General features: G+C 72.2%; 96 protein-coding genes and 2 tRNA genes (2 of these 98 only partly in view). 59 read left to right on the forward strand and 39 right to left on the reverse strand.

Annotation, left to right across the window (positions count from 1 at the left end):
• The 7 genes from uvrC to ACE3UN_RS04830 form a co-directional block, all read left to right on the forward strand.
• Positions 1-1,187, forward strand: the 3' portion of a protein-coding gene (uvrC, locus tag ACE3UN_RS04800; RefSeq protein WP_374673779.1) for an excinuclease ABC subunit UvrC. 826 nt of this gene lie to the left of the window's left edge; only the last 1,187 of its 2,013 coding nucleotides appear in the window; its start codon lies beyond the left edge, outside the window; it ends in the stop codon at positions 1,185-1,187.
• Complete coding sequence (locus ACE3UN_RS04805) at positions 1,174-1,692, forward strand: hypothetical protein (protein WP_374673780.1); 519 nt, start codon at positions 1,174-1,176, stop codon at positions 1,690-1,692. Before uvrC ends, ACE3UN_RS04805 begins: the two co-directional genes overlap by 14 nt.
• A gap of 32 nt (positions 1,693-1,724) precedes the next feature.
• A complete protein-coding gene (pgsA, locus tag ACE3UN_RS04810; RefSeq protein WP_374673781.1) occupies positions 1,725-2,291 on the forward strand; it encodes a CDP-diacylglycerol--glycerol-3-phosphate 3-phosphatidyltransferase in 567 nt (188 codons plus the stop codon).
• Positions 2,292-2,414: 123 nt separating this feature from the next.
• Positions 2,415-2,687 carry an HU family DNA-binding protein gene (locus ACE3UN_RS04815; RefSeq protein WP_374673782.1) on the forward strand — a complete coding sequence of 91 codons (273 nt, stop codon included), beginning with the start codon at positions 2,415-2,417 and terminating at the stop codon, positions 2,685-2,687.
• Positions 2,688-2,697: 10 nt separating this feature from the next.
• A tRNA-Val gene (locus tag ACE3UN_RS04820) sits at positions 2,698-2,773 on the forward strand.
• A gap of 157 nt (positions 2,774-2,930) precedes the next feature.
• A complete protein-coding gene (locus ACE3UN_RS04825) occupies positions 2,931-4,847 on the forward strand; it encodes a SurA N-terminal domain-containing protein (protein ID WP_374673783.1) in 1,917 nt (638 codons plus the stop codon).
• A 40-nt stretch (positions 4,848-4,887) separates the two neighbouring features.
• A tRNA-His gene (locus ACE3UN_RS04830) sits at positions 4,888-4,963 on the forward strand.
• A 99-nt stretch (positions 4,964-5,062) separates the two neighbouring features.
• Here ACE3UN_RS04830 and ACE3UN_RS04835 read toward each other — a convergent pair.
• Positions 5,063-5,989 (reverse strand): LysR family transcriptional regulator, encoded by a 927-nt coding sequence (locus ACE3UN_RS04835; protein WP_374673784.1) that lies wholly within the window; start codon positions 5,987-5,989, stop codon positions 5,063-5,065.
• Positions 5,990-6,105: 116 nt separating this feature from the next.
• On the opposite strand from ACE3UN_RS04835, the gene ACE3UN_RS04840 reads away from it, so the two are divergent.
• From ACE3UN_RS04840 to ACE3UN_RS04850, 3 genes are read left to right on the forward strand one after another with little or no spacing between them, the layout of a single operon-like run.
• A complete protein-coding gene (locus ACE3UN_RS04840; RefSeq protein WP_374673785.1) occupies positions 6,106-7,332 on the forward strand; it encodes a 3-hydroxybenzoate 6-monooxygenase in 1,227 nt (408 codons plus the stop codon).
• Entirely contained in the window at positions 7,325-8,398 is a 1,074-nt protein-coding gene (locus ACE3UN_RS04845) for a cupin domain-containing protein (RefSeq protein WP_374673786.1), read from the forward strand. The genes ACE3UN_RS04840 and ACE3UN_RS04845 overlap by 8 nt, the downstream gene beginning before the upstream one ends.
• Entirely contained in the window at positions 8,395-9,099 is a 705-nt protein-coding gene (locus ACE3UN_RS04850) for a fumarylacetoacetate hydrolase family protein (RefSeq protein WP_374673787.1), read from the forward strand. The genes ACE3UN_RS04845 and ACE3UN_RS04850 overlap by 4 nt, the downstream gene beginning before the upstream one ends.
• 46 nt (positions 9,100-9,145) lie before the next feature.
• Here ACE3UN_RS04850 and ACE3UN_RS04855 read toward each other — a convergent pair whose 3' ends face one another.
• Genes ACE3UN_RS04855 through ACE3UN_RS04885 form a run of 7 tightly spaced genes read right to left on the reverse strand, consistent with a single transcriptional unit; the run spans position 9,146 to position 16,059 of the window.
• Positions 9,146-9,562 (reverse strand): acyl-CoA thioesterase, encoded by a 417-nt coding sequence (locus tag ACE3UN_RS04855; RefSeq protein WP_374673788.1) that lies wholly within the window; start codon positions 9,560-9,562, stop codon positions 9,146-9,148.
• A gap of 9 nt (positions 9,563-9,571) precedes the next feature.
• Positions 9,572-11,419 carry a feruloyl-CoA synthase gene (locus tag ACE3UN_RS04860; protein ID WP_374673789.1) on the reverse strand — a complete coding sequence of 616 codons (1,848 nt, stop codon included), beginning with the start codon at positions 11,417-11,419 and terminating at the stop codon, positions 9,572-9,574.
• Positions 11,420-11,438: 19 nt separating this feature from the next.
• Positions 11,439-12,149, reverse strand: a complete 711-nt coding sequence (locus ACE3UN_RS04865; RefSeq protein ID WP_374673790.1) for an ABC transporter ATP-binding protein — start codon at positions 12,147-12,149, stop codon at positions 11,439-11,441.
• Positions 12,146-12,949 carry an ABC transporter ATP-binding protein gene (locus ACE3UN_RS04870; protein WP_374673791.1) on the reverse strand — a complete coding sequence of 268 codons (804 nt, stop codon included), beginning with the start codon at positions 12,947-12,949 and terminating at the stop codon, positions 12,146-12,148. Before ACE3UN_RS04870 ends, ACE3UN_RS04865 begins: the two co-directional genes overlap by 4 nt.
• On the reverse strand, positions 12,949-13,962 hold the full coding sequence (locus tag ACE3UN_RS04875; protein ID WP_374673792.1) for a branched-chain amino acid ABC transporter permease: 1,014 nt from the start codon (positions 13,960-13,962) through the stop codon (positions 12,949-12,951). The genes ACE3UN_RS04870 and ACE3UN_RS04875 overlap by 1 nt, the downstream gene beginning before the upstream one ends.
• Positions 13,959-14,837, reverse strand: coding sequence for a branched-chain amino acid ABC transporter permease (locus ACE3UN_RS04880; RefSeq protein WP_374673793.1), 879 nt, complete (start codon positions 14,835-14,837; stop codon positions 13,959-13,961). The genes ACE3UN_RS04875 and ACE3UN_RS04880 overlap by 4 nt, the downstream gene beginning before the upstream one ends.
• Before the next feature lie 34 nt (positions 14,838-14,871).
• Positions 14,872-16,059: an ABC transporter substrate-binding protein gene (locus ACE3UN_RS04885; RefSeq protein ID WP_374673794.1), complete on the reverse strand. Its 1,188-nt coding sequence runs from the start codon at positions 16,057-16,059 to the stop codon at positions 14,872-14,874.
• 166 nt (positions 16,060-16,225) lie between these two features.
• On the opposite strand from ACE3UN_RS04885, the gene ACE3UN_RS04890 reads away from it, so the two are divergent.
• Positions 16,226-17,773, forward strand: a complete 1,548-nt coding sequence (locus ACE3UN_RS04890) for a 3-hydroxyacyl-CoA dehydrogenase (protein ID WP_374673795.1) — start codon at positions 16,226-16,228, stop codon at positions 17,771-17,773.
• Here the strand turns inward: ACE3UN_RS04890 and ACE3UN_RS04895 are convergent.
• The 3 genes from ACE3UN_RS04895 to ACE3UN_RS04905 all read right to left on the reverse strand — a co-directional run bounded on the left by ACE3UN_RS04895 (position 17,715) and on the right by ACE3UN_RS04905 (position 21,867).
• The gene (locus tag ACE3UN_RS04895) at positions 17,715-20,015 is read right to left on the reverse strand and encodes a sensor histidine kinase (RefSeq protein WP_374673797.1); all 2,301 of its coding nucleotides are present in this window, start codon (positions 20,013-20,015) and stop codon (positions 17,715-17,717) included. The genes ACE3UN_RS04890 and ACE3UN_RS04895 overlap by 59 nt on opposite strands.
• Before the next feature lie 46 nt (positions 20,016-20,061).
• Positions 20,062-20,796 carry a LuxR C-terminal-related transcriptional regulator gene (locus tag ACE3UN_RS04900; protein WP_374673798.1) on the reverse strand — a complete coding sequence of 245 codons (735 nt, stop codon included), beginning with the start codon at positions 20,794-20,796 and terminating at the stop codon, positions 20,062-20,064.
• 93 nt (positions 20,797-20,889) lie between these two features.
• The gene (locus ACE3UN_RS04905; RefSeq protein WP_374673799.1) at positions 20,890-21,867 is read right to left on the reverse strand and encodes an NADPH:quinone oxidoreductase family protein; all 978 of its coding nucleotides are present in this window, start codon (positions 21,865-21,867) and stop codon (positions 20,890-20,892) included.
• Between the two features lie 130 nt (positions 21,868-21,997).
• Between ACE3UN_RS04905 and surE the strand changes: the two genes are divergently transcribed.
• From surE to rlmD, 4 genes are all read left to right on the forward strand, one after another.
• Positions 21,998-22,768, forward strand: coding sequence for a 5'/3'-nucleotidase SurE (gene surE / locus ACE3UN_RS04910; protein WP_374673800.1), 771 nt, complete (start codon positions 21,998-22,000; stop codon positions 22,766-22,768).
• Positions 22,769-22,773: 5 nt separating this feature from the next.
• Complete coding sequence (locus tag ACE3UN_RS04915; protein WP_374673801.1) at positions 22,774-23,613, forward strand: protein-L-isoaspartate(D-aspartate) O-methyltransferase; 840 nt, start codon at positions 22,774-22,776, stop codon at positions 23,611-23,613.
• Positions 23,614-23,642: 29 nt separating this feature from the next.
• Positions 23,643-24,530: a peptidoglycan DD-metalloendopeptidase family protein gene (locus ACE3UN_RS04920; protein ID WP_374673802.1), complete on the forward strand. Its 888-nt coding sequence runs from the start codon at positions 23,643-23,645 to the stop codon at positions 24,528-24,530.
• A 90-nt stretch (positions 24,531-24,620) separates the two neighbouring features.
• Entirely contained in the window at positions 24,621-25,982 is a 1,362-nt protein-coding gene (gene rlmD / locus ACE3UN_RS04925; protein ID WP_374673803.1) for a 23S rRNA (uracil(1939)-C(5))-methyltransferase RlmD, read from the forward strand.
• Here rlmD and ACE3UN_RS04930 read toward each other — a convergent pair.
• Together ACE3UN_RS04930 and ACE3UN_RS04935 are read right to left on the reverse strand one after the other, a co-directional pair.
• Complete coding sequence (locus ACE3UN_RS04930; protein WP_374673804.1) at positions 25,979-27,241, reverse strand: geranylgeranyl reductase family protein; 1,263 nt, start codon at positions 27,239-27,241, stop codon at positions 25,979-25,981. The two genes, rlmD and ACE3UN_RS04930, sit on opposite strands and share 4 nt — an antisense overlap.
• Positions 27,242-27,363: 122 nt before the next feature.
• A complete protein-coding gene (locus ACE3UN_RS04935; RefSeq protein ID WP_374673805.1) occupies positions 27,364-28,056 on the reverse strand; it encodes a Bax inhibitor-1/YccA family protein in 693 nt (230 codons plus the stop codon).
• 324 nt (positions 28,057-28,380) lie between these two features.
• Between ACE3UN_RS04935 and carA the strand changes: the two genes are divergently transcribed.
• The 5 genes from carA to ACE3UN_RS04960 all read left to right on the forward strand — a co-directional run bounded on the left by carA (position 28,381) and on the right by ACE3UN_RS04960 (position 34,604).
• Entirely contained in the window at positions 28,381-29,586 is a 1,206-nt protein-coding gene (gene carA, locus ACE3UN_RS04940) for a glutamine-hydrolyzing carbamoyl-phosphate synthase small subunit (protein ID WP_374673806.1), read from the forward strand.
• A 25-nt stretch (positions 29,587-29,611) separates the two neighbouring features.
• A complete protein-coding gene (leuE, locus tag ACE3UN_RS04945; protein ID WP_374673807.1) occupies positions 29,612-30,253 on the forward strand; it encodes a leucine efflux protein LeuE in 642 nt (213 codons plus the stop codon).
• A 29-nt stretch (positions 30,254-30,282) separates the two neighbouring features.
• Positions 30,283-33,537, forward strand: coding sequence for a carbamoyl-phosphate synthase large subunit (gene carB / locus ACE3UN_RS04950; protein ID WP_374673808.1), 3,255 nt, complete (start codon positions 30,283-30,285; stop codon positions 33,535-33,537).
• A gap of 123 nt (positions 33,538-33,660) precedes the next feature.
• Positions 33,661-34,137 (forward strand): transcription elongation factor GreA, encoded by a 477-nt coding sequence (gene greA, locus ACE3UN_RS04955; protein WP_374673809.1) that lies wholly within the window; start codon positions 33,661-33,663, stop codon positions 34,135-34,137.
• Positions 34,134-34,604: a DUF4149 domain-containing protein gene (locus tag ACE3UN_RS04960; RefSeq protein WP_374673810.1), complete on the forward strand. Its 471-nt coding sequence runs from the start codon at positions 34,134-34,136 to the stop codon at positions 34,602-34,604. The genes greA and ACE3UN_RS04960 overlap by 4 nt, the downstream gene beginning before the upstream one ends.
• Here the strand turns inward: ACE3UN_RS04960 and ACE3UN_RS04965 are convergent.
• Positions 34,582-35,055, reverse strand: coding sequence for a YhbY family RNA-binding protein (locus tag ACE3UN_RS04965; RefSeq protein WP_374673811.1), 474 nt, complete (start codon positions 35,053-35,055; stop codon positions 34,582-34,584). The two genes, ACE3UN_RS04960 and ACE3UN_RS04965, sit on opposite strands and share 23 nt — an antisense overlap.
• Positions 35,056-35,100: 45 nt before the next feature.
• On the opposite strand from ACE3UN_RS04965, the gene ACE3UN_RS04970 reads away from it, so the two are divergent.
• From ACE3UN_RS04970 to phoR, 11 genes are all read left to right on the forward strand, one after another.
• A complete protein-coding gene (locus ACE3UN_RS04970; RefSeq protein WP_374673812.1) occupies positions 35,101-35,787 on the forward strand; it encodes an RlmE family RNA methyltransferase in 687 nt (228 codons plus the stop codon).
• A gap of 163 nt (positions 35,788-35,950) precedes the next feature.
• Positions 35,951-37,837 (forward strand): ATP-dependent zinc metalloprotease FtsH, encoded by a 1,887-nt coding sequence (ftsH, locus tag ACE3UN_RS04975; protein WP_374673813.1) that lies wholly within the window; start codon positions 35,951-35,953, stop codon positions 37,835-37,837.
• Positions 37,838-38,010: 173 nt separating this feature from the next.
• The gene (gene folP, locus ACE3UN_RS04980; protein ID WP_374673910.1) at positions 38,011-38,796 is read left to right on the forward strand and encodes a dihydropteroate synthase; all 786 of its coding nucleotides are present in this window, start codon (positions 38,011-38,013) and stop codon (positions 38,794-38,796) included.
• Between the two features lie 28 nt (positions 38,797-38,824).
• Positions 38,825-40,171 (forward strand): phosphoglucosamine mutase, encoded by a 1,347-nt coding sequence (gene glmM / locus ACE3UN_RS04985; RefSeq protein ID WP_374673814.1) that lies wholly within the window; start codon positions 38,825-38,827, stop codon positions 40,169-40,171.
• 157 nt (positions 40,172-40,328) lie between these two features.
• Positions 40,329-41,366, forward strand: coding sequence for a phosphate ABC transporter substrate-binding protein PstS (pstS, locus tag ACE3UN_RS04990; protein WP_374673815.1), 1,038 nt, complete (start codon positions 40,329-40,331; stop codon positions 41,364-41,366).
• Between the two features lie 111 nt (positions 41,367-41,477).
• Positions 41,478-42,455, forward strand: coding sequence for a phosphate ABC transporter permease PstC (pstC, locus tag ACE3UN_RS04995; protein WP_374673816.1), 978 nt, complete (start codon positions 41,478-41,480; stop codon positions 42,453-42,455).
• A gap of 26 nt (positions 42,456-42,481) precedes the next feature.
• Positions 42,482-43,318 (forward strand): phosphate ABC transporter permease PstA, encoded by an 837-nt coding sequence (pstA, locus tag ACE3UN_RS05000; RefSeq protein WP_374673911.1) that lies wholly within the window; start codon positions 42,482-42,484, stop codon positions 43,316-43,318.
• 20 nt (positions 43,319-43,338) lie between these two features.
• Entirely contained in the window at positions 43,339-44,124 is a 786-nt protein-coding gene (pstB, locus tag ACE3UN_RS05005; protein WP_374673817.1) for a phosphate ABC transporter ATP-binding protein PstB, read from the forward strand.
• 22 nt (positions 44,125-44,146) lie between these two features.
• Positions 44,147-44,860, forward strand: a complete 714-nt coding sequence (phoU, locus tag ACE3UN_RS05010; RefSeq protein WP_374673818.1) for a phosphate signaling complex protein PhoU — start codon at positions 44,147-44,149, stop codon at positions 44,858-44,860.
• Between the two features lie 28 nt (positions 44,861-44,888).
• Positions 44,889-45,590 (forward strand): phosphate regulon transcriptional regulator PhoB, encoded by a 702-nt coding sequence (phoB, locus tag ACE3UN_RS05015; RefSeq protein ID WP_374673819.1) that lies wholly within the window; start codon positions 44,889-44,891, stop codon positions 45,588-45,590.
• Positions 45,591-45,601: 11 nt separating this feature from the next.
• Positions 45,602-46,951, forward strand: coding sequence for a phosphate regulon sensor histidine kinase PhoR (gene phoR, locus ACE3UN_RS05020; protein WP_374673820.1), 1,350 nt, complete (start codon positions 45,602-45,604; stop codon positions 46,949-46,951).
• 28 nt (positions 46,952-46,979) lie between these two features.
• Here the strand turns inward: phoR and ACE3UN_RS05025 are convergent, their stop codons facing one another.
• From ACE3UN_RS05025 to trxA, 5 genes are all read right to left on the reverse strand, one after another.
• The gene (locus tag ACE3UN_RS05025; RefSeq protein ID WP_374673821.1) at positions 46,980-48,668 is read right to left on the reverse strand and encodes a hypothetical protein; all 1,689 of its coding nucleotides are present in this window, start codon (positions 48,666-48,668) and stop codon (positions 46,980-46,982) included.
• Between the two features lie 79 nt (positions 48,669-48,747).
• The gene (locus ACE3UN_RS05030) at positions 48,748-49,008 is read right to left on the reverse strand and encodes a type B 50S ribosomal protein L31 (RefSeq protein ID WP_374673822.1); all 261 of its coding nucleotides are present in this window, start codon (positions 49,006-49,008) and stop codon (positions 48,748-48,750) included.
• Between the two features lie 89 nt (positions 49,009-49,097).
• Positions 49,098-50,822: a YbaL family putative K(+) efflux transporter gene (gene ybaL, locus ACE3UN_RS05035; protein WP_374673823.1), complete on the reverse strand. Its 1,725-nt coding sequence runs from the start codon at positions 50,820-50,822 to the stop codon at positions 49,098-49,100.
• A gap of 38 nt (positions 50,823-50,860) precedes the next feature.
• Positions 50,861-52,126: a transcription termination factor Rho gene (gene rho / locus ACE3UN_RS05040; RefSeq protein WP_374673824.1), complete on the reverse strand. Its 1,266-nt coding sequence runs from the start codon at positions 52,124-52,126 to the stop codon at positions 50,861-50,863.
• 280 nt (positions 52,127-52,406) lie between these two features.
• A complete protein-coding gene (gene trxA, locus ACE3UN_RS05045; RefSeq protein WP_374673825.1) occupies positions 52,407-52,736 on the reverse strand; it encodes a thioredoxin TrxA in 330 nt (109 codons plus the stop codon).
• Between the two features lie 237 nt (positions 52,737-52,973).
• Between trxA and ACE3UN_RS05050 the strand changes: the two genes are divergently transcribed.
• Positions 52,974-54,839 (forward strand): HDOD domain-containing protein, encoded by a 1,866-nt coding sequence (locus ACE3UN_RS05050; RefSeq protein ID WP_374673826.1) that lies wholly within the window; start codon positions 52,974-52,976, stop codon positions 54,837-54,839.
• An 8-nt stretch (positions 54,840-54,847) separates the two neighbouring features.
• Positions 54,848-57,289: an HDOD domain-containing protein gene (locus ACE3UN_RS05055; protein WP_374673827.1), complete on the forward strand. Its 2,442-nt coding sequence runs from the start codon at positions 54,848-54,850 to the stop codon at positions 57,287-57,289.
• A 34-nt stretch (positions 57,290-57,323) separates the two neighbouring features.
• On the opposite strand, the gene ACE3UN_RS05060 is transcribed toward ACE3UN_RS05055, so the two are convergent.
• The gene (locus ACE3UN_RS05060) at positions 57,324-57,647 is read right to left on the reverse strand and encodes a helix-hairpin-helix domain-containing protein (RefSeq protein WP_374673828.1); all 324 of its coding nucleotides are present in this window, start codon (positions 57,645-57,647) and stop codon (positions 57,324-57,326) included.
• 8 nt (positions 57,648-57,655) lie between these two features.
• Positions 57,656-58,333: a transcriptional repressor LexA gene (lexA, locus tag ACE3UN_RS05065; RefSeq protein WP_374673829.1), complete on the reverse strand. Its 678-nt coding sequence runs from the start codon at positions 58,331-58,333 to the stop codon at positions 57,656-57,658.
• Positions 58,334-58,408: 75 nt separating this feature from the next.
• Here lexA and ACE3UN_RS05070 point away from each other — a divergent pair, with 75 nt between their 5' ends.
• Entirely contained in the window at positions 58,409-59,359 is a 951-nt protein-coding gene (locus ACE3UN_RS05070; protein ID WP_374673830.1) for an asparaginase, read from the forward strand.
• An 18-nt stretch (positions 59,360-59,377) separates the two neighbouring features.
• Here the strand turns inward: ACE3UN_RS05070 and ACE3UN_RS05075 are convergent, their stop codons facing one another.
• Positions 59,378-59,803 carry an organic hydroperoxide resistance protein gene (locus ACE3UN_RS05075; protein WP_374673831.1) on the reverse strand — a complete coding sequence of 142 codons (426 nt, stop codon included), beginning with the start codon at positions 59,801-59,803 and terminating at the stop codon, positions 59,378-59,380.
• A 39-nt stretch (positions 59,804-59,842) separates the two neighbouring features.
• Positions 59,843-60,328, reverse strand: a complete 486-nt coding sequence (locus tag ACE3UN_RS05080; RefSeq protein WP_374673832.1) for a MarR family winged helix-turn-helix transcriptional regulator — start codon at positions 60,326-60,328, stop codon at positions 59,843-59,845.
• 219 nt (positions 60,329-60,547) lie between these two features.
• Between ACE3UN_RS05080 and ACE3UN_RS05085 the strand changes: the two genes are divergently transcribed.
• Positions 60,548-61,372 (forward strand): beta/gamma crystallin-related protein, encoded by an 825-nt coding sequence (locus tag ACE3UN_RS05085; protein WP_374673833.1) that lies wholly within the window; start codon positions 60,548-60,550, stop codon positions 61,370-61,372.
• Between the two features lie 4 nt (positions 61,373-61,376).
• On the opposite strand, the gene ubiM is transcribed toward ACE3UN_RS05085, so the two are convergent.
• Genes ubiM through ACE3UN_RS05100 form a run of 3 tightly spaced genes read right to left on the reverse strand, consistent with a single transcriptional unit; the run spans position 61,377 to position 63,640 of the window.
• Positions 61,377-62,618, reverse strand: coding sequence for a 5-demethoxyubiquinol-8 5-hydroxylase UbiM (gene ubiM / locus ACE3UN_RS05090; RefSeq protein ID WP_374673834.1), 1,242 nt, complete (start codon positions 62,616-62,618; stop codon positions 61,377-61,379).
• A gap of 48 nt (positions 62,619-62,666) precedes the next feature.
• Positions 62,667-63,155 carry a disulfide bond formation protein B gene (locus ACE3UN_RS05095; RefSeq protein ID WP_374673835.1) on the reverse strand — a complete coding sequence of 163 codons (489 nt, stop codon included), beginning with the start codon at positions 63,153-63,155 and terminating at the stop codon, positions 62,667-62,669.
• A gap of 11 nt (positions 63,156-63,166) precedes the next feature.
• The gene (locus ACE3UN_RS05100) at positions 63,167-63,640 is read right to left on the reverse strand and encodes a RidA family protein (protein WP_374673836.1); all 474 of its coding nucleotides are present in this window, start codon (positions 63,638-63,640) and stop codon (positions 63,167-63,169) included.
• 49 nt (positions 63,641-63,689) lie between these two features.
• Between ACE3UN_RS05100 and ACE3UN_RS05105 the strand changes: the two genes are divergently transcribed.
• The 6 genes from ACE3UN_RS05105 (at position 63,690) to ACE3UN_RS05130 (ending at position 76,246) form a co-directional block, all read left to right on the forward strand.
• Positions 63,690-66,257 carry a DNA internalization-related competence protein ComEC/Rec2 gene (locus tag ACE3UN_RS05105; RefSeq protein WP_374673837.1) on the forward strand — a complete coding sequence of 856 codons (2,568 nt, stop codon included), beginning with the start codon at positions 63,690-63,692 and terminating at the stop codon, positions 66,255-66,257.
• A complete protein-coding gene (locus ACE3UN_RS05110; RefSeq protein WP_374673838.1) occupies positions 66,254-67,798 on the forward strand; it encodes a circularly permuted type 2 ATP-grasp protein in 1,545 nt (514 codons plus the stop codon). The genes ACE3UN_RS05105 and ACE3UN_RS05110 overlap by 4 nt, the downstream gene beginning before the upstream one ends.
• A 23-nt stretch (positions 67,799-67,821) precedes the next feature.
• On the forward strand, positions 67,822-68,775 hold the full coding sequence (locus ACE3UN_RS05115; RefSeq protein WP_374673839.1) for an alpha-E domain-containing protein: 954 nt from the start codon (positions 67,822-67,824) through the stop codon (positions 68,773-68,775).
• Between the two features lie 106 nt (positions 68,776-68,881).
• The gene (locus ACE3UN_RS05120) at positions 68,882-72,469 is read left to right on the forward strand and encodes a DUF2126 domain-containing protein (protein WP_374673840.1); all 3,588 of its coding nucleotides are present in this window, start codon (positions 68,882-68,884) and stop codon (positions 72,467-72,469) included.
• A gap of 82 nt (positions 72,470-72,551) precedes the next feature.
• Positions 72,552-75,209, forward strand: a complete 2,658-nt coding sequence (locus ACE3UN_RS05125) for a circularly permuted type 2 ATP-grasp protein (RefSeq protein ID WP_374673912.1) — start codon at positions 72,552-72,554, stop codon at positions 75,207-75,209.
• Positions 75,206-76,246, forward strand: coding sequence for a transglutaminase domain-containing protein (locus ACE3UN_RS05130; protein ID WP_374673913.1), 1,041 nt, complete (start codon positions 75,206-75,208; stop codon positions 76,244-76,246). Before ACE3UN_RS05125 ends, ACE3UN_RS05130 begins: the two co-directional genes overlap by 4 nt.
• 21 nt (positions 76,247-76,267) lie before the next feature.
• Here ACE3UN_RS05130 and ACE3UN_RS05135 read toward each other — a convergent pair whose 3' ends face one another.
• Complete coding sequence (locus ACE3UN_RS05135) at positions 76,268-77,530, reverse strand: NIPSNAP family protein (protein ID WP_374673841.1); 1,263 nt, start codon at positions 77,528-77,530, stop codon at positions 76,268-76,270.
• Positions 77,531-77,610: 80 nt separating this feature from the next.
• On the opposite strand from ACE3UN_RS05135, the gene ACE3UN_RS05140 reads away from it, so the two are divergent.
• Positions 77,611-78,582: a helix-turn-helix transcriptional regulator gene (locus ACE3UN_RS05140; protein ID WP_374673842.1), complete on the forward strand. Its 972-nt coding sequence runs from the start codon at positions 77,611-77,613 to the stop codon at positions 78,580-78,582.
• A 27-nt stretch (positions 78,583-78,609) separates the two neighbouring features.
• Here the strand turns inward: ACE3UN_RS05140 and ACE3UN_RS05145 are convergent, their stop codons facing one another.
• Complete coding sequence (locus ACE3UN_RS05145; protein WP_374673843.1) at positions 78,610-79,512, reverse strand: LysR family transcriptional regulator ArgP; 903 nt, start codon at positions 79,510-79,512, stop codon at positions 78,610-78,612.
• Positions 79,513-79,584: 72 nt separating this feature from the next.
• On the opposite strand from ACE3UN_RS05145, the gene ACE3UN_RS05150 reads away from it, so the two are divergent.
• The 4 genes from ACE3UN_RS05150 (at position 79,585) to ACE3UN_RS05165 (ending at position 82,086) form a co-directional block, all read left to right on the forward strand.
• Positions 79,585-80,232, forward strand: coding sequence for a LysE/ArgO family amino acid transporter (locus ACE3UN_RS05150; protein WP_374673844.1), 648 nt, complete (start codon positions 79,585-79,587; stop codon positions 80,230-80,232).
• 7 nt (positions 80,233-80,239) lie between these two features.
• Positions 80,240-80,938, forward strand: a complete 699-nt coding sequence (locus tag ACE3UN_RS05155) for an FMN-binding negative transcriptional regulator (RefSeq protein WP_374673845.1) — start codon at positions 80,240-80,242, stop codon at positions 80,936-80,938.
• The gene (locus ACE3UN_RS05160; RefSeq protein WP_374673846.1) at positions 80,935-81,099 is read left to right on the forward strand and encodes a hypothetical protein; all 165 of its coding nucleotides are present in this window, start codon (positions 80,935-80,937) and stop codon (positions 81,097-81,099) included. Before ACE3UN_RS05155 ends, ACE3UN_RS05160 begins: the two co-directional genes overlap by 4 nt.
• A gap of 90 nt (positions 81,100-81,189) precedes the next feature.
• Positions 81,190-82,086 carry a DMT family transporter gene (locus ACE3UN_RS05165; protein ID WP_374673847.1) on the forward strand — a complete coding sequence of 299 codons (897 nt, stop codon included), beginning with the start codon at positions 81,190-81,192 and terminating at the stop codon, positions 82,084-82,086.
• A gap of 19 nt (positions 82,087-82,105) precedes the next feature.
• Here ACE3UN_RS05165 and ACE3UN_RS05170 read toward each other — a convergent pair whose 3' ends face one another.
• Positions 82,106-82,303: a hypothetical protein gene (locus ACE3UN_RS05170; RefSeq protein ID WP_374673848.1), complete on the reverse strand. Its 198-nt coding sequence runs from the start codon at positions 82,301-82,303 to the stop codon at positions 82,106-82,108.
• 190 nt (positions 82,304-82,493) lie between these two features.
• On the opposite strand from ACE3UN_RS05170, the gene ACE3UN_RS05175 reads away from it, so the two are divergent.
• On the forward strand, positions 82,494-82,940 hold the full coding sequence (locus ACE3UN_RS05175) for a nuclear transport factor 2 family protein (RefSeq protein WP_374673849.1): 447 nt from the start codon (positions 82,494-82,496) through the stop codon (positions 82,938-82,940).
• Positions 82,941-83,077: 137 nt separating this feature from the next.
• Entirely contained in the window at positions 83,078-84,724 is a 1,647-nt protein-coding gene (locus tag ACE3UN_RS05180) for a hypothetical protein (RefSeq protein WP_374673850.1), read from the forward strand.
• Here the strand turns inward: ACE3UN_RS05180 and ACE3UN_RS05185 are convergent.
• Positions 84,667-86,640 carry a diguanylate cyclase domain-containing protein gene (locus ACE3UN_RS05185; RefSeq protein ID WP_374673851.1) on the reverse strand — a complete coding sequence of 658 codons (1,974 nt, stop codon included), beginning with the start codon at positions 86,638-86,640 and terminating at the stop codon, positions 84,667-84,669. The two genes, ACE3UN_RS05180 and ACE3UN_RS05185, sit on opposite strands and share 58 nt — an antisense overlap.
• A 158-nt stretch (positions 86,641-86,798) precedes the next feature.
• Here ACE3UN_RS05185 and dbpA point away from each other — a divergent pair, with 158 nt between their 5' ends.
• The 4 genes from dbpA (at position 86,799) to ACE3UN_RS05205 (ending at position 92,375) form a co-directional block, all read left to right on the forward strand.
• The gene (gene dbpA / locus ACE3UN_RS05190; RefSeq protein WP_374673852.1) at positions 86,799-88,283 is read left to right on the forward strand and encodes an ATP-dependent RNA helicase DbpA; all 1,485 of its coding nucleotides are present in this window, start codon (positions 86,799-86,801) and stop codon (positions 88,281-88,283) included.
• On the forward strand, positions 88,280-89,554 hold the full coding sequence (locus tag ACE3UN_RS05195) for a DEAD/DEAH box helicase (RefSeq protein WP_374673853.1): 1,275 nt from the start codon (positions 88,280-88,282) through the stop codon (positions 89,552-89,554). The genes dbpA and ACE3UN_RS05195 overlap by 4 nt, the downstream gene beginning before the upstream one ends.
• Before the next feature lie 179 nt (positions 89,555-89,733).
• The gene (locus tag ACE3UN_RS05200) at positions 89,734-90,294 is read left to right on the forward strand and encodes an NADPH-dependent FMN reductase (RefSeq protein WP_374673854.1); all 561 of its coding nucleotides are present in this window, start codon (positions 89,734-89,736) and stop codon (positions 90,292-90,294) included.
• A gap of 236 nt (positions 90,295-90,530) precedes the next feature.
• A complete protein-coding gene (locus ACE3UN_RS05205; protein ID WP_374673914.1) occupies positions 90,531-92,375 on the forward strand; it encodes an ATP-dependent endonuclease in 1,845 nt (614 codons plus the stop codon).
• A gap of 485 nt (positions 92,376-92,860) precedes the next feature.
• Here ACE3UN_RS05205 and ACE3UN_RS05210 read toward each other — a convergent pair whose 3' ends face one another.
• Together ACE3UN_RS05210 and ACE3UN_RS05215 are read right to left on the reverse strand one after the other, a co-directional pair.
• Entirely contained in the window at positions 92,861-95,269 is a 2,409-nt protein-coding gene (locus ACE3UN_RS05210; protein ID WP_374673855.1) for a catalase, read from the reverse strand.
• Positions 95,270-95,380: 111 nt separating this feature from the next.
• Positions 95,381-96,307, reverse strand: a complete 927-nt coding sequence (locus tag ACE3UN_RS05215) for a helix-turn-helix domain-containing protein (RefSeq protein WP_374673856.1) — start codon at positions 96,305-96,307, stop codon at positions 95,381-95,383.
• A 186-nt stretch (positions 96,308-96,493) separates the two neighbouring features.
• Between ACE3UN_RS05215 and ACE3UN_RS05220 the strand changes: the two genes are divergently transcribed.
• The 4 genes from ACE3UN_RS05220 to ACE3UN_RS05235 all read left to right on the forward strand — a co-directional run bounded on the left by ACE3UN_RS05220 (position 96,494) and on the right by ACE3UN_RS05235 (position 99,380).
• A complete protein-coding gene (locus ACE3UN_RS05220; protein ID WP_374673915.1) occupies positions 96,494-97,789 on the forward strand; it encodes a cytochrome P450 in 1,296 nt (431 codons plus the stop codon).
• A 5-nt stretch (positions 97,790-97,794) separates the two neighbouring features.
• Complete coding sequence (locus tag ACE3UN_RS05225; RefSeq protein WP_374673857.1) at positions 97,795-98,181, forward strand: hypothetical protein; 387 nt, start codon at positions 97,795-97,797, stop codon at positions 98,179-98,181.
• Between the two features lie 91 nt (positions 98,182-98,272).
• Positions 98,273-98,635: a hypothetical protein gene (locus ACE3UN_RS05230; protein ID WP_374673858.1), complete on the forward strand. Its 363-nt coding sequence runs from the start codon at positions 98,273-98,275 to the stop codon at positions 98,633-98,635.
• On the forward strand, positions 98,562-99,380 hold the full coding sequence (locus tag ACE3UN_RS05235; RefSeq protein ID WP_374673859.1) for a hypothetical protein: 819 nt from the start codon (positions 98,562-98,564) through the stop codon (positions 99,378-99,380). The genes ACE3UN_RS05230 and ACE3UN_RS05235 overlap by 74 nt, the downstream gene beginning before the upstream one ends.
• Positions 99,381-99,401: 21 nt before the next feature.
• Here ACE3UN_RS05235 and ACE3UN_RS05240 read toward each other — a convergent pair whose 3' ends face one another.
• Both ACE3UN_RS05240 and ACE3UN_RS05245 read right to left on the reverse strand, forming a co-directional pair.
• Positions 99,402-101,162: a diguanylate cyclase gene (locus ACE3UN_RS05240; RefSeq protein ID WP_374673860.1), complete on the reverse strand. Its 1,761-nt coding sequence runs from the start codon at positions 101,160-101,162 to the stop codon at positions 99,402-99,404.
• A 141-nt stretch (positions 101,163-101,303) separates the two neighbouring features.
• On the reverse strand, positions 101,304-102,650 hold the full coding sequence (locus ACE3UN_RS05245) for a ferric reductase-like transmembrane domain-containing protein (protein ID WP_374673861.1): 1,347 nt from the start codon (positions 102,648-102,650) through the stop codon (positions 101,304-101,306).
• Positions 102,651-102,782: 132 nt separating this feature from the next.
• Between ACE3UN_RS05245 and ACE3UN_RS05250 the strand changes: the two genes are divergently transcribed.
• Together ACE3UN_RS05250 and ACE3UN_RS05255 are read left to right on the forward strand one after the other, a co-directional pair.
• Positions 102,783-103,406 carry an FMN-binding negative transcriptional regulator gene (locus tag ACE3UN_RS05250; RefSeq protein ID WP_374673862.1) on the forward strand — a complete coding sequence of 208 codons (624 nt, stop codon included), beginning with the start codon at positions 102,783-102,785 and terminating at the stop codon, positions 103,404-103,406.
• Between the two features lie 89 nt (positions 103,407-103,495).
• Complete coding sequence (locus tag ACE3UN_RS05255) at positions 103,496-104,248, forward strand: glucose 1-dehydrogenase (RefSeq protein ID WP_374673863.1); 753 nt, start codon at positions 103,496-103,498, stop codon at positions 104,246-104,248.
• Here ACE3UN_RS05255 and ACE3UN_RS05260 read toward each other — a convergent pair.
• Both ACE3UN_RS05260 and ACE3UN_RS05265 read right to left on the reverse strand, forming a co-directional pair.
• Positions 104,233-104,676, reverse strand: coding sequence for a hypothetical protein (locus ACE3UN_RS05260; RefSeq protein ID WP_374673864.1), 444 nt, complete (start codon positions 104,674-104,676; stop codon positions 104,233-104,235). The two genes, ACE3UN_RS05255 and ACE3UN_RS05260, sit on opposite strands and share 16 nt — an antisense overlap.
• A 2-nt stretch (positions 104,677-104,678) precedes the next feature.
• The gene (locus ACE3UN_RS05265) at positions 104,679-105,908 is read right to left on the reverse strand and encodes a lipase family alpha/beta hydrolase (RefSeq protein WP_374673865.1); all 1,230 of its coding nucleotides are present in this window, start codon (positions 105,906-105,908) and stop codon (positions 104,679-104,681) included.
• 87 nt (positions 105,909-105,995) lie between these two features.
• Here ACE3UN_RS05265 and ACE3UN_RS05270 point away from each other — a divergent pair, with 87 nt between their 5' ends.
• Entirely contained in the window at positions 105,996-106,484 is a 489-nt protein-coding gene (locus ACE3UN_RS05270; protein WP_374673866.1) for a hypothetical protein, read from the forward strand.
• On the opposite strand, the gene ACE3UN_RS05275 is transcribed toward ACE3UN_RS05270, so the two are convergent.
• The 3 genes in view from ACE3UN_RS05275 to ACE3UN_RS05285 are tightly spaced (at most 31 nt apart) and all read right to left on the reverse strand, a layout consistent with a single transcriptional unit that may run on beyond the window.
• Entirely contained in the window at positions 106,468-107,007 is a 540-nt protein-coding gene (locus ACE3UN_RS05275; RefSeq protein WP_374673867.1) for a M48 family metallopeptidase, read from the reverse strand. The genes ACE3UN_RS05270 and ACE3UN_RS05275 overlap by 17 nt on opposite strands.
• A gap of 31 nt (positions 107,008-107,038) precedes the next feature.
• Positions 107,039-109,426, reverse strand: coding sequence for a penicillin-binding protein 1C (pbpC, locus tag ACE3UN_RS05280; protein ID WP_374673868.1), 2,388 nt, complete (start codon positions 109,424-109,426; stop codon positions 107,039-107,041).
• Positions 109,423-112,702 carry the 3' portion of an alpha-2-macroglobulin gene (locus ACE3UN_RS05285; RefSeq protein ID WP_374673869.1) on the reverse strand. The gene runs 2,774 nt beyond the window's last position, so only the last 3,280 of its 6,054 coding nucleotides appear in the window; its start codon lies beyond the right edge, outside the window; it ends in the stop codon at positions 109,423-109,425. Before ACE3UN_RS05285 ends, pbpC begins: the two co-directional genes overlap by 4 nt.

The raw sequence follows: 112,702 nt of genomic DNA on the forward strand, positions 1-112,702 counted from the left end.
CGGGCAAGGAAGTGGACATCCTGGCCGTCAAGCTCGCGGGCGGGCGGGCGTGCGTGAACCTGGCCATGGTGCGCGGCGGCCGGCACCTCGGCGACCGGGCCTTCTTCCCCACCCACGTGGACGACGCCACCGCGCTGGCGGCGGACGAATCGGCCACCCTCGACGAGGCGCCCGACGCGGCCCCCGAAGACCCGCTGCGGCGCGCGGAGCAGCAGGTGCTGCAGGCCTTCATCGCCCAGCACTACCTGCACAGCCCGGCGCCGCCGCTGCTGGTCACCAGCCACCCGGTGGACAAGGCACTGCTGGCGGCGCTGTCCACGCAGACGGGCGTGCGCATCGTGGCGCAGCACCAGCCGCGCGAGCAGCGCCGCATCTGGCTGGACATGGCCATCAAGGGTGGAGAGCTGGCCCTGGCGCGGCTGCTGTCCGAGGAGGGCTCGCAGCGCGAACGCACGCGCGCCCTGGTGGATGCGCTGGACCTGGCCATCGACGACCTCGACAGCTTCCGGGTGGAGTGCTTCGACATCAGCCACACGGCCGGCGAGGCGACGCAGGCCAGCTGCGTGGTGTACGAAGGCCACAAGATGCAGAACAGCCAGTACCGCCGCTACAACATCGAGGGGGTGACCGGCGGTGACGACTATGCCGCCATGCGCCAGGTACTCACGCGCCGTTACCAGAAGCTGGCCGAGATGGTCGCCGAACAGGGCCGCGAGGCCGTCGCTTCAGGCAAGCTTCGCCTGCCCGACCTGGTGCTGGTGGACGGCGGGCGCGGGCAGGTGGCGATGGCGCGCGAGGTCTTCAGCGAGCTGGGCCTCGACCTGTCGCTGATCGCCGGCGTGGAGAAAGGCGAGGGGCGCAAGGTGGGGCTGGAGGAACTGGTGTTCGCCGATGGCCGCGAGAAGCTGGCGCTGCCGCCCGATTCGGCCGCGCTCATGCTGATCGCCCAGATCCGCGACGAGGCGCACCGCTTCGCCATCACCGGCATGCGGGCCAAGCGTGCGAGTGTGCGCACGGGCGGCAGCCGCCTCGAGGACATCCCGGGCGTGGGGCCGCGGAAACGCGCGAAACTGCTGCAGCGCTTCGGTGGCGTGCGCGGCGTCACGGCGGCCAGTGTCGACGACCTGGCCAGCGTCGAAGGTGTATCGAAAGAACTGGCGGAGGAGATCTACCGTGCCTTGCATTGACCCGAGCGACCCGATCGAGCAGCGCCGCCGCGCCGGCCTGGCCCTGCTGGCCAGCCTGACGGCCTCGTCGGCCTGGCTGGCGGGCTGCACCAGCCCCCCGCCGGCACCTGCCCCGGCGCCGCGCCCCATGGTGCCGGGGCCGCGTCCGGCGCCGGCACCGGCTCCGTCCCCCACGGCGGCCCGCACCTGGCAGGAATACCGCGAGCGTGCGGCCCGCAAGCTGGTCGAGGCCAATCCGTCCATCACCTACACCGGCACCGTGCCCGAGCCGCTGCTGGCGATCCCCGTGCTGGAGATCGAGCTGCATGCCGACGGCAGCATCCGCAAGATCGACGTGCTGCGCTACCCGCGCCAGGCCAAGGACACCACCCAGATCGCCATCGACGCGGTCAAGCGCGCCGCGCCCTTCGGCGACGTGTCGCGCCTGCCCAAACCGTGGAAGTTCGCCGAGACCTTTCTCTTCGACGACGACCGCCGCTTCAAGCCCGTGACGCTGGACCGCTGAGCGGCCGGCCAGCTTGGCAGAATGCGCCCACCATGTTCTTCACCATCCCGACGCTGCTGACCTGGGCGCGCATCGTGGCCATCCCCCTGATCGTCGGGGTGTTCTACCTGCCGTTCTCGGACCCGACGCGCAACCTTGCCGCCACGGTGATGTTCGTGGCCTTCGCGCTGACCGACTGGCTCGACGGCTACCTGGCCCGCAAGCTCGACCAGAGCTCGGCCTTCGGCGCCTTCCTCGATCCGGTGGCGGACAAGTTCCTGGTGTGCGCGTCCCTGCTGGTGCTGGTGCACCTGCACCGCGTGGACGCGCTCATTGCGCTGGTCATCATCGGCCGCGAGATCGCGATCTCCTCGCTGCGCGAATGGATGGCGCAGATCGGCGCGTCGCGCAGCGTGGCGGTGCACATGCTGGGCAAGCTCAAGACCACGGTGCAGATGGTGGCCATTCCGTTCCTGCTCTACGACGGCCGCCTGTTCGGCGTGGTGGACACCCATGCCTGGGGCACGGTGCTCATCCTGGCCGCGGCCGTGCTCACGATCTGGTCGATGGTGTACTACCTGCAGAAGGCCCTGCCGGAGATCCGCGCCAAGGCGCGCTGACGCCCCGGCGACACCGGGCCGCAAGGGGTTTACACATAGAATCCGGCGCCGCGCTTGACACCGGCCGACGGGCGACGCTGTAATGATTTTTCGCCTGAGAGAACACTGAGAGAGGGTAATTTCGTGAACAAGACCGACCTGATCGAACACATCGCCCAGCAGGCTGACATCTCCAAGGCCGCCGCCACGCGCGCGCTCGAGGCGATGATCGGCGGCGTGAAGACCACGCTGAAAAAGGGCGACAGCGTCTCGATCGTCGGCTTTGGCACGTTTGCCGTCACCAAGCGGGCCGCCCGCACCGGCCGCAACCCGCGCACCGGCGCGTCCATCAAGATCAAGGCCGCCAAGGTGCCCAAGTTCCGCCCGGGCAAGGGCCTGAAGGACGCGTTGAGCTGATTCAACCCGTGGGTGCTTAGCTCAGTTGGTAGAGCGGCGCCCTTACAAGGCGTAGGTCGGGGGTTCGAGCCCCTCAGCACCCACCACACCCACACGGCGAGCGCGCGCGCGCTTTGATTAGAATCCCGCGCGGCGTGCGCAGACCGTCGACGACAAGGCGAACCCCGGTTCGCCTTTTTCGTTTTCGCCGCCACATGTCCCCAGGCGCGCCTGGCGCGCCGGACCTCAACAGGGTGCCTCTTCATGCTCGAGTTCTTTCGTACACACGGCAAGCCGCTGCAGTTCCTGCTGCTGCTGGTCATCATCGTCGCCTTCGTCTTCGTGGGCGTGGAGGGCTACCTCGGGATGACCGACAAGGCCAACGCCACGGTGGCGTCGGTGGCCGGCGCTGACATCAAGCAGGCCGAGCTCGACCAGGCCCATCGCCAGCAGATCGAGCGCATGCGCCAGCAGATGCCCGGGCTGGACATGAAGCTGCTCGACACGCCGGCCATGCGGCAGAACACGCTGGACGAGATGGTGCGCGACCGGCTGCTGCTGTCGGCCGCCTTCAAGGAGCACCGCCACGTGACCGACCAGCGCCTGCTGGAGGAACTGCAGCGCATGCCGGAGCTGGCGGCGGTGCGCGGCCCGGACGGTCGCCTCGACAAGGCGGCCTACACCGCCTTCCTCGGCGCCCGCGGCCTGAGCGTGGAGGCCTTCGAGGCGCAGCTGCAGCAGGGCTTGCTGCGGCAGCAGGTCATGCAGGCGGCCGGCACGGCGGTGATCCCCGGCCAGGTGGCCACGCAGGCGGCGCTGGACGCCCTGCTGGAGCGCCGCGAGGCCCAGGTGCTGCGCTTCGATGCCAAGGACTACCTCGCCAAGGTGAACCCCACCGACGCCGACCTGCAGGCCTACTACGACAAGCATGCCGAGCGCTTCAAGACCACCGAGGAGGCCCGCATCGAGTACGTGGTGCTGGACCTCGACACTGTGAAGAAGCAGGTCAGCCTCAGCGAGGACGACCTGCGCAAGTACTACGAGCAGAACCTCAGCCGCTACACCGTGGCCGAGGAGCGCCACGCCGCCCATATCCTGGTGAACGCACCCAAGGACATGGCCGCGGCCGAGCGCGACAAGGCGCGCGCCAAGGCGGAATCCCTGTTGGCCGAGGCCCGCAAGAACCCCGCCGGCTTCGCCGAGCTGGCGAAGAAGCATTCCGACGACAAGGGCTCCGGTTCCAATGGCGGTGACCTGGACTTCTTCGGCCGCGGCGCCATGGTCAAGCCCTTCGAGGACGCTGCCTTCGCCATGAAGCCGGGAGAGATCAGCAACCTGGTCGAGTCCGAGTTCGGCTTCCACATCATCAAGCTCATCGCCGTGCGGGGGGGTGAGAAGCGCCCCTTCGAGGCCGTGCGCGCGCAGATCGTCGACGAGGTGAGCAAGCCCAAGGCCCAGGAGCTGTATGCCGCGGCCGCGGAGCAGTTCTCCAACACGGTGTACGAGCAGTCCGACAGCCTGCAACCGGTGATCGACAAGCTCAAGCTCACCAAGGCCGAGGCCACGGTGCAGCGCCAGCCGGCGCCCGGCGCCACGGGCCCGCTGGCCTCGCCCAAGCTGCTGGAGGCGGTGTTTGCCACCGACGCCGTGAAGAACAAGCGCAACACCGAGGCGGTGGAGACCGGCCCGAGCCAGCTGGTGTCGGCGCGTGTCATCGAGCACCGCCCCGAGCGTGTGCGCCCGCTGGCCGAGGTGCGTGAGCAGGTGCTGGGCCTGGTGCGCGTGGAGCAGGCGGCCGCGGCGGCCCGCAAGGACGGCGAGGCGCGGCTGGCCGCGCTGAAGCAGAACCCGGCCGAGGCGCTGGCGCAGCCCGCCGTGGTGGTCTCGCGCACGCAGCCCCAGGGCCAGCCGCGGCCGGTGGTGGACGCCGTGCTGCGTGCCGACATCGCCAAGGGCCCCGCCGCCGTCGGCGTGGACCTGGGTGAACAGGGTTATGCCGTGGCGCGCGTGGCCAAGCGCCTGCCGCGTGACGGCGGCGACCCCGACAACGAGCGCGCGCGCCCGTTCCTGCGGCAGGCCATGGCGTCGGCCCAGGCCGAGGCCTACTACGAGGCCCTCAAGCGCCGCCACCAGGTGAAGGTGGAGCCGCTGGCCGGCGCCGCGTCCGCACCGGCCCCGTGACGCGGGCCGAAAGTCGGTTATACTCCTACGCTTTCCGGCGGTGGCTGTAGCTCAGTTGGTAGAGTCCCAGATTGTGATTCTGGTTGTCGTGGGTTCGAGTCCCATCAGCCACCCCACCGAATCCCCTTGAACAACGCGCACCTTGGTGCGCGTTTTTCGTTTCCGGCCGTGCTCAACGCGCCCCTCGGCGGCGCACCGGCCCCTCCCCGCGCCCGTCAGTCGCCGCCCTGCGGCCCGCGCGGTGGCGAGGCGGCCATGGCGGCGGCGAGCGTGCGCCGCAGCCAGCCGTTGGCCACATCGGCATGCACGCGCTCGTGCCAGTGCTGCTTCACCGCGAAGGGCGGCAGCGCCAGGGGGGGCGCGAGCACCTGCACCCGCTCCTGCCGCGCCAGCGCTTCGCCCAGGCGACGCGGCACGACGACGAGCAACTCGGTGGTGGCCACCAGTCGGGCCACGCCGAGGAAGCCCGGCACCTGCAGCACCACCCGCCGCGGCCAGCCTTGGCGCGCCAGCACCTTGTCGACGATGGCGTGGCCCGTGCCCGAGGTGGTGACGACCAGGTGACCCTCCGCGAGGAACCCGCGCCGGGTGAGCCGGCCCTGCACGCGGGGGTGGCTGCGGGCCGCCAGGCACACGAAGTCCTGCTCGAACAGGGTCTGCTGGTAGAAGCCGGCTTCCAGCTGCGGCATGAAGCCCACCGCAAGGTCGAGCTCGCCGCTCTCCAGCCGGCGCGCGCTGTCGGCCGCGATGCGTTCGGCTTCGATGCGCACGCCGGGCGCCAGCCGCTGCAGGCGGTTCACCAGCGCGGGCAGGATGACGATCTCGCTGATGTCCGTCATGGCGACGCGGAAGGCGCGCTCGGCGGTCAAGGGATCGAAGCGGCGCGCCGCCGTGCCGGCCAGGGTGTCCAGCTGCTGCACCGCAGCGGCAATGCCGGCATGGAGCGACAGGGCATGCGGCGTGGGCACCATGCCGTGGGCGCTGCGCACGAACAGCGGGTCCGCGAAGTGGCGGCGCAGCTTGCCCAGCATGATGCTGGCGGTGGCCTGCGACAGCCCCAGTTGCTCGGCGGCACGGGTGACGCTGCCGCTGTGGTGGATGGCGAGGAACACGCGCAGCCAGTCGATATCGAGTTTGGCCATCGCGGCAGTATGGCGACGTCATTGCATAACGCAATGAGCAGCATCAGCCGACATGGCTCGCCAACATGGTGCGTTGCCCGCAGACTGCGGCCATGGCAGGCGACACGGAGCAGCAAATGGCATCCCATGGGCCACAGCCGCCGGTGCTGGTTGCGGGCGGCGGCATTGGCGGGCTCGCCGCGGCGCTGGCACTGGCCCGGCAGGGACAGGCGGTCCAGGTGATCGAGCAGGCCTCGCGCCTGGGCGAGATCGGCGCAGGCATCCAGCTCGGTCCGAATGCCTTTGCGGCCTTCGACGCGCTGGGCGTGGGACCGGCCGCTCGCGCCCGGGCCGTCTACACCGACGAGATGGTGATGCACGATGCGCTGGACGAGACCGTCGTCGGACGCATCCCCACCCGCGAGCCGTTCCGGGCGCGCTTCGGCAACCCTTACGCGGTGATCCACCGTGCCGACGTGCACCGGTGCCTGCTGGAGGGGGTGCAGGCGACCGACCGCATCCGCGTGGCGACGTCCGCCTGCGTGGCGTCGGTGGAAGAGGATGCGCAGGGCGTCACGGCTGTCGACACCCACGGCCGGCGCTGGCGGGGCGTGGCGCTGATCGGTGCGGACGGCGTGCGGTCGGCCGTGCGGCAGCAGTACGTGGGTGACGAGGCGCGGGTCTCCGGCCATGTCGTCTACCGCGCCGTGGTGGACCGCGCGGACTTTCCGGCGGACCTGCGCTGGAACGCCGCCAGCATCTGGGTGGGGCCGGACTGCCACCTGGTGCATTACCCGCTGCGCGGCGGCGAGCAGTACAACGTGGTCGTCACCTTCCACAGCCGCCAGCGCGAGGAGTGGGGCGTGCGCGAGGGCAGCCGCGAGGAGGTGCAGGGCTACTTCCAGGGCATCTGCCCGCGCGCGCGCCAGCTCATCGAGCTGCCCCGCGACTGGAAGCGCTGGGCGACGGCGGACCGCGAGCCCATCGCCCGGTGGACCTTCGGCCGGGTGACCCTGCTCGGCGACGCCGCCCACCCGACGCTGCAGTACCTGGCCCAGGGCGCCTGCATGGCGCTCGAGGACGCCGTGACACTGGGTGAGGCGCTGCGCGTGCACGGCGGCGACTTCACGTCCGCCTTCGCGCACTACGAGCGTTCGCGATTGGCGCGCACCGCGCGCGTGGTGCTGTCGGCGCGCGAGATGGGGCGCCTCTTCCATGCCAAGGGCGTGGAGCGCCTGGTGCGCAACGACCTGTGGAAGGGGCGCACCCCCGAGCGCTTCTACGACGCCATGGAGTGGCTCTATGGCTGGCGGGTGCAGGGCTGCCTGGACGATGGTGCCTGCGAAGGGATGCGACATGGATGAGCTGGGACGACTCGACGAGCTGCCGGCCGACTACCGGGCGGCCCTGCAGCAGGCGCACCTGGTGCCGCTGTGGCCCAGCCTGCGGGCGCTGCTGCCGCCCGGCCAGCCGCGGCCGGCCACGCGGCCCATGCACTGGGCCTACGAGGCCCTGCGCCCGCTGCTGATGCAGGCGGGCACGCTGACGCCCATCGAGAAGGCGGAACGCCGGGTGCTGGTGCTGGCCAACCCGGGCTTCGGGCCGGGCAGCCTGCAGGCCAGCGCGGCCATGTACCTGGGCATGCAGCTGCTGCTGCCGGGCGAATGGGCGCCGTCCCACCGCCACACGCCCAATGCCGTGCGCATGGTCGTGGAAGGCGAGGGCGCCTACACCACCGTGCAGGGCGAGCGCTGCCCCATGCGGCGGGGTGACCTGATCCTCACGCCCACCGGCCTGTGGCACGAGCATGGCCACGACGGCACCAAGCCGGTCGTGTGGCTGGACGTGCTGGACCTGCCCCTGGTGCACTACCTGGAGGCCTCTTACCACGAGCCCGGCGGGAGGCAGGCGGTGCACGGCGCGGCGAGTGGCCCCCTGTGCCCCGAGGGCCTGCGGCCCGCGCCCGGCTTCCAGCGCGAGGGCGGGCGCTACCCGCTGCTGCGCTATCCGTGGACCGACGCACGGGCGGCCTTGCTGGCGCTGGGCGAGCGTCGGCCCGGTGAGGCCGCCGTGCAGCTGGAGTACGTGAACCCGGCCACCGGTGGGCCGGCGCAGAACATCCTCGGCTTCCATGCGCTGATGCTGCGGCCCGCCCAGCGGCTGGCGCTGCCGGCGCGCTCGCCCGCCGCGGTATTCCACCTCATCGAAGGCACGGCCGAGGCGCGGGTGGGCGAAACCACGTTCCGGTTGGCCGAGGCGGACACCTGCTGTGCCCCCGGTTTCACCCCGGTGCAGCTGGCCAACCGCTCGGCCGACCGGCCGGCCTTCATCTTCGTGGCCGACGAATCCCCCCTGCATGAGAAGCTCGGGCTGCTTCAGACGCGCAGCGTGCCCGGCGCCTCTTTCCCTTCCACCCTGGACGCCGCATGACCGACACCTACCTCTGGCCCCCACAGCCACCCGCCGCCTTGCCCGTGCGTGGCCGCCCCGAGCGCTTCCCTGTGCGGCGCCTGTTCTTCGTCGGCCGCAACTACCTGGCCCATGCCGCCGAGATGGGCATGACCGTGGACAAGACCAAGGAGGAGCCCTTCTACTTCACCAAGTCGGCCGACACGCTGGTGCCCTCGGGTGCCACGGTGCCGTTCCCGCCGCAGACGCAGGATTACCACCACGAGGTGGAGCTGGTGGTGGCGCTGGGCGCACCGGGCTTCCAGGTGGCCGCCGCCGATGCCGGCGCGCTGGTGTTCGGCTATGCCTGCGGCCTGGACATGACGCGCCGCGACCTGCAGCTGAAGGCCCGGCAGACCCAGCGGCCCTGGGACCTGGGCAAGGACGTCGAGGGCTCGGCCGTGGTGTCGGAGATCGTGCCCATGCCGGGCCGCCTGATGGACCGCGGCGGGATCTCCCTCACGGTGAACGGCCAGTCGCGGCAGCACTCGGACGTGTCGCGGCTGATCTGGTCGGTGGCCGAGCTCATCGCCGACCTCTCTCGCTACTACCACCTGCAGCCGGGTGACCTGGTGTTCACCGGCACGCCTGAAGGCGTGGGGCCGGTCTGGCCAGGCGACCAGCTGGTGGGCCAGGTCGAGGGCGTGGCCGAGGTGCGCCTGCAGGTCGGCCCCGCCGCCTGACGGCGCGGGCGCGCTGCGGTGCAACGACAGCGCCGCAGCGCGGCCGTCACTCGCACAGCGCGCGGATGTCCTCCGGCACCGGGATGGCCTTGAGGCGGTAGCTGCCGGGCTCCCGCACCACGAAGGCCCGCACCTCGCGCCCCTCGCACAGCACGTCGTCGCCACGCACGATGCGGTGGTGCTGGATGAAGACCTTGGCGCGCCACTCTTCCACGTGCGTGTGCACCTCCAGCGTCTCGCCGTAGGTGGCCGGCTTCATGAAGCGCGTGTTGATCTCCAGCAGCGGGGTGCCCACGATGCCGCGCGTGCGTTCCAGCTCGCGCCAGGGCGGCACGCCGCAGGCCATGAAGAAGGCCAGCGAGGCCTGGTCCATCCAGCGCGAGAAGTTGGGGAAGAAGACGATGCCGGCCGGGTCGCAGTCACCGAAATGGACGTCGACGCGGTGGAGGTGGGTACGGGGCATGGAGACGGGTCAGATGCGGATGACGTCGGGGCTGGCGACGGCACTGTACAGGGCCAGCACCTGCGCCGCGCGGCGCACCAGCACGGCGCGCTGGTTGAGGTAGCCCTTGTCGGTGATCTCGCCCGCGTCGGCGTTGGGCGGCTCGGCCAGCCACATCGCGCGCGTGGGCGTCTGCGAGGAGCCGCCGCCTTCCGCGCGCAGCGCCTGCAGGGCGCGGCGCACATGCTCGGCCCGCGCCATGGGCTCCATGGCCAGCCCGGCGGGGCTGGGGAACACCAGCAGGCCCACCTCCTCGCGGTCGTGCCCGGTCACCACCACGTCCGCCGCCAGCGGGCTGAGCGCCGCCACGGCACGCAGGCGCAGCGTGCCCACGGACACCCAGGTGCCGCTCATGAGCTTGAAGTCCTCGGCCACGCGGCCGTCGAAGGCCACGCCCTGGCTCGGGTCCTGCGGGTCCACCAGCCGGCCGGCGTCGCCGATGCGGTAGTAGCCCTCGTCGTCGAAGGCCTGGGCGGTGAGCTCGGGCGCGTGCCGATAGCCGGGGAAGACGCTGGGGCCGCGCACGCGCATCTCCAGCTTGCCGCCGGCGCCGCCCTCGGTGGGCACGAACTTGAGCGCCACGCCCGGCAGGGGCGAGCCGATGCAGCCCGCGCGGTCAATGGGCCAGTGCACGCTGGTGACGGCGGGTGCCGTCTCGGTGGCCCCCCACGACGAGGTGAACCACACCGGGCGCTGGCGCACGCGGCAGGCCACGGCCTCCAGCCGCTGCCACAGGCTCTGGGGCAGGGCGGCACCCGCGTAGAACAGGCCCTCGAGCGGCTCGAAGAAGGCGCGGGCGAAGTCCTCGTCGCTCTCCAGGAAGGGCAGCAGCATGTCGAAGCCGCGCGGCACGTTGAACAGGAAGTTGGGCCGCACCTCCCGCAGGTTGGCCACGGTCTTCTCGATCAGGCCGGGCATGGGCCGCCCGTCGTCCACATGCAGGCTGCCGCCGTGCGCCAGCACCAGGTGGAAGTTGTGGTTGCCGCCGAAGGTGTGGCTCCAGGGCAGCCAGTCCAGCAGGCGCAGCGGGTGGCGGTTGAGGAAGGGCCAGGCCTGCGCCATCTGCTGCTGGTTCGCGCACAGCATGCGGTGGGTGTTGATCACCACCTTGGGCGTGCCGGTGGAGCCGCTGGTGAGCAGGTACTTGGCGTGGGTGCCGGGGGTGACGTGCGCGAAGGCGGCTGCCACGGCCGGCGTCTCGGGCGTGGCCAGCAGCTCGTCGAACGCCCGGGCGCCAGGCAGCTCCGCGGCCCCGCGGCTGAACACCACCGGCCGGTGGCCACGCGCGGCCCAGCCGAGCAGCGGCGGCCCGTACACGCCGGGCTCGGCGGCATACACGAGGGCCGGGTCCACCGTGTCGAGGATGCCGTGGATCTTGGTGTAGTCCCGCGTGAGGCGGCAGTACGCGCTGGATACCGTGCACACCGGCTGGCCGATGTGCTGGGCGGCCAGGGCGAGCAGGGCGTGGTCCACGCCGTTGTCCGACAGCACCACCACCGGTGCGCCCGCCGGCAGCCGCATGTCGAGCAGCGCCTGCGCCACGCGGCCGACGGCGGTCCGGGCCTGGGCATACGTCAGGCGGCGCCAGCCGCCCGTGCCGTCGCGCTCGGCCAGGAACAGGGCATCGGGCGTGGTGACGGCCCAGTGCTCCAGCCAGTCGCCCACGCAGCGCGCGAAGGGCTGCAGGGCCTCGGCGCTGCGCAGCACGAAGCTGCCGTCCGGCCGGTCTTCGCGCACCACGCGCGACGGGGCCAGGGCACCCGGCTCGCCGAAGGGCAGCACGGCCGGGTCGGTCAGCAGGACGGAGCGGCAGTCCATGGGGGTCTCCTTGTCGCGGTCATACGCCCAGGCAGGCGGCGAGTGCCGGGCCGTGCGCCAGTTCGCCCGCCGGGCCGGCGAGCACCACCTGGCCCTTCTGCAGCACCACCAGGCGGTCGGCCTGGGCCGCCACCCGCCGGTAGTCGCGGTCGACGATGAGCGTGGCGATGCCTGTGGCGCGGATCTCTCCGATCACGCGCCAGATCTCCGCCACGATCAGCGGGGCCAGGCCCTCGGTGGCCTCGTCCAGGATGACGAGGTCGGGGTGGGTCATGAGGGCGCGGCCGATGGACAGCATCTGCTGTTCGCCGCCGGACAGCTGGCCGCCGGCATGGCGCAGCCGCTCGGCCAGGCGGGGGAAGGTGGCCAGCACGCGCTCCAGCGTCCAGTCGCGCCGGCCGTCGCGCCCGGGGCGGGCGGCCATCACCAGGTTCTCGCGCACGTCGAGGTTCGGGAACACGCCGCGGCCCTCGGGCACATAGGCCACGCCGCGGCGCGCCACCTCGTGCGGGGCGGCGCGCGAGCAATCGGCGCCGCGCACGGCGATGCGGCCCTCGCGCTGCTTCACATGGCCCAGCAGCGTGCGGATGAGCGTGCTCTTGCCCATGCCGTTGCGGCCGAGCAGGCCCACGGTCTCGCCCGGCTGCACCGCGATGTCCACCCCGTGCAGCACGTGGCTCGATCCGTACCAGGCGTGCAGGTCACGCCCCTCGATCACCGGCACGCTCATGCCACGGCCCCCGTGGCCAGGGCGCCCCCGCCGGCGCTGTCGGCGCCGTGGCCGCCCAGGTAGGCCGCCTGCACGAGCGGGTCGCGGCGCACGTCGGCCGGCGCGGCCGAGGCGATCACCGCCCCGTTCACCATCACGGTGATCCAGTCGGCCACGCGGAACACGGCGTCCATGTCGTGCTCCACCAGCAGCATGGCGTGCCCCTGGCGCAGCTCGGCGAGCAGTGCAAGCATGCGCTCGGTCTCCTCCGCGCCCATGCCGGCCAGCGGCTCGTCCAGCAGCAGCACCTGCGGCGCCGTGGCCAGGCACATGGCGATCTCCAGCTGCCGCTTCTGGCCGTGGCTCAGCAGCCCGGCCGGGCGCTCGAGCACGGCGTCCAGCCCCGCGCGGGCGCACGCCTGGCGGGCCGCGTCCAGGCTGGTGTGGCAGCGCGAGGCCGGCTCCCACAGGGCCCAGGGCCGCGGGTGGCGCGCCTGGGCGGCGAGCCGGCAGTTCTCGAGCACCGAGAACGCGGGGAACAGGGTGTTGCGCTGGTAGCTGCGCCCCAGGCCGGCCCGCGCGCGGCGCGGCTGCGCCCAGGCGGTCACGTCCTGCCCCAGCAGTTCCACCCGTCCGGCACTCGGTGCGATGTCACCCGACAGCAGGTTCACCAGCGTGCTCTTGCCGGCACCGTTGGTGCCGATGACGGCGTGCACCTGGCCCCGTGCGAAGGCCAGGCTCACCCCGTCCACCGCCACCAGCCCGCCCCAGCGGCGGGTCAGGTCCTCGCAGCGCAGCAGCACATCGGGCGCGGCGGACATCAGGACACCTCCTCGGCGGCCCGGGCGACGGCCGGCCCGGCCAGTCGCCGGCGCAGCTGGCCGGGCAGGCCGATCAACCCGTGGGGCAGCCCGGCCACGCAGGCGATGATGGTGGCGCCCAGGCCCAGGTGCCAGTGCTTGGCGAAGTCGCCGAACACCGCCTGGCTCTGGAACAGCTCCTGCAGCAGCGTGAAGGCGAAGGCGCCGACCACCGCGCCGCGCAGGTGGCCCAGGCCGCCGAGGATGACCATGATCAGCACGGCGCCCGACAGGTGCCAGGACAGCAGCTCGGGGTTCACGAAGCCGTCCTTCACCGCGAACAGGCAGCCCGCGACGCCGGCGATGGCGCCCGAGAGCACGAAGGCCGCCAACTTGTAGGGGTAGGTGGAGAAGCCGGCGGCGCGCATGCGCTGCTCGTTGGCATGGACGCCGGCCAGGGCGCGGCCGAAGCGCGAACGGGTGAGCGCGGCCAGCAGCGCGAACACGGCCGCCAGGCAGCCGAGCGTGAGGTAGTAGAAGTGCAGCGGCTGGTCCAGGTCGGCCAGGGTGAGGCCACCCACCGACAGGGTGGGCTTGACGTACAGGTAGATGCCGTCCGTGCCGCCGCCCAGGGGGGTGTCGTGCACCAGGTAGTAGGCCATCTGCGCGAAGGCCAGCGTGACCATGATGAAGTACACGCCGCGCGTGCGCAGCGACAGCGCGCCCATGAAGAGCGCGTAAGCGGCCGACACCGCCGCGCTGGCCGGCAGCAGCCACCACAGCGACGCGCCCTCGGCTTCCGGCGACAGGCGCACCGTGGCATAGGCCGCCAGGCCGAACAGGGCGGCCTGGCCGAAGCAGACCAGGCCGGTCAGGCCCACCAGCAGCTGCAGGCTCAGCGCCAGGATGGCGTAGACCATGGTCTTGGCGACCAGGTCGATGCCGAAGCTGCCCACTGCCAGCGGGAACAGCGCGAGGGCCAGGGCACCGGCCACGACGGCCAGCGTCGCGGCGGAAGGAAGACGACCGCTCATGCCTTGAACAACCCGTCCGGCTTCCACAGCAGGATCAGCGCCATGAGCAGGTACACCAGCACGCCGGCCGCCTGCGGGAACACCACCTTGCCGAAGGTGTCCACCACGCCGATCAGCAGCGCCGCCAGCAGCGCGCCGCGGATGGAACCGATGCCGCCGATGACCACCACCACGAAGCAGATGATGAGCACCTGGCTGCCCATGCCGGGGTACACGGACGACACCGGGGCCGCGAGCATGCCGGCCAGCGCCGCCAGCGCCACCCCGGCGGCGAACACCACGCGGTAGAGAAACCCGATGTCGATGCCCAGCGACTGCACCATCTCCCGGTGCGTGGCCCCGGCCCGGATCATCATGCCCAGCCGGGTGCGCCGGAACACCAGCCACATGCCGCCCGCCAGCAGCAGGCACACGCCGGAGAGGAACAGCCGGTACACCGGGTAGCTCATCAGCTCACCCAGGGGCACGCTGCCGGCCAGCCAGGCGGGCGGCGCCACGCTGTGCACGTCGTCGCCCACCAGGATGGAGCGCAGCTCCTCGAACACCAGGATCAGCCCGTAGGTCATGAGCACCTGCTGCAGGTGCTCACGCTCGTACAGGTAGCTGAAGAAGGCCCACTCCAGCACATAGCCCAGCGCCACCGCCAGCACCAGCCCCACCGCCAGGGTGGCGAAGAAGCCGCCCCCCAGCGTGGCCGCCACGGCAGGCGCCAGCGCGTAGGCCATGTAGGCGCCGATCATGTAGAAGCTGCCGTGCGCCAGGTTGATGACGCCCATGATCCCGAAGATCAGCGTCAGGCCGGAGGCCACCAGGAACAGCAGCAGCCCGTACTGCAGCGCGTTCAGGCACTGGACGAGAAAGGTGGCGAGGTCCATGCCTTCGCGGGTAGGCGGCGGGCCCGGTGCGCGCTCAGGACGCCTTGCAGCCGCGGGCCGGGTCGGCGAGCGCCTTGGAGGCCACGCCGATCACCTTGTTCTCCTTGGCGCTCACCTGGCGCAGGTAGATGTCCTGCACCGGGTTGCCGGCCTTGCTGATCGTGAACGCGCCCCGCGGGCTGTCGATGCGCGCCTTCTGCACGGCGGCGGCGAACTCGGCCTTCTTCGCCACGTCGCCCTTCACCGCGGTCAGGCCGATGCCCAGGATCTGCGCGGCGTCGTAGCCCTGCACCGCATAGACGTCGGGCTGGAGCTTGTAGGCCTTGGCGTAGGCCAGGCGGAACGCGTTGTCGCGCGGCGTGTTCAGGCTGTCGCCGTAGTGCATGGTCGTGATCAGCCCATCGGCGTCCGCCCCTTGCGCCTCCAGCGTACCGTCGGTGAGGAAGCCCGGGCCGTACAGCGGGATGGTCTTCTTCAGGCCGGCCGCCGCATAGTCCTTGACGAACTTCACCGCGCCGGCACCGGCGAAGAAGGTGTAGACGGCGTCGGGCTTGCTGGCGGCGATCTCGGTGAGCAGCGCCTGGAACTCGACGTTGGGGAAGGGCAGGTTGAGCTCCTTGACCACCTGGCCGCCGTTCTTCTCGAAGGCCTCCTTGAAGCCCTTGACCGATTCGTCGCCGGCGGCGTACTTCCAGGTGATGGTCACCGCCTTCTTGTGGCCGCGATTGGCCACCACCTCGCCCATGGCGTAGGCGGGCTGCCAGTTCGAGAACGAGCTGCGCACGATGTTCGGGCTGCAGAAGGGGCCGGTCACGGCGTCGGCGCCGGCGTTGGGCACCACCAGCAGCGTGCCGGTCTCCTTGGCCACCTTGGCCATGGCCATGGCCACGCCCGAGTGCACGGTGCCCACCAGCACGTCCACCTGGTCGCGCTTGACCAGCTTGTTCACGTTGTCGGTGGCCTTGGCGGGGTCGCTCTCGTCGTCCACCTTGAACAGCTCGACCTCGCGACCGCCGAGCTTGCCGCCCTGCTCGGCCAGGTGCAGGCGGAAGCCGTTCTCGATGGCTGTCCCCAGCGCCGCGTAGGTGCCGGTGTAGGGCAGCATCAGGCCCACCTTGAGCTTGGGTGCGCCCTGGGCGGCGGCGCTGCCGGCCGCCAGGCCAAGGGCCGCCGCAGCGGCGATCAGGGGGATGGACGCACAGAGGGCACGGCGGGTTCGCATCAAAGTCTCCTGTCGCTGGCGAGCATGCAGTATGGTGCGTGCTCAAGGTGCGGCAAGGCTACGCGAGGCGGTCCAGAGAAGGCAATATAGTGCATACCCTGCCACCCGTGGGCGGTTATGCTCACGGCCCCGCGCCTCGTGGGCGCATGCACCTCTTCCGCATCCGATGAGCCATTCCTCTCCTGCGACTCCCGTGCTGGTGGTGGGCGCCGGCATCATGGGCGCCGGCATCGCCCAGGTGGCCGCGCTCGCCGGCCACCGCGTCTGGCTGCACGACAACCGCCCCGGCGCCGCCGCGGCCGCCTGCACCCAGCTGGCCACCACCCTGCGCGGCCTGGCGGCCAAAGGCCGGCTGACCGACGCGGCGGTGGACGAGGCACTGGCCCGCTTGCACCCCGTGGACGCGCTCGACGCCGCGGCGGGGGCCGGCTTGGTGGTCGAAGCCATCGTCGAGCAGCTGGACGCCAAGCGCGCCTTGCTGCGCGAGCTGGAGGCGCGCCTGTCGCCCACGGCCATCCTGGCCTCCAACACCTCGTCGATCTCCATCACGGCGCTGGCGCGCGGCCTGGCACACCCGGGGCGCGTGGTCGGCATGCACTTCTTCAACCCGGTGCCGCTCATGAAGCTGGTGGAGGTGGTCTCGGGGCTGCACACCGATCCGGCGGTGGCCGATCAGGTGGCTGCCCTGGCCACCGCCTGGGGCAAGACGGCGGTGCATGCCCGGTCCACGCCGGGCTTCATCGTGAACCGCATCGCCCGGCCCTACTACGCTGAGACGCTGGCCTTGCTGCAGGAGCGGGCGGCCCCGCCCGAGGTGCTGGACGCCTGCCTGCGCGGCGTCGGCTTCCGCATGGGCCCGTGCGAACTCATGGACCTCATCGGCCACGACACCAACTTCGCCGTCACGGAGTCGGTCTACGGCGCGAACTTCGGCGACAAGCGCTACCAACCCTCGCTGGTGCAGCGCGAACTGGTGGATGGCGGTTGGCTGGGGCGCAAGAGCGGGCGGGGCTTCTACCCCTATGGGGAGGCAGCGGCCACGCCGGCGCTGCCCGAGCCGCTGGCCGGCACGCTGCCTGGGCGCGTGCGCTGGCACGCCGGGGCGGGGGATGCCGTGGCAGCGTTCGGTCAACGCTGGTGCGAGGCGCTGGCGGCGGCCGGCGTGCAGGTGGAGCAGGCTTCTCCTGGGGATGGGGGCGACTGGGTCGGCATGGCCTGGGACGGCCTGCGGCTCGCGCTGACCGACGGGCGCCTGGCCGCGCACCGTGGCGCGGCCGACGGTGTGCCGACTGCCGTGTTCGACCTGCCGCTGCCCTCAGCGCCGGGCGCGGCCCTGGCCTGGGGCGCGGGCCCCGACGTCTCCGACGACGCGCGTGCCACCGTGGGAGCGGTGCTCGCCACGGCGGGCGTGCGCCCGGTGCAGATCGAGGACGTGGCCGGCCTGGTGGTGGCCCGCACCGTGGCCATGCTCATCAACGAGGCGGCCGACGCGGTGCAGCAGGGCGTGTGCTCCCCCGAGGGCGCCGACCTCGCGATGAAGCTGGGCGTGAACTACCCCGCCGGGCCCTTCGAGTGGCTGCAGCGCTGGGAGCTGCCCGCCGTGGTGGCGCTGTTGGACGCGCTGGACGCCTTCTACCGCGGCGAGCGCTACCGGGTCAGCCCTTGGCTGCGGCGCCGCTGCCCGCCGCCGAGCCGCGCAGGTTCGGCACGCTGACCAGGCAGACGATGCCGCGCGGCTCGCGTTCCTGCCAGGACACCGTGCCGCCCATCAGCTTGACGCGTTTGCGTATGCCGCCCAGGCCGAGGCCATGGGACCAGCGGGCTGGCTCGCGGCCGACGCCGTCGTCGCTCATGGTGAGCGTGAACTGACCGTCCTGCAGCCGCAGGTCCATCACCACGCGGGTGGCCTGCGAGTGGGCGATGCAGTTGCTCACCAGCTCACGCAGGATGCGCGTGAGCGACGACCACTGCACCATGGACAGGGTGAGCTCCTGGTCGAAGGCGGCGCTCCATTCCAGCTCGCACCGCACGGCGTCCAGGCGCTGGGTGATGTCGGCCTTCCATTCGGCGGCGGCCAGGTTCAGCGAGTGGGTCGACGCGGCCAGGCCGCGCGTGAGCGTTTTCAGGTCCTGCAGGGTGTGGCGGACGTAGTCCTCCATCTCCTTGCTGGGCGCCTTGTACATGAGCGTCAGCAGGCGGGCGCCGATGTCGTCGTGCAGGTCCTGGGCGATGCGCTGGCGCTCCTCGCTGCGGCCGCGCTCGACCGCGCGGTCGTGCGCCAGCGCACGCATGAGCTGCTCCACGATGCGGTCGGCCAGCCGGGCGTCCTCGGGCGTGAACAGGCGCTTGCCGCGCTCGGCGAAGCGCAGGGCGATCTGGCCCTCCAGCATGGGCGACTGTGTCAGGTTGGGCACGGGCACCAGCAGCACGGAGCCATTGGCCACCACCCGGCTGCTGCGCGCGGCGCCGCCGGTGCGCGTGGCCTCCAGTGGCTCGAACACGTGGCGCAGCAGGTCCGCCATGCGCTCGGCGGCGCGCTCCGGCTTGGCCTCCACCTCGCGCGCGATCCGGTAGAGGTGCTCGAACATGCGCTCGGTGGTGAGGGCCCGGGCGCCCATCATCTGGTTGAGCACCCACTGGCGCACCGCCGCGTAGGCGCCCAGCGCGATAAACAGCGACAGCGTGAGCGAGGCGAACTGGCTGAACGAGAACACCGCCACGAACAGCAGGTCCACCGAGGTGGCGACCGTGCTCACGCCGGCCAGCATGGCGAACTCGCGCATCACGTTCTGCGAACGTGAGATGAACGGCACCATGAGGATCACCGACGCGAAGAACACGTTCCAGATCACCGGGCCGACGGCGGCCAGCGGCTGCACGTCCGGCGGCATCAGCGGCACCAGCGTCACGGCCATCGTCAGCAGGATCAGCGCGCCCACCGTCACCGCGGCGAACCGGCGCATCACCAGGGCGAAGGGATGCGCCTGGCCGCTCACCGGCCAGGCCAGGAAGGTGATGCACAAGGCGCCGTCCACCAGCAGCAAGGCCTGCGGCCACCACCAGACATACCCGTGCCCCGCCACCACCGACCAGGTGGCGAAGGTGAAGGTCGCGGCCCAGCTCAGCAGGGCGGGCACCGTGCGCCAGGCCGAGCGATAGGGGTGCAGCGCGGTGGCGTGCAGCACGGCCGAGGCCGTGGCCATGTCCAGCACGGTGAGCATGGCGTGCTCCTGCACCACCAGGCTCGACGGCAGCGTGAGCCCGGGGACGGACGCCACGGCGGCCAGCAGCAGCTGCCCGGACTGCGACAGCGCCATCACGGCGTACAGCAGGTTGCGCGCCTGCGGCTGGACCAGCGGCACGATCCAGCCGACCAGGAACAGCACCATGGCGAAGGCGCAGAGCAGCCAGAACATGGCGCCCAGCGCCGCGTAACCCCGCGGCTGGGCGGTGAGCTCGACACGTTCGCCCTGGCGGAAGACCAGCACCACGCGGCCGGCCTCCAGCGACTGGGCCACCGCGAGGCGGGTGGCCACCAGCTGTTCACGCAGCGCGTCGTCTGCGATCCAGCGCGACGAGTGCGTCATTGCCAGCGCCCCGAAGGGCAGCACGGACCCCCGCGGCGTCTCCACGCCGCGCAGCGTCTGCCCGGCCAGGTCCTTCAGGGCGGGCAGCGGGGTGTAGGCCAGCTCCAGCTGGCCATCGGCGGTGATCTTCCAGTCCGCCGGGATGTGCGGGTTGTTGGCCATCACCCGGGCCAGCAGGAAGACGGTGAGGCAGGCCATCACCGCCGCGAGCAGCAGCGCCTGGCGCCGCCAGCCGATGCGCGGTGTGCCGGAGGCGAACCCGGACGCGGTGCTGCCGCTGGCCGGCTCGCCCAGGCGGGAAGCGGGGGCCCAGCCGCTGTCGGCCGGCAGGCCGGAATCTGGCGTGTCGTCGAAGGTACTGCGGGTCATGGCGCTGCCCGGGGGGGGCGGGCCGCCGCGGCGGCCCTGCCGCGGGTCAGACCAGACCCTGCTTGCTGGCCAGCACGGCGGCTTCCGCGCGGCTGGAGACGTTGAGCTTGCGGTAGATGGACTTGATGTGGTCGTTCACCGTGAACCACTTGATGCCCATGAGGTTCGCGATCTCCTTGATCGTGAAACCCTTGCTCAGGTAGGTGAGCACCTCGATCTCGCGCGGGGTGAGGTGGGGCAGGTCGACCGGCTTCTCGATGGGCACCGGCTTGCCGCCGCTGCCCGGCGTGGGCGACAGGCCGCCCAGCTGGCTGATGGGCGCATCGGCGGCCGCCCCATGGCGGAAGTGCGTGAGCAGCCGCCGCGCGATGGCGGGCGACAGGGGCGGCTGGCCCAGCACGATCTTGCGCAGTTCCTCCACGAGCACGTCGAAACGGTCTTCCTTCAGCAGGTAGCCGTCCGCGCCGCACTGCAGGGCCGGGAACAGGTGGTCGTCGTCCGAATACAGCGTGGTGACCACCTTGGTGGCCGGGTACTGGGTGAGCTCCGCCAGCAGTTCCAGGCCGTTGCCATCCGGCAGCTCGAGGTCCACCAGCATGAGCTTGAACGGGTCGGCCCCGTGCAGGCCCTGCGGGCCGGTGAGCGCGATCTGCTGGCGAGCCGTCTCGAGGTCGCCGGCCTCCGTGATGGAGATGGGGTCGCTGAAGCTCTCGCGCAGGACGCGCGAGAGGAAATCGCGCGCCACCGGGTTGTCTTCGAGGATCAGCACCTTGACTGTCATGTATCCACTCCCTGAACTGCTTGACGTGGCAGGGGATGCTAGCAGCGTACCTGCGTCGTACCGAGCCCTCCTTTGGGGGACTGCAACCGCTGGTTACGGATTCACGAGCACCAGCTTGCCGGTGATCTCGCGGGCGGCCATGCGCCGGTAGGCGGCAGGCACCTCGCTCATGGGCAGCAGGGTGTCGATGACAGGGCGGATCCTGCCCTCGGCGTACCAGCGCGCCAGCTCGCCCAGGGCTTGCGCGCTGGCCTGCGGCTCCCGGCGGACGAAATCGCCCCAGAACACGCCGACGATGGAGGCGCCCTTGAGCAGCGGCAGGTTGAAGGGCAGGGCCGGGATCCCCCCGGCAGCGAAGCCCACCACCAGGTAGCGGCCGCGCCAGGCGATGCCGCGCAGCGCCGGCTCGGCCAGGTCGCCGCCGACGGGGTCGTAGACCACGTCCGGCCCCTTGCCGCCGGTGAGCGCCTTCAGCTCGTCGCGCAGCGACGCCGTGCTGTAGTTGAGGGTGGCGTCGGCGCCCAGCTGCCGGCACGCCTCGCACTTGGCGTCCGTGGAGGCGGCGGCGATCACGCGTGCGCCGGCAGCCTTGGCGATCTGGATCGCGGCCGTGCCCACGCCGCCCGCCGCACCGAGCACCAGCACCGTCTCGCCGGCCCGCAGCTGGCCCCGGTCGATGAGAGCGTGGTGGGACGTGCCGTAGGTGAAGGCGAAGGCCGCGGCGTCGTTCAGCGGAAAGCCCGCCGGCAGCGGGATCACCTGGCTGGCCTTCACGCAGGCGTGGGTGGCGAAGCCGCCCGAGCTGCCGATCGCGGCGACGGCATCGCCCGGCTTCAGGTGCGTGACCCCGGCCCCGACGGCGTCGACACGCCCGGCGAACTCCGAGCCCGGCACGAAGGGCAGGGGCGGGCGCACCTGGTACTTGCCCTGCACCGTGAGCAGGTCCGGGAAATTGATGCTGGCCGCCGCGATGGCAATGCGCACCTCGTCTGGCGCCGGTTCCGGCGTCGGCAGCTCGCGCCAGGCCAGGCCGTCGGGGCCGGTGGTGGATTCACAAAGCCATGCATGCATCGAGCGCTCCTCGGCTGAGCCAGATCAAGGTGACGGGCGATGATAGGCACGCCGCCCGGCCAGGCTGTCGCCCAGGCGACGCGCTGTGACGGCGCCGCGACGCGGGCACGGCGCTGCCTACAATCGGCCCATGCGCATCCTGATCGCGAACGACGACGGCTACCTGGCCCCCGGCATTGCCGCGCTGGTGCAGGCTTGCCAGGGCCTGGGCGAGATCGACGTCATCGCGCCCGAGCAGAATGCCAGCGGCACGTCGAACTCGCTCACGCTGAACCGTCCGCTGAGCGTGCACGAGGCGCGCGGCGAGCCGGTCAACGGCTTCCGCTTCGTCACCGGCACGCCGTCCGACAGTGTGCATATTGCGCTCACCGGGCTGCTTCCGCAGCGCCCCGACCTCGTGCTCTCCGGCATCAACCAGGGCGCGAACATGGGGGACGACACCCTGTATTCCGGCACCGTGGCCGCGGCCATGGAAGGCTACCTGTTCGGCATTCCCGCCATCGCCTTCTCGCAGGTGGACAAGGGCTGGACGCACCTGGATGCCGCCGCCCGCACGGCGCGGCGGGTGGTCGAGTCGGTGCTCGCCTCGGTGGCGCAGCGGGCCCCGGGCCAGCCGGCCTGGCTGCTGAACGTGAACATCCCCAACCGGCCGGACGCGGACCAGCTCGGCTGGGCAGTCACCCGCCTGGGCCGGCGCCACGCCAGCGAGCCGGTGATCCGCCAGATCAGCCCGCGCGGCGAGCCGGTGTACTGGATCGGGCCGGCCGGCGATGCGCGCGAGGCCGGGGAGGGCACCGACTTCCACGCCGTCGCCCAGGGCCGGGTATCGATCACGCCGCTGCAGGTGGACCTGACCGACCACGCCGCACTGCCGGATTGGCGTGCGCGCCTGGGCGGCTAGCCGCCATGTCGTCCAAGCCCCCGAAGCCCCCGTTGTCGCCCGGCCGAGCGGCCCGCTTTCCGGCCTCGCTCGACGCGCTGCGCACGGGGCGCGCCGGCCCGCCGCAGGCGCAGCTGCTGCGTCCCCAGCGCCACCTGCACGAAGCGGCGCGCGATGCCGCCCGGGCCAGCGCGCCGCGCGGCCTGGGCCTGGACAGTGCGCCGGTGCGCCTGGCGCTGGTGCAGCGTCTGCGGGCCGACGGCGTGCGCTGCGAGCCGGTGCTGCAGGCCATGGCGCAGGTGCCACGCCACGAGTTCGTCGATTCCGCGCTGGTGGCCCAGGCCTACGAGGACACGAGCCTGCCCATCGGCCTGCAGCAGACCATCTCCAAGCCGTCCGTCGTGGCGCGCATGATCGAATGGCTCTACCTGGGCGAAGGCGCGCGGGCGCGCGGCCACCTCGGCCGCGTGCTCGAGATCGGCACCGGCTGCGGCTACCAGGCCGCCGTGCTGGCGCAACTGGCCACGCACGTCGTGTCCGTCGAGCGCCTGGAGCCGCTGCACCGCCTGGCCGCCCACCACCTTGGGCGGCTGGACGTGCCGCGCTGTCGCCTGGTGCATGCCGATGGCATGCGCGGGCATCCACCCCATGCGCCCTACGACACCATCATCGCCGCCGCCGGGGGCGACGACCTGCCGGCCGCCTGGCTGGACCAGCTGGCCGTGGGTGGACGGCTGGTGGCGCCGGCCCGCCATCCGGACGGGCGGGGGCAGATCCTGGTCATCGTGGACCGCATGCCGGACGGCCTGCGCCGGCAGCACGGCGAGGCCGTCCAGTTCGTCCCCTTAAAATCCGGCACTTGTTGACGTACGACCGACTGCGGTCTTCCCACCCGATGACCAAGCTCCCACGGCCCCCGGCTTCCCGGATGTTCGGCTGGATGGCACTGGCCTGCGCGCTGGCGCTCGCCGGCTGCGCGTCCACGCGCCCGCCGGCCCCGGTCGAGGACCGCGCCACGGCACGGCAGCCCGCCCGCCCCGCCACGACCGTCGAGGCCGCCAAGCCCGCGACCGCGCCGGCCCCGGTGGCCTCCGCCTCCGGCACCGATACCCGCCCGGCCACCTACACCGTCAAGCCCGGCGACACGCTGATGCGCATTGCGCTCGAGTCCGGCCAGGCGTGGCGCGACATCGCGCGCTGGAACGGCATCGAGAACCCCAACCTCATCGAGGTGGGCCAGGTCCTGCGCGTGCTGCCTCCCACGGGGGAGGTGCTGGCCACCAAGCCGGTGACGACGCCGAAGATCGAAGCCAAGCCGCTGGACGCGGCGGGCGCCAAGCCCGCCGCGCCCGCCGCCAGCGGGGCCGCGGCCACGCCGGCGTCCGCGCCGGCCGTGCCGGCCAAGGACAACGACGACGACGTGCAGTGGGCCTGGCCCGCGTCCGGCCCGGTGGCCGCCGCCTTCGACGAGAACCGCAACAAGGGCCTGGCCATCACGGGCAAGGCGGGCGATCCGGTCCTGGCTGCCGCCGATGGCCGCGTCGTCTATGCGGGCTCGGGCCTGCGCGGCTACGGCAACCTGGTGATCGTGAAGCACAACGCCACCTACCTGACCGCGTATGCCCACAACCAGACCTTGCTGGTGAAGGAAGACCAGGTGGTGCGCAAGGGCCAGAAGATCGCCGAGATGGGCTCGTCCGACGCGGAGCGGGTGCAACTGCACTTCGAGGTGCGTCGCCAGGGCAAGCCGATCGACCCGGCCAAGCTGCTGCCCGCGCGCTGAGGCCCCCGACCCCACCGCCGCACCCCCCAACCGACCTGGCCGGCGCCGCCCTCGTGGCGGCGCTGCCATTTGCGCACTGCACTGCCCACCATGACCGCAACCGACGAATGGCTGAGCGTCGAATCGCTCGACATCGAGGCCCAGGGCGTCGCCCACAACCAGGACGGCAAGGTCGTCTTCATCGACGGGGCCCTGCCACGTGAGCAGGTGCAGGTCGAGGTGCACCGGCGGAAGAACCAGTGGGAGCAGGCCAGCATGGTCGCGCTGCGCCGTGAGAGCGCCCAGCGCGTGCGTCCGCGCTGCCCGCATTTCGGCCTGCATGCGGGCGCCTGCGGCGGCTGCAAGATGCAGCACCTGGAGGCTTCCGCCCAGGTGGCGATCAAGCAGCGTGTCCTGGAAGACAATCTGGCGCACCTGGGCAAGGTGCGGCCGGAGCGCGTGCTGCGCCCGATCGAAGGCCCCAGCTGGGGCTATCGCCTGCGCGCCCGCTTCTCGGTGCGGCACGTGCCCAAGAAGGGCACGGTGCTGGTCGGGTTCCATGAGCGCAAGTCGCGCTACGTGGCCGATATCCGCGAATGCCACGTGGTGCCCCGGGCGGTGAGCGACCTGCTGCTGCCCCTGCGAGAGCTCATCGGTGGCATGGAAGCGCGCGACCGACTGCCGCAGATCGAGCTGGCGGTGGGAGAGGGCGTCACGGCCCTGGTGCTGCGCCACTTGGAGCCCCTGTCGGCCGGCGATGCGCAGCGACTGCGCGACTTCGCTGCCCGCCACGGCGTGCAGTGGTGGCTGCAGCCCAAGGGCCCGGACACCGTGCATCTGCTGGACGCCGACGGGCCGGAGCTTGCGTACCGCCTGCCCGAGTTCGGCCTGGTGATGCCCTTCAAGCCCACCGACTTCACGCAGGTGAACCACCAGATCAACACCGTGCTGGTGGGGCGCGCGGTGAGGCTGCTGGACGTGCAGCCCCACGAGCGGGTGATCGACTGGTTCTGCGGCCTGGGCAACTTCACCCTGCCGCTGGCCACGCGCGCCCGCGAGGTGCTGGGCATCGAGGGCAGCGAGACGCTGGTCGCGCGCTCGCGCGAGAACGCGGCACGCAACGGCCTGGCAGCCCACACCGCGTTCGCCGCCCGCAACCTGTTCGAGCTCACGCCGGCCGACCTGGTGTCGTTCGGCGTGGCCGACAAGTGGCTGGTGGACCCGCCGCGCGAGGGCGCCTTCGCCCTGGCGAAGGCCCTGGGCGACCTGGCCGCCGAGCCGGTGGCCGGCTGGACGCCGCCGCGGCGCATCGTCTATGTCAGCTGCAACCCTGCCACGCTGGCCCGGGATGCCGGGCTGCTGGTGCACGTGGCCGGCTACCGCTGCGTGGCCGCGGGGGCGGTGAACATGTTCCCGCACACCGCCCACGTGGAAAGCATGGCGGTGTTCGAGCGGGCGGCCCCGGCGGCCTAACCGAGCATCATGGCGCGGAACCCGCGCCAGGACAGCAGGCTGCCCGGCATGCGCCGCTCGTTGAGGATGTCGGACAGCCGCTGCACCGTGCGCTGGCTGCGGCGTGCACGCCAGACCATCAGCCCCACCAGCAGCGGGTGGCGGTTGAAGCTGGCGGCCTGCCGGTACATGCGAAAGCGCGGCAGCAGCGCTTGCATGCGCACGTCGTAGTCGGCCCGCACGGCCGCGTCGCCCGATCCCCACCCGCCCAGCAGCGCGCGTGCGGCCGCGATGCCGGTTTCCAGCGCCTTGCCGATGCCCTCTCCCGTGAAGGCATAGGTGCTGCCGGCGGCCTCGCCGGCGACCAGCACACCCGGCGCGTGCCAGCGGGCGCCGTCCAGGTCGCAGCGCAGCGGCGCACCCTTGAGCTCGCCGAGCAGCTGCCCCTCGTGCATCAGGCGCGCCGCCACCGGGTCGGCGGCGAGGAAATCGTCGAACAGCGTGCGCAGGTTGGGGCCCGAGCGCTTGCCGCTGGCCACGGGCTCCTGCCCATCGGTGGCGACGGTGTGGCTGTCGAGCACCCCCACGCCGATGTTGTAGCGGCCCTCGCCCGCCGGGAACACCCAGCCATAGCCGCCGCGCAGGCGCCGGTGCCACACGAAGCGCAGGTTCGGAACCTCCGCCGCCATGTCCGGGTGGTGGACGTAGGCGCGCAGCGCCATGGCGCTGGGGGTGCGCCGTTCGCACAGCCCGGCCGCCAGCAGCGCCGCCGGCGGTGCGCCCGTGGCCAGCACGGTCCAGGTGGCGGCGAGCAGGCGTTCGTCAGTGCCTTGCCGCAGGCGCGCGCCGGTGACGCGGCCGTCCGGCCCCGTCAGGGGTGCCACGAAGCGCGCCGGAGCGACCATCCGTGCGCCGGCGTCCACCGCGGCCTGGCAGAGCAGGGCGTCCAGCTCCCGCCGGGGCAGCACCGCCAGCTCGCCGGGCACGTCCACCGAGGTGCCGCCCGGGGCCACGCAGCAGGCCGCCGACACCGCATGGGCGCGTGCCATCACTGCGTCGTGCACGCCGAGCTCGCGCAAGGCGGCATGGGCATCGGGCACCAGGCCGTCGCCGCAGACCTTGTCGCGCGGGAAGGCCTGGGCATCGACCAGCACCACCTGTCGCCCGGCCAGCGCCAGCACCCGGGCGCAGGCACTGCCGGCCGGGCCGGCGCCCACGACCAGCACGTCGCAGCGTTCGGGCAACTGGGCGAGCGGTTGGTTCCAGACGGACAAGGTCATGGCACGCGGCACGGACGGACGAGGTGGCGGCGATTGTGCATGCGGCGCCGTCGGGGCGGCGGGCCGGACGGGCGCGAAAAAGGGGCCCCGCGGGGCCCCTGGGCGGACGGCGCGGCGTCCCGTCAGTCGTTGTCGCCGCCGAAGATGCCGAGCAGCGCCAGGAGGCTCTGGAACACGTTGTAGACGTCCAGGTAGAGCGCCAGCGTGGCGCTGATGTAGTTGGTCTCGCCGCCGTCGATGACGCGCTTGAGGTCGTACACCATGAAGGCCGAGAACAGGCCGATGCACAGCACCGACAGGGTCAGGAACAGGGCGCTGGACTGCACGAAGAAGTTGATCAGGCCGGCGACCAGGATGAGCAGGGCCCCCACGAAGAGGAACTTGCCCATGCCCGACAGGTCGCGCTTGATCACGGAGGCGAGCGAGGCCATGCCCAGGAACACCGCGGCCGTGCCGCCGAAGGCCGTCATGATGAGCGCACTGCCGTTGCTGAAGCCCAGCACCACGCCGATCAGGCGCGAGAGCATCAGGCCCATGAAGAACGTGAACGCCAGCAGCACGGCCACGCCCGCGGCCGAATGCTTGGTCTTCTCGATGGCGAACATGAAGCCGAAGGCGCCCACCAGGAACACCACGAGGCTGATCCCCGGCCCCATGGCGGCCGTGATGCCGGTGGCCACGCCCACCCAGGCGCCCAGCACTGTGGGCACCATGGACAGGGCCAGCAGCCAGTAGGTGTTGCGCAGGACCCGGTTGCGCTGGGCCGCCGTGCTGGCGCCCAGCTGGCCGGGGGAAGTGATCAGGCTGTCGTTCATGGAACCTCCGTCATCCGTGGGGTGGGGTGGAAGGGCCGCCGGACCGTCTCGCCCCGCCGGGGCACGGCCTCGGGGGTAGACCCCGGTGGGGAAATTCTAGTTCCATGACCGCCAGACTTGGCTTGGTGGCCCGTACTGGCTATACTTAGCGGGTTTACCCGAAATCACCGCAAGCCCAGCGAAACTCCCCCACACGGTTTCCTCTCGAGTCCTGCCCCTGCCTGGCTCTCGCGTGCACGACCTGCACTGCCGATGCCGGGTGAAGCCCCCAACGGGTTTCAGGTCGTGGGCCCGGGCTGGGTGCGCGAACACCGGAGTTTCCTCTTGTCGTCCGCTTCGTCGTCCCCGGCACCCTCGCTGGTGCCCGCCCAGGCGCCCGCTCTCCTGGCTCTTGCAGACGGCACGGTCTTTCAAGGCACCTCGATCGGCGCGGCCGGTCACACGGTCGGCGAGGTGGTGTTCAACACCTCCCTCACCGGCTATCAAGAAATCCTCACCGACCCGAGCTACTGCCGGCAGATCGTCACCCTGACGTATCCGCACATCGGCAACTACGGGATCAACGACGAGGATGTCGAGGCGCCGAAGGTCCATGCCGCTGGCCTGATCATCAAGGACCTGCCGGTCCGCGTGTCCAACTTCCGTGCCCAGCAGACCTTGCCGGAGTACCTGCGGGCGCAGGGCACGGTGGCGATCGCCGACATCGACACCCGCCGCCTGACGCGCGTGCTGCGCACCCGCGGCGCGCAGAACGGCTGCATCACCGGCTTTCCGGTGGCCCACGCCGTGACCGCGGATGACATCGCTCAGGCCGTGGCCCGCGCGCAGGCCGCGCCCAGCATGGCTGGCCAGGACCTGGCCCAGGTGGTGAGCGTGGCGGCCCCGTACGAGTGGACCGAAACCGAATGGTGCCTTGCCCGCGCGGATGGCACGCCGGGCTATGGCCAGCTGGCCGATGCGCGCCACCACGTGGTGGCCTACGACTATGGCGTGAAGCGCAACATCCTGCGCATGCTGGCCGAGCGCGGCTGCCGCGTGACGGTGGTGCCCGCCCGCACGCCGGCGGCCGACGTGCTGGCCATGCAGCCCGATGGGGTGTTTCTGTCCAACGGCCCCGGCGACCCCGAGCCGTGCGACTACGCCATCGCGGCCACGCGCGCCCTGGTCGACAGCGGCCTGCCCACCTTCGGTATCTGCCTGGGCCACCAGATCCTCGCGCTCGCCTCTGGTGCACGCACCTTCAAGATGAAGTTCGGCCACCACGGCGCGAACCACCCCGTGAAGGACCTGGACGACGGTCGCGTGTCCATCACCAGCCAGAACCACGGCTTCGCGGTGGATGAGTCGACCTTGCCGGCCAACCTGCGCGCCACGCACGTGAGCCTGTTCGACGGCACGCTGCAGGGCCTGGCGCGGACGGACAAGCCGGCGTTCTGCTTCCAGGGCCACCCGGAGGCCTCGCCCGGCCCGCACGACATCGGCTACCTGTTCGACCGCTTCATCGGCCTGATGGCCGCCCACCGCGGCTGACGGGGCCAGGACGGGACGCGGCGCCATGCTGGGCATCACCGACCTCTGGACCTACGTGCTGGGCACGATCGCCATCGTGCTGCTGCCGGGCCCGAACTCGCTGTTCGTGCTGTCGGTGGCGGCGCGGCGCGGCGTGCGGCACGGTTACGCGGCGGCCTGTGGCGTGTTCGTGGGCGACACGGTGCTCATGACGCTGGCCGCGCTCGGCGCGGCCTCGCTGCTCAAGGCCGTGCCGGCGCTGTTCCTCGTGATCAAGATGGTGGGCGCCGCCTACCTGGCCTGGGTGGGCGTGCAGCTCATCGCCGGGGCCGTGCGGCGCTGGCGCGGCCAGGTGGAGGCCGTGCGCACGTCCGACGAGGACCTCGCGAAGCCGTTCCGCAAGGCGCTGGTGGTGAGCCTGCTCAACCCCAAGGCCATCCTGTTCTTCGTCTCCTTCTTCATCCAGTTCGTGGACCCGGCCTACGCCTGGCCGGCGCTCACTTTCCTGGCTCTCGGCACCATCGCGCAGGTCTGCAGCGCGCTGTACCTGTCGGTCCTCATCTTCGCCGGCGCCCGCCTTGCGGCCGCCTTCGCGGCCCGGCGCCGCACCGCCAGCGTCGCGTCCTCGGGCGTCGGCGCCCTGTTCCTCGGCTTTGGCGCCAAGCTCGCCACCGCCAGCCTGGGCTGACACGCCCGGGCCGTCACCTGCACACATCCATGCCCAAGCGTACCGACCTGAAAAGCATCCTGATCATCGGGGCCGGCCCGATCATCATCGGCCAGGCCTGCGAGTTCGACTACTCCGGCGCGCAGGCCTGCAAGGCCCTGCGCGAGGAGGGCTACAAGGTCATCCTGGTCAACTCCAACCCGGCGACGATCATGACGGACCCCGACACGGCGGACGTCACCTACATCGAGCCGATCACCTGGCAGGTGGTGGAGAAGATCATCGCCAAGGAGCGGCCCGACGCGGTGCTGCCCACGATGGGGGGGCAGACCGCGCTGAACTGCGCGCTCGACCTGCACAAGCACGGCGTGCTGGCCAAGTACGGCGTGGAGATGATCGGCGCCAACGAGCACGCCATCGAGAAGGCCGAAGACCGCTTGAAGTTCAAGGACGCGATGACCAAGATCGGCCTGGGCTCGGCCAAGTCGGGCATCGCGCACTCGATGGAAGAGGCCTGGGCGGTGCAGAAGGGCATCCAGGCCGAGATCGGCGGCTCGGGCTTCCCGATGGTGATCCGCCCCAGCTTCACGCTCGGCGGCACGGGCGGCGGCATCGCCTACAACCCCGAGGAGTTCGAGGAGATCTGCAAGCGCGGCCTCGACCTGTCGCCGACGAACGAGCTGCTCATCGAGGAGTCGCTGATCGGCTGGAAGGAGTACGAGATGGAGGTCGTCCGCGACAAGGCGGACAACTGCATCATCGTGTGCTCCATCGAGAACCTCGACCCGATGGGCATCCACACCGGTGACTCGATCACCGTGGCCCCGTCGCAGACGCTGACCGACAAGGAATACCAGCTGCTGCGCAACGCGTCCATCGCCATCCTGCGCGAGATCGGCGTGGACACGGGCGGCTCGAACGTCCAGTTCTCCATCAACCCGCGCGACGGGCGCATGGTCGTCATCGAGATGAACCCGCGCGTGTCGCGTTCGTCCGCGCTGGCGTCCAAGGCCACCGGCTTCCCCATCGCCAAGGTGGCCGCCAAGCTGGCCGTGGGCTACACGCTCGACGAGCTGAAGAACGACATCACCGGCGGTGCCACGCCGGCGTCCTTCGAGCCGAGCATCGACTACGTCGTCACCAAGATCCCGCGCTTCGCGTTCGAGAAGTTCCCCGCGGCCGATGCGCACCTCACGACGCAGATGAAGTCCGTGGGCGAGGTGATGGCCATGGGCCGCACCTTCCAGGAGAGCTTCCAGAAGGCCCTGCGCGGCCTGGAGACCGGCATCGACGGCCTGAGCGAGCGCTCCACCGACCGCGAGGAGATCATCCAGGAAATCGGCGAGCCGGGGCCCGAGCGCATCCTCTTCGTGGCCGACGCCTTCCGCATCGGCATGACGCTGGACGAGATCTTCACCGAGACGGCCATCGACCCGTGGTTCCTGGCGCAGATCGAGCAGATCGTGGCCACCGAGAAGGCCCTGGCCGGCCGCGCGCTGGACGGCCTGTCCAAGGACGAGCTGGTGTTCCTCAAGCGCAAGGGCTTTGCCGACAAGCGCCTGGCCCGGCTGCTGGGAACGAACCAGCACGAGGTGCGTGCGCGCCGCCATGCACTGAACGTGCGCCCGGTGTACAAGCGGGTCGACACCTGCGCCGCCGAGTTCGCCACCCAGACCGCCTACCTCTACTCCACCTACGACGAGGAGTGCGAGGCCGAGCCCAGCGACAAGAAGAAGATCATGGTGCTCGGCGGCGGCCCCAACCGCATCGGCCAGGGCATCGAGTTCGACTACTGCTGCGTCCATGCCGCGCTCGCCATGCGCGAGGATGGCTACGAGACCATCATGGTCAACTGCAACCCCGAGACCGTGTCCACCGACTACGACACCTCCGACCGCCTGTACTTCGAGCCGGTCACGCTGGAGGACGTGCTGGAGATCGTGGACAAGGAGAAGCCCGTCGGCGTGATCGTGCAGTACGGCGGCCAGACGCCGCTGAAGCTGGCACTCGACCTGGAGCGCGCCGGCGTGCCCATCATCGGCACCTCGCCCGACAGCATCGACATCGCCGAGGACCGCGAGCGCTTCCAGCAGCTGCTGCACACCCTGGGCCTGAAGCAGCCGCCCAACCGCACGGCGCGCACCGAGGAGGCCGCGCTGCAGATGGCCCAGGAGATCGGCTACCCGCTGGTCGTGCGCCCCAGCTACGTGCTGGGTGGTCGCGCCATGGAGATCGTGCACGGCGACAAGGACCTGGAGCGCTACATGCGCGAGGCGGTGCGGGTGAGCGAGAAGTCACCGGTGCTGCTGGACCGCTTCCTGGACGACGCCATCGAGGTCGACGTCGACTGCATCAGCGACGGCACGGACGTCATGATCGGCGGCATCATGGAACACATCGAGCAGGCGGGCGTGCACTCCGGCGACTCGGCCTGCTCGCTGCCCCCGTACTCGCTGTCGGCCGCCCTGCAGGACGAGCTGCGTCGCCAGACCGCGCTGATGGCCAAGGCCCTCAAGGTGGTGGGCCTCATGAACGTGCAGTTCGCCATCCAGGGCGAGGGCGACGAGTCGGTGGTGTACGTGCTGGAAGTGAACCCGCGCGCCTCGCGCACGGTGCCCTTCGTGTCCAAGGCCACCGGCCAGCCGCTGGCCAAGATCGCCGCGCGCTGCATGGCCGGCCAGAAGCTGCAGGACCAGCGCGGGCGCGACGGCCAGCCGCCGCACGAGGTGGTGCCGCCGTACTTCAGCGTGAAGGAAGCCGTCTTCCCGTTCAACAAGTTCCCCGGTGTCGATCCCATCCTCGGCCCGGAGATGCGCTCCACCGGCGAGGTGATGGGCGTGGGCTACAGCTTCGGCGAGGCCATGCTCAAGAGCCAGGTCGGCGCGGGCTCGCGCCTGCCCACCAAGGGCACGGTGGTGATCACCGTGAAGAACGCCGACAAGGACCGTGCGGTCAAGGTCGCGGGGGACCTGGTGGACCTGGGCTACCAGGTGGTGGCCACGAAGGGCACCGCGGCGGCCATCGCGGCGGCCGGCGTGCCGGTGAAGGTGGTCAACAAGGTCAAGGATGGCCGGCCGCACATCGCCGACATGATCAAGGCCGGTGAGATCCAGCTGGTCTTCACCACCGTGGACGAGACCCGCACCGCCATCGCCGACTCGCGCTACATCCGCACGGCCGCACTGGCCAACCGGGTGACCTACTACACGACGATGGCCGGCTGCGAGGCCGCCACCGAGGCGCTGAAGCACTCCACCGATCCGCGCGTGCTGTCGCTGCAGGAACTGCACGCCGCCCTGGCCTGATCACGCCCTGCCGCCGGAGCGGCCCTCGGGTTGCGCCGGGGCTTGCACGCCCGCCAAACTCCTCTAAACTCCTGGCAAAGCGCGCCTTCCCGGCGCGTTTTCCTTTTTCTCCCAGCACCTGTCATGACCACGATCCCCCTCACCAAGCGCGGCGCCGAGAAGCTGAAGGAAGAACTGCACCGGCTCAAGACCGTGGAGCGCCATGCGGTGATCCAGGCGATCGCCGAAGCCCGCGCGCAGGGCGACCTGTCCGAGAACGCCGAGTACGACGCCGCCAAGGACAAGCAGGGCTTCATCGAAGGCCGCATCCTCGAGATCGAGGGCAAGCTCGCGGCCGCGCAGATCATCGATCCGGCCACGGTGGACGCGGGCGGCCGCGTGGTCTTCGGCGCCACCGTGGAGCTCGAGGAAGAGGAGTCCGGCGCCCAGGTCACGTACCAGATCGTGGGCGACGACGAGGCCGACCTGAAGCTGGGCCTGGTGTCCATCAGCTCGCCCATCGCCCGAGCCCTCATCGGCAAGGAAGTCGGGGACGTGGCCGAGGTGCGCGCACCGGGCGGCGTCAAGAGCTACGAGATCGTCGCGGTGCGCTACCAGTGAACGGCAAGGCGCTCGCGGCGCGGGCGCCCGAGCGCCTGCGGCGGCTGCTGCCCGGGCCGTGGGTGGGGGTGCTGCTGTGCATCGCGCTCATCGCCACGCCGGCACCGTTCGCCACCCTGGCCCAGGCGGACGCCGGGCGCGTGGTGGCGCGCATCTTTGCGGTGGAGGCGCCGCTGAGCCTGGCGCTTGGCGTGGCCATGCTGCTGCTGGAGCGGCGGGCCGCGCGGGCGATGGGCCGTGGCGGATGGACCTGGCCGATGGGGCTGGCCGCGCTGGCGCTGTTCTGCACCGTGGCCGGCTACTACGGGGTCCAGCCGATGCTGGCCGCCGCGCGCGCGGGGCAGGGCGCCTGGACCTTCGGCCAGCTGCACGCCCTGAGTTTCGGCCTGTTCGGGCTCAAGCTCCTGGCGGTGGCCGTGCTGGCCTGGCGCCAGGCGGGCGAGATCAGCCCTGGGCCCGCTTCTTGACGCTGGTGGCGCGCGACTTGGCGCGCTTGATCTGTCCGCCGGCGGTCACCCGCTGGTTGCCCATCACGGTGACCTTCTTCACCGTGGGGCGGTGGTTGCCGCTCTTGGAGAAGCTCACCAGCTTCACGGTACGCGGACCGGGCTTGCGCTCGTCCTTCTCGGGGGCGGCCTTCTCGGGCACCGGGCGCCACAGCACCAGCAGCTTGCCGATGTGCTGCACCGGTGCGGCGTCCAGGCGCTCGGCCAGCTCGCCGAGCGCGGCCTCGCGGGCGGCGCGGTCATCGGAGAACATGCGGATCTTGATGAGGCCGTGCGCCTTGAGCGCGGCGTCGATTTCCTTCACGACGGCCGGGGTGATCCCTTCGGCGCCGATCATCACCACCGGGTCCAGGTGGTGGGCTTCCCCGCGCTTGGCCTTGCGGTCGGCGGGATTCAGTTCAATGGCGGGCATGCGCGCATTATCCCGTCCTCCTTCCCTCCGCACCGCGGTAGTTCCATGAAGATCAAGACGAAGAGCAAGAAGGTCAACAAGGCCTGGCTGCACGATCACCTGACGGACCCCTACGTCAAGATGGCCCAGAAGGAGGGCTACCGGGCCCGTGCGGCCTACAAGCTGAAGGAGATCGACGAGGCGCTCGGGCTCGTGCGGCCAGGCCAGGTGGTGGTCGACCTGGGTGCCGCGCCCGGTGCCTGGAGCCAGTACCTGCGCCGCCGCTTCGCCCCCAAGGTGGCCGGCGTGGGCGGTGCGGCCACCGGCGAACTCGACGGCACCATCATCGCGCTGGACCTGCTCGAGTTCGAGCCCATCGACGGGGTCACGTTCATCCAGGGCGACTTCCGGGAGGACGAGGTGATGCACCAGCTCGAGGCGGCGCTGGCCGGCCGGCCGGTGGACCTGGTGGTCTCCGACATGGCCCCCAACCTCTCGGGCATCGCGTCATCCGATTCGGCCCGGGTGGCGCATCTGGTGGAACTGGCCGTGGAGTTCGCCACCCGCCACCTCAAGCCCGACGGGGCGCTGGTGACCAAGGTGTTCCATGGCAGTGGCTACAGCCAGTTGGTGGAACTGTTCAAGCGCGAGTTTCGCGTGGTGAAACCGATCAAGCCCAAGTCCTCGCGCGACAAGTCGGCTGAAACCTTTCTGGTCGGCCTGGGTCTGAAAGCCAGGGGCCCGGGCGGGTAAGCCCGACTGGACACCCCGTCGCCGCGGGCCTTCGTGCCGCCGTGGGTATGCGGCTGCCCTGCGGCCCGCGCACCTTGACTGCACTAGAATCGTCCCCATATGCCTCGCATGGCGCCCGTGGGCGGGCAGGCCATGTCCCAGAGGTTCGAGCAAAGGAATTACGGTGAACAATCAGTGGATGTCGAAGGTCGCCGTCTGGCTGGTGATCGCCTTGGTGCTGTTCACCGTCTTCAAGCAATTCGACAAGCCGCGCGCCAATGAACAGGTGACCTACACCCAGTTCATGGAAGACGCCAAGCAAGGCCGCATCAAGCGCGTCGAGGTGCAGGGCCGCAACCTGAAGGTCACCCCCAACGAGGGAACGCCGTTCACCATCTCGTCGCCCGGCGACCTGTGGATGGTGGGCGACCTCATGAAGTACGGCGTGCAGGTGTCGGGCAAGCCCGACGAGGAGCCGTCGCTGCTGCAGACGCTGCTGCTGTCCTGGGGCCCGATGCTGCTGCTCATCGGCGTCTGGATCTACTTCATGCGCCAGATGCAGGGCGGCGGCAAGGGCGGCGCGTTCAGCTTCGGCAAGTCCAAGGCGCGCATGCTGGACGAGTCCAACAACACCACCACCTTCTCCGACGTGGCCGGCTGCGACGAGGCCAAGGAAGAGGTCAAGGAACTGGTGGACTTCCTGAAGGACCCGCAGAAGTTCCAGAAGCTGGGTGGGCGCATTCCGCGCGGTGTTCTGCTGGTCGGGCCTCCGGGCACCGGCAAGACCCTGCTGGCCAAGGCCATCGCCGGCGAGGCGAAGGTGCCGTTCTTCTCGATCTCCGGCTCCGACTTCGTCGAGATGTTCGTCGGCGTGGGCGCGGCCCGCGTGCGCGACATGTTCGAGCAGGCGAAGAAGAGCGCACCGTGCATCATCTTCGTCGACGAGATCGACGCCGTGGGCCGTCACCGCGGCGCCGGCCTGGGCGGCGGCAACGACGAGCGCGAGCAGACGCTCAACCAGATGCTGGTCGAGATGGACGGCTTCGAGACCAATCTCGGCGTGATCGTGATGGCGGCCACCAACCGGCCGGACATCCTCGACCCCGCGCTGCTGCGCCCGGGCCGCTTCGACCGCCAGGTGTACGTGACGCTGCCGGACATCCGCGGCCGCGAGCAGATCCTCAACGTGCACATGCGCAAGGTGCCCGTGGGCACCGACGTCAAGGCCGACATCATCGCCCGCGGCACGCCGGGCTTCTCCGGCGCCGACCTGGCCAACCTGGTGAACGAGGCCGCGCTGTTCGCTGCCCGCCGCAACGCCCGCGTGGTCGAGATGATCGACTTCGAGCGCGCCAAGGACAAGATCATCATGGGCACCGAGCGCAAGTCCATGGTGATGGACGAGGAAGAGCGCCGCAACACGGCCTACCACGAGGCCGGCCACGCCCTGATCGGCCGGCTGCTGCCCAAGCTCGATCCGGTGCACAAGGTGACCATCATCCCGCGCGGCGGCGCGCTAGGCGTCACCGTCTCGCTGCCCGAGAAGGATCGCTACAGCACCGACAAGGTGCGCATGCTGAGCATGATCTCCATGCTCTTCGGCGGCCGGATCGCGGAAGAGGTGTTCATGAACCAGATGACCACCGGCGCCAGCAACGACTTCGAGCGCGCCACGCACATCGCTCGCGACATGGTCATGCGCTACGGCATGAGCGATTCGCTGGGTCCCATGGTCTATGCCGAGAACGAGGGCGAGGTCTTCCTCGGCCGTTCGGTGACCAAGACGACCAACGTGTCCGAAGAGACGATGCGCAAGGTGGATACCGAGGTCCGGCGCATCATCGACGAGCAGTACGCGATCGCGCGTCGCCTGATCGAGGAGCATCAGGACAAGATGCATGCGATGGCCAAGGCGCTGCTCGAGTGGGAAACCATCGATGGCGAGCAGATCGACGACATCATGAACGACAAGCCGCCGCGCCCGCCCAAGGACTGGAGCCCGTCGGCCAACCGGTCGGGCGGCGGGGCCGTGCCCCCTGTCAACCCGGACAGCGCGCCGGCCGCCGCCTGAGGCGGCCCCCACCGCCGGCGATCCGACGGGGCCCTCGCGGGCCCCGTTTGCCATCCAGCCCCGCTTTGCCCGCTGACGGGCCTGACCGCGTGACCGAACACCGCACGACCGACCCCTCCGCCCGCTGGCAGGCGGGGCGGTTCGACCTGGACCTGTCCGTCCGCCCGCTGGTGATGGGCATCGTCAACGCGACGCCCGATTCCTTCTCGGACGGCGGCCGCCATGCCGACGAAGTCGCCGCCTGCGCGCATTGCGAGCGGCTGGTCGAGGAAGGCGCCGACGTCCTGGACATCGGCGGCGAGTCGACCCGGCCAGGCGCGACGCCGCCGCCCGAGCAGGAGGAACTGGCCCGCGTGCTGCCGGTGGTCCGCCATGCGGTGCGGCTCGGGGTGCCGGTGTCGGTGGACACCAGCCGGCCGGCCGTGATGGCCGCCGTGCTGGAGGCAGGCGCCGACGTGATCAACGACGTGCGTGCGCTGCGGCTGCCCGGTGCCCTGGCCGCCGTGGTGGCCCATGGCTCGGCCGGCGTGTGCCTGATGCACATGCAGGGTGAGCCGGCGCAGATGCAACAGGCCCCTCACTACGGCGACGTGGTCCCGGAAGTGTCCGCCTTCCTGGCGCAACGCCTGGACGCCGTGCAGGCGGCGGGCGTCGCGGCGCAGCGCATCGTGCTGGACCCTGGCTATGGCTTCGGCAAGACGCTGGACCACAACCTGACGCTGTTCCGCGGACAGCGCCAGTTGTGCACGCTCGGACGGCCCCTGCTGGTGGGTTGGTCCCGCAAGGGCACGCTCGGACAACTGACCGGGCGCGCGGCCGGCGAGCGGCTGGCCGCCAGCGTCGGCGCCGCGCTGGCGGCCGTGGCGCACGGCGCCCGCATCGTGCGGGTGCACGATGTGGCCGCCACGGTGGACGCCCTGAAGATATGGAACGCTGCCGGCCTGGGCGCCGCGGCTTGACATCCTGCACTTGGAGGAGACACACCCCATGACACGTCGCTACTTCGGCACGGACGGCATTCGCGGCACGGTGGGCCAGGCCCCGATCACGGCGGACTTCGCGCTGCGTCTCGGCCACTCGGTGGGCCAGGTGCTGCGCCGGGCGCTCGGCGCGTCGGGCAACCGGCCCGCCACCGTGCTCATCGGCAAGGACACCCGCGTCTCCGGCTACATGCTGGAGTCCGCCCTGGAGGCGGGGTTCGCGTCGGCTGGCGTGAACGTGCTGCTCACCGGGCCGCTGCCCACGCCGGGCGTGGCCTACCTGACGCGCGCCCTGCGCCTGGACCTGGGCGTCGTCATCAGTGCCTCGCACAACGCCTATCCCGACAACGGGATCAAGTTCTTCTCGGCGCGCGGCGAGAAGCTGCCGGACGCCTGGGAACTGGAGGTGGAGGCGGCCCTGGACCAGACACCGGCGTGGGTGGACTCCGCGCGGCTGGGGCGCGCCCGGCGCGTCACGGACGCCCAGGGCCGTTACGTCGAGTTCTGCAAGTCCACGGTCAGCGGGGAGTTGACCCTCAAGGGCCTCAAGCTGGTGGTCGACGCCGCGCACGGCGCGGCCTACCAGGTGGCGCCCGCGGTGTTCCACGAACTGGGTGCCGAGGTGGTCAGCATCGGCTGCAGCCCCAACGGCACCAACATCAACGACGGCGTCGGCGCGACGGCGCCCCAGGCGCTGGTGGCGGCGGTGAAGGAGCATGGCGCCGACTATGGCGTGGCACTCGATGGAGACGCCGACCGCCTGCAACTGGTGGATGCCGACGGCCGGCTCTACAACGGCGACGAGCTGGTGTACCTGCTGGCTATGGACCGGCGGGCGCAGGGAGAAGCCGTGCCGGGCGTGGTCGGCACCCTCATGACCAACATGGCCGTGGAGGTGGCCCTGGCGGGGCAGGGCATGGAACTGGTGCGCGCCAAGGTGGGCGACCGGTACGTGCTCGAGGAGCTGGTGCGCCGCGGCTGGCTGCTCGGTGGGGAGAGCTCGGGGCACCTCCTGGCGCTGGACAAGCACAGCACGGGCGACGGCATCGTGAGCGCGCTGCAGGTGCTTCAGGCGGTGCAGCGTCGGGGCCAGTCGCTGGCTCGCCAGCTGGCCGAGGTGAAGCTCTACCCGCAGACCATGGTCAACGTGCGGCTGGCCGACGGCAGTGACTGGACCCGCAACAGTGCCTTGTCCCGGGAGATCGATGCCGTTCGTGCCGAACTGGGCCGCCATGGCCGCGTGCTCATCCGCGCCTCGGGCACCGAGCCGGTGCTGCGCGTGATGGTGGAGGCCCCCGACGCGGGCGTCTCCCGGGCGCAGGCCGAGCGGCTGGCCGCGGTGGCCAGGGGCTGACGACCCGCCCCCACCGCGGGGCATGACATGTCCATGACGCTCGTGTGACGCTTGTCATTGGCGTCACGCCGCTGTCACACAACCTTCCTACAGTGCCAGGCATCCGGTGAAGCGGCCTGCGGGCCGCGCCGGGCCCCTGTGATGAAAGGTTCATGACATGCTGAATGCTCTCGCTCGTCCCCTCTGGCTGGGTGCCGCCGCCCTGGCGCTGTCCACCTCCGCCCTGGCGCAGGACGTGACCGGCGCCGGCGCGACCTTCCCCGCTCCGCTGTACGCCAAGTGGGCCGACGCCTACCACAAGGCCAGCGGTGCCCGCATCAACTACCAGTCGGTCGGCTCCGGCGCCGGCATCAAGCAGATCAAGTCCAAGACGGTCGACTTCGGCGCGTCGGACATGCCGCTGAAGGACGAGGACCTGGCGGCCGACGGCCTGATGCAGTTCCCCACCGTGATCGGCGGCGTGGTGCCTGTCATCAACGTCAAGGGCATCGCCCCGGGCCAGCTCAAGCTGACCGGCCAGGTGCTGGGCGACATCTACCTGGGCAAGATCACCAAGTGGAACGACGCGGCGATCGCCGGCCTGAACGCCGGCGTGGCGCTGCCCGACGCCGACATCGCGGTGGTTCGCCGTGCCGACGGCTCCGGCACGAGCTTCATCTTCACCAACTACCTGAGCAAGGTGAACGCCGAGTGGAAGGCCAAGGTGGGTGAGGGCACGGCCGTGAACTGGCCCACCGGTGCCGGTGGCAAGGGCAACGAGGGCGTGGCCTCCTACGTGCAGCGCCTGCCGAACGCGATCGGCTACGTCGAGTACGCCTACGCCAAGCAGAACAAGATGTCGCACGTCCTGCTGAAGAACAAGGACGGTGTCTTCGTGGCGCCCGACGACGTCAACTTCAAGGCCGCGGCGGCCAACGCCGATTGGGCGAAGAGCTTCTTCCAGGTGCTCACCGAGCAGCCCGGCAAGGACTCGTGGCCGCTCACCGGCGCCACCTTCATCCTCATGCACAAGGTGCAGGCCAAGCCGGAGCAGGCGTCCGCCGCGCTCAAGTTCTTCGACTGGTCGTACGCCAATGGCGACAAGATGGCCGCCGAGCTGGAGTACGTGCCGCTGCCCGACAACGTCAAGGCGCTGGTGCGCAAGCAGTGGGGCGACGTCAAGGACGGCGCCGGCAAGCCGGTCGCGCTGAAGTGACGTTCCCGCCGCCGGCCCCCCGGGCCGGCGGCCGGACGGAACCGCCAGGAAGCCAGGAGCACGCAGGTGACCGCTACACTGCCCGCCAGCCCCACCGCCCGTGAGCTGACGATGGACCGTACCTCTCCGGCTGGCCGGCCGGGCGGGCGCCGTGTGCGCACGCCCTGGGCGGACCGGCTCTTCTCCATGGCCGCGCATGCGGCGGCCTGGCTGACGCTGGGCCTGCTGGTGGCCATCCTGCTGTCCCTCGTGGCCGGCGCGGCGCCCGCCATCCGGGAGTACGGCCTGTCCTTCCTGTGGCGCAGCGAGTGGGACCCGGTGCAGGACCGCTACGGCGGCCTGGTGATGATCTACGGCACGCTGATGACCTCGTTCATCGCGCTGGTCATCGCCGTGCCGGTCAGCTTCGGCATTGCGCTGTTCCTCACCGAACTGTCTCCCCAGTGGCTCAAGCGGCCCCTGGGCGTGGCCATCGAGCTCCTGGCCGCCGTGCCGTCCATCGTGTATGGCATGTGGGGCCTGCTCATCTTCGGCCCGCTGCTGGCCACCTATGTGCAGCAGCCGCTGCAATCGCTGTTCAAGGGCGTGCCGGTGCTGGGCGCGCTGTTCTCCGGCCCGCCGGTGGGCATCGGCCTGCTGTCGGCCGGCATCATCCTGGCCATCATGATCATCCCGTTCATCGCCTCGGTGATGCGCGACGTGTTCGAGGTGACGCCGCCCATGCTCAAGGAGTCGGCCTACGGCCTGGGCTCCACCACCTGGGAGGTGGTCTGGAACGTGGTGCTGCCCTACACCAAGACGGGTGTGGTGGGCGGCGTCATGCTGGGGCTGGGCCGTGCACTCGGCGAGACCATGGCGGTCACCTTCGTCATCGGCAACATGAACCAGCTCGACTCGCTGTCGCTGTTCGAGGCGGCCAACAGCATCAGCTCGGCGCTGGCCAACGAGTTCGCCGAAGCGGGCGAGGGCCTGCACCAGGCCTCGCTGATCTACCTGGGGCTGGTGCTGTTCTTCATCACCTTCGTGGTGCTGTCGATGTCCAAGCTGCTGCTGGCCCGCCTGAAGAAGAACGAAGGAGCGAAGTCGTGAGCCTGGCTTCCCTCGACGCAGGCCGCATGGCCATGCACCGGCGCCGCAAGCGCGTCAATGTGGTGGCCCTGGCGTTGTCGCTGGCGGCCATGGCCTTCGGCGTGTTCTGGCTGATCTGGATCCTCTACGAGACCATCACGCGGGGCATCGGCGGCATCTCCTGGCAGGTGTTCACCGAGATGACGCCGCCGCCACAGGCGGAGACCGGGGGACTGGCCAATGCCATCTTCGGCTCGCTGATGATGGTGGCGCTGGCCACGCTGATCGGCACGCCGGTGGGTGTGATGGCCGGCATCTACCTGGCCGAGTACGGGCAGCGCACCTGGCTGGGCCGCACCACGCAGTTCATCAACGACATCCTGCTGTCCGCCCCGTCCATCGTCATCGGCCTGTTCATCTACGCCGTGGTGGTGTCGCGCTTCAAGTCCTTCTCCGGCTGGGCCGGCGTGCTGGCCCTGTCGCTCATCGTCATTCCGGTGGTCATCCGCACCACCGAGAACATGCTGAGCCTGGTGCCCAACGCGCTGCGGGAGGCCGCCTACGCGCTGGGCACGCCCAAGTGGAAGGTGATCCTGTCCATCACGTTCAAGGCGGCACGCGCCGGCGTGGTGACGGGGGTGCTGCTGGCACTGGCGCGCGTGTCGGGCGAGACGGCCCCGCTGCTGTTCACGGCGCTGAGCAACCAGTTCTGGACCTCCGACCTGCGCGAACCGATGGCCAGCCTGCCGGTGACCATCTTCAAGTTCGCCATGAGCCCCTACGAGAACTGGCAGCAGCTGGCCTGGGCGGGTGTCTTCCTGATCACGCTCGGCGTGCTCGCGCTGAACATCCTGGCGCGCGTGCTGTTCCGCAACAAACACTGACGCGAGGAGATCCCTCTTCCATGGACGCCCGAGTCGAACCCCTGCTGGCCGAGAAGGCCAAGATCGCGGTCCGCGACCTCAACTTCTACTACGGCAGCTTCCACGCCCTGAAGCACATCCACCTCGACATCCCCGAGAAGAAGGTCACCGCCTTCATCGGTCCGTCGGGCTGCGGCAAGTCCACGCTGCTGCGCACCTTCAACCGCATGTACGAGCTGTATCCCGAGCAGCGTGCCGAGGGGCAGATCCTGGTGGACGGCGAGAACGTGCTGGACAAGCGCCTGGACGTGTCCCTGATCCGCGCCAAGGTGGGCATGGTCTTCCAGAAGCCCACGCCGTTCCCGATGTCGATCTACGACAACATCGCGTTCGGCGTGCGCCTGTTCGAGAACCTCTCCCGCGTGGAGATGGACGAGCGCGTCGAGTGGGCCCTGAAGAAAGCCGCGCTGTGGACCGAGGTGAAGGACAAGCTGGGGCAGAGCGGCGCCGGCCTGTCCGGCGGCCAGCAGCAGCGCCTGTGCATCGCGCGCGGCATCGCCATCAAGCCCGAGGTGCTGCTGCTGGACGAACCGTGCTCGGCGCTGGACCCCATCTCCACCGGCAAGGTGGAGGAGCTGATCCACGAGCTCAAGACCGACTACACCGTGGTCATCGTCACCCACAACATGCAGCAGGCGGCCCGCGTGTCGGACTACACCGCCTACATGTACCTGGGCGACCTGATCGAGTTCGGCCCCACCCGTGACCTCTTCATGAAACCGCAGAAGAAGGACACCGAGGACTACATCACCGGTCGCTTCGGCTGAAGCGACGCGCGAAGGACACCGCATGGACAAGCATCTTTCCACCCAGTTCGACGCGGAGCTGAGCGGCGTCTCCACCCGCGTGCTCGAGATGGGCGGCCTGGTCGAGGCCCAGGTGGCCCAGGCCATCTACGCCCTGACCAACTACAGCGCCGAGACGGCCACCCAGGTGCTGCAGATGGAGGAGAAGGTCAACCAGCTCGAGATCGACATCGACGCGGACCTGTCGGCCATCATCGCGCGCCGCCAGCCCACCGCGCGGGACCTGCGGCTGCTGATCGCCATCAGCAAGACCATCGGCAACCTGGAGCGTGTGGGCGACGAGGCCGCCCGCATCGCGCGCACGGTGCAGCGACTGATCAACACGGGCGTCTTCAGCCGCCTGCGGCTGCCGGTGGGCGACGTCTCGTTCGAGGCCACGCTGGCCACCGCCTCGCTGCGCAAGGCGCTCGATGCCTTCGCCCGCCTGGACACCGTGCAGGCGCTGGACGTCATCAAGAACGACAACCAGATCGATGCCGAGTTCGACGGCCTGATGCGCAAGCTCATCACCTACATGATGGAAGACCCGCGCACCATCTCGGCGTCCATCGACCTGGTGTTCGTGGCCAAGGCCATCGAGCGCGTGGGCGACCACGCCAAGAACCTGGCCGAGCAGATCATCTACATCGTCAAGGGGACCGACGTGCGCCACAACACCGTGGAAGCCGTCGAGTCCATCGCCCTGACCCGCAGCTGACGCGCTGCCCGCAGACAAGAGAGGGACCATGCCTACCGTGCTCGTGGTCGAAGACGAATCGGCCATCGCCGAACTCATCGCCATCAACCTGCGCCATGCCGGCTTCGAGGTGACGCTGGCCGAGAACGCCGACCAGGCCCAGGTGGCGGTGGATGCCGTGCTGCCGGACCTGGTGCTGCTGGACTGGATGCTGCCGGGCCAGTCGGGCGTGGCGCTGGCGCGCCGCTGGCGCGCCGATGCGCGCACGCGCGAGCTGCCCATCATCATGCTGACCGCCCGTGCGGACGAGGCCGACAAGGTCTCCGGCCTGGACGCGGGGGCCGACGACTACCTGACCAAGCCGTTCTCCACCCAGGAGCTGCTGGCCCGCATCCGCGCCGTGCTGCGCCGCCGGGTGCCCGAGGCGCTGGACAGCGTGGTGGAAGTGGGCGGCCTGCGCCTGGACCCGTCCACCCGCCGCGTCAGCCGGCAGGGGGTGGAGTTGCGCCTGGGCCCCACCGAGTTCCGCCTGCTGCACTTCTTCATGGCGCATCCTGAGCGTGTGCACAGCCGCGCCCAGCTGCTCGACCGGGTGTGGGGCGACCATGTCTTCATCGAGGAGCGCACGGTGGACGTGCACGTGAAGCGCCTGCGCGAGGCGCTGATGCCGGCACGCTGCGCGACCATGATCGAGACCGTCCGCGGGGCCGGCTACCGCTTCACGCAGCACGCCACGGCGGCCGCCGTCTGATCGAGCCGATCATGGGCTGGATGGGTTGGCGGCTGGCGTTCACGCTCGCCGTCGCGGCCGCCGGCGGGCTGCTGGGCCACCTGTGGGGCACCACCCGCCCGGCGCACTGGATCGACGGGGTGCTTGGTGGCGCCTTGCTGGCCGTCACGCTGCTGTTCGTGCGCGATCTGGTCGTCGGCCACCGCGTGCTGCGCTGGCTCAGCGGCGGGCTGGTGGACGCGCCCCGCCACCAGGTCGGGCTGTGGGGCGAGCTCACGGCCCGCATCGAGCGGGCGGTGCGCAGCCGCGACCGGCAGATCGAGCAGGAGCGGGATCGCCTGGCGCAGTTCCTCTCGGCGATCGAGGCGTCGCCCAACGGCGTGCTGCTGCTGGACGCGTCCGAGCAGATCCGGTGGTGCAGCCAGACGGCGGCCGAGCACCTGGGTCTGGACCGTCACCGCGACATCGACCAGCGGGTGACCAACCTGGTGCGCGCACCGGCCTTCGTGTCGCTGCTGCAGTCGCGCCAGTTCGAGCACCCGGTGCAGATCCCGCAGCCGGGCGGGCGCGGGGTGCTCTCCGTGATGGTGCGCGCCTATGGCGACGGCCAGCGCCTGGTGCTCACCCAGGACATCACCCAGCGCGAGCGCGCCGAATCCATGCGGCGCGACTTCGTGGCCAACGTGTCGCACGAGATCCGCACCCCGCTCACCGTGGTGGCCGGCTTCGTGGAGACGCTCACCAACCTGCCGCTGTCCGAGGTGGAGCGCAGGCGCGTGCTGGTGCTGATGGCGCAGCAGACGCAGCGCATGCAGAGCCTGGTGGGCGACCTGCTGACGCTGGCGCGGCTCGAAGGCAGCCCGCGGCCGCCGGTGGACACCTGGGTGCCGTTGGCGCGCATCGGTGCGGCGGTGGAAGCCGATGCCCAGGGGCTGTCCGCCTCGCGCCACCGGCTGAGCTTCGACTGGGGCGACGGCGTGGAGCTCGCGGGCAGTGAGCCGGAGCTGCTCAGTGCGCTGACCAACCTGGTGAGCAATGCCGTGCGCTACACGCCCGAAGGCGGCGAGGTGAGCGTGCGCTGGCGCAACCGGGCGGACGGGGCCGGCGAGGTCGCCGTGCGGGACACCGGCCCGGGCATCGCGGCCGAGCACCTGCCGCGCCTGACCGAGCGCTTCTACCGCGTGGATGGCAGCCGCTCCCGCGACACCGGCGGCACCGGTCTCGGGCTGGCCATCGTCAAGCACGTGGTGCAGCGCCACGGGGGCGAACTGCAGATCGAAAGCCGTGTCGGCGCCGGCTCGTGCTTCACGCTGGTGCTGCCGGCGGCGCGCCTGCGCCGCCCGGTGGACGCCACGACCGACGCCGCGCCCGAGCTGCGCTGAACCGAGCCGCCCCTTGACCGGGCGGCGCTCAGCCGCCCGCGCGGCGGTAGACCAGCAACTGCTCGTTGCGCTGCGCCGGGCGCCGCAGGCGGGCCTGGAAGACCCAGCCCTCCGGCGCGGCGGGCGTGGCGCCTCGGCCGCGCCATTCCAGCAGCAGGTGGTCGCAGCCCGGCGCATCCGCCTCCGGCCCGGCCGAGGTGCGCACGACATGCCGGCCGAACGCCTCGAGTGCCGCCACCTGGGCGCGGGCCAGCCCGGGAGCCCGGACGCAGGAGCCACGGGGCACGTGCAGGTCCACCAGCTCCACCAGCGGGCGCGGGCTGCGGGCATAGTCCAGCGGCGGCAGCAGCAGCGTCATGGCGAGCAGCCAGGCCAGGGCCACGCCGCTGGCGGGAAGCACCAGGCTCTTCCACAGCGGATGCCGGTGGCGCGAGGTGCGCCAGCGCACCAGCCACAGCCACGCGATCGAGCCCAGGCAGGCGGCCACCAGCTCGGTGGCCGAAAACACCGGCTGGAAGCCCGGGGCCAGCCGCTGGATGTTGGCCATCGGCTTGGCCGGCACGCCGGTCTGCATCGAGAGATAGACCACCCAGATGGCCAGCGCCGCCAGGGTGAAGAAGAAGACGGAGAACCAGTCGATGGCGGCGCCGGCGCTGCGCCGCAAGGTCGGCAGCGAGAAGGCCGCGAGCACCGCGAAGCCGGGCAGGGCGAGCAGCAGCGCGCGGTCCGAGCCGCCCATGAGCAGCGACGCGCCCACGCCCACCAGCACCACACCCAGCGGCACCGCGATATGGCGGCTCAGGGCCTGGCGGCGCCAGCGCCACATCGTCCACAGGGCCAGGGGCGACACCGGCCAGGTGAACCACAGCAGCAGGCGCGCGCTGCCGCCGGCCTCCGGCCAATCGAGCCGCATGCGCCAGGCGTCGAGCCCCGTGGCCACACCGGCGGTGAGCGCCAGGGCCGCCAGCAGCCAGGGCCACAGGCCACGCGCTTCGGCATAGCGAGAGCGGCCCGTCACCACCAGCGCCAGCACGCCCAGGGCCATGGCCATGGCAGGGGCGCCGCTGCTGGCCAGCGCGGGCAGCGCCAGCAGCAGGCCGGCCCGCACCGGCCACGAGCGGTACGGCGCGGCGGCCAGGGCCCACATCCACAGCGCCACCACGCTCAGCTGCATCAGCTCGGGGGTGGTCTCGTGGCCGAGCTGCAGCAGCCCGAGCGTGGCGATGACCGCCAGCAGCGCGCCGTCGGCCAGGGCGCGGGCGTAGTCCACCGGGTCCGCCTCACCGCCGAAGGCGAAGGGCACCGGCTGGGCCGCCTCCGTGCGGGCGAGGTGGAAGGTGGCGTACCACACCAGCGCCAGCGTGACGCCCAGCAGCGCCGCGAAGGGCAGGCGCGCCGCGAGCGCCGGGTCGAGCACCGGGCCGAGCAGCTGGATGAACAGGGCCCCCAGGAGGTGCGGCAGGACCGCCGGGTCGGCGGGCAGGTCCCCCAGGCTCGGCGCCCACCACGGGCTGCGGCCCTCGGCGATGCTCAGCATCGTCGCGTAGGCCGTGACATCGGCATTGCGCCAGGGGTCGCGTCCGAACAGGCCGGGCAGCAGGTAGGCGGCGCAGAACAGCAGCAGGGCCGCACGCGGCAGGCGCTGCGCCGCGCGCTGCGTGACGAGCGCGGGGTTGGGCAGGGCGGCCGGCGGGGGCGAGGGCGTGGAGGGACTCACGGGCGGGGAATGCCAAGGGCAGGCAGAAAAAAAGGCAGCCGCGGGGCTGCCTTCTCGTGCAACGGCATGCGCCGCGTGGTCACTTCTTGATGCCGACGCGCGCGAACTTGTTGCGGAACTTCTCGACGCGGCCGCCCAGCGTGTCCACGCTCTTTTGCTGGCCCGTGTAGAAGGGGTGCGATTCGCTGGTGGTTTCGAGCTTGAACAGCGGCAGTTCACGGCCGTCGTCCATCTTGATGGATTCCTTCGACGGCGCGCAGGAACGCGTCACGAACTTGAAGCCGTTGGACAGGTCGACGAAGCAGACGTCGCGGTAGTTGGGGTGAATGCCTTGTTTCATGGCGCAAATCCTCGCAGCAGTCGCGGGCAGCCACGCGGCACACCATGTGCACGCACTTGCCCTAGAGCGGAAAAACGTTGGATTGTAGCTCAACCGGCCAGCGCCGCGGGGCCCGGTTGGCCGGCGGGCGACAACGCCGCCAACACATGGCGGGTCATCGCCCGCGCCAGCTCCTGCTCGCCTACCAGCACTGTGCCGGCGCCCTCCTCGCGCAGCAGGGCGGCCTCGGTCTCGTTGTGGCTGCGCACGACCACCTCGACCGACGGATTGAGCTCCCGGGCGATGGCCACGGTCTGTCGCACGTCCAGCGTGTCGGGCGTGGCGATCACCAGCGCGCGGGCCTCGCGGATGTGGGCCTGGACCAGCACCTCCGGCTCGGTGGCATCGCCCCAGACGGCGGCATGGCCCTGTTCGCGCAGGTCAGCCACATGGTCGCGGTTGGCCTCGACCACGACGAAGGGCACTCCCCGTTCGGCCAGCGCGTCGCCGATGCAGCGGCCCACGCGCCCGTAGCCCACCAGCACCACCTGGTTGGCCAGGTAGCGCGCGGCAGTGTCCATGGGCAGCGCGGCCAGGGCGTCCTCGGCCGGCGCCAGGCGGTGGGCCAGACGCGGATGGCGGCCCAGCCACCGCTCCAGCGGCTCGATGGCGGCGAATGCCAGCGGGTTGAGCGCGATGGAAATCAGTGCGCCCGCGACGATGAGGCTCTGGGCCTCGGGGCTCAGCAGGCCGAGCGCGAGGCCCAGCCCCGCGAGGATGAACGAGAACTCGCCGATCTGCGCGAGGCTGGCCGCGGCGGTGAGCGCGGTGCGTGCGGGGTAGCGCAGCAGCAGCACGAGCACCACCGCCGCGGCCGCCTTGCCGCCCATGATGATGGCAACCGTGGCCAGCACACGCAGCGGCTGCTCCACGAGCACCGCGGGATCGAACAGCATGCCCACCGACACGAAGAAGAGCACCGCGAAGGCGTCTTGCAGCGGCAGCGTCTGCTCGGCCGCACGCTGGCTGAACTCGGACTCGCGCAGCACCATGCCGGCGAAGAAGGCGCCCAGGGCGAAGGACACACCGAACAGCGCCGAGGAGCCGTAGGCGATGCTCACGGCGGCCGCCACCGTGCACAGGGTGAACAGCTCGCGCGACCCGGTCTTGGTCACCTGCCACAGCAGCCAGGGGAAGAGGCGGCGGCCCAGCACCAGCATGAAGGCGACGAAGCCGCCCACCTGCGCCAGCGTGGTCAGCAGGGTGACGCCGAGGTGGCCCTGGCTGGCCCCCTCCAGGGCCTTGCCGCCCATCAGCGGGGCCAGGGCGGGCAGGAGCACCAGCACCAGCACCATGGCGAGGTCTTCCACCACCAGCCAGCCGATCGCGATGCGTCCGTTGGCGGTGTCGAGGACGCCGCGCGCCTCCAGCGCCTTGAGCAGCACCACGGTGCTGGCCACCGAGAGCGACAGCCCAAACAGCAGGGCGCTGCCCAGGGGCCAGCCCCACCAGGTGGCCACGGCCGCGCCCAGCGCGGTGGCCACCGCCATCTGCGCCACGGCGCCCGGCAGGGCGACGCGGCGCACCGCCAGCAGGTCCGAGAGGGAGAAGTGCAGCCCGACGCCGAACATGAGCAGCATCACGCCGATCTCGGCGAGCTGCGCGGCGATCACGCCATCGGCGACGAAGCCGGGCGTGCCGGGGCCGATGGCCACGCCGGCCAGCAGGTAGCCCACCAGCGCAGGCAGGCGCAGGCGCACGGCCACGAAGCCGAGCACCAGCGCCAGCGCGAAGCCGGCGGCCAGGGTGGTGATGAGACTGACGTTGTGCGGCATGCAGGGCCCTCCTCATGCCGCGGGAGGGAAGGCCGGTGTCAGCCGCCGCGGCGCATCATGTCGAAGAAGTCGAGGTTGTTCTTGCTCGCCTTCATCTTGTCGAGCACGAACTCCATCGCCTCGATCTCGTCCATGTTGTACAGCAGCTTGCGCAAGATCCAGGTCTTCTGCAGGATCTCCGGCTTGAGCAGGAGTTCCTCGCGGCGCGTGCCCGACTTGTTGATCAGGATCGAGGGGTACACGCGCTTCTCGGCCATGCGGCGGTCCAGGTGGATCTCGCAGTTGCCGGTGCCCTTGAACTCCTCGTAGATCACCTCGTCCATCTTGGAGCCGGTGTCGATGAGCGCGGTGCCGATGATGGTGAGCGAGCCGCCTTCTTCCACGTTGCGCGCGGCGCCGAAGAAGCGCTTGGGGCGCTGCAGCGCATTGGCATCGACGCCGCCGGTCAGCACCTTGCCGGAGCTGGGCAGCACGTTGTTGTAGGCGCGCGCCAGGCGGGTGATGGAGTCGAGCAGGATGACCACGTCCTTGCCGAGCTCGACCAGGCGCTTGGCGCGCTCGATCACCATCTCGGCCACCTGCACGTGGCGCGCCGCGGGCTCGTCGAAGGTCGACGAGATCACCTCGCCGCGCACGCCGCGCACCATCTCGGTCACTTCCTCGGGCCGCTCGTCGACGAGCAGCATGATGAGGTGGATCTCCGGATGGTTGGCCACCAGCGCGTGGGCGATGTGCTTCATCATCACCGTCTTGCCGGTCTTGGGCTGCGCGACGAGCAGCGCGCGCTGTCCCTTGCCGATGGGCGCGATCAGGTCGACGATGCGGCCGGTGATGTTCTCCTCGCCCTTGAAGTTGTCACGCTCGAGCTTGAACGCCTCTTTCGGGAAGAGCGGCGTCAGGTTCTCGAACATGATCTTGTGCTTGTTCTCCTCCGGCGTCAGGCCGTTCACGCGGTCGACCTTGACCAGCGCGAAGTAGCGCTCGCCGTCCTTGGGCACGCGCACCTCGCCCTCGATCAGGTCGCCAGTGTGGAGGTTGAAGCGGCGGATCTGGCTGGGCGACAGGTAGATGTCGTCGGTCGACGCCATGTAGCTGGTGTCGATGGAGCGCAGGAAGCCGAAGCCATCGGGCAACACCTCCAGCACGCCGTCGCCGAAGACCTGTTCGCCGGCCTTGGCCCGCTTCTTCATGATCGCGAACATCAGCTCCTGCTTGCGCAGGCGCGAGACGTTGTCGATCTCCAGCTCTTCGCCCATCTTGATGAGGGCGGAGACGTGAAGCGCCTTGAGTTCAGACAGATGCATGGGCCAACACCCTTGGGGGAAAGGCCCCGTTCGTCCTGGCGGGCAGGCGAGGGGCCGGTGGGCGGGCGCAACGCGCAGCGGCCGAAAGGCCTGCACACGCGCGACGTTCCGCGTTCGAAACGAAACCGACTGGAAAACCGGGGAGGGGACTGACGCCTCGGGGCCTGAAACCAGCGCGCCAACCGGGGTTGCCGGGGGCGAGGGAGCCGCGAAAGGCGGGTATCGCTCGGGCACCGGTGCCGGCCGGTGAGGCCGCGCACCGAGGTGCCGTCAGGCGCGATTATAGATGGCCGTCGAGGAACGCGGTCAATTGGGCCTTGGACAGGGCACCCACCTTGGTGGCCGCGAGCTGGCCGCCCTTGAACAGCATGAGCGTGGGAATGCCCCGGATGCCGAACTTGGCGGGCACTTCGCGGTTCTCGTCCACGTTCATCTTGGCCACCTGCAGACGCTCGCCATAGTCCTTGGCGGCCTCGTCCAGGATGGGCGCAATCATCTTGCACGGGCCACACCATTCGGCCCAGTAGTCGACCAGCACCGGCTTGTCGGACTTCAGGACGTCTGCCTCGAACGAGGCGTCGGAGATGTGCTTGATCAGTTCGCTGCTCATGAAGGATGGCTCCGTTGGCGCCCAGTTTCCCGGGCGTGAAGATTCTGACATAAAGGCCCCGTTCACGCGGGGCGAGGGCGGGGCCGTCCCCAGCCGCCACAGGGCCCGGGGCGGCCGCCCGCCCCGCGAAATGGTCACGGTTTCCGCCCCAGTTCCCTGCACTGCCGGGCGGTGCCGCGCGGTTCAATCGGGGCATGGCCCGCATGCCGCCCGCATGCCGGGCTTCTTGAATCTGCCATGGCGTCCACGTCGTCTTCTTCTGCCGGTCCATCCGCCGCGGGGTCTGCCTCGCAGGGTGCGGTGCGCCATTTCGGACGGTTCCAGCTGCTGCGCCTGCTGGGCAAGAGCGAGCGCGGCATGCTGTGGCTGGCCATGGACGGCACGCAGCCGCAGGAGGTGATGCTGGCCATGCCGCGCCATCCGCCCGGCGACGCCGCGGCGGCCTGGCAGCAGGCCGTGCGGCGTGCCGCGCGCCTGGCCCACCCCTGCCTGGCCAAGGCGCTGGAGATCGGCGAGCACGAGCGCTGGCCCTATGTGGTGTACGAGCGGGGCGCCAGCGCCACCTGGTCCGAGCGCTTCTCCGCGCACGGCGTGGCCGCCACCGAGCTGGCCGACTGGCTCGCCCAGGCGGCCCAGGGCTTGGCATTCGCCCACGAGGCGGGTGTCGCCCACCACGACCTGCAGCCCTGGTGGCTCACCGTGTCGGACGACCAGCGCGTCAGCGTGCTGGGCCTGGAGGTGCCGGGCGCACCTCGGGCCTCGGTGACGCAGCCGGGTGGCCTGGACGAACTGCGCGCGGTGCGCAACGCCGCCGGTGCCGATGTCCTGGGGCTGGGCCTGGTGGCGCACTGGGCGCTGGCCGCGCACCCGCCGCTCGACGAGCCCGACCTCGGCCGGGTGATCGCCCGCATGCCGCCCCACGGCATCGAGTTCGTGCGCCTGCCCTGGGCGGTGCCCCGGCCCGTGCCCGAGCCGCTGCGCGCCATCGTCAACCGCGCGACCGACCGCCAGGAGCGGCACCGCTACCACAACGCCCGCACCCTGCAGCGGGCGCTGGAGGGCTGGCTGCGCAGCACCGCCGAGCACGAAGGCGGCCCGCTGGCCCTGCTGCTGGACCGCATCCGCCAGGTGGGGGCCCTGCCGGCGCAGCCGGGGGCGGCCGAGCGGGTGGCGCACCTGGCCCTGATGGACAGTGCGCGCACCAGCGACATGGCCGACCTGCTGCTCGAGGACGTGGCACTGAGTTTCGAGCTGCTGCGCATGGTCAACAGTGCGCAGCTGGCCGCCGGGCGAGGGGCCGGCGACGGGCCGGTGCTGATGCTGCGCCGCGCCATCGCCATGGTGGGTCTGGACGGGGTGCGGCGGGCGGCGCTGTCGCTGAGGCGCTGGCCCGGCCCCATGAACGAGCAGGCCGCCGGCGAGATGGAAGCACTCGTCCGTCGGGTCAAGCGCGCGGGGCGCGTGGCCACCCGGCTGGTGCCCGCGGGCTACGACGGCGAGGTGGTGTTCCTCATCACCTTGCTGCAGAACCTGGGCCGCCTGCTGGTGCAGTACCACTACCCCGAGGAGGCGGCGCAGATCCGGCGCCTGATGCAGCCGACGGTGGTCACTGTGCCGAGCCGGTCGCCGGGCGTACCGCCGGAGACCAAGGAAGAGCCCGGCATGGGTGCCGAGGCGGCGTCCTATGCCGTGCTGGGGGCCGACATGGAGGCCCTGGGCGCGGCGGTGGCCCGTCACTGGGGGCTGGACGACTCCGTGCAGCACATGATGCGGCGCGTGCCGGCGACCGCGCCGGTGCGCGTGCCGGATAGCGATGCCGACATCCTGCGCCTGAGTGCCAGCTGCGCCAACGACCTCGTGGACGCCATGCTGCTGTCCGCCGGCCATGCGTCCAAGGCGCTGGCGCTGGTCGTGCAGCGCTATGCCCGCGCGCTGGGCATGAGCGGCCGGGAGATCCAGGAGGCGCTGCAGGGCGACGCCCGGCCGCGCGCGGCGCCGGCACGCCCGGCCGCCGCCGGGGCTGCGCCGGCTGCGGCGCCTGCACCGTCCGCGCCGCGACCGGGGCGGGCTGCGCCCACCGCCGACGCCGGGACCTTGTCATGAGCACGGCGGTGAGCACGCGACCCGCTGACGGCGCGGCCCCCGTGCAGCGTGTGGGGCGGTTCGAGTTGCGGCGGGTGCTGGGCCGCGGCGCCCAGGCCGCCGTGTGGCTGGGCTGGGACCCCCAGCTGCAGCGCGAGGTGGCCGTCAAGGTGATGGGCAGCCGCGCCGAGGCCCAGGTGGCCAATGAGTGGCTGTCCGAGGCACGCGCGGCCAGCGCGCTCACCCACCCCGGCATCGTGCCGGTGTACGAGGCCGGCCAGGATGGCGACACGGTCTTCCTGGTGTTCGAGCGGGTGGAGGGAACGACACTGGCCGACCGCCTGCGCGGCCTGGGGCCCATGCCGGCCCACGAGGCGGCCGAGCTGATGCGCGAGGTGCTGGACGCCCTGGCGTTCGCCCACGCGCGCGGCGTGGTGCACCGTGACTTGAAGCCCTCCAACATCCTCATCGGCACCGACGGGCGCGCCCGGGTGATGGACTTCGGCATCGCGGCGCGCCTGTCGGACGCGCACGATGGCCGCATTGTCGGCACGCCCGGCTATATCTCGCCCGAGGCCGCGCGCGGCCAGGCGCCGTCGCCCGCGATGGATGTCTTCGCGGCCGGCATGATGCTGGGCCAGCTGCTGCTGGGCGGCCCGCTGCGCCCCATCCCCGCCACCCCGCAGGCCGCCCTGCGCCAGGCCATTGACGAGACGGTGACATGGCCGGCCCACGCCGCCGTGGCCGTGGACGACGCCCTGCGCAGCATGGTGCTGCGGGCGGCCGCGCCGCTGCCCGAATCGCGCTTCGCCAGCGCCACCGAATTCCGCGACGCGCTGGCGCGCTGGCTGACGCCGCCGGAGGCGCCACCCCAGCCGGGTGGCCACGGCACCCTGGAGTTCCTGCTGCGGCGCATGCGGCTGCACGGCGACTTCCCGGCGCTGTCGGATTCGGTCACGCGCATCCAGCGTGTCACCACGTCCGAGAACGAGAGCCTGCAGGCGCTGTCCGCGGAGATCCTGAAGGACGTGGCGCTCACCCAGAAGCTGCTGCGGCTGGTGAACACCGCCCACTTCCGCCATGTGGGCGCCGGCGAGATCGCCACCGTGTCGCGCGCCACGGCGCTCATCGGCTTCGCCGGCATCCGCAACATGGCCTTGTCGGTGGTGCTGCTGGAGCACATGAAGGACCAGACGCACGCCCAGCGCATGAAGGAGCTGTTCCTGCAGGCGCTGCTCACCGGCACCCTGGTGGACCAGCTCTCGCCGCCGTCGCGCGAGCGCGAGGAGGCCTTCCTGGGCGGCATGCTGAGCCACCTCGGGCGCATGCTGGCCGAGTATTACTTTCCCGAGGAGGCCGCCCAGGTGCGCCAGCGCATCGCCCGCAGCGGCCTGCGCGACGCCACGGCGCCCGCGCCCAGCGAGGCCCGCGTGGCGGCCGATGTGCTGGGGCTGAGCTACGACGACCTGGCCCAGGGCATCGCCCAGTCCTGGGGCCTGCCGGACACCCTGCGGCGCGTGATGAGCCCGCCGCAGGACGAGGTGCCGGCGCGCCCGGTGGATTCACCGATCGAGCGCATGCGCTGGCGCGTGCGGGCGGCCGGGGAGATCGTGCATGTGCTGCTGGAGGGCGACCCGGCCCAGGCCGACGCCCGTGTGGGCCAGGTGTGCGAGCGCTTCGCGCGCGCCCTGGCCGTCCGGCCCGAGGACATGGCGGGCGCCGTGAAGCTGGCACGGGTGCACCTGGTGGAGATGGCGGCGAGCCTGAAGCTGGAGGTGTCTGCGCAGGCGCGCGCCCGGCGCCTGATGGACACGCTCACCGCGGCCGCGGGCGCCGCCGCAGCGGCCGGGGGGGCCGTGGCCGCGCTAGGCCCCGCGGCTAAGCCCGCGACGGGCGCGGCCGACATGGCCGACGACACCCCCACGCTGCTGCTGCCCGCAGCGGCCACCCCGGCCAATGCGCACGCGGTGCTGACCGCTGGCATCGCCAACGTGACGCACTCGATGGCCGGCGACAGCTTCCGGCTGAACGAGGTGCTGGCGCTCATCCTGGGCGCCATGCACGAGGGCCTGGGCTTCGACCGGGTGGTGTTCTGCCTGCGCGACCCGCGCTCGGGCCTGCTGCAAGGGCGGCTCGGCCTGGGCCCCGGCGCGGACGCCTTCGCCCAGCGGTTTTCCGTGGACGCGCGCCGCCCGCAGCCGACCGACCTGTTCGCCGCCGCCTGCCTGAAAGGAGCGGACACGCTCATCAGCGACGCCCGCGCGCCCAGCCTGGGGCCGCGGCTGCCGGCCTGGTACCGGCCGGCCCCGGCGTGCAGCTTCCTGCTGCTGCCGATGATGCTCAAGGGGGCGCCGTTCGCCTTGATCTACGCCGACCGGCAGGCCGTGCCGATCGACCTGGCCGAGAGCGAGCTGGGCTTGCTGCGCACCTTGCGCAACCAGGCGGTGATGGCATTCAAGGCCGCCAGCTGACACCGCGCGGCCCGGCCGGGGCCAGGGCCGCCGGTCAGCCGCCCAGCGCCTGCCCGTGCCGGCGCTTGCGCTCGGCGGTGTAGGCCCACCAGGGCCGCGGCGAGGCGCCCTGCATGAAATCGACGATGGCGTAGAAGGTGTCGAGCACGCACGGGTCCTGGCGCGTGCCGGTGGCCCGTTCGAGGGCGCGGTACAGCGCGAAGGCGTCTTTCCCGCGCAGGTCGGACGGGTGGTGCACACCCAGCAGCCGCAGGTCGCGCGCCATGGCGGGCCCGACATTGGGCAACTGCTCCAGCGTGCTGCAGTCGGCCGCGCTGGCCGCCTTGGGTGCCTTGATGGCGGGTACTGCCTGGCCCATGTGCGCCCCTACACCAGCATGTGCTGGCGCACGAGGCCCACCGCCACCCCTTCGATGGCGAACTCGCACTGGCCTGGCGCCACGACGATGGGCTCGAAATCGGGGTTCTCGGGCAGCAGCTCGATGGCGTGGCGCGTGCGGTGCAGGCGCTTGACCGTGACCTCGTCGTCCAGGCGCGCCACCACGATCTGGCCATTGCGGGCGTCGGTGGTCTTCTGCACGGCGAGCAGGTCGCCGTCGATGATGCCGGCATCGCGCATGCTCATGCCCTTCACCTTGAGCAGGTAGTCGGGCCGGCGCGGGAACAGGCTGGCCTCGAGCACGTAGGTCTGGTCGATGTTTTCCTGGGCCAGGATGGGGTTGCCCGCGGCGACGCGGCCCACCAGGGGCAAGGTGAGCTGGGCGAGGCTGGGCAGGGGCAGCGAGAATTGCTTGCCGCGCGCTTCGTTCAGGGCCCGCAGCGTCTGCGTCTGCAGGCGGATGCCGCGCGAGGTGCCGCCCAGCAGCTCGATGACGCCCTTGCGGGCCAGGGCCTGCAGGTGCTCCTCGGCCGCGTTGGGCGAGCGGAAGCCCAGTTCGGCGGCGATCTCGGCACGCGTGGGCGGCGCGCCGGTGCGCTCGATGGTGGACTGCACCAGATCGAGAATCTGCTGCTGGCGCGCGGTGAGCTTGGGGCTTTCCATCATCGGGGCGGCCTACCGCGAAGGCGGTACGGCTGAGGTTGTATCCAGTATCTGTATTTTTATCCAGACCTTCGACAAATGCAAAGCACCGTGGTGATCCTGGGTACCGGCGGCACCATCGCCGCCGCCGGCGGCGACGTGGGCTACGCCGCCGGGCAGCTGTCCGTGGCGCAGCTGCTGGCCGCCGTGCCGGCCCTGTCCGCCTGGCCGCTGGAGGCCGAGCAGGTGGCGCAGCTCGACAGCAAGGACATGTCGCACGAGGTGTGGCAGCGCCTGGCGCAGCGCGTGGTGCACCACCTCGCGCGCCCCGAGGTGGCCGGCGTGGTCGTCACCCACGGAACCGACACCCTTGAGGAAACGGCGTACTTCCTGCAGCGGGTGCTGGCGCCGGCCAAGCCGGTGGTGCTCACGGCCGCCATGCGGCCGGCCACCTCGCTGCAGGCCGACGGCCCGCAGAACCTGCTGGACGCCGTGGCGGTGGCGGCCCACCCGGGCGCCCGGGGCGTGGTGGCCGTGCTGCAGGGCCGCGTGCACGGGCCGGTGGACGTGCGCAAGCGCGAACCGTTCGCGCTCGATGCCTTCGATTCGGGCGAAGCCGGGCCGGTGGCCCTGGTGCAGGACCAGGGCCTGCGCGTGCTGCGGCCCTGGCCCGCCACGCCGTCGGTGGGCACGCAGGCGCTGGAGCGCGCGGTGGCCGACTGGCCGCGGGTGGGCGTGGTGGCCAGCCATGCCGGCGTGGACGGCGTGGCCGTGCGCGCCATGGTGGCGGCGGGCTACCAGGGCCTGGTGCTGGAAGGCACCGGCAATGGCACGGTGCACGCGGCGCTCGTGGACGCCGCCGCCGAGGCACGCGCCGCCGGCCGGGTGGTGTGGCGCAGCACGCGCTGCGCCGGAGGTGGCGTGGTGGGCCAACCCGCGGGCGAGCTGCCCTCGGCCGGGGTGCTCACCCCGGCCCGCGCGCGCATCGAGCTGATGCTGCGCCTGATGGCCGGCGAACAAGGCGAGCCGATCGCCCCGTCCGCAGGCTGAGGGCCGAGGGCCCCGCCGTCAGGCCACGGTGAGCGTGACGTCGATGTTGCCGCGCGTGGCGTTCGAGTAGGGGCACACCTGGTGGGCGGCGGCCACCAGCTGCTCGGCGGCGGCGCGGTCCATGCCCGGCACCTGGATCTGCATGGCCACCTGGATGCCGAAGCCCTGGGGGATCGGGCCGATGCCCACGTCCGCGGTGATGGACACGTCGGCCGGCAGGCTGATCTTCTGCTTGGCCGCGACGGCCTTCATGGCGCCGATGAAGCAGGCCGAATAACCGGCCGCGAACAGCTGCTCGGGGTTGGTGCCGGCGCCGCCGTCGCCGCCCAGTTCCTTGGGCGTGCTCAGGTTCAGCTCGAGCCGGCCGTCGTCGGACTTGGACGTGCCGGCGCGGCCGCCGGTGGAGGTGGCGCGGGCGGTGTAGAGGACTTTGTCGAGGGCCATGGGGGTTCCTGGGTGACGGGGAGGAGAAAGCCTGCGCGGTCAGGCGCTGGCACGGGACAGCTGCGCGCGCAGGGCGTGCAGCCGGTGGGTGAGGGCAGCCACTTCGTCGAGCGCGCAGTCGGTGGCGCACAGCACCTGCCGGGGCACGGCGCGGGCGCGCTCCCTGAGCGCTCGGCCCGTGGGCGTGAGCTGGATCAGCACGCGGCGCTCGTCCCCGGCGTCGCGCAGGCGCTGGACCAGGCCCTGCGCTTCCAGGCGCTTGAGCAGCGGGGTGAGGGTGCCCGAGTCCAGCGCCAGGCGCTCCCCGATCGCGCCGACCGGCTGGCCGTCGGCCTCCCACAGCACCAGCATGACGAGGTACTGGGGGTAGGTCAGCCCCAGCGGGGCCAGCAGCGGCTTGTAGAGCTTGGTCATGGCCAGCGAGCTGGCGTACAGGGCAAAGCACAGCTGCGCGTCCAGGGCGAGCCAGTCGGCGCCCGCGTTGGCGGGGGTGGCCGGGGAGGAGCGAGGTGGGTGGGACGCCATGGCAGAAGTATTGCGCACAATCTAATCACGTACTGTGGGAAAGGGCTTGCCGGGCCGGGAGGGGTCGCCTCGGCTGTAGGACCGTGGCTACATCCGTTTGGCGGCCTGTCCGCTTGGCAGCGGCGCGGCGGCTACCGACGATGGGCCCGCACGACGGCGGCTGCCCCTGGAGGGACCGGCCCCCGCGGGCACCGCACCCACGAACAAGGAGAAGGACAAATGCACAGATCCCTGAAGCCGGCGGCTGCCGCCGCGTTGGCGCTCTGCGCCGCCCAGGCGGGCGCCGAGGTCACGTTCTACCAGCGCGCCGATTTCGATGGCCGCGCATTCACCACCTACGAGACCATCAACGACCTGAGCCGCTATGGCCTGAACGACCGCGCGTCGTCGGTGGTGGTGGCGCGTCAGCGCTACGAGGTCTGCGAGCACGCCCGGTTCGAGGGCCACTGCGTCATCCTGCGGCCGGGCAGCTACCCCTCGCTCGCGGCCATGGGGCTCAACAACCAGGTCAGCTCCGTGCGTCCCGTTCCCTGGAACGCGAGGGTGGACGAGCGCCGCTTCGCGCCGCCGCCGCCCGTGGGCTACGACTACTACCGTCGCCGCGGGCAGGAGCCGCTGTACGAAGCCCAGATCGTGTCCGTGCGCGCCGTGATGGGCACGCCGCAACAGCAGCGCTGCTGGATCGAGCGCGAGCGCATCCCGGTGGAGAACAACCCGAATGCCCCCAATGTCGGGGGCGCGGTGGTCGGCGCCATGATCGGCGGCATCCTGGGCCACCAGATCGGCTCGGGCAGCGGCCGCGACATCGCCACGGTGGGCGGTGCGGTGGCCGGCGCGGCCATCGGCTCACAGCTGCCCGACGGCCGGCCCGACTACAGCGTGCAGCACGTGCAGCGCTGCACCGGCGGGCGGGAGCGCGAGCGGCCGCAGTACTGGGACGTCGTCTATACCTTCCGCGGCATGGAGCACCACATGCAGATGGCCAGCCCGCCGCCGCCGAACGCGACCATCACGGTGAACCAGTACGGCGAACCGCGCGTCTGAGCGTTCAGGCCGCCGCGCGGCGGCCCGTGAGCTGCCGCGTGATGGCCGTCTTGAGTGGCGGCAGCCGGCTGGCGACGCGCAGCACGGCGGTGCGCACCAGCCTGGCTGGCGCCCGGTCGTCGGTGAACAGCCGGACGATGGCGTTGGTGCCCAGGTAGACGGGCAGGGTGGTGCGGCGGTGTTCGTCCGCCCAGCGCTGCAGCGCCGGTGCGTCGGCGAGGTCGCGCCCGGCCTCATGGGCCAGCTGCAGCGCCGCGGCCAGCCGCTCCACGCCGTACAGGCCGAAGTTGTAGCCGTGCGCGGTCACCGGGTGCATGCCCACCGCGGCGTCGCCCACCAGGGCGAAGCGGGCGTCGGCGAAGCGGTGCGCATAGGTGGCCACCAGCGGGTACGCGTGGCGGTCGCCGGCCGCCTGCATGCTGCCCAGGCGATGGCCGAACTGCTCGGCCAGGCGCTGCGCAAAGGCCTCCGGCGACAGGGACAGCCAGCCGGGGGCGTCGTCGCTGCGCACGGTGAGCACCGCCGACGACTGCCGCCCTGCCATGGGCAGCATCGCCAGCGTGTTGCCGTAGCGGAAGCACTCGTGCGCCACGCCGTCGTGCTCGGCGGCATGGGCCATGCGGCAGACGATGGCCGTGCGGCCGAAGTCCAGCATGCGCGCGCCGATGCCGGCCAGCCGGCGCACGCCGGAAAAGCGGCTGTCGGCCGCAACGACCAGCGGCGCCGCATGCCGCTCGATCGTGCCGCCCGTGGCCGCCGCGTCGATCCAGGCCTGGGCGGCATCGCGGCCGAAGCCCACGGCGCGGGTGTCGCCTTGCAGCGTGACCAGCGGCTGGGCACGGGCGGCGGCGTGGCAGGCGGCGCGGATGCGGTGGTTGGGCACCAGCCAACCCAGCGCCTCATGGCCGTCGTCGCGGGCGTCGAAGGGCAGCACCCAGGCGGAGCCGCCATCGCTCACCTGCGCCTGGCGCAGGGGCGCGATCTCCTCGGCTGGCAGCCGCTGCCAGATGCCCAGCTGCTCGAGGATGCGGCGGGCGCGGTGCGTCAGCGCGATGTCACGGCCGTCCTCGGGCGGATCCTCCAGCGTGGCCAGCGGGGCCTGCTCCAGCACGCGGCTGGCGATACCGGCCTGGGCGAGGGCCACCGACAGGGCCAGGCCCGCCGGGCCGGCGCCCACGATGAGCACGCCGGCCGGCGTGCCGTGGGTGGAGGAGGAGAGTGCGGGGGTGGGGGCGGCGGAGGTCATCACGCCGCGCAGTGTCGGCACCGCCCGCCTGCGCCGGCTTGATTCGGATCAGGACCGTTGCACGGCCCGGGCGCAGGCGGCGCCCACGACCACGAACAGCGCCAGGCTCCAGAACGCGTAGGGGATGCCCAGCAGGTCCACCGCGGCGTCGGCGCAGGAGGCCATGGGCACGAACACCGACGGCGCCAGGTCGTACAGCCCCAGGCCCTGCATCAGGCGGTCGGCGAAGGTCAGCGCGCAGCTGTCGCTGGCGGCGGCGACGAAGTGCTGCCACAGGGCCGCCGCCACGCCCGACAGCGACAGCAGCAGCCCGACGGCAGCCAACGCCCGCCGCGCGCCGGCAGGGCGCAGGGCCAGCGCCAGCACGGCCAGCGCGCCGATGACCAGGAAGATCAGGCGCTGCAGCGTGCACCACGGGCACGGCGGCATGTCGAACCGGTACTGCGACAGCAGGGCCAGCGCCACGCCGCCCCAGCTGGCGAGCGCCGCGAAGCCCAGCCACAGGGCGGGGCGGTCCCAGGGGCGGTGCACGGCCATGGCCGACGCGCTCAGGCCTTGAGCTCGGCGATGAGCTCGATCTCCACGCAGGCGCCGAGCGGGATCTGCGCCACGCCGAAGGCGCTGCGCGCATGGGCGCCGGCCTGCGGGCCGAACACCTGGCCCAGCAGTTCGGAGCAGCCGTTGGTCACCAGGTGCTGCTCCGTGTAGGTGGGGGTGGAGTTCACCAGGCTCATCACCTTCACGATGCGCGCCACGCGGTCGAGGTCGCCGCCCGCCGCGGCCTGCAGCGTGCCCATCAGGTCGATGGCGATCGCGCGCGCGGCGGCCTGGCCTTCCTCGGTGGTCATGGTCAGGCCGAGCTGGCCCACCCACGGCTTGCCGTCCTTCTTGGCGATGTGGCCGGACAGGAAGACCAGCGAGCCGGTCTGCACGAAGGGCACATAGGCCGCGGCCGGCACCGCCACGGGCGGCAGCGTGATGCCGAGTTGGGCCAGGCGGGCAGCGACGGAGGAGGAGGACATGCGGGGCTCCAGGGGGAAAACGTGATCGGCGGGCATCCTACACTGGGGCATGCAGGGAGGAGGCGCCGACAGCAGCGCCGCGGGCGGCTGGGTGGCGGCCCTGGCCGCCGCATGGCTGGCCGGGACGGCGCTGCAGCTGCAGCAGGCGCACGCATGGACGGCCGGGGCCTATGCCGCGCTGGCCGGCGTCGCCGTGGCCGGCCTGGCCGTGGCGGGCCTCATGGCGGGCCTCAACGCAGGCCTCACCGCGGGCCCGCCGCGGGCTGCCAGCCGGGCCACGGGGTGCCGCGCGCTGGCCCTGGCCGGCGTGGCCGTTCTCGCCTTCTCGCTGGCCGGCTGGCGCGGCGCCGAGCGCCTGGCCGACCGCCTGGACCCGGCGCTCGAAGGGGCGGACCTGGTGGTCACCGGCCGGGTCGTCGGGCTGCCGCAGCCCGGGCCCGAGGGCAGCGTGCTGCTGCTGGACACCGAACACGCCCGCGGCCCGGACGGCCAGGAGGTCGCCGTGCCCTCCCGCGTGCGCCTGGGCTGGAGCCGGCCCCGCGAGGGCGCCAGCGGCGTCCAGGGCGCCGTGGCCCGCGCCGGCGAACGCTGGCAGCTGCCGGTGCGCCTGAAGCAGCCGCATGGCGTGCTCAACCCCGAGGGTTTCGACGCCGAACTGTGGCTGTTCGAGCAGGGCATCGGCGCCACCGGGAGCGTACGCGCGTCGGCACCCCAGGCGCTGGCCCGCCTGGACGGGCCACGCGCCTGGCACCCGCGCGACCGCCTGGACGCGGCGCGGCAGGGCTGGCGCGACGCGGCGCTGCTGCACGGCGCCGACCCAGTGGCCGCCGGTGTGGTCGCCGCACTGGCGGTGGGCGACCAGTCGGCGATCGAGGCGCCCGCGTGGGCGGTGTTCCGCCAGACCGGCGTGGCCCACCTCATGTCCATCAGCGGCCTGCACGTCACCCTGTTTGCCTGGCTGGCGGCGGGCGTGGTGAGCCGGCTGTGGCGGCGCAGCGCCCGCCTCGCGCACGCCTGGCCGGCACCGCAGGCGGCGCGATGGGGCGGGGTGGCGCTCGCGGCGGCGTACGCGGCGCTGGCGGGCTGGGGTGTGCCGGCGCAGCGCACGGTGTGGATGCTGGCCGGCACGGCGCTGGTACAGGGCAGCGGCCTGCGCTGGCCGCCGCTGCTGGTGTGCGCCGTCGCCGGCGCCGGCGTGGCCGCGCTGGACCCCTGGGCCCTGCTGCAGCCGGGCTTCTGGCTGTCGTTCACCGCGGTGGCCCTGCTGATCGCCAGCCAGGCGACGTTCGGGCACGGCAGCGCCCCGGCCGGCCCACGCGCCCGGGCCCGGGGGTGGCTGCGGGCGGGCCTGCACCAGCAGGTGGTCGCCACGCTGGCGCTGGCGCCGCTCACCCTGGTGATGTTCGAGCAGATCTCGGTGGTGGGGTTCGGGGCCAACCTCGTGGCGGTGCCGTGGGTGACGGCGGTGGTGACGCCGCTGGCGCTGCTGGGCCTGCTGTGGCCCGGCGCCTGGACGCTGGCCGGGTGGGCGCTCGCGCCGCTGTGGCAGGGCCTGCAGGCGGCGGCGGGCTGGCCGTGGGCCGTGTGGTCGGTGCCGGCCGCGCCGGGCTGGGCGGCCGCGCTGGGCCTGGCCGGCGGCGTGCTGCTGGTGCTGCCCCTGCCGTGGCGCGCCCGCCTGGCCGGGCTGCCGCTGCTGCTGCCTCTGCTGTGGCCGGCGGTGGAACGCCCGGCGCCCGGCCGCTTCGAGCTGGTGGTGGCCGACGTGGGGCAAGGCAGTGCCGTGCTGGTGCGCACGGCGCACCACCTGCTGCTGCACGACACCGGGCCGCGCTATGGGCTGGACAGCGACGCCGGCGAGCGCGTGCTGCTGCCCCTGATGCGCGCGCGCGGCGAGCGGCGCATCGATGCGCTGGTGATCAGCCACCGCGACACCGACCATGCGGGCGGCGCCGCCGCCGTGCTGCAGGCCATGGCGGTGCAGGAGGTGCTCAGCAGCCTGGAGCCCGCCCACCCGCTGCGCGCGGCACGCGGCCCAGGCGGCCGGGCGGTGCCGCACCGGCCCTGCGAGGCCGGGCAGGCCTGGTCCTGGGACGGCGTGCGCTTCGAGGTGCTGCACCCGCCGCCCGGCCCGGCGGCCGCGTCGCCGGCCGGGCGCGAGCCGGCGCCCAACACCCGAAGCTGCGTGGTACGCGTGGTGGACGGTGCCGGCCGCGCGGTGCTGCTCACCGGCGACATCGAGGCGGCGCAGGAGCAGTGGCTGGCCGGGCCGGCAAATGCTGCTCACGATCTGCGCGCGGACGTGCTGATCGTGCCGCACCATGGCAGCCGCACTTCGTCCACCGACGCCTTGCTGGCGGCCGTGCGCCCGCGGGTGGCGGTGCTGCAGGCCGGCTACCGCAACCGCTACGGCCACCCGCATCCCACCGTGCTGGCCCGTTACGCCGCCCTGGGCATCCCGGTGGTCCGAACGGACCAATGCGGTGCATGGATGTGGAGCGATGATGGTGCCCGGTGCACCCGCGAGGTGCGCCGGCGCTACTGGCACTGGCGCCCCGCCGCCGAGCCGCCCGAGGGTGGTGCGGTTGTTGCTATTCCTCACACGAGGAGAGCCGAATGACGCGACCGAGCTTCGACGAGATGCACGCCACCAGCACCACGGTGCGCGCGCATTACCGCACCTACGACCGCTGGCTGGCGCAGCAGCCGCGCGACATGATGCGCAGCCGGCGCGAGGAGGCGGAAGTGATCTTCCGGCGCGTGGGCATCACCTTCGCGGTGTACGGCGACAAGGACGATGGCGAAGGCACCGAGCGGCTCATCCCTTTCGACCTGATCCCGCGCATCATCCCGGCGCACGAGTGGCGCGAGATGGAGCGCGGGCTGAAGCAGCGCGTGACGGCGCTGAACCGCTTCATCCACGACATCTACCACGGGCAGGAGATCCTGCGGGCGGGCATCGTGCCGAGCGCGCAGATCCTGCACAACGCGCAGTTCCGCCCCGAGATGATGGGCGTGAACGTGCCGCAGGACGTCTATTCGCACATCGCGGGCATCGACATCGTGCGCGCCGCCAATACCGACGGCAGCGGCACCTACTACGTGCTGGAGGACAACCTGCGCGTGCCCAGCGGCGTGAGCTACATGCTCGAGGACCGCAAAATGATGATGCGGCTGTTCCCCGAGCTGTTCAGCGAGCACCGCGTGGCGCCCGTGGCGCACTACCCCGACCTGCTGCTGGAGACGCTGCGCAGCGTGGCACCCAGCGGCGTGAACGACCCGACCGTGGTGGTGCTCACCCCCGGCATGTACAACTCGGCCTATTTCGAGCACGCCTTCCTGGCGCAGCAGATGGGTGTGGAGCTGGTCGAAGGCAAGGACCTGTTCGTCAAGGACCGCTTCGTCTTCATGCGCACCACCCAGGGGCCGAAGCGGGTGGACGTGATCTACCGCCGCATCGACGACGACTTCCTCGACCCGCGCGTGTTCCGGCCCGATTCCACGCTGGGCTGCGCGGGCCTGGTGGAGGCCTACAAGGCCGGCAACGTCACGCTCAGCAACGCCGTGGGCACCGGCATCGCCGACGACAAGTCGATCTACCCCTACGTGCCCAAGATGATCGAGTTCTACCTGGGCGAGCGGCCGATCCTGCAGAACGTGCCCACCTGGCAGTGCCGGGAGCCGGCGGACCTGCAGCACGTGCTGGCCCACCTGGACGAGCTGGTGGTCAAGGAGGTGCATGGCGCGGGGGGCTACGGCATGCTTGTCGGCCCGGCCGCGTCCCGCGAGGAGATCGCGTCGTTCCGCCAGCACCTGCAGGCCAACCCGGCCAACTACATCGCCCAGCCCACGCTGAGCCTGTCGACCTGCCCCACCTTCGTGGAGACCGGCATCGCGCCGCGCCACATCGACCTGCGGCCCTTCGTGCTGTCGGGCACCCAGGTGCAGATGGTGCCGGGCGGCCTCACCCGCGTGGCGCTGAAGGAGGGCTCTCTGGTGGTCAACAGCAGCCAGGGCGGCGGCACCAAGGACACCTGGGTGCTGGAGGACGACCCGGACGTGATCGCGCCCCCGAGCCAGAGCCAGAGCCAGAGCCAGAGCCAGAGCCAGAGCCAGAGCCAGAGCCAGAGCCAGAGCCAGAGCCAGAGCCAGCGCGGCTGATCCGATCTTCCAAGGGGCACCACATGCTGTCACGCACCGCCGACCACCTCTTCTGGATGGCCCGCTACATGGAGCGGGCCGAGAACACCGCCCGCATGCTGGACGTGAACTACCAGACCGCGCTGCTGCCGCAGTCCGCCGCCGTCGCGCAGCAGGGCTGGGCGGGTGTGCTGGGCATCTCCGAGCTCACGTCCGACTACAGCGCGCGCTATGGCGCCATCCAGCCGCGCCAGGTGATGGGCTACATGGTGCGCGACGAGCGCAACCCCTCGTCCATCCTCAGCTGCCTGCGCGCGGCGCGCGAGAACGCGCGTGCCGTGCGGGGCACGCTCACCACCGAGGTGTGGGAGACCACCAACCAGACCTGGCTGGAGTTCGACCGCATGGCGGCCGACGGCAGCCTGCAGCGGGATCCCGCGGCCGTGTTCGAGTGGGTGAAGTTCCGCTCGCACCTGTCGCGCGGGGTGACGGCCGGCACCATGCTGCAGGACGAGGCGTTCCACTTCATCCGCATCGGCAGCTTCCTGGAGCGTGCTGACAACACCGCGCGCCTGCTCGACGTGAAGTTCCACGCCCTGCAGGGCGACTTCTTCGGCGCGGCCGACCAGCGCGAAGGTGAATATGACTTCTACCACTGGTCGGCGGTGCTGCGCTCGGTGTCCGGCTTCGAGGTCTACCGCAAGGTCTACCGCAACGTCATCACGCCGGAGAAGGTGGCCGAGCTGCTCATTCTGCGGCCGGACATGCCGCGCTCGTTGGCGGCCTGCATGAACGAGGTCGTCACCCACCTCAAGCTGGTGGCCAACGAACAATCGGCCGACACGCTGCGGCGCGCCGGCCGGCTGCAGGCCGATCTCGAGTTCGGCCGCATCGACGAGATCCTCGCCACCGGCCTGCACGCCTTCCTCACCCAGTTCCTCGACCGCGTCGGCGACCTCGGCCTGGGCATCAGCCGCGACTTCCTGGTGGCCGCATGACGAGGAACACGTTCCGAGTCCGCGGGCCGAGCGCCGGGCCGCTCCCAAGCCGGCCCGCGGCCCCCTCGGGGGGGCGGCCGACGTACCCGGCGGACGGGGGGCACCAATGAGTATTCATGTCGCGCTGAAGCACGTCACGCACTATCGGTATGACCGGCTGGTGGCGTTGTCGCCCCAGGTGGTGCGGCTGCGGCCGGCGCCGCACTGCCGCACGCCGATCCTCTCGTACTCGCTGCAGGTGGAACCCGCGGAGCACTTCCTCAACTGGCAGCAGGACCCGTTCGCCAACTACCTCGCCCGGCTGGTCTTCCCCGAGCGGACGCGCGAGTTCAAGGTCACGGTGGACCTGGTGGCCGAGATGGCCGTCTACAACCCGTTCGACTTCTTCCTGGAGCCGGGCGCCGAGCAGTTCCCGTTCACCTACGAGCCGGCCCTCGCGGCCGAGCTGGCGCCCTACATCGCCGTGGAGCCGCCCACGCCGGCTTTCGCCACCTTCCTCGCCAGCATCCCGCGCGAGCCGGCGCGCACCATCGATTTCCTGGTGGGCCTGAACCAGCGGCTGCAGCAGGAGATCCGCTACCTCATCCGCCTGGAGCCCGGCGTGCAGACGCCGGAGGAGACGCTCGTCCAGCGCAGCGGCTCCTGCCGCGACAGCGGCTGGCTGCTGGTGCAGACGCTGCGCCACCTGGGCCTGGCGGCGCGCTTCGTCTCCGGCTACCTCATCCAGCTGGCGCCCGACGTGAAGGCGCTCGACGGCCCCAGCGGCACCGAGGTGGACTTCACCGACCTGCACGCCTGGTGCGAGGTGTACCTGCCCGGCGCAGGCTGGATCGGCCTGGACCCGACCTCCGGGCTGATGGCCGGCGAAGGGCACATCCCGCTGGCCTGCTCGCCGCAGCCGTCCAGCGCCGCGCCCATCACGGGCGCGGTGGACGAGTGCGACGTGGCCTTCCACCACGAGATGGCGGTCACGCGCATCTGGGAATCGCCGCGCGTGACCAAGCCGTATACCGACGACCAGTGGCAGGCCGTGCTCGCGCTCGGCGAGCAGGTGGATGCGGCGCTGGTGGCGGGCGACGTGCGCCTGACCATGGGCGGCGAGCCCACCTTCGTGGCCGTGGACGACCGCGACGGCGCGGAATGGAACACCGACGCGCTCGGCCCCACCAAGCGCATGTACGCCCAGGACCTGGTGCAGCGGCTGCGTGCCGAGTATGGCGAGGGCGGCTTCCTGCACTTCGGCCAGGGCAAGTGGTACCCGGGCGAGCAGCTGCCCCGCTGGGCCTTGTCGATCTGCTGGCGCGCCGACGGCCAGCCCTGCTGGCACGACCCCGGCCTGTTCGCCGACGAGCGCCAGCCGCACGCCTACACCAGCGCCGATGCGCGGCGGTTCATCCTCGCGCTCACCGAGCGGCTGGGCCTGGACGCCACGCACGTGCAGGCGGGCTACGAGGACACCTGGTACTACCTGTGGCGCGAGCGCCGCCTGCCCGTCAACGTGGATCCGCTGGACGCCCGGCTGGACGACGAGCTCGAGCGTGCACGGCTGCGCCGCGTCTTCGGCCAGGGGCTGGACCGCGAGGTGGGCTACGTGCTGCCCCTGCGGCGCGCGGACGGCCCGGCCCTGGCCGGGCAGCGCTGGGAAACCGGGCCGTGGTTCTTCCGCGACGAGCGCATGTACCTGGTCCCCGGCGATTCGCCCATGGGCTATCGCCTGCCGCTGGACTCGCTGCCCTGGGCGGCCCCCACCGACCACCCCCACCTGCACCCGCACGATCCCTTCGCCCCGCGGGGAGAGCTGCCCTCCGCGGCCGCCCTGGTGGCCCAGCATGGCGGCGAGATGCGCCCCGGCGCGTCCGAGCTGGGCGGCTTTGCCGAGGGCGGCACGGTGGCCGTCCAGTGGCGCCGGCGCAGCCCGCCCTGGCCGCCGGAGCCGGGCAGCGACGGCCTGGCCGCCGCCGCGCGTGAGGGCCAGGCGACGGCCGCCGCGGCCACCCGCTTCCTGCAGACCGCCTACCCCGCACGCGGCCAGTCGGCGCACTGGCTGACCCGCACCGCGCTGTGCGTGGAAGCGCGTGACCCGCGGCGCGCCAACGGGCCCCAGGTGGAGGCGCAGGGCACGCCCAGCAGCCTGCTGTACGTGTTCATGCCGCCGCTGCAGGCGCTGGAGGACTACCTCGAGCTGCTGTCGGCGGTGGAGGCCACCGCCGCCGCACTGGGCGTGCAGATCGTGCTGGAGGGCTACCCGCCGCCGCGCGACCCGCGGCTCACGGTGCTGCAAGTCACCCCCGACCCGGGCGTGATCGAGGTGAACATCCACCCGGCCCACAGCTGGGCGCAGCTGGTGCAGCACACCGAGTTCCTCTACGAGGCCGCGTTCCAGTCGCGCCTGTCGAGCGAGAAGTTCATGCTGGACGGCCGCCACACCGGCACCGGCGGCGGCAACCACCTGGTGCTCGGCGGCGCCACGCCGGCGGACTCACCCTTCCTGCGCCGGCCCGACCTGCTGGCCTCGCTGCTGGCCTACTGGCACAACCACCCCAGCCTGAGCTACCTGTTCTCCGGCCTGTTCATCGGCCCCACCAGCCAGGCGCCGCGCGTGGACGAGGCGCGCAACGACCAGCTGCGCGAGCTGGAGATCGCGCTCGGCGAGATCTGGAAAGCCAGTCAAGTCGATGGCGGCCCGAGCGCCGACGGGCCGCCCCTAGGCGCGAGCGCCCACTCGGGGGGCAGCGAACCCGGAACGGGTGAGCGTGGGGGCATATGGATGCCGCCCTGGCTGGTGGACCGCACGCTGCGCAACGTGCTGGTGGACGTGACGGGCAACACCCACCGCAGCGAATTCTGCATCGACAAGCTGTACTCGCCCGACTCGGCCACCGGCCGGCTGGGCCTGCTGGAGCTGCGCGCCTTCGAGATGCCGCCGCATGCGCGCATGAGCGTGGTGCAGCAACTGCTGCTGCGGGCCCTGGTGGCACGCTTCTGGCGCCAGCCGTACCGGGCGCCGCTGGTGCGCTGGGGCACCGAGCTGCACGACCGATGCCTGCTGCCCACCTTCGTGCAGATGGATTTCGACGACGTGCTGCAGGAGCTGGCCCAGGCCGGTTTCGCCTTCGACGCCGCCTGGTTCTCGCCGCACCTGGAGTTCCGCTTCCCCAAGCTCGGCGAGGTGGCCGCGGCCGGCGTGCACCTGACGCTGCGCCACGCCCTGGAGCCCTGGCACGTCATGGGCGAGGAGGGCGCCGTCGGCGGCACCGTGCGCTACGTGGATTCGTCGCTGGAGCGCATCGAGGTGCGGGTCAGCGGCCTGGTGGACCCGCGCCACCGGGTCACGGTGAACGGCGTGGCCGTGCCGCTGCAGCCCACCGGACGGGCGGGGGAGTACGTGGCCGGCGTGCGCTTCCGGGCGTGGCAGCTGCCCTCGGCGCTGCACCCCACCATCGGTGCGCATGTGCCGCTCACCTTCGACCTGGTGGACACCTGGATGCGGCGCTCCCTGGGCGGCTGCCAGTACCACGTGGCCCATCCGGGCGGCCGCAACTACGTCACCTTCCCGGTGAACGCCTACGAGGCCGAGAGCCGCCGGCTGGCGCGCTTCTTCGCCATGGGCCACACGCCGGGGCGGATGGACGTGCCGCCCGCCCAGCGCAGCCTGGAGTTCCCGTTCACGCTGGACCTGCGCCGCGCCGGATGAGGGACCCTGGCGTGCAGCGCGGCCGTGAACAGCCGCACGGCGGCCGTTTTCCGGCCGATGGATGCGGCAGGCAGCGGGCATGATGCCGCCCATGTCCGACGCCCTCCTGTCCGACCCGTTCCCGCGCCAGCCCAGCCTGCTGCCCGACGAGGCACCCGACGCCGCCGCCCTGGCGGCCGCGGCGGCCTCGCCCGGCAGCGCCGGCCACTACGACGAGCTGCACGGCCGGCCGGCGTCGGCGTCCGCCACGGGCGAGCTGGCCCCGCTGTGGGCGCGCTTCTGGCAGGCCACCGGCGCGGCGGGCTGGCAGGACCTGGCCGCCCGCGCCCAGCGCGTGCAGCGCCGGGTGCAGGAGGACGGCGCCACCTACAACGTCTACGCCGACCCGAACAACCCCACCCGGGCCTGGCCGCTGGAGCTGATGCCGGTGCTGGTGGGCGCCGGCGAGTGGGCGCACATCGAGGCGGGCGTCGCGCAGCGCGCGCGCCTGCTGGACGCCGCGCTGGCGGACGTGTACGGGCCGCGCCACCTGCTGGACGAGGGCCTGCTGCCGCCGTCGCTGGTGCTGGGCCATCCGCAGTGCCTGCGCGCCATGCACGGCGTGGTGCCGCCGGGCGGCGTGCACCTGCACATCGCCGCCTTCGACCTGGCGCGCGGCCCCGAAGGCGGCTGGCGGGTGCTGGGCCAGCGCACCCAGGCGCCGTCCGGCCTGGGCTACCTGCTGGAGAACCGGCTGATCATCGCCCAGCAGTTCCCGGAGGCCTTCCGCGCGCTCAACGTGCAGCGCGTTGCCGCCGCCTTCCAGACGCTGCTGCAGGGCCTGCTGCGCCTGTCGCCGGCCGGCGAGCGCTCGCGCGTGGTGCTGCTCACGCCCGGGCCGCACAACGAGACCTATTTCGAGCAGGTCTTCCTGGCGCGCTACCTCGGCCTCACGCTGGTGGAAAGCGGCGACCTCACCGTGCGCGCCAACCGGCTCTTCCTCAAGACGCTGCACGGCCTGGAGAGCGTGCACGTGCTGCTGCGCCGGGTGGACGACGAGTACCTGGACCCGCTGGAGCTGCGCGCCGACTCCACCCTGGGCGTGCCCGGCCTGCTGCAGGCGCTGCGCGCGGGCGAGGTGGTGGTGGCCAATGCGCCGGGGGCCGGCTGGCTGGAGAGCCCCGGCCTGGCCGCCTTCTGGCCGGGCGTGGCCGAGCGCCTGCTGGGCGAGCAGCTGCTGCTGCCGGCCGCCACCAGCTGGTGGTGCGGCGAGGAGGCGGTCTGGGCGCGCCTGGCGCCCGAGCTGGCCGAGTACGTGGTGGCCCCCACCTTTCCCGGGGGCGGCGCCGAGCCGGCGCAGGTGGCCGCCGCGCTGCCGCCCGCCGCCCGGGCGGCCCTGCGCGCGCGCATCGACGCCGACCCGGCCGCCTACACGCTGCAGTCGCGCGTGCGCCCCAGCGAGACGCCTGTGTGGCGCCCGCGCACGTCGGCCATGGCCGGCGAGGGTGCGCTGGAGCCGCGTGCCGTGGTGCTGCGCGTCTTCGCGCTGGCCGACGGGGCCGGCGGCTGGCGCGTGCTGCCCGGTGGCCTGGCCCGCGTGGCGCAGCGCCGCGACGGCCAGCACGACCCCTGGCTGTCCATGCAGCGCGGCAGCGCCAGTGCCGACACCTGGGTGCAGACCGAGGGCGAGGTGGACACCACCAGCCTGCTGCCGCGGCCGCTGACACCCGCCGACCTGCAGGGCTGGCACCGCACCGTCACCAGCCGCTCGGCAGAGAACCTGTTCTGGCTCGGCCGCTACACCGAGCGCGCCGAGAACAGCGTGCGCCTGGCCCGGCTGACGCTGGAGGCGCTGACCGGCTCGTTCACGCATGGCGCCTCCCCACCCGTGCTGCGCGCGCTGGACGCGCTGGCCCGCCGCCACGGCCTGGTGGGCCCCGGCGTGCCGGGGCCGGAGCACGGGCTGCGGGTGTTCGAGCGCGCGCTGGTGCACGCCCTGGGCGACGCCGACGGCAGCATGAGCGTGGCCTTCAACCTGCGGGCGCTGCGCGGCTGCGCGCAGGCGCTGCGCGAGCGCCTGTCGCAGGAGCACTGGAAGCTCATCCACGAGGTCGGCGACCATTTCCAGCAGCACTACACCCAGGTCATGCAGGCGTCGGCCGCCGGGCGCATCGAGCCGCTGGCCGACGCGCTGGGCGTGCTGGGCCGCGTCACCACGCACCTGGCCGCCATCACCGGCGCGCAGACCGACCGCATGACGCGCGACGACGGCTGGCGCCTGCTCAGCGTGGGCCGCCAGATCGAGCGCCTGGACTTCCTGGCCCATGCGCTGGCCACCGGCTTCGAGCACGGCCTGCCGCAGCGCGACGACGGCTTCGCGCTGCTGCTGGGGCTGTTCGATTCCACCATCACCTACCGCGCCCAGTTCCAGGCCCGGCGCGAGGTGCCGCCGCTGCTGCACCTGCTGGTGTTCGATACCGACAACCCGCGCGCCCTGGCCTGGGTGGCACGCACGCTGCACGACCGCTTCCTCAAGCTCGCGCGGCACGAGCCGCTGTGGGCGCACGGGCAGGCGGCCCAGCTGCCGCGGCCCGAGCGCTGGCCGCTGGAGGTGGTGGCCATGCCCAACCCGCAGGGCGAGCACGCGGCGCTGCTCGCCGCGCTGCACGACTGCAGCGCCCAGGCCCTCGCCCTGTCCGACGCCATCGGGCGGCAGCTGTTCTCCCACGTGGGCGCGGTGGACCGCGCGGTGTGGCAATGAGCAGCGAGGCGGGAGAGAGCGCGCGCACCTGGCTGCGCGTGCTGCACGAGACGACCTACGACTACGACGCGCCGGTGGAGCTGGCGCACCACATGGCCTACCTCGTGCCACGCGCGACGGCGGTGCAGGCGGTGCGGGGCTGGTCGCTGGCCATCGACCCGCTGCCCGACGAGTGGCGCACGGCCGTGCCCGCGGCTGCGTCGGCCGGGCTGCCCGGGGTGCCCGGGGTGCCGGCCACGCAGGCCAGCACGGACGCCTGGGGCAACACGCGCATCGTGTTCAGCCATGCGCGCGTGCACGACCGCCTGCGCGTGCGCGCGGGCTTCGACGCCGGGCTGCGGGCGGTGCCCGCCCCCGACGGCGAGGCTGGCCCGGCGTGGGAGGCGGTGGCGCAGGCGCTGCGCTACCACGCGGGCGCGGCGGCCCAGGCCGGCCAGCTGCAGGGGGCGGTGGACTTCAGCCTGCCCACCGCCTATGCGCCGCGCGATGCGTCCCTGGCCGCGCTGGCCCGCGAGGCGTTCGTTCCGGGCCGCCCGCTGGCCGGCGGGGCGCTGGCGCTCATGCACCTGATCCACGGGCGCTTCACCTACGACCCGCAGGCCACCAGCGTGGGCACGCGCGCGCCGCAGGCGCTGGCGGCGCGCCGGGGCGTCTGCCAGGATTTCGCCCACGTGATGATCGGCGCCTGCCGCTCGCTGGGCCTGGCGGCGCGCTATGTCAGCGGCTACCTGCTCACCCAGCCGGCGCCCGGCCAGCCCCGGCTGGTGGGGGCCGACGCCAGCCACGCCTGGGTGCAGGTGTGGTGCCCCGTGCAGGGCTGGCTGGCGCTGGACCCGACCAACGCCGTCGCGGCCGGCACCGACCATGTCACGCTGGCCTGGGGCCGCGACTACGCCGACGTGGCCCCGCTGCGCGGTGTCATCCGCGGCGGCGGGCTGGCCGTGCCGCGCGTGGCGGTGACCGTGACGCCGCTGGACGCCGCCGCCGTGGCGGGGGACGCGGCCGGGCCGCCGGACGCGTCCGGCCCGCCGGCCTGACCGGCTGCCCCGGCTGCCCCGTCAGCCCGGCAGGGCCGAGCGCGCGGTGGGACACAACCTGAGCCACTGGACGGGCCCCGCGAGCCAGGGCGCCACCAGGGGCTCCAGCGCGCGCCACCCGGCGGCGGTGGCGTCGGGGGCAGGGCCGGCGGGCCAGGCCGCGATGCCCACCACCACCGGCTCGCCCTCGCGCACGGGCAGGCGGGGGAAGTCGTTGGGGGCGGGCTCGGTGACGTACCAGCCCAGCACCTGGGCGCCCGCGGCGGTCCACTGCGCGGAGATCGTCTCGCGGCACACCTGCCGCAGCGCCGGGCCGGCCGGCTCGCGCAGCGGCAGCACGCACACCGACAGCGGGCGGGGCAGCGCCATGCGCACCGGACCGGCCGCGCGGCGGCACCCCGCCATGGGCAGGCCCGCCCCCGGCCACGCCGGCCGCAGCAGGCGCACATCGTCCGAATCGACCATCGTGGCGTTGGCCCCGTCGCGGTGGCGCTGCCACACCGGGCCGTCGTAGAACGCCGCGAGTGCGGGCCCGCGGGCGGCCAGGCTCTCGAAGCCCCGCAGCCACACGAAGCGGTCGGGCGCGTCCAGGTCGCGGAACTGGCCGAGCACCGCCATGCCCACGGCCTCCTGCGTCTCCACGAACTCCCTGTCGAACAGCTCGACCAGCGCATCGCGCCGGCCGGGGTGCAGCGTGTACTGGCGCAGCTCGACCACCTCGTGCCCCGTGACCGCGGTCGCCTCGGTCGCCGGGGCCACGGTGGGGGTGGGCCCCAGCGGCACCATCTCGGCCGACAGCCGCTCGAAGTCCATCACCCAGTTCGTCTCCCAGCTCTGCCCGCCATCGGCCGAGAAGGCCTGCTCCCAGCGGGCGGCCGCCGGGCCCCGGCGCAGCCATCGGTAGCGCACGCGCACGGGGCGGCCGTCGATGCGGTCCTCGCCCTCGAACACGCCTTCGTCGCCCTGGAAGCGGCCCACCACCGGCGGGTCCAGCCGTCCGCTGGCGGCGTCCATGCCGCCGCCGTCGTTGGTCATCCAGTAGATGCTCCAGCGGTCGGTGGGCGGGTGGTAGATGCGGTAGGACATGCCCACCCAGCCGGGCCGCCAGTCCTCGGCCACCAGCGTGTCGAAGTTGCTCACGCCGCCGGGCAGCGCCCACACCGTGCCGGTGGACGAGAAGGTCTCCCACGCGTCACTGCCCTGCAGTCGCTGCACCAGGCGGCGGTGGGTGACGGCCCAGCGGCCGATGAGGAAGTCGAAATCGTGCAGGGCCGTGGCGGTCATCGTGGTCTCCTTGGAATGACGTGCCGCCATGGTCGGCCGTCAAGCATGACAATGCCTGTCATGATTTCTGCTCCCTGCCCATGAAGGCCAGCCGCCTGCTGTCCATCCTGATGCTGCTGCAATCGCATCCGCGGATGACCGCGGCCGCCCTGGCGCAGGCGCTGGAGGTCTCCTCGCGCACCATCCTGCGCGACATCGACCAGCTCTCCGCCGCCGGCGTGCCGGTGTGGGCCGAGCGCGGCCGCGAGGGCGGCTTCTGCCTGCGCCCTGGATGGAGCACCCAGCTGACGGGCATGACGGAGCCGGAGGCGCACGCCCTGCTGCTCGCAGGGCTGCCTGCGGCCGCGGCCGAGCTGGGCCTGGGCGGCGCGGCGCTGAGCGCCCGGCTCAAGCTGGTGGGCAGCCTGCCGGCGCCGCTGCGCGAGCAGGCCGCGCGCGTGGCCGAGCGCCTGCACATCGACCCGGTGGACTGGTACCGCGCGCCGGACACGCCCACCCAGCTGCGCGAGGTGGCCGAGGCCGTGTGGCACAACCGTCGCCTGCGCGTGCGCTACACCAGCTGGCGGCGCACGACCTGGCGCGAGTGGGAGCCGCTGGGCCTGGTGCTCAAGGCCGGCGCCTGGTACCTGGCCGCGCGCGAGGCGGGCGACACGGCGGTGCGCACCTACCGGCTGGCCAGCGTGCAGGCGCTGGCGCCCGGGCGCGGCAGCTTCCGGCGCCCGCGTGGCTTCGACCTGGCCGCCTACTGGCGCGAGGCCGCGGTGCGCTTCGAGGCCAAGCTGCGGCCCCTGCACGCCCAGCTGTGGGTGTCGCCGCGCGCCTGGGGCTGGCTGGTGCATGGGCGGCAGGAGGTGGTGGCGCTGCCGCCAGGCGAGATCGTCCCCGCGGGGCCGGCGGATTGGCGCGCCGTGCGCCTGGCCGTCGAATCGGTGGAGCAGGGGGCCCGCCAGGTGCTGGGCTATGGCGACGAGGTGGAGGTGGTGGCGCCGCTGGCGCTGCGGCGGCGCGTGGCCGAGCTGGCCGACCGCGTGCGTCAGCGGCACGCCGTCTGAAGGCCGCCGCCCGGGCCCCCGGTGGCCTCAGCGCGCCGCCGGCCGCAGCGCGGCCTGCGCCGCGGCGCGCACCGCCCGGCCCAGGTCTTCCAGCAGCGTGGAGGCCGCGCGGGCGTGCTGCCAGTACAGCGGCACGTCCAGCGGCGTGTCGGGCACCAGCTCCACCAACGCACCGGCCGCCAGGTGCCGCTGCACCAGCGACAGCGGCTGCAGCCCCCAGCCCATGCCGGCCAGCGCGGCGGTGACGAAGGCCTCGGACGAGGGCACGGTGTGGTGGGGCAGCGCCACGGCGCGGTGGCACTGGCGGCGGGCCCAGCGCGCCTGCAGGTCGTCCTTGGCGTTGAACACCAGGCTGGGCGCGTGGGCCAGGGGGGCCGCGCCCACGCCGGCGCCAAAGTGGCGGCGCACGAATGCGGGGCTGGCCACCGCCACGTAGCGCATGGCCCCCAGCGGCCGGCTGTTGCAGCCGGGGGCGGCATGGGCCGAGCCGGTCACCGCCGCCAGCACCGCGCCGCGGCGCAGCCAGTCGCTGGTGAAGTCCTGGTCGTCCACCGCGATGTCCATCAGCACCGGCGCGTCGGCCGCGAACGCCGCCACCATGGGCGCGAACCAGGTGGCCAGGCTGTCCGCGTTGACGGCCACGGGCAAGGTCACCCGCGCCTCGGGCGCCGCCTGCCAGGCCGGCAGCAGGCCCTGCAGCTCGTGCTCCAGCAGCCGCACGCGGTCCACGTGCTGGCACAGGCGGCGGCCAGCGTCCGTGGCGCTGCAGGGCTGGCCGCGCACGACCAGCGCGCAGCCCATGCGCTCCTCCAGGCTGCGCACCCGCTGCGACACGGCCGACGGCGTCACGTGCAGGGCGCGCGCGGCGCGCTCGAAGCTGCCCTCGCGCACGACGGCGGCCAGCGCGGCCAGGGCGGCATAGTCCAGCATGATTCAGTTTGGCTAATGTGGAGGAAGCCGATTGAGTTTGTCTTCAGCGGACGCGGCTGGCAAGCTGCCGCCATGGACACACTCGGTTCGGCCGCGGCGGGCAGCGCCGTCTTCGTGCAGGGCATGGCACTCGGCCTGGGCCTGATCGTCGCCATCGGCGCGCAGAACGCGTTCGTGCTGCGCCAGGGCCTGCGCCGCGAGCATGTGGCGCCGGTGGTGCTGTTCTGCGCGGTGGCCGATGCGCTGCTCATCGCCGCGGGGGTGCTGGGCATGGCCCAGGCGCTGGGCGAGCGGACCGGGCTGGCGCAGGCCCTGGCGCTGGCCGGCGCGGCTTTCCTGGCCGCCTACGGCTGGCGGGCGCTGCGGCGTGCGCGCCAGCCGCAGCGCCTGACGGCCGCGCAAGGGGGCGACGGGCTGCGCCGCGGCGCCGCGCTGGCGCAGGCCGCCGCCTTCACGCTGCTGAACCCGCATGTCTACCTGGACACCGTGCTCCTGGTGGGCAGCGTGGGGGCGCAGCAGGCGCCCGGCCTGCGGGGCTGGTTCATCGCCGGTGCCAGCAGCGCCAGCCTGCTGTGGTTCTCGTCGCTGGGCTTCGGGGCGCGCTGGATGGCGCCCTGGTTCGCCCGTCCGCGGGCGTGGCAGGTGCTGGACGGCCTGATCGGCGCGACGATGTTCGTGCTGGCGGCGCTGCTGGTGCGCCATGCCGCGGTGGGACACTGAACCGGCCATGTACATCCCACCTGCCCACCGCCTGCCCGACGAGGCAGCCATTCCCGCCCTGGTGGCCCGGCATCCGCTGGCAGCCTGGGTGTGCGCCACGGCCGACGGCCTGAGCGTGCACCACCTGCCGTTCATGCTGGCACGCGGCGCGGACGGGCGCGACACGCTGCTGGCGCACGTGTCGCGCGCCAATCCGGTGTGGCGGGCCCTGCTGCCGGGGCTGCCCTCGGTGGTGATCTTCCGCGGGCCACAGGCCTACATCACCCCCGGCTGGTACCCCGGCAAGACGGCGCACGGCCGCGTGGTGCCCACCTGGAACTACCTGGCGGCCCATGCCCATGGCACGGCCCGGGTGGTGGACGACCGCGAGAGCCTGGTGGCGCTGCTCACCCGCCTGACCGACGCCCAGGAGGCCGCGCAGCCGGCACCGTGGCGCCTGCAGGACGCGCCTGGCGACTACATCGACGCGTTGCTGCGCGCCATCGTCGGCATCGAGATCCCCGTGCAGCGCTGGGAGGCCCGGCTCAAGGCCAGCCAGGACGAGGACCTGGCCGACCGCCACGGCACCGTCGCCGGCCTGCAGGCGCAGCCGGGCGACGACGCGCAGCGCATGGCCGCGCTGGTGGCCGACGCCACCGCGCGCGACAGCGCGGCAGGCGAGGCGGGCTTGCGAACCGGCCCCGGCGACCCCACCTGCGGCCGATGAACCTGCACTGGAAGCGACCGCTGGTCTACCTGCTGGCCCCCATCCTCGTCTTCCTGTGCTTCGTCGGCTTTCCGCCGCCGTTCGCCCCGCCGCGGGCCACCCGGCCGGCGCAGGAGCAGGCACAGAGGGTGGAGCAGGACGGCGAAGGCCAGGCGGGCTGAGGGCCGGCCGCCCCCCGGGCGCGGACACCCAGCCACCCGGCCGCCCGGCCGCCATGTGGGGCGGCGTCTTGATGGGACACTCCCGGGCCCATGCCCGACCTCTCCGACGGCGCCCGCCGCCCCCCGCTCGACGCGTTCTATCCGCTGCTCTTCGTGGCCCTGTGGAGCACCGGCTTCATCGGCGCCAAGTTCGGCCTGCCGGACGCGGAGCCGCTCACCTTCCTGGCCATCCGCTATGCGGTGGTGATCGCGCTGATGGCGCCGCTGGCGCTGCTGCTGCGTGCGCCCTGGCCGGCGTCGCCCGCCGCGTGGGCGCACATCGCGGTGTCCGGCCTGCTGGTGCACGGGGTGTACCTGGGTGGGGTGTTCATGGCCATCCACCGCGGCCTGCCGGCGGGTGTGACGGCGCTGGTGGTCGGGCTGCAGCCGCTGGTCACGGCGCTCGGCGCCCGGGTGTTCCTGCACGAGCGCATCGGCCGCTGGCAGTGGGCGGGGCTGGCGCTGGGCTTCGCCGGCGTGGCGATGGTGGTGGCGCACAAGGCCACGGCCGTGCCGCCGGATGCGCTGCGCACCATGCTGCTGCCGGCCGCGGTGGCCCTGGCGGGCATCACGGCGGGCACGCTGTACCAGAAGCGGTTCTGTGCGTCGTTCGACCTGCGCACCGGCTCGGTCATCCAGTTCGTGCCGTGCCTGCTGGCGACGGCCGCCGCGGCGGCGGCCACGGAAGCCATGCAGGTGAACTGGAGCGGCTCGTTCGTCTTCGCCCTGGCCTGGCTGGTGGGCGTGCTGTCGCTCGGGGCCGTGAGCCTGCTGAACCTGCTCATCCGCCGCGGCAGCGCGGTGCGGGTGGCGAGCCTGTTCTATCTGACGCCGCCCACCACGGCGCTGATCGCCTGGGGGCTGTTCGGCGAAACCCTGGCCGGGCTGTCCCTGGTGGGCATGGTGGTCACGGCGCTGGGCGTCTGGCTGGCGCGGCGATCCGGCTGAGCCGCGCCGCGTCGCGTGGTCAGATGGGGGCGCGCAGGCCGGCCACGGCCAGCGGTTGCACCGACTTCGCATCGGCCGCCGCCACCGTGGTGGTGGTGGCAGTGGATTGCGCCATCACCTGCGCGTACTCCTTGTCGGCCAGCGCGCCCACGCCGCTGAGGATGGCGGTGGTGGTCAGGGCGGCGAGGACGAGGGCGGCGGGCTGGAAGCGGGTCATGGTGGGCTCCTGGGGGGCGTGTCGGTGTGTCGGTATGGCTGCACTCTAGGAGCCGCAGCCGGCCCCGGCCAGCGGCGTGCGACCGGCTGCAGGCGCGGCCGATCAACGGCATGCCGCCCGGAATGAACGGCAGGCCGGAACGCCGCCTGCCCGCCACGGGGACCGCTTGTCCCGCCCCCAGGAGGCCCCCATGACGCAGGCCGAACCGCGCCCACCCACCGACGCCGACGCCGACGTCGTCGAGACGCTCACCCAGCTGGAGCACCGCTTCTGGCGCGCGCTGGTGGACGAGGACATCGACACCGCGCTGGGCCTGCTGTGCGAGCCAGCCCTGCTGGTCAGCACGCACGGCTCGGTGCAGTTCGACCATGCCACCTACCGCCGCATGGCCGAGCAGGGCCCGATGGTGGTGAAGGATTTCCAGATCACCGACCTGCAGGTGCTGATGCCCACCCCCGACACCGCCGTGATGACCTACTGCGTGGTGCAGACCCTGTCGGTGCGCGGCGAGCCCGGCGAGATCGTGCAGCGCATGACCGACGCGTCCACCTGGGTGCGGCAGGGCGACCGCTGGCGCTGCGCGCTGCACACCGAGACGCCGCTGGACGAGCCGGGCAGGGGCGAGAGTGATTCGTGACGTTCATCACGCTTGACGCGTGAAGCGATTTATTCGCTCAGGCGGCGACTTCATCGCCGGCTTCAGCGGCCGATCGTGATGCACGGCACGGTTCGTGGCAGGTGAGGGCGCCTGCCGGCCGGCCGCAGGAGTTGCCGTTGACCGATCGTTTGCTGTGCCGCCGCGCTGCGCGGCGGCTGGGTGCCGTGGTGCCCGCGTGCGTGCTCGCCCTGGCGTCCACCGGTGTCCTCGCCCAGGGGGCGTGGCCGGAGAACACGCCGGAAGGCGCCATGTCCGCCACCACCTCGCCCACCACTACCGCGCCCACCACCACCGCGCCCACCTACCTGCTGCCCGTGGTGGAGTACTTCCGTGACCGGCAGTACAGCATCGGGCTGGTGCGCACCGGGGCGAGCGGTGGCGCCGCATGGGTGGGCGCGGTGGCACCCGACCGGCGCATCCGCGGCCACGGGCCGTGGTTCGTGGTGGGCGACCGCACGGTGTCCGGCAGCACGGTGTCGCACTCGGTGCCCAAGCGGCTGGTCTACACGCATGACCGCGTGGCCCAGGTGGTGGACCTCACCGACCGCGGGGTGATGCCCGTGCCGCGCCCCTTGGGCAACGGCCGGCCCATCTGCCAGATGAACCGCGTCGTCCAGGTGTCACCCCTGGCGGGCGGGGCCTGGCTGGAAGGTCACCCCTACTGGGACGACACCGAGCCCTGGACCAGCTGCGACACCTCGCAGACGCTGTACCTGCCGCTGAATGCCGGGTCGACCACGCCGGCCATCACCTTCCCGGCCGGCTTCCACCTGGTGGAGCCGGTGGTGGCCGGCAACGGCAGCCTGCTGGGCTACCTGGGGCATGACGGCACCGTGCTGCGCTGGCTGGCGCCCGACCGGCGCACCTTCAGGCCGGTGACCGGCGCGAACACCTTGCCCTACGCCCAGCCCCTGGCCAGCCTGCCGGACGGCCGCACGCGCCTGTACACCTCCAATCGGCAGGTCTTCCGCCTCACCGTGACCGACACCACCGTCAGCATGGCGGCGCTGAACGTGAGCGCGCCGTACGAGACGCCCATGCTGAACGATGCGACCGAGTTCTTCTGGACCGTGGGCCAGTCGCTGGTGAAGGCCGGGCGCACGGGCGCCTACAGCGTGCTGTCGGTGCCCATGTACAACGCCGAGCTGGTGGTGACGCCGGCCGGGCCGGTGCGGCTGGGTGGCACGCAGCTGGAGCTGGTGCACAAGGCCACGGGCGTGCGCAGCACCGTGGACCTGCATCCGCTGCAGTGCAGCCGGACGGACGGCCTGGGCTGGTCGGGCCAGCATGTGTACTTCCTGTGCGGCAGCTACACCGGCCCCGGTGGCACCTTCCGCCGCGCCACCGTGGGCAGCGCCGGCATCGTGCTCGACCCGTCCTGGTCGCGCGCCGTGCCCGCCACCTGGCAGTACCAGTACAGCGGGCAGGTCACGAACGGCTCGCCGCGCGTCGAAAAGCTGCTGACGATGGCGGAATCGCAGGACACGCTGGGCCATGCCTGGGCGGATGCCGGGCGCTACACACAGGTGGACCTGGCCTCCGGCGTGGCCACCGTGCTCGGCACCGCCTACCAGTCCTACGACCTGTGGTTCGAGCCGTCCGCCTATGCCAGCAGCTTCGCCGGCCGCAGCGTGGGCTGGACCACGCCGGTGCTGCGCGTGCCCTTCACGCCCAACAGCGGGCCCCGCGAGGAGCGGCTGTTCGGCTACCTGCCCGGCACGGCCTCTTCGCTGAGACTCATCCGCCGGTCGGCCACGGACTGAACGTCCGCCGCCGAGGCGAGCCGGTTGCGGCCGGCCCGCTTGGCGAGGTAGAGCGCGGTGTCGGCGCCCTCCAGCAGCGCGCCCACCGTGCCGCCAGTGGCCGGGCGCATCACGTGCAGGCCCACGCTCACCGACACCCGGCCCAGCGGGCTGGCCGGGTGCGGCAGGCCCAGGCGCTCCAGCCGCTCGATGAGGCGGCGCGCCACGTGCTCGGCGCCGGCGCGGTCGGTCTGCGGCAGCAGCACGGCGAATTCCTCGCCGCCCCAGCGCGCCACCAGGTCACCCGGCCGCCGCTGCACCCCGGCCACGGCCGTGGCCACGCGCTTCAGGCACTCGTCGCCCTGGGCGTGGCCGAGCTGGTCGTTGTAGGCCTTGAAGTGGTCCACGTCGATCATCAGCAGCGCCAGGCTGGAGCCGTCGCGCCGGGCGCGCTGGATTTCCTCGGTGGATTGCTCGTCGAACTGGCGCCGGTTGGGCAGGCCGGTCAGCGCATCGCGGGCGGCCAGGCGGGCCAGGCGCTGGTTGGCCTGGTCCAGCTGGGCCATGGCCTGCCGCATGTGCTCCTCGGCCTGCTTGCGGGCGGTGATGTCGGTGCGGATGGCGATGTACTGGTCGGGCTTGCCGCGGGCGTTGAGGAAGGGGACGATCGTGGCCTGCACCCAGTAGGGCGTGCCGTCCTTGGCGCGGTTGAGCACTTCGCCCTTCCAGATGCCGCCCTGGGCCACGGTGCGCCACATCTCGCGCCAGAAGGCGGTGTCGTGGTGGCCCGAGCGCACGATGCGGTGGTTCTGCCCGACGAGCTCGTCGCGGCGGTAGCCCGACAGGCTGCAGAAGTGGTCGTTGGCGTGCACGATGGTGCCGTGCACGTCGGTGATGGCCACCACCGCATGCTCGTTGATGGCCTTTTCCAGGTCAGCCAGCCGTCGGTGCGCGCGGGCCAGCTGCCGGGCGTCGCGCTCGTGGCGGGCCGCGGCGCAGCGGTTGCGCCAGACGGCCACGCCCAGCACGCCCAGCAGCGCGCCCACCACCACGACGTCGCGCCAGGCGGTCTGGCGCCAGGCGGCCAGCACATGCGAGCGCGACACACCCACCACCAGCGTGAGCGGGTAGCCCGTGACCCGCGTGAAACCGTGGATGCGTTCCACCCCGTCCACCGGCGACCGGAAGCTCACGTTGCCGCGTTCGCGGCGCTCGGCCAGGGCGGCGTACACGGGCGTGTGCGACAGGTCCGTGCCGATGGCGCCCTCCACCACCGGGTGGCGCGCCAGCAGAACGCCGTCCGCGGTGTTCAGTGCCACCACGCCGTCGGGGCCCAGGTCCAGCTCCTGGAAGTGGGCCACCAGCTCCGACACCTGCATGGGCACCACCACCACGCCGGCAAAGCGCCCGTCGCGCCCGGTGAGCCGCCGCGACAAGGGGATGACCCAGGGCGAGCCGGCGGCGGCCCGGTAGGCGTGGCCCACGTGCAGCGTGTCGCGCGCCGTGCGCTGGTGGTGCTGGAAGAACTCGCGCCCCGCCGCCCCGGCGTGGCCCCGGGCGTCGCTGTAGGAGCTGGCCACCAGCGCCCCGCGGGCGTCGTACACCAGCACGTCCTGCAGCCCGGTGTGCAGCACGGTCTGGGCGATCACCGTGTCGCGCAGCACCTGGGCGGTGTCGGAATCGGGCACCGTGCCGTCGAGCAGGGTGGTGACGATGCGGATCACCATGTCGGCCTGGCCCGCCAGCGCGGCGGTGTGGCTGTCCAGCACCGCCGCCAGGTTGCGGGTGTCGCGCTCGGCGGTGGCCACCGCGTCGTTGTAGCCGCGCAGCTCAAGCACGGCCGTGAGCAGCATGATCACCAGGGCACAGGCGACGGAGATCCACACGGCCCGGGAGGCCGAGACGCCGATGCGGAAGGACGAGCTGAACAGGGGCACGGTGCGTGGATGAAAGGCGTGTCGGCGACATCGGCCGTCGCGTGCACACCTGCAGCGCGGCGGGCCCCGCGTTGGACGCCGCGCAAGCGCGCCGCAGCGAAAGCGCCGCGCCGTGAAGTCCGCCACGTGGTTACCCGCGGTTGCACCGACAATCGCGCATGACCGTTTCCCCTGCCGCCGCGCCCGCCCCGGGCGCCGCCCCCACGCCGTCCCCTGCCGCTGCCCCCACCGCCGCCCCGGCGCAGCCCGCCACCAGCGGCCCGGCCTTTTCCACGCTGCCGCTGGCGCCCCATGTGCTGGCCAACCTGCAGCAGCTCGGCTACGAGCGCATGACCGCCATCCAGGCCGCCAGCCTGCCGCTGGCCCTGGCCGGCCAGGACCTGATCGCCCAGGCGCGCACGGGCAGCGGCAAGACCGCCGCCTTCGCGCTGCCCCTGCTGGCCAACCTGAATGCCCGGCGCTTTGCCGTGCAGGCCATGGTGCTGTGCCCCACGCGCGAGCTGGCCGAGCAGGTGTCGCAGGAAGTGCGCCGCCTGGCCCGCGCCGAGGGCGACATCAAGGTGCTCACGCTGTGCGGCGGCGCCACCTTCGCGCCGCAGGCCACCAGCCTGGCGCATGGCGCCCATGTGGTGGTGGGCACGCCCGGCCGCATCCAGGACCACCTGGAGCGCGGCACGCTGGACGTGCAGGCCCTGAACACCCTGGTGCTGGACGAAGCCGACCGCATGCTCGACATGGGCTTCGCCGAGGACATCGCCGCCATCGTGCGGCACTGCCCGGCCACGGCCAAGCGCCAGACGCTGCTGTTCTCGGCCACCTACCCGGACAACGTGGCCCAGCTCGCCGCGCGCTACCTGCGCGAGCCCAAGGAGGTGCGCCTGGCGGAGAAGAACGAATCCGCCGCCCAGGTGGTGCAGCGCTTCTACGAGGTGGCCGAGGACCAGCGGCTGCACGCCGTGGGCCTGCTGCTGGCGCACTTCCGCCCCGAGCGCACCATTGCCTTTTGCAACACCAAGCAGCAGTGCCGCGACCTGGTGGCCGTGCTGCAGGCGCAGGGCATCGTGGCGCTGGAGCTGCACGGCGACCTGGACCAGCGCGACCGCGACCAGGTGCTGGTGCGCTTTGCCCAGCGCAGCGCCAGCGTGCTGGTGGCCACCGACGTGGCCGCGCGCGGCCTGGACATCGCCGGGCTGGACGCCGTGATCAACGTGGACATCACCCCCGACCCCGAGGTGCACGTGCACCGCGTGGGCCGCACCGGCCGCGCCGGCCAGGTGGGCCAGGCCTTCAGCCTGGCGAGCATGGACGAGATGGGCCGCGTGGGCCGCATCGACGAGCTGCAGGGCCGGCCCAGCCAGTGGCACCCGCTGGCCGAGCTGCAGGCCGCCCCGGGCGCGGCGCCGCTGCGCCCGCCCATGGCCACCCTGCAGCTGCTGGGCGGCCGCAAGGAGAAGATCCGCAAGGGCGACGTGCTGGGCGCCATCACCAAGGATTTCGGCTTCGACGGCGCCGACGTGGGCCGCATCGACGTGAACGACTTCAGCACCTACGTGGCCGTGCGCCGCGAGGTGGCTGACTCGGTGCTCAAGGCCCTGAACACCGGCAAGGTGAAAGGCCGCTCGGTGAAGGCGAGGCGGCTGTGAGGGGCGAGGGCACGGCCACCTTCGACTCGCTCGGCCTGGCGCCCGCGCTGCGCCGCGCCGTGGCTGAGCTGGGCCACACGGCGCCCACCGCCATCCAGGCCGCGGCCGTCCCACCCGCGCTGCAGGGCCGCGACGTGATCGGCTGCGCCCACACCGGGTCGGGCAAGACACTGGCCTTCGGCCTGCCGCTCATGCAGCGCCTGGACCGCTGGCGCCCCGCCTGGCGCCGCACCTACGCGCTGGTGCTCGTGCCCACGCGCGAGCTGGCCATGCAGGTGGGCCGCACGCTGCAGGCCCTGGCCACCCACCTGGCCGAGCCGCCCCGCGTGGCGGTGGTCTTCGGCGGCGTGTCGGTGAACACCCAGATGCTGGGCCTGCGCGGCGGCGCCGAGGTGGTGGTGGCCACCCCCGGCCGCCTGCTGGACCTGGTGGGCCGCAACGCGGTGAAGCTCGACGACGTCGAACTGCTGGTGCTGGACGAGGCCGACCGCCTGCTGGACGAAGGCTTCGCGGATGAGCTGGGGCGCCTCACCGCGCTGCTGCCGCCCCAGCGCCAGGCGCTGTTCTTCTCCGCCACCTTCCCGCCGGCGGTGGAGCAGCTGGCCGGCACGCTGGCCCTGCACGAGCCCGTGCGCGTGGACGCGCCCGACACGGCCGACGGCGGCCGCCCCGACATCACCCAGCGCGCCATCGAGGTGGACGAGCCGAAACGCACCCCCCTGCTGCGCCACCTCATCGGCCAGGCCGACTGGCAGCGCGTGCTCGTCTTCGTGGCCACGCGCTACGCCACCGAACACGTGGCCGACAAGCTGCGCCGCCACGGCATCCCCGCCGCCGCCTTCCACGGCGAGCTGAGCCAGGGCGCCCGCACGCGCGTGCTCAACGAGCTGCAGCGCGGCCAGCTGCGCGTGGTGGTGGCCACCGACATGGCCGCCCGCGGCCTGCACATCGCCGACCTGCCCGTGGTGGTGAACTACGACCTCCCACGCTCCCCCGCCGACCACACCCACCGCATCGGCCGCACCGCCCGCGCCGGCGCCAGCGGCCTGGCCATCAGCTTCATCACCCCCGCCGGCGAGCCGCACTTCCGGCTGATCGAGAAGCGGCAGGGGGCGAGGGTGGCGCGGGAGAGGGTGGAGGGGTTCGAGCCGGTGGGGCCAGGGCAGGGCGCCGAGGGGAGCGCCGCGGTGGGCACCGGTGGGGTGAAGGGGAAGAGGAAGAGCAAGAAGGACAAGCTGCGGGAGGCGGCTTCCAGGGCGGCGCGGCCATGACCCATGGGACGTGAGGCCGTGTTCGGCCCACCTCGACACGCCGGAGAATCTCTTCTGCGGGAGAACGGAAGCAGCGCATCCCACAGTGGCTGCCGTGCCGTCTCCCTCGAAGAGTGCAGGACCGTCAATGTGTGCCTGGCCCCAAGCGCGGGAGCCGCGCACGCCAGCAGAGGAAGCCCATGAACAAGCCCCACGTCGCCGTGATTGTCGGCAGCAACCGCAGGGAATCGATCAACCGACAGCTGGCCGAAGCGCTGGTCGGCCTGATCGGTGATCGCGCCGAAACGTCCTTCGTCCGCATCGATGACCTGCCGATGTACAACCCGGACCTGGAGCCCGAGCGCCCGGAAGCAGTGACCCGGTTCACCCGGGAGGTGAAAGCCGCGGACGCCGTGTTGATCGTGATGCCGGAACACAACCGCTCGCTACCGGCCGTGCTCAAGAACGCGATCGATTGGGGATCCAAGCCCGCGAACGACAACGTCTGGAGCGGCAAGCTGGCGGCGATCACCGGCACCTCGCCGGGTGCCATCGGCACGGCAGTGGGCCAGCAGCACCTGCGGCAGATTCTCGGCATCCTCGGTGCCCTGGTGATGGGCGGCGAGGCGTACCTCACCTACAAGCCGGACCTGATCGAGGACGGCCGCATCACCAACGAGGGAACGCGGATGTTCCTGCAGGCTTACATCGACAAGTTCATGGGCTTGGTGGCGAAACTGAGCGGGGCGACTCAGACCTGAGGCCAGGGCCCTCCGCGGCAACGAGGCGGGTTGCCGCAAGTCCGCCTTCGCGCCGTCGATCGCATTGGCGGAGGTGGTGGAGTCCTGGACCGCTCGATAGCTGCGGATCGCGCGCCGTCTGAGTGCTTCAGACTGAGCGCGGACGCTCAGTCAGCAACGGCGGCTGTTTCCGATACCTACGGTCGCCGACGCGCGCGCGATCAAGACTGGTTGGAAGAGGACCGCGGGACTTGAGTGTGACGAGCCATTCTGCCTCCGCTGGAAGCGGGTTGGTTCCGGATGCGCTATCCTGCGTAAGGGAGGAGCAGGATGTGTATATCACGCGCATAAAGGTTAGGAACTTCCGCTCACTTGTAGACGCGGAGATATTTCCAGCGAACTACACGGTGCTTGTAGGCCCGAATGACTCGGGGAAGAGCAACGTCCTACGAGCCCTCAATCTGTTCTTCAACCAGCAAACCGACGTCGGACAGAGCCTTGTTTTCGACCAAGATTACAGCCAGAAGGCTGTCACTCGGGCGAACAGAGCGAAGCAGATTGAGATCGAGCTGGAATTTAAGCCCCCCGTCAACTACACGGATAATGAGCCGGTAGTTTGGAAGAAGGTGTGGCGCGATGGAGCCGCTGCTCCCTTCTCAGAAGACCTGCGCAAGGTAGGCGGCGGGGAGTTCAGTCCAAGATCTAGGACAGAGTATTGGATTCGGCAGATCGGCTACGAATACGTCCCTGCAATTCGCGGCAAGGAGTTCTTCGCAACTCTAAAGAGGCGATTGCACAACACCCTTGCCGACACCATCGCCCCCCGGTTGGCATCCGCATCTGGGAGCTTTCTCGGGAACATCCGCAAAGAAGTTGGGAATATCGAACAAGAGGCGCGTAGGCTCTTCGATCTCAAGACCGAATTCTCTCTTCCCAATGATCTGGGAAGCCTCTTTGAGATTCTCGATTTGAAGACTGCTGACAAACACGCGGCAACACCTCTTCAGAATCGCGGAGATGGGATCCAAGGTCGCCACATACCAGTCATCCTCCGATTCCTGGCGGAGCAGCGGAAGACCAACTTCGCGCGAGGCAAACCGCCGCCCGAGACGGTCTGGGGGTACGAGGAGCCCGAGAATAATCTTGAACTCGCCAAACAGATGGAGGAGGCTGACGAGTTCTTGCGCTGCTCAAGTTCGATTCAAGTGTTGCTAACCACGCATTCGCCGGCCTTCTACGGAGTGAGCAAGGTGCATGCGCAGGCGAACACTTGGTTCGCCTTGCGTAGCGAGGGCCGCACCGAGTTCCAAAGCTCCGCGACGACGCAGAGTCTGGACGAAGGCCTGGGGCTCATGCCCTTTGTAGAACCGTACCTTCAGAAGGCAGTACAGCAACGCTCGGAGATGCTGGAGCAACTCAAGAAGCTTCACTCGCAGTCACTGCACGTCGACCGGGCCGTCCTCTGTCTTGAAGGGGGTACGGACAAGGAAGTTCTGGAGGCTGCCTGCAAAGCGATCTTTGGAGCCTCTCTGCCCTTCGAGATCGTTGCAAAGCCAGGCCTGGGTGCTGGTGTTGGGTGGGCTGTAGGCTATGCGACAGCGCGTGCCGTTCTCCCAGACCTCAAATCGAAGACGGCTGTCCTCTTCGACGACGACGATGCCGGCAAGGAGTCTCGCCAGACCTTGTCACAGCGATTGAAAGCGGTTGATCGGGCCGAGAGAGTCAAGACCTTCAAAGTCGGGAAAGACAAAGCTGATGATGTTCTTCGCAAAGTTGTCCAGGCTGGCTTCCAGATTTCAATAGCGCTAGAAGAGATCTGTGGAAATGCAGCTTGGGATCACGCAGAGGAAAAGGGCTGGCTGGAGCCGCGGCCAGACGTCGTTAAACAAAACGCCGACAAGATGGGCGCCGAAGATTCCTTCGTTGAACTGGTGGATCGGCGTCTCGCTGACGTGAGTTGCCGGCGCTTAGTTCGAATGCGGGTGTCTGGGGACCGCAAGGGGCAGTTCGCGAAGTTTGTAGCCAAGCAGATCGAAAGTACGGGCACGGTGCCCCCCTCCCTGGAAAAACTGGTCAGATCCATTCATGAGTACTTTTCGTAAGCGGGGCAAGAACTCTGCGGCCCCGAGATGGGATGTCCGCTTTTCGACCTCGTGCCGGCGATTGTGATTCTGCAGGTCAGAGTTGCTCTAGGACCGCATTGCAGTCGAGACCAAGAACTTGGCGTATGGCGGCGACCCGTCGCAGCCGATGCGTGGCGGCCATGCAGGAACGCTCCGACGGGCAGAACCGCCTCCTTCAGAGGTACTTGTGCTGCAAGCGCACCGCGGTGGCCACGAGTTGGGGAGCCGGTGTGTTTGAATGCCGACGAAGCGTGCGCTGCGCTGGACAAGGGCTCGCTTGGCCTCGTGCTCGTATTCCGCGGACTCCGAAGAGCGACAAGTCCTTGGCAGTGCGCGGCTGTGGCCGGTATCCGCATACGAGGGCGTTCCGGAGAACCAGAAATCGGTGCCGTTCCGCCGCGCCCTCGCACGACGTTTCTGATTCTCCGAAACAGGTCAGCGGCAACCGGTTGCCGCCGAACCCCTCACACCACCGGCGGCTCCGTCTCCCGCTGCCAGAACCGGTGCCGCGCCACCGCCGCGGTGAACGCCGCCAGCGCCGGCTCCAGCCCCTGGCCGTCGTCGCGCACCAGGGCGTCGTCCTCGTCCTCCAGCGATATGCCGGCGGCTTGCAGCAGGGCGACGCCGTCGCCCAGCACCAGCAGGGCCTTGCAGTGGCGGTACTGCTGCTGCACGAATTCCACCGCGCGGCCGTCGGCCATCAGGCCGTCGGCGGCGCCGGGGGCCACCACGGCGGCGTCGAAGAGCACGGGGGGTGAGTTCTCCAGCGAGGCGTCGGCTTCCAGGGCGTCGCCGGCGGCGGTGGCCACGGGGCCGATGCGGCTGGCCACCACGCGGGGCACGGCGCCTTCGCGCAGCAGGGCGGCCTGCAGGGCGGCCACGGCGTCGCCGTCCACGCCGGGGCCCACCAGCAGGGCGATCTGGCGGGTGCGGATGCCGCCTTCGCCCGGGTGGGCGAAGAGCGACAGGGCGGGTGACTGCGCCACCTCGGGCTCGGGCGGCGCGTCGATGGCGCGCGGCATGGGCGGCGGCAGTTCCATGCCCAGGCCGGCGGCCACTTCGGCGGCCAGTTCCTCACTGGCGTTGCGCAGCGAGGCCAGCATGCGCTGGCGGATGGCCGGCACGGTGAGCTTGCTCAGCTCGAAGCGGAAGGCGCCGGCGATGTGCGCCTGCTCGATGGGCGTCTGGCTCTCGTAGAACAGCCGCGCCTGGGCGTAGTGCTCGGCGAACTTCTCGGGCTTGCCGCGCAGCTTGTCCTCGGCCACGGGCTGGGGAAAGGACACGAAGCCGGTGGCGGCGCCGGCCTGGAAGGGGCAGCCGCCGGCCAGCGAGTTGGGCTCGTAGTTCACGCGGCCGCGGTGGATGGCCTGGCGGTGGAAGCCGTCGCGCTGGTTGTTGTGCACGGGCGCCACCGGCGCGTTGATGGGGATCTCGTGGAAGTTGGGGCCGCCCAGGCGGGTGATCTGGGTGTCCACGTAGGAGTGGATGCGCCCGGCCAGCAGCGGGTCGTTGCTGAAGTCGATGCCCGGGATGACGTGCGCGGCGCAGAAGGCCACCTGCTCGGTCTCGGCGAAGAAGTTGTCGGGGTTGCGGTCCAGCACCATGCGGCCCACGGGGATGAGCGGCACCAGCTCTTCGGGCACGATCTTGGTGGCGTCCAGGATGTCGAAGCTGAAGGCCTCGGCCTGCGCCTCGGTGAAGACCTGCAAGCCCAGCTCCCACTCGGGGTATTCGCCCGCGTCGATGGCCTCCCAGAGGTCGCGGCGGTGGAAGTCGGGGTCGGCGCCGCTGATCTTGACGGCCTCGTCCCACATCAGCGAGTGGGTGCCCAGCTTGGGCGTCCAGTGGAACTTGCAGAACACCGATTCGCCCTGCGCGTTCACGAGGCGGAAGGTGTGCACGCCGAAGCCCTGCATCATGCGGTAGCTGCGCGGGATGGCGCGGTCGCTCATCACCCACATCAGCATGTGGGTGGATTCGGGCATCAACGAGACGAAGTCCCAGAAGGTGTCGTGCGCCGACGCGGCCTGGGGCAAGGCGTGGTGCGGCTCGGGCTTCACCGCGTGCACGAGGTCGGGGAACTTCATCGCGTCCTGGATGAAGAACACCGGGATGTTGTTGCCCACCAGGTCCCAGTTGCCCTCGTCGGTGTAGAACTTGACGGCGAAGCCGCGCACGTCGCGCGCGGTGTCGAAGCTGCCGCGCTCGCCCTGCACGGTGGAAAAGCGCACGAACACGGGGGTGCGCTTGCCCTCGGCCTGGAAGGGCGCGGCGCGGGTCAGCTCGGGCACGGCGCGGGTGCACTCGAAGTAGCCGTGGGCGCCGGAGCCGCGCGCATGCACGATGCGCTCGGGGATGCGCTCGTGGTCGAAGTGGGTGATCTTCTCGCGGAGGATGAAGTCCTCCAGCAGCGTGGGCCCGCGCAGGCCGGCCTTGAGCGAATTCTGGTTGTCGGCGATGCGCACGCCCTGGTTGGTGGTAAGCACCTGGCCGGTCGAATCCGCGCGCACGCGGTCCAGCGGCGCGATGGTGGCGTTCACGCCCAGGGCCGGCTCGCCCGAGCCCACCTTGTCCGAGGCGTTCTGCTCGCTCAGCGTGCTGCCGGTGGCGGGCAGGCTGTTGGTGTCCAGGTGCTGGCCTTCGGGCGGGTTGACGGCGTTGGCGCGGCCGTGCTCGGCGGCCTTGTTGGCGTTGTGCGGCATGCCGCCGGCCAGGGCCTGGGCGTCTTCACTGCGCGCGGCGGGCAGGTCACCGGCGGGGCCGGGTGCGGCATGGGCGGGTGCGCCCACGGTCTTGCGGGCGGCGGCCTGGGTGGCGGTGGCGCGGCGGCCCGCCGTGGGGCGGCCGCCGGCGGGCGGGGTGGTCTTGGGCATGGGCGGGGCTCCGGGTGGTCGGGCGCCGGTGGTGGCGCCGGGGCCTGCATGGCAAACCCCGCGCCCGCCGGCGGCATCACCCGCTTCAGCGGCGCCCGCCGGCGCGCTCGCTCACACCCACAGCCGGTAGAGCCAGAAGGACTCGTCCTCGACGAAACGCTGGGCGAACTCGCCGGGGGTGAAGCCGGTGATGCGGCGCGCCGTGCGTACCAGATGCGCCTGGTCGGCGAAGCCCTCCTCCTGCGCCAGGCCGGCCCAGTCGAAGGGCAGGCCGGCGGCGTGGCGCTCACGCGCGGCGAAGAACACGCCCTCGGTGCGCACCAGCGCCTGCCAGTCGCGCAGCGAGCGGCCGCTGTGCGCCTTGATGCGCCGCTCCACCTGGCGCGGGCTGTGGGTGCGGCGCCATTCGTGTGCCTGCCAGGCGAGCCGGTCCACCCAGTGGCGGCCCAGCTGGCGCAGCGACGGCGCGTCGCCCGTGCGGCCGTGCAGCGCCTGCCAGCGCGGCGCCAGGTGCTGCACCAGCGCGGCCAGCGTGGCGTCGTCGTCGGGGGCGGCCAGCAGCGCGTCCAGCAGCGGCGCCCAGGCGTCGCCCAGCACGGCAGGGGCCGGCACGAAGCGGTCCACCAGCGCGGCCGGGTCCAGGCCGAAGAGGCCGCGCGCCACCTCGGCGGTGAAGCACAGCATGCCGCCTCGGCCATTGGCGGGCGCCCAGCTCACCACCGGCTGCGATTGGCTGCCCGAGACAACCACCGGCGCGTCGAACGGCGTCCAGCGCCCGTCGCGCCCCACGAGGCCATAGGGCACGCCGCCGTGGTACCACGACAGGCCCAGCAGCGGCGAGGCGGGGAAGTGCGACAGCCGCTGGGCGTCGTCCAGGCCGAGCGGGCGGTTGTCGCGGCAGAGGATGGCCACCAGCGCCCCCTGCAGGGCCGGCGGCGCGCGGTGCAGCCGGTCGGCCGGCGGCAGGCCGGGCACGGGCTGGGCCCGCGGCGCGCGTGTCAGCGGGTCGGGGCAGGGCAGGGGCGGGCGGTCCGACATGGGGGCAGTGTAGGCAGCGCGGGCCGCATGTCGTTTGCGTTCAAGACGGCGCGCGGCGGCGGGCCCAGCATGGCGGCCATGGCACACACCACCACGAGCCCCCCTTCCGGCGCTCCCTCCAGCACGCCCGGCACCCTCTGGCCGCCCGGCCCCCGCGCCTTCACCGGCTGGAGCCATCTGCGCGCCATGTCGCGCGATCTGCTGGGCGCCGTGCAGCGCTGGCAGCAGGCCCACGGCGACGTGGTGCACCTGCGCATCTGGCCCGAGCACGAGGTGGTGGTGATGGACCCGGCGCTGGCGCGCGAGCTGCTGGTGAACCACCACGACGCGCTGCAGCGCTGGGAGCGCGGGCTGCAGGTGTTCGCCCAGGTGCACGGGCGCAGCGTGCTGGTGGCCGAGGGCGAGCCCTGGCAGCGCCAGCGCCATGCGCTGCAGCCGGCGTTCGCACCCAAGGCCGTGCAGGCCTTCGTGCCCACCATCGCCGGGGCGGCGGCCGACGCGCTGCGCGCCTGGCCGGCACGCCATGTGCGCTACCCGGTGGAAAGCGCCATCACCTCGCTGGCCATGGACGTGATCATGCGGCTGCTGTTCTCCAGCCGCATCGGCGCCGACGCGCGCGCCGCGGAACAGGCGGTGCACACCATCGGGGTGGTGGCCGACCAGGAGATGTACTGGCCCGCGAGCTGGCCCGACAGCATGCCGTGGAAGCGGCCCAAGCGCGAGGCGCTGGCCACGCTGCGCGGGCTCATCGACCGGCAGGTGCAGGCGCGCCGCGCGATGGCCGCCGCCGACTGGCCCGACGACCTGCTCAGCCGCCTGCTGCGCTTGCAGCAGGATCACCCCGGCGTGTGGACCGACACCACCGTGCGCGACGAGTGCATGACCACCTTCCTGGCCGGCCACGAGACGCTGGCCGCCACGCTCACCTGGTGGGCGGCCTGCCTGGCGGCGCACCCGGCCGCGCAGCAGCGCGCGGCCGAGGAGGTGGCCGCGCGCCTGCAGGGCCGGGCACCCGACGCGCAGGACATCGACGCGCTGCCCTGGCTGCGCCAGACGCTGCAGGAGACGCTGCGCATGTACCCGGCCGCGCCGGTGCTGTTCAGCCGGCGCAGCACCCGGGCCATCCCGCTCGGGCCGTGGCAGCTGCCGGCGCGCACGCTGTTCCTGGTGCCCGTGCACCGCCTGCACCACGACCCGCGGGTGTTCGCCGAGCCACAGGCCTTCCGGCCCGAGCGCTTCGGCCCCGACGCGCCGCCCCTGCCGCGCGGCGCCTGGCTCCCCTTCGGCGTGGGCCCGCGCGTGTGCCTGGGCCAGCATCTGGCCATGGCCGAGATGACCGTGGTCGCCGCGATGCTGCTGCAGCGCTTCCGCCTGGCGCCCGCCGACGGCGAGCCGGCGCCGCGGCCGGTGATGCACGTGACGCTGCGGCCCGAGCGGCCGCTGCATCTGCAGCTGCTGCCGCCGCCGGGCGGGCGGGGGTGAGCGACATGCCCACCCTCTACCTGGCCGCGGCCGTCATCGCCGTGCTCACGGGCGTGGTGCACTCGGTGCTGGGCGAGTGGCTCATCTTCCGGCACCTGCGCGATGGCGGGCTGGTGCCGCGCCGAGGCGCCCCCCCGCTGCGTGAGCGCCACGTCCGCATCCTCTGGGCCACCTGGCACCTGGCCACGGTGTTCGGGTGGGCGTTCGCGCGGGTGTTGCTGCGGATGGGCATGGGCCAGCCGCTGTCGGTGCGGCTGGTGTCGGGCGCCATGGTGTCCGCCTACCTGGGTGGCGCCGTGCTCGTGCTCGTGGGCACGCGAGGCAGGCACCCGGGCTGGGTGGCGCTGGGCGCCGTGGCGGCGCTCACCGCCGCTGCCGCTGCCAGCACATAGCAAGCGAGGTACCCGCATGACCCGTTAGGCAGGGGGTGGCGGCGGCATGGGTGGCGTCCCAGACTGGCGCCGCACTTCCAAGGAGCTCACCATGCCACGCACCTCACCTCGCCTCGTCCTGGCGGCCGTCCGCGCCGCCGCCCGTGCCTTGTGGCGGGCGGCCCGGGCCGCCGTCCTGCCGGGCGCCGTGGCGGCGCTTGCGGGGGCGCCCGCCGTGGCCGCCCCGCCGGTGTTCGCCATCACCTCGATCGCCGAAGGCTGCCTGGCGCGCTTTCTCAACGACAAGGCGCAGACGGTCGTGGTCTGCGGCGAGGAGTACCTCTGGACGCCTGGCGAGGGCATGAAGCCGATCGCCGACCCCCCGGTTCTCGAACGAGTGGATGACCACGCACGCGCTGAACAACCACGGCGTGGTCACCGGCATGCTGGAAACCCGCTTCGGCCCACCCCCTGACCACCCCACGCATTCCTTCGTCGGGCCCGCCGGGGGGCCGATGCAGCGCATCAGCCACTGGGATCAACACATCCTTGCCTTCGGGCTGAACGATGCGGGCGTGGTGGTCGGGCAGGCCTGGAAGCAGGAGGGCACCGAGGTCATCAGCCACGCTTTCCGCTGGACGGGCGACACGCCGGCGCTGTCGCCCGGCGCACGCGAGTCCGCCGCCTTCCACATCAATGCCCGTGGGGAGATCGTGGGCCAGCGCTACATCGGCGACGGCAGCGCCCGCGCAGTCAAGCGGGGGGTGGGCGGCCGCGTGCAGCCGCTCGTGCCGACGATGAGCAGCTCGTATGGGGCCAGCCTCAACCACCGGGGCGATGTGGTGGGTGAGGTCACCGTGCCTGGCCAGGGCGTGAAGCGGGCGTTCGTCGCCTGGCACAACCAGCCGCCGCTGTTCATCGACCGACGGGACGACCCCCGAGCGACCAGCGTGGCCCTGGGCGTGAACGACCGCCGGCAGGTGGTGGGCAAGATGACCTGGGCCCCCGACCACGCGGAGGAGCCCTTCTACTGGGACGAGCAGCTGGCCGGGCCCGTCAAGCTGATGGATCTGCTCGACCCGGACGACCCGCTGCGCACACGCATCGTGAGCCTGTCGTCCCCACTGGCCATCAACAACGCCGGCCAGGTGCTGGCCCATGCCAGGGACGCGAACGGCGTCGTTCTGCCGGTGCTGCTGACGCCCCTGGCGGGCCGCTGAGCGCCGTTCAGCGCGCGGCGCTCAGGCGTCCAGGGCAGCCGGCACCGTGGTGCCCGTCCAGCCTGGCGTGAACGGGTCGGCGGCCTGGTGGCCCTCGTCCAGCTCCACCCGGTTGCGCCCGGCTTCCTTGGCGCGGTACAGCGCCGCGTCGGCGCGGGCCAGCAGGGCGGCCGCGCCGATGCGGCCATCTTCGGCCACGGCGGCGCCCACGCTGATGGTGCACGAGGTGACACCGGGCAGCCGCAGCGCCGCCACGGCGTGCCGGATCTTCTCGGCCACCACGCGGGCGCCTTGCGGGCCCGTCTCGGGCAGCAGCACCACGAACTCCTCGCCGCCGAATCGGGCGGCGCTGTCGCTGTCGCGCACGCTGCGCCGCAGCACCTGGGCCACGGCCTGCAGCACCACGTCCCCGGTGGCGTGGCCGAAGCGGTCGTTGATGCGCTTGAAGTGGTCCACGTCGCACAGCAGCACGCCCATCGGGCGGCGGTGGCGCCGGTGCTGGCTGAGCAGGCGCTCCAGCAGCTCGTCGGCCCAGCGGCGGTTGTGCAGGCCGGTGAGCGCGTCCTCGTGGGCCAGGGTGGACAGGTGCCGGTTGGCCGCGGCCAGCTCGCCGTTCACCCGGGCCAGCTCCTGCGTGCGCTCGGCCACGCGCTGTTCCAGGTGGGCGTTGGCGCCCTGCAGCGCCTGCTCGCGGTCCACCAGGTGCTCGGTCATGCGCCGCAGCGCGGTGGAGAGCTGCTCCAGCTCGGCGTTCTGGCGGCTGAGCGGCAGCCGCACGCCGCGCTCGCCGGCGTCGATGCGGCGGGCCGCGTCGGCCATGCGCACCAGCGGCCGGCTCACCCAGGCGGCGCCCAGCCAGGCCAGGGTCATCGCGGCCGCCAGCACCGCGGCACCGCAGGCCCAGGCGGTCAGGCGGGCCTGCTCGGCGCCGGCCAGCGCCTGCGCCTGCGGCTGACGCACCACCACCGTCCAGCCCAGGTCCGGCGTGCCGGGCCGGGCCGGCAGCGTGCTGGCCACGGAGAGGTAGGGCACGCCGTCGGACCAGGGCAGCAGCTGCGCCTTGGCCGCGAGGCCCTCGCGCGGCGGCGGCCGCGCGGCCACGGCGTCGGCCCCCGGGGGCTGGTGGATCACGTCCCCCTGGCGGTCCAGGATGTAGACCAGCACGCCGGCGTCGCGCGCGTCCTGCGAGCGCAGGCGACTGATCACGTCACGCACCCAGTGCCAGTCCACGTGCACGCCCAGCACGCCGGCCACCTGGCCATCGGCGGTGGGCAGGGGGGCGGCCAGGTCCACGAAGCGCAGGGGGTCGCCGCCGGCGGGCGGGGGCAGCAGGCTGGACAGCAGCTTGGCGGCGTGCACGTCGCCCAGGGTGGGGGCACGCAGGCCTTGCTGGAACCATGGGCGCATCGACACATCGGCGCCCACCAGCAGGTCCTGGCTGGCCGCGGTGACGCGGCCGTGGGTATCCACCACGCCGATCCACGCGTAGTACGGGCGGCCGGCACGCAGGCGCTCGATCTCGGCCCGCCACACTTGGGCGTCCGTGCCCACGCGCACCGCCTCGGGCGAGCTGGCCAGCAGGCGCACCTCGCGCAGCCGCTCGTGCAGGCCGTCCGCGAGCGACAGGGCCACGGCGCCCGCGATGGCGTCCAGGGCGTCCGCGCGGGCGGCCAGCTGCTGCTGGGCCAGCATGCGTGCCAGCGGAATGGTCACCGCCGCCGCCACGGCCAGGGCCAGGCAGGCGAACGCAAGGGTGAGCTGGAGGCGGAAGGCGCGGAACATGCGCGGCTTTCGGGGCGCGGCAGGCGGTCGGGGGGTGCACCATCATCCGCCCAGGCGGGCACGGCCGAAGCGCGGAATACCGGCGCGGCGGCCTGGCATTTCGGCGGGCGGTCGCCCGCCGCCCGCCAGGCGGGCCCGCGCTCAGCGCATCTCGAACAGCTCCTGGTGGAAGCGGGCGCGGGGCAGGTCGTGGGCAACGAGATCCTGGCGCAGCGACCGGCCGAAGGCCGACGGCCCGCAGAACCAGACGCTGGCCTGCTGCCAGGCGGGCACGGCCGCGCGCAGGCGGGCGCCGTCCAGGCGGCCGTCGCGCGCATCCACCCGCACGTGCAGGCGCACGCCCGCGGCGGCCGCGTCGGCGCGCAGCTTGGCGATGGCGGTCTCGTCGTACACGGCCGTGGGGTGGAACAGGTCGATCTGCTGGCCATGGCCCGGCTGGGTCGCCAGGTGCTTCATGCGGGCGATGAAGGGCGTGATGCCGATGCCCGCACCCACCCACACCTGCGGGCCGGGGCCGTCGTCGAAGGTGAAGCGGCCATAGGGGCCCTCGACCGTGACCTGCATGCCGGGGTGCAGGCGCTCGCGCAGGCGCCGGGTGTGGTCGCCCAGGGCCTTGGTGACGAACGTGATGCCGGGCTGGGCCGGCTCCCAGGCCGAGGCGATGGTGTACGGGTGCGCGCCTTCGCGCTGATCGGACGTGACGAAGGCGAACTGGCCCGCGGCGTGCCCCGGCCAGCCCGGGCCCAGCAGCACGCGGGTCTCCAGCACGTCGAGGGCGGCGTAGTCCTGGATGGTGGAGACGCGGCCCGCCACGCGGCGGTGTGCGCCGATGCGGCCACTGAGCGCCAGCACCGCGGCCACGCTGCCCGAGGCCATCAGCACCGCCAGCACCACGCCGATGGGCTGGCCCCAGTAGGCGACCTTCACCAACACCACCGAATGGAACACCAGCCCCAGGTACGCCATGGCGATGAGCGTGTGCGTGCGGGCGAAGAGGTGGTAGGGGAAGCGCTTGACCAGCGCCAGCACGATGAGCACCGCGGCGGCGTAGAACGCCCATTCGCCTACGCCCTCGGCCACGCCGCGCAGGCTGCCGAAGGCTGCCTCGAGCGTGAAGGGCGCATCGGCCGGCCCAGGCGGGCGGGGGCGCCGCTCGGGCCGCGTGAGCCAGCCCCAGCCCACCATCCACTTGGTGCCCTGCGCCATCCACCAGTGGGTCAGCGACACCCCCAGCGCGGTGATGCCCAGCCACTTGTGCAGGCGGTACATCTTGTCCAGGCCGCCCAGGGGCTTCTCCAGCCACACCGGGCGCGTGGCCAGCACCATGGCGACGCTCATCACGCCGATGGCCAGGGCGCCGCTGTACTGCATGAACACCGTGCGGAACGGGAAGTAGCCGAAGGGCTGGGGAAACAGGGTGTCCGCAGCCCACCACAGGGCCGACAGCAGGGCCAGTACGGCGATCAGGGCGATCTGGATGGGGGTCATGGTGTCAGACAGTGCGTCGTGAACAGGCCGGCGTGCATGCTGGCACGGCGGTGCCTCGGGGGCCATGGTGCGGCGTCAAGGTTTCCGGCCCATTGCTGGCGTGCGTGCCGGGTGGCGGGTTAGGCTCCCGCCATGTACACGCCCGCCCATTTCGCCGAGGCCCGCCCGAGCGAGCTCCACCGCCTCATCCGCCAGCACCCGTTGGGTGTGCTGGTGACGACCACGCCGCAGGGGCTGGATGCCAACCACCTGCCCTTCGAGCTGGAGGCCGAGCCCGCGCCGGGCCGGCTCATCGGCCATGTGGCGCGCGCCAACCCGGTGTGGCAGCAGGTGGCCAGCGGCACGCCGGTGCTGGTGGTGTTCCGCGGGGTGCAGGGCTACGTCTCGCCCAATGGCTACCCGAGCAAGGCCGACACGCACCGCGCGGTGCCCACCTGGAACTACGAGGCGGTGCATGTGCACGGCACGCTGCATGTGCACGACGACGCGCGCTTCGTGCGCGGCGTGGTGGCGCGCCTGACGCGCACGCATGAGGCCGCCGAGCCGCAGCCGTGGAAGATGGGCGATGCGCCGGCCGACTACCTCGATGCGATGGTGGCGAACATCGTGGGCATCGAGGTGCGCATCACGCGCCTGGAGGGCAAGCGCAAGCTAAGCCAGAACCGCGACGCGGCGGATCGCCTGGGGGCGGCGGCGCATGCGCGTGGCCGCGGGCTGGCCGACCTGGCTGACGCCATGCGGGACATCGCCGAGTGATGCCCGCGGGCTGACGCCGCGCAAGCCGCGCGGGCCCGCCCCGCCCAGAATGGGCCGGATCCATGTTCACTGCCTCACAGGAGAAACGCATGCAGCTGTCAGGTCAGGTGGCGCTCGTCACGGGCGCGTCGTCGGGCATCGGCCGCGCGGTGGCGCTGGCCTATGCGCGCGAAGGGGCGAAGGTCGTCGTGTCCGATGTCGTGGCCGACGGCGGCCACGGGACCGTGCGCGCCGTGCAGAGCGCAGGCGGCCAGGCCTGTTTCGTGGCGGCCGATGTGTCGCGGCCGGAGGATGGCCAACGCCTGGTGCAGGCCACGCTCGACGCCTACGGCCGGCTGGACATCGCCTGCAACAACGCCGGCATCGGCGGCCCGCAGGCGCCCACGGCCGACTACCCGGTGGACGGCTGGGACAAGGTGATCGCGGTGAACCTGTCGGGTGTGTTCTACGGCATGAAGCCGCAGATCGCGGCCATGCTGCGCACGGGCGGCGGCGCCATCGTGAACATCGCGTCCATCCTGGGCGCGGTGGCGTTCGCCAACTCGCCGGCCTACGTGGCGGCCAAGCATGGCGTGCTGGGCCTCACCAAGACGGCGGCGGTGGAGTACGCGGCCCAGGGCGTGCGCGTCAACGCCGTGGGCCCGGCCTTCATCCACACGCCCATGATCGCGGCGCTGGAGAACGAGCCGGCGGTGCAGCAGATGCTGCTGGCGCTGCACCCCATGGGCCGCCTGGGCACGCCCGAGGAGGTGGCCGAGCTGGTGCTGTGGCTCAGCTCGCCCCAGGCCAGCTTCGTGACCGGCGCCTACTACCCCGTGGACGGCGGCTACCTGGCACGCTGAGCGCCGCGCCGCAGGCCGAGCGCCATCAGCGCGCCCCAGGCCCAGTGGTCGGCCATCTGCGGCCAGAAGGCCAGGGCGGCCACGTCGGGGAAGGCGCGCGGCGCCACCACGAGCAGGTGGCACAGGCCCACCGCGGTGAGGAGTGCCAGAGCCCACCGGCCGGTGTGATGCCGGGGCAGGGTGTACGCGCAGACCAGGGCCCAGAAGGTGGACAGGGTGCCGTGCACCACGGCGGCCGCGGCGAACAACACGGGCAGCGCCTGCGCCTGCGGCAGCAGCATGCGGCCGGCCGCGCGCGTGGCTTCCCACGGGTCGCCGCCGGTGGCCAGCGCCCACGCGGTGGACGGCGCGCCGCTGAACACCGTGGCCAGCAGCCAGCCGATGAGCACGGCGCGCCAGGCGAAGCGGGGCGGTGGCAGCGCGGGCATGGTCAGCGCAGCCAGTCGCGCAGGTGGGCGAAGACCTCCGGGTGGTCCAGCAGGTCGAAGTGCCCGGCGCGCGGCACCACGAGCCGGTGCGACACGGGCACGCCCAGCGAGCGCGCCGGGTCGGCGTGCTCGCCCAGCGCGCTGGCCACCGGCACCAGGCCGTCGCCGCGCAGGCGGGCGACGTCGGTGTGCGCGCTGCGGGTGGCGGCCACCAGCCAGACGTTCACACCCTTCGGCAGCGGCGTGGGATGGCGGTCGTCGTGGTGCTGGCGGTGCCGGTGCGGGTGCTGCTGCCAGTCCGCGTCCTCCAGGTTGCCGAAGCGCAGGTCGGTGATGCCGGCGCTGCGCGCCATGCCCAGGCGGGCCAGCGGCGCGGCGTAGGGGCTCAGGCCCAGGGCCAGGTCGGCCAGGCGCCCGCTGCGCTCGAGCGGGGCGCCGTGGTGGGGCGAGCCCAGGCAGGCCAGGTGGCGCAGCGCGCGGCGCCAGGGGCGGCCCTCGCCCACGTGGCAGGCGCTGCGCGCCACCAGGCCGCCCATGCTGTGGCCCACGATGGCCAGCTCGCGCACGGGCACCGGCCAGGCGGCGAGCAGCGCGTCCAGCTGGTCGGCCAGGTCCCGCCCGTTCTGCGAGATGTGGCGGCCGGTGTTGTAGTGCAGCCAGACGGGCGTGTGGCCCAGCGCCTGGGCCAGGGCCGTGCCGTGGTCGTGCCCGTGGCGCTGCCATTGCAGGTCGTTCATGGCCAGGCCGTGCACCAGCACCAGCACGCGGTCGCTGGCGTCGGCCGGCGGCTGCCGCAGGGGCTGGCCGCCCACGCGCCACTGCATCGGGATGGCCAGCGGGTTGCCGCTGTCCGCCAGGTGGTCGCCGAACACGCCGTTCAGGGCGGCGATGAGCGCCTCGCGCTGCGGCGTGGTGGTGTGGCGGTCCAGGGGCAGGGCCCCCAGCACGGTGTCCAGGCCGGCGCCGACCACGCGGGTGCCGCCGCGCACCGCGCGGTAGACGAAGCCGGTGATGCCCCCAGGCCGCCCGGAGGGCGCCTTGCCCAGCGGGGCGGGGCGGCGGGCGATGGTGTGGTGCATGGCCTCGACCACGTCGGTGACGCCGAGCACGCCGTCCACCGCCAGCCGCGCCAGGCCGCGCAGGTCGGCGGCACGCAGGGGCAGGCCCGGGCGCGTGGCGGGCGGAGGCAGCGGGCGAGGCGCGGACGGGGGCAGGGCAGGCGGGTTGGACATGGGGGACGGGCGTGGGGGCGCGGGGCGTGGCGGGTCGCCAAGGGGCCGACTGTGCGCTGCCCAGCCGGCGCCGTCTACCATGCCGGCATGGACAGTGACGAACGAGACGACGCCAGCGAGCGTGTGCAGGAGCCGCGGCTGTGGCGCGACGACGGCTGGACGGCCAAGGTCATCAAGAACGAGGACGACGACGGCTGGGCCGTGCAGATGTTCAAGGACGGCCAGGCCGAGCCCGCGCTGGTGGGCCCGTGGACCATGGGCCGCGACAAGAAGAACCCCAAGCCGCTGGACACCTCGGCGTTCAACACCCTGGTGAAGACCGCCAGCGAGGTGATCCGCCGCCACGAGCAGCAGCTGCATGCGCGGCTGCACAAGCAGGTGGACATCGAGCACGAGGGCGAGCGCCTGACCGTGACGCTGGACATCGTGCCCGACGAGTACGAGCCCTACGCGGTGCTGGCCGCGGTGGACGCCTTCGGGGAGAAGCGGGCCGAGGCGCGCGTGCGGCCCGATTTCCGGCTGGGTGCCGCGCAGGCGCTGGCCTGGGCGGAGGGCGGGTTCAGGCGGCCGGGCTGAGACCGGCAGACGCCGCGCCCGTCTCGCCCAGCTCACGGGCCGTGAGCCACAGGCGCAGGTCGAACTCCAGCTGGTGGTAGGCCGGCTCCATGTGCTCGCACAGGGCGTAGAAGGCCTTGCCGTGCTCGCGCTCCTTCAGGTGCGCCAGCTCGTGCACCACGATCATGCGCAGGAAGGCCGCGGGCGCCTGGCGAAACACGCTGGCGATGCGGATCTCCCGCTTGGCCTTGAGCTGGCCGCCCTGCACCCGGCTGACGCGCGTGTGGGTGCCCAGGGCCTGCTGCAGCAGCTGCAGCCGGTTGTCGTAGGCCACCTTGGCGATGGGCGCCGACTGGCGCATGAAGCGCTCCTTGAGCGCCATCACGTAGTCGTACAGCGCGCCGTCGGTGCGCACCTCGTGGGTGTCGGGGTAGCGCTGGGCCAGGTAAGCGCCCAGCCGGCCTTCGTCGATGAGCTGCTGCACCTGGGCGTGCAGGTGGGCGGGGTAGCCGGCGAGGTACTTGAGGGCGGGCGTGTCGGCCATGGCGGCATTGTCGTCGCCCCGCCCTCACGCATCAGGGCACGTCCACCAGCAGCTCGCGCACGTCGGCCCGGCCCTGGTCGTCCACCACGCGCAGCTGGTAGCGGCCGGGGCGCGGCGGGCGCCAGGCCAGGGGCTCGCCGGGGGCGCTGCGGCCCAGCAGGCCGTCGTCGGCGAACCAGTGCAGCGTCTTCACGCCCTGGCTGGCCTCGGCACGCAGGGCCAGCGGCTCGCTGCGGCGCGGGTCGAGCAGGTAGCGCACGCCACGCAGGGGCGACACGATGGTGGGTGCCTCCGCTGCGGCGGCGTCACCCGGGCCGGCGCAGTCGCCCGCCAGCTGGCGCCGCGGGAGGCCGGCCTGGCGGAACAGGCGCTGCATGTCGCTGCCCCAGGACTCGACCACCACCTGGCGGGCATGGGGCTGGCGCGCGGCATCGGGGCCGCACAGCGGCTGGCCGGTGCGCCCATCCACCCACACGGCGCGGTGGCCGCCGCCCGGCGAGAGCGAGGTGGGCGTGGGCCCCAGCGGCGACTTGCCCGCGATGAACCAGGTGGTGGTGCGTGCCGGGCACAGCGCGTCGGGCGGGCCGCCGGTGGTGGCACACACCTCCACGCGGCGCAGGTCGGCGGGCAGGGCGCCGGCCACCTCGCCCGGGTCCAGCCCCTGGGCCCGCAGCGCGTCCACCATGCGCAGGAACAGCGGGGCCGCGGCTTCCAGGCCGATGTAGGCCGGGTTGCCCTCGCCGTCGAAGCTGCCCACCCACACCACCAGCACATGGCGGCCGAAGACGCCCGCCGTCCACGCATCGCGGAAGCCCCAGGAGGTGCCCGTCTTCCACGCGATGGGCGGCTGGGCCGGCGCGCCGGTGTCGGGGCGCGGTGTCTGGCGCAGCATGTCCAGCGTGATGAAGGCGGCCTCGGGGCTGAGCAGGCGAGCCGGGGCCTGGCCGGCGGCCTTGGCGGCGTGGGCCTCGGCGGCGTGTGCCTCGGCGTCGGCGCGGGTGTAGGCCAGCGGCCGCAGCGTGCCGCCATTGGCCAGCACCGCGTACAGGCGCGCCAGCTCCTCCGGCGTGACCTCGCCGCCGCCCAGCACCAGCGCCAGGCCGTAGTGGGCTTCGCTGCGCAGGCGTGACACCCCGGCGCGCTGCAGGAACTGGTACAGGCCCGGCTGGCTCAGCCGCGCGGCCACGGCCACCGCCGGCACGTTGCGGCTGCGGGTGAGCGCGTCCTGCGCGGCCACCGGGCCCATGAACTGGCCGTCGAAGTTCTCGGGGGTGAAGGGGCCGAAGGCGGTGGGCGCGTCCTTCAGCAGCGTGCGCGGGTGCAGCAGGCCCTGGTCCAGCGCCAGGGCGTAGATGAAGGGCTTGAGCGTGGAGCCGGGCGAGCGCTTGCCCAGCGTGCCGTTCACCTGGCCCTCGATGGCGGCGTCGTGGTAGTTGGCCGAGCCGACGACGGCGCGCACCTCCATGGTGGCCGCATCCAGCAGCAGGGCACTGGCGTTGCGCAGGCCCAGGCCGGCGCGGGTGGCGAGGTAATCGGCAGTCACGCGCTCGAGGGTGCGTTGCATGCGCAGGTCCAGCGTCGTGTGCAGCGTCGCCCGCGGCGCGGCGGCCCCCGCCTGCCACGGGGTGGCGGCGGCCTGGCGCAGCAGCATGTCGGTGGCGTGCGGGGCGGCGAAAGGCAGTTGCGCACGGCCACGCGCGGGCAGCGGCGGCAGCGTGGCCTCGGTGAGCGCGCCGGGATGCGCGTCGCGCCAGGCGGCCCACAGGCGGTGGCGTGCGGCTTCCAACTCGGGCGGGCCCCCGGCACGGGGCGTGCGTTGGGCCGGGTTCTGGGGGATCACCGCGAGCGCCAGCGCCTCGGGCAGCGCCAGCGTGGCGGCGCCGTGCTGGAAGTACACGAGGCTGGCCGCCCCCACACCCTCGATGTTGCCGCCGTAGGGCGCGGTGTTGAGGTAAGCCTCCAGGATCTCGCGCTTGCCGTGCCGCGCCTCCAGCCACAGCGCCGCGGCCATCTGCTGCAGCTTGCCGGCCGGGTGGCGGCTGTCCAGGCCGTACAGGCGCCGGGCCAGCTGCATCGTGAGCGTGGAGCCCCCCTGGCGCCGGCCGCCTTGGGCCATCTGCCAGGCGCTGCGCACCAGCGCCGCCGGGTTGATGCCCGGGTGCCACCAGAAGGCACGGTCCTCGTACAGCAGCGTGGCCTGCACCATGGCGGGCGGGATGTCTTGCAGCGGCACCCACAGGCGGTACTGCTGGTCGGCGGCCAGCGTCAGGCGCAGCAGCGCGCCGTGGCGGTCCACCACCGCGGTGGAGGTGTCCACCTGCTCACGCAGGGACGCATGCGGCAGCACGCGCAGCGCCAGCAGCCCCAGGGCGGCGAGCCCCGCGGCCGCTGCGGCACGCCGCCACCGCGTCCTGCTCACTTGCCCACCGGTGCCACCGTGAAGCTGCCGGCTTCCGAGCGGCCGTTGATGCGGCGCTCGTACAGCGCCTCGCCGAACGCCGCGGGCAGCGCGAACTGGCCCACGTTGGTGGCGCGGGCCTGGTAGCTCACCTCCAGCGTGCGGCGGCCCACGTCACCGAAGAAGATCACCCGGTCCTCGCGCACGTCGGTGTACTGCAGCGGCCAGGTGCCGCGGCCACCCACGCGGCGCAGGCCGGTCGGGCGCTCGTCGTCCTGCTCGGTGGACACGGCCTGCAGCACGGGCTCCAGGCCGCTGGGCAGCACGCTGGCCAGCGCCACCTGGCGCACGGCGTCGCGGTCCAGCGCGCGCACCGTGAGCTTCACCGTCACCTCCTGGCCCAGGCGGGCCTGGCTGATGGCCACGCCCTTCTCGTCCAGGATGGTCTGGGTGATTTCCAGGCCATGCGTCTCGGCGGCCGGCGGCACGCTGCGCTCGTAGCCGCTTTCCGCCCAGGCGTAGAACACGGGCAGCTCGCCGGGGTTGGCCAGGCGCAGCCTGGCGGTGCCGGGCGGCACGGCGACCTGGGCCAGCACGCGCAGCTCACCGGTCAAGGCCAGCGGCTGTGCGGGGCCACTGGCTGGCACGGCCGACGCGGTGACCTGGCCCGCCCGTGTGGCCGCCTGCGCGGCGGCGCGCGCGTAGGCATCCACCGCCAGCAGGGTGCTGGCCGACGACTGCGTGCTGTACCAGCCCTGGCCGATCTGGCCGGCCAGGCGGTTCCAGCTCTCGGCCGGCAGGGCGGCGAGCAGGGTGGGGAAGTGCCGCGCGACGAGCATCAGCAGGGTGCTGTCATGCACCAGGGGGTCGTAGTAGCTGTCCCACACGGTGCGCGCCTGGTTGGCCTTCACGCGCTGCAGGTAGTCGGCCCACACCGGCTGGATCAGCTCGCGCGCGGCGACGTCCTGCTTCTGCATCTGCAGCGTGGCGGCCAGGTAGGCGGAGCCCAGGTCCGTGTCCCAGCCCGGGCCACCGCTGGCCGACCGGGGCGGCAGCTTCCTGGCGGCCTCGCGCAGGTTGGCCACCGCCGCCGGTACCGGCACGCCCTGGCGGGTGAGCAGCCAGGCCATGAAGGCGCGCTGGCGCCAGCCGGTGAGCGAGGTGTCCGTGGTGGCCAGGCGCTGCTGCAGCCAGGTGGCGGCCTTCGTCACCATGTCCGACGGTACGGCCAGCTGGCGGTCGCGCGCTTCCAGCAGCAGCTGCAGCGCATAGGCGGTGGCGAAGTCGTCCGACGGGCCGCCTGGCCAGGCGGCGATGCCACCGTCGCCGCCCTGGCGCGCGCGCAGCTGGGTGAGCGTGCGGTCCAGCGCGGCGCGCGGACTGAACGGCTTGTCGCCCGTGACCCCGCGCGCCTTGGCCATCTCCCGCGCCAGATCCGGCTGGCCCGCCAGCACGATGGCCGGCAGCGTCTGGCTGGCGAGCTGCTCGGTGCAGCCGTAGGGGAAGGTCTCCAGGTAGCGCACCAGTCCGGACGCGAAAGCCCACGGCGTGGCGGACACCGAGAGCTCGCTGCGCGCGAACTCGGGGTAGGCGTCGAGCCGACCGGTGAGTTCACCCGCGCCCACGGCGGTGCCGCTCTGCACGCGGGTGACGAAGGCCGAGGCCGGGCGCACGCTGAGGTCGGTGGACAGCCGCGCGCTGGCCTTGCCGTGCGTGGCGGTGAAGGCCACGCTGGCCGAGCCCAGCACCGCCTGGGCGCCGGCCTTGGCACGCACGCGGAACACGGTGCTGCCTTCGCTCTTCTCGCTGGCCTTGACGGTCTGCACCGCGTCGCCCACCACCTCCAGGCCCTTGCCGACGGCCAGCTGCACCCGGATGGGTGCGTGGGCGCCGGAGCCGGCGACCTGGTTGGCCACGCCCAGGCCGATGTCCACCGTGTCACCCGGGGCGAGCGAGGTGGGCACGGTGGGCAGCAGCACGATGTCGCCGCGCACGGTGGTCTGCTGGGTGACGGCGCCCACGGCCTCGTCGCTGACCGCCACGGCCATCACGCGCACGCTGCCGTTGAAGTGGTCGGGCAGGGTGTAGCTGAAGGTCTTGTCGCCCTGCACGTCCACCAGGCCGGACCACCACGCCACCGGCTTGTCGCGCTTGCGCTTGAAGGGATTGAGGTGCTTGCCGGCTTCGCCCTCGCCGTCGCCGCCCGGCGCGGCGGCCGTCTGCAGCAGCTTGCGGAACTCGGGCAGCACCAGGTCCAGCGTCTGCAGCGTGCTCACCTCGAGCGCGCGCTTCTGGAAGAAGTGCTTCAGCGGGTCCGGCGTGCCGTGGCGCGCCACCTGCAGGATGCCCTCGTCCACCGCGAACACCCAGGCGCGCGTGGGCCGGTCGCTGTGCAGCGTCATCTTCAGTGCCTCGCCGGGCTTCACCCGCGCGGGCGCCTCCAGCCGCAGGCGCGCGGTGCGCCGGTCCAGCCCGGTGGCGAAGGGCACCGCGCCATGGCTCAGCGGGCTGGTGTAGATCTCGTCGGACGCGGGGTCGCGCATGAACTGCACGTTGATGTAGCCGTTGCCCTCGAAGTCACGCGGCAGGGTGATGCGCTGCACGCTGGCGGTCTTGTCGGCCTTGAACCAGGCGTGGGCGTAGACCTTGTCGCGCTCGATGGTGACCAGCCCCGCGCCGGTGTAGGGTGCCTGGATCGCCAGCTCGATCTCCTCGCCCGGCTCGTAGCTCTTCTTGTTGAGCTTGATCTGCAGCTCGGCGTTGCGGTCCAGGCTGCGGCTCAGGTTGGCGGCCCCCGCCACGCTGTAGGCCACGCGGTTGAGCACGCGGCCGTCGCCGGCGCGCACCTCGAGCGCGAAGTTGCCCGGCATGCCGGTGGCCAGCGCCACCTTCTGCCCGCCGGCGGCCAGCTTGAGCGGCTGCTCGTCCAGCACCACGTCCTTGGCGCGCGACTCGTAGCGGTACAGGCCGTTGCCCTGCTTGACCAGCACGGACACCACCTTGCGCTCCACGCGGGCGAGCTTCAGCGCGTCCACGGCCACGGCATTGGCCTGCGGGTCGATGGCCACGAGGTGCACCTCGCGGGCCGCACCACGCGCCACGTAGTCCAGGCTGTCCGGCGCCTTGATGCCCACCAGCCAGGGCTGGTCGCTCACCAGGCTCTGCGCCTCGGCCGCCACGCTGCGGCCGCCCTCGGGCTCGAAGGCCTTCACCAGCACATGGGCCTGGTAGGTGGCCGCCTCGAAGCGCGACAACCGCAGGTCGACCTCGGCGTGGCCCTGGGCGTCGGTCTGCACC

It is taken from the genome of Ideonella sp. (assembly GCF_041918995.1).
Classification (GTDB): Bacteria; Pseudomonadota; Gammaproteobacteria; order Burkholderiales; family Burkholderiaceae_C; genus Ideonella.

Excerpts from the sequence above, each read along its gene's own strand:
- ACE3UN_RS05165 (WP_374673847.1), top strand. The coding sequence starts at position 81,190 with ATGCCCGACCTCTCCGACGGCGCCCGCCGCCCCCCGCTCGACGCGTTC.
- phoU (WP_374673818.1), top strand. The coding sequence starts at position 44,147 with ATGGACAAGCATCTTTCCACCCAGTTCGACGCGGAGCTGAGCGGCGTC.
- ACE3UN_RS05260 (WP_374673864.1), bottom strand. The coding sequence starts at position 104,676 with ATGCCCGCGCTGCCACCGCCCCGCTTCGCCTGGCGCGCCGTGCTCATC.
- ACE3UN_RS05075 (WP_374673831.1), bottom strand. The coding sequence starts at position 59,803 with ATGGCCCTCGACAAAGTCCTCTACACCGCCCGCGCCACCTCCACCGGC.
- ACE3UN_RS05085 (WP_374673833.1), top strand. The coding sequence starts at position 60,548 with ATGCACAGATCCCTGAAGCCGGCGGCTGCCGCCGCGTTGGCGCTCTGC.
- ACE3UN_RS05120 (WP_374673840.1), top strand. The coding sequence starts at position 68,882 with ATGAGTATTCATGTCGCGCTGAAGCACGTCACGCACTATCGGTATGAC.
- leuE (WP_374673807.1), top strand. The coding sequence starts at position 29,612 with ATGCTGGGCATCACCGACCTCTGGACCTACGTGCTGGGCACGATCGCC.
- pgsA (WP_374673781.1), top strand. The coding sequence starts at position 1,725 with ATGTTCTTCACCATCCCGACGCTGCTGACCTGGGCGCGCATCGTGGCC.
- ACE3UN_RS05270 (WP_374673866.1), top strand. The coding sequence starts at position 105,996 with ATGGACAGTGACGAACGAGACGACGCCAGCGAGCGTGTGCAGGAGCCG.
- ACE3UN_RS04880 (WP_374673793.1), bottom strand. The coding sequence starts at position 14,837 with ATGGACCTCGCCACCTTTCTCGTCCAGTGCCTGAACGCGCTGCAGTAC.
- ACE3UN_RS04870 (WP_374673791.1), bottom strand. The coding sequence starts at position 12,949 with ATGTCCGCCGCGCCCGATGTGCTGCTGCGCTGCGAGGACCTGACCCGC.
- ACE3UN_RS05145 (WP_374673843.1), bottom strand. The coding sequence starts at position 79,512 with ATGCTGGACTATGCCGCCCTGGCCGCGCTGGCCGCCGTCGTGCGCGAG.
- ACE3UN_RS05095 (WP_374673835.1), bottom strand. The coding sequence starts at position 63,155 with ATGGCCGTGCACCGCCCCTGGGACCGCCCCGCCCTGTGGCTGGGCTTC.
- ACE3UN_RS05170 (WP_374673848.1), bottom strand. The coding sequence starts at position 82,303 with ATGACCCGCTTCCAGCCCGCCGCCCTCGTCCTCGCCGCCCTGACCACC.
- ACE3UN_RS05130 (WP_374673913.1), top strand. The coding sequence starts at position 75,206 with ATGAGCAGCGAGGCGGGAGAGAGCGCGCGCACCTGGCTGCGCGTGCTG.
- greA (WP_374673809.1), top strand. The coding sequence starts at position 33,661 with ATGACCACGATCCCCCTCACCAAGCGCGGCGCCGAGAAGCTGAAGGAA.
- ACE3UN_RS05140 (WP_374673842.1), top strand. The coding sequence starts at position 77,611 with ATGAAGGCCAGCCGCCTGCTGTCCATCCTGATGCTGCTGCAATCGCAT.
- ACE3UN_RS04845 (WP_374673786.1), top strand. The coding sequence starts at position 7,325 with ATGGATGAGCTGGGACGACTCGACGAGCTGCCGGCCGACTACCGGGCG.
- pstS (WP_374673815.1), top strand. The coding sequence starts at position 40,329 with ATGCTGAATGCTCTCGCTCGTCCCCTCTGGCTGGGTGCCGCCGCCCTG.
- ACE3UN_RS05150 (WP_374673844.1), top strand. The coding sequence starts at position 79,585 with ATGGACACACTCGGTTCGGCCGCGGCGGGCAGCGCCGTCTTCGTGCAG.
- ACE3UN_RS05105 (WP_374673837.1), top strand. The coding sequence starts at position 63,690 with ATGCAGGGAGGAGGCGCCGACAGCAGCGCCGCGGGCGGCTGGGTGGCG.
- ACE3UN_RS05175 (WP_374673849.1), top strand. The coding sequence starts at position 82,494 with ATGACGCAGGCCGAACCGCGCCCACCCACCGACGCCGACGCCGACGTC.
- ACE3UN_RS04895 (WP_374673797.1), bottom strand. The coding sequence starts at position 20,015 with ATGACCCGCAGTACCTTCGACGACACGCCAGATTCCGGCCTGCCGGCC.
- ACE3UN_RS04890 (WP_374673795.1), top strand. The coding sequence starts at position 16,226 with ATGAGCCATTCCTCTCCTGCGACTCCCGTGCTGGTGGTGGGCGCCGGC.
- ACE3UN_RS04850 (WP_374673787.1), top strand. The coding sequence starts at position 8,395 with ATGACCGACACCTACCTCTGGCCCCCACAGCCACCCGCCGCCTTGCCC.
- ubiM (WP_374673834.1), bottom strand. The coding sequence starts at position 62,618 with ATGACCTCCGCCGCCCCCACCCCCGCACTCTCCTCCTCCACCCACGGC.
- ACE3UN_RS05155 (WP_374673845.1), top strand. The coding sequence starts at position 80,240 with ATGTACATCCCACCTGCCCACCGCCTGCCCGACGAGGCAGCCATTCCC.
- ACE3UN_RS05110 (WP_374673838.1), top strand. The coding sequence starts at position 66,254 with ATGACGCGACCGAGCTTCGACGAGATGCACGCCACCAGCACCACGGTG.
- trxA (WP_374673825.1), bottom strand. The coding sequence starts at position 52,736 with ATGAGCAGCGAACTGATCAAGCACATCTCCGACGCCTCGTTCGAGGCA.
- ACE3UN_RS05215 (WP_374673856.1), bottom strand. The coding sequence starts at position 96,307 with ATGTCGGACCGCCCGCCCCTGCCCTGCCCCGACCCGCTGACACGCGCG.
- ACE3UN_RS05115 (WP_374673839.1), top strand. The coding sequence starts at position 67,822 with ATGCTGTCACGCACCGCCGACCACCTCTTCTGGATGGCCCGCTACATG.
- ACE3UN_RS05070 (WP_374673830.1), top strand. The coding sequence starts at position 58,409 with ATGCAAAGCACCGTGGTGATCCTGGGTACCGGCGGCACCATCGCCGCC.
- phoR (WP_374673820.1), top strand. The coding sequence starts at position 45,602 with ATGGGCTGGATGGGTTGGCGGCTGGCGTTCACGCTCGCCGTCGCGGCC.
- ACE3UN_RS05230 (WP_374673858.1), top strand. The coding sequence starts at position 98,273 with ATGCCACGCACCTCACCTCGCCTCGTCCTGGCGGCCGTCCGCGCCGCC.
- ACE3UN_RS04835 (WP_374673784.1), bottom strand. The coding sequence starts at position 5,989 with ATGGCCAAACTCGATATCGACTGGCTGCGCGTGTTCCTCGCCATCCAC.
- ACE3UN_RS05240 (WP_374673860.1), bottom strand. The coding sequence starts at position 101,162 with ATGTTCCGCGCCTTCCGCCTCCAGCTCACCCTTGCGTTCGCCTGCCTG.
- ACE3UN_RS04935 (WP_374673805.1), bottom strand. The coding sequence starts at position 28,056 with ATGAACGACAGCCTGATCACTTCCCCCGGCCAGCTGGGCGCCAGCACG.
- ACE3UN_RS05050 (WP_374673826.1), top strand. The coding sequence starts at position 52,974 with ATGGCGTCCACGTCGTCTTCTTCTGCCGGTCCATCCGCCGCGGGGTCT.
- ACE3UN_RS04860 (WP_374673789.1), bottom strand. The coding sequence starts at position 11,419 with ATGGACTGCCGCTCCGTCCTGCTGACCGACCCGGCCGTGCTGCCCTTC.
- ACE3UN_RS05265 (WP_374673865.1), bottom strand. The coding sequence starts at position 105,908 with ATGTCCAACCCGCCTGCCCTGCCCCCGTCCGCGCCTCGCCCGCTGCCT.
- ACE3UN_RS04865 (WP_374673790.1), bottom strand. The coding sequence starts at position 12,149 with ATGAGCGTGCCGGTGATCGAGGGGCGTGACCTGCACGCCTGGTACGGA.
- ACE3UN_RS05275 (WP_374673867.1), bottom strand. The coding sequence starts at position 107,007 with ATGGCCGACACGCCCGCCCTCAAGTACCTCGCCGGCTACCCCGCCCAC.
- pstB (WP_374673817.1), top strand. The coding sequence starts at position 43,339 with ATGGACGCCCGAGTCGAACCCCTGCTGGCCGAGAAGGCCAAGATCGCG.
- phoB (WP_374673819.1), top strand. The coding sequence starts at position 44,889 with ATGCCTACCGTGCTCGTGGTCGAAGACGAATCGGCCATCGCCGAACTC.
- rho (WP_374673824.1), bottom strand. The coding sequence starts at position 52,126 with ATGCATCTGTCTGAACTCAAGGCGCTTCACGTCTCCGCCCTCATCAAG.
- ACE3UN_RS04965 (WP_374673811.1), bottom strand. The coding sequence starts at position 35,055 with ATGCCCGCCATTGAACTGAATCCCGCCGACCGCAAGGCCAAGCGCGGG.
- ACE3UN_RS05255 (WP_374673863.1), top strand. The coding sequence starts at position 103,496 with ATGCAGCTGTCAGGTCAGGTGGCGCTCGTCACGGGCGCGTCGTCGGGC.
- ACE3UN_RS05250 (WP_374673862.1), top strand. The coding sequence starts at position 102,783 with ATGTACACGCCCGCCCATTTCGCCGAGGCCCGCCCGAGCGAGCTCCAC.
- ACE3UN_RS05235 (WP_374673859.1), top strand. The coding sequence starts at position 98,562 with ATGACCACGCACGCGCTGAACAACCACGGCGTGGTCACCGGCATGCTG.
- pstA (WP_374673911.1), top strand. The coding sequence starts at position 42,482 with ATGGCCATGCACCGGCGCCGCAAGCGCGTCAATGTGGTGGCCCTGGCG.
- ACE3UN_RS04900 (WP_374673798.1), bottom strand. The coding sequence starts at position 20,796 with ATGACAGTCAAGGTGCTGATCCTCGAAGACAACCCGGTGGCGCGCGAT.
- ACE3UN_RS04905 (WP_374673799.1), bottom strand. The coding sequence starts at position 21,867 with ATGCATGCATGGCTTTGTGAATCCACCACCGGCCCCGACGGCCTGGCC.
- dbpA (WP_374673852.1), top strand. The coding sequence starts at position 86,799 with ATGACCGTTTCCCCTGCCGCCGCGCCCGCCCCGGGCGCCGCCCCCACG.
- carB (WP_374673808.1), top strand. The coding sequence starts at position 30,283 with ATGCCCAAGCGTACCGACCTGAAAAGCATCCTGATCATCGGGGCCGGC.
- pstC (WP_374673816.1), top strand. The coding sequence starts at position 41,478 with ATGGACCGTACCTCTCCGGCTGGCCGGCCGGGCGGGCGCCGTGTGCGC.
- surE (WP_374673800.1), top strand. The coding sequence starts at position 21,998 with ATGCGCATCCTGATCGCGAACGACGACGGCTACCTGGCCCCCGGCATT.
- ACE3UN_RS04970 (WP_374673812.1), top strand. The coding sequence starts at position 35,101 with ATGAAGATCAAGACGAAGAGCAAGAAGGTCAACAAGGCCTGGCTGCAC.
- ACE3UN_RS04885 (WP_374673794.1), bottom strand. The coding sequence starts at position 16,059 with ATGCGAACCCGCCGTGCCCTCTGTGCGTCCATCCCCCTGATCGCCGCT.
- ACE3UN_RS05125 (WP_374673912.1), top strand. The coding sequence starts at position 72,552 with ATGCCGCCCATGTCCGACGCCCTCCTGTCCGACCCGTTCCCGCGCCAG.
- ACE3UN_RS04825 (WP_374673783.1), top strand. The coding sequence starts at position 2,931 with ATGCTCGAGTTCTTTCGTACACACGGCAAGCCGCTGCAGTTCCTGCTG.
- ACE3UN_RS05210 (WP_374673855.1), bottom strand. The coding sequence starts at position 95,269 with ATGCCCAAGACCACCCCGCCCGCCGGCGGCCGCCCCACGGCGGGCCGC.
- ACE3UN_RS05245 (WP_374673861.1), bottom strand. The coding sequence starts at position 102,650 with ATGACCCCCATCCAGATCGCCCTGATCGCCGTACTGGCCCTGCTGTCG.
- ACE3UN_RS05160 (WP_374673846.1), top strand. The coding sequence starts at position 80,935 with ATGAACCTGCACTGGAAGCGACCGCTGGTCTACCTGCTGGCCCCCATC.
- ACE3UN_RS04875 (WP_374673792.1), bottom strand. The coding sequence starts at position 13,962 with ATGAGCGGTCGTCTTCCTTCCGCCGCGACGCTGGCCGTCGTGGCCGGT.
- ACE3UN_RS05080 (WP_374673832.1), bottom strand. The coding sequence starts at position 60,328 with ATGGCGTCCCACCCACCTCGCTCCTCCCCGGCCACCCCCGCCAACGCG.
- glmM (WP_374673814.1), top strand. The coding sequence starts at position 38,825 with ATGACACGTCGCTACTTCGGCACGGACGGCATTCGCGGCACGGTGGGC.
- ACE3UN_RS05220 (WP_374673915.1), top strand. The coding sequence starts at position 96,494 with ATGTCGCGCGATCTGCTGGGCGCCGTGCAGCGCTGGCAGCAGGCCCAC.
- ACE3UN_RS05060 (WP_374673828.1), bottom strand. The coding sequence starts at position 57,647 with ATGGGCCAGGCAGTACCCGCCATCAAGGCACCCAAGGCGGCCAGCGCG.
- rlmD (WP_374673803.1), top strand. The coding sequence starts at position 24,621 with ATGACCGCAACCGACGAATGGCTGAGCGTCGAATCGCTCGACATCGAG.
- ACE3UN_RS04915 (WP_374673801.1), top strand. The coding sequence starts at position 22,774 with ATGTCGTCCAAGCCCCCGAAGCCCCCGTTGTCGCCCGGCCGAGCGGCC.
- ACE3UN_RS05225 (WP_374673857.1), top strand. The coding sequence starts at position 97,795 with ATGCCCACCCTCTACCTGGCCGCGGCCGTCATCGCCGTGCTCACGGGC.
- ACE3UN_RS05200 (WP_374673854.1), top strand. The coding sequence starts at position 89,734 with ATGAACAAGCCCCACGTCGCCGTGATTGTCGGCAGCAACCGCAGGGAA.
- ACE3UN_RS05100 (WP_374673836.1), bottom strand. The coding sequence starts at position 63,640 with ATGTCCTCCTCCTCCGTCGCTGCCCGCCTGGCCCAACTCGGCATCACG.
- ACE3UN_RS04855 (WP_374673788.1), bottom strand. The coding sequence starts at position 9,562 with ATGCCCCGTACCCACCTCCACCGCGTCGACGTCCATTTCGGTGACTGC.
- ybaL (WP_374673823.1), bottom strand. The coding sequence starts at position 50,822 with ATGCCGCACAACGTCAGTCTCATCACCACCCTGGCCGCCGGCTTCGCG.
- ACE3UN_RS04920 (WP_374673802.1), top strand. The coding sequence starts at position 23,643 with ATGACCAAGCTCCCACGGCCCCCGGCTTCCCGGATGTTCGGCTGGATG.
- ACE3UN_RS04840 (WP_374673785.1), top strand. The coding sequence starts at position 6,106 with ATGGCATCCCATGGGCCACAGCCGCCGGTGCTGGTTGCGGGCGGCGGC.
- folP (WP_374673910.1), top strand. The coding sequence starts at position 38,011 with ATGGGCATCGTCAACGCGACGCCCGATTCCTTCTCGGACGGCGGCCGC.
- ACE3UN_RS05030 (WP_374673822.1), bottom strand. The coding sequence starts at position 49,008 with ATGAAACAAGGCATTCACCCCAACTACCGCGACGTCTGCTTCGTCGAC.
- lexA (WP_374673829.1), bottom strand. The coding sequence starts at position 58,333 with ATGATGGAAAGCCCCAAGCTCACCGCGCGCCAGCAGCAGATTCTCGAT.
- ACE3UN_RS04930 (WP_374673804.1), bottom strand. The coding sequence starts at position 27,241 with ATGACCTTGTCCGTCTGGAACCAACCGCTCGCCCAGTTGCCCGAACGC.
- ACE3UN_RS05135 (WP_374673841.1), bottom strand. The coding sequence starts at position 77,530 with ATGACCGCCACGGCCCTGCACGATTTCGACTTCCTCATCGGCCGCTGG.